Source organism: Amycolatopsis umgeniensis (assembly GCF_014205155.1).
Classification (GTDB): domain Bacteria; phylum Actinomycetota; class Actinomycetes; order Mycobacteriales; family Pseudonocardiaceae; genus Amycolatopsis; species Amycolatopsis umgeniensis.
In genome coordinates this window covers 7,275,347-7,388,994 of sequence record NZ_JACHMX010000001.1, presented here as the reverse complement: position 1 = coordinate 7,388,994, position 113,648 = coordinate 7,275,347, and the positions used below count along the sequence as shown (strand labels likewise).

The window sequence follows — 113,648 nt, the reverse complement described above, 5'->3', positions numbered from 1 at the left end:
CCGTCTGCGGCAGCACCTGGATCCCGCGACGCCGGACGGCCTCGGCCAGGCGTTTCATCAGCAGCTTCCCCGAGGTCCCGGGACCTTTGACGCGATGTCCGCGCGGTGCCGGCTTGGCCGCGTCGCGGAAGCCGCCCGCCGCCTCGCTGCCCGAGTAGTACAGATAGTGCGCGTCGCTGGGGTAGGACGTCTTGTACGGGCACAAGCTTCCCTCGAAGGGGACACCGTTGCCCTCCAGCCAGGTCACCATCTCCGTACTGCCCGCGCAGAAGCGCCGCAAGGTCTCTTCGGAGACGACGTCGCCGACCTCGAGCCGCAGGTAGTCGTACATCGCGTCGACACTGTCGTCGACGCCCGCGTCCCGCTGCTGCGCCGTCCCGCCACCGGCGTAGACGACACCTCCGCTGACGGCGCTCGCGCCACCGCCGGAAAACCGCTCCACGACGAGCACCCGGGCGCCGGCATCGGCGGCCTCGATCGCCGCACAAGCGCCTGCCGCCCCGAAGCCCACGATCACCACATCCGCGACGAGGGAGTCCATGACCCCACCCTAGAACTAGAACACGTTCTCGTCTATGGTGACTGGAGCAGCGCGGATGCTGCTACATGCTTCCTACAACGTGTTTCAGGTGAGGGGCGTATGGACTACGACGTGATCGTGGCGGGCAGTGGTGCCGCCGGGATGACCGCCGCACTGTCCGCAGCCCACCGGGGACTCGAGGTCCTGGTCGTGGAGAAGGCCGCGCACTTCGGCGGCTCGACCGCGCGGTCCGGTGGCGGCGTCTGGATCCCCGGCAACCACGCCCTGCGGGCGGCCGGGATCGAGGAACCCCCGGAGCGGGCGCACGAGTACCTCGAGTCGATCGTCGGCGACGTCGTCCCGGCGGAACTCCGGTCGGCCTTCCTCGACCGCGGCCCCGAGGTCTTGTCCTTCGTCTGCGACAAGACACCGCTGCGCTTCCGGTGGGTCCGCGGCTACTCGGACTACCACCCGGAGGCCCCCGGCGGGCGCGCCGGCGGACGGTCGGTCGAGCCTGCCGCTTTCGACGGCAACCTGCTCGGACCGGAGCTGGCGAATCTGGAGCCGCCGTACAGCGCTCCCCCGCTGGGCGCCCCGATCACCCAGGCGGACTACCGGTGGCTGAGCCTGCTCGCCCGGCATCCGCGCGGGATCCTCCGCGTCCTCGGCCTCGGCGGCCGCTGGCTGGTCGGCCGCGTCCGGCGGCAACGACTTCTTTCCATGGGGCAAGCGCTTGCGGCGGGTTTGCGTGAAGGTCTGAGGCGGGCGGAGGTCCCTGTCTGGTTGAACACGCCACTCCTGGACCTGAAGGTCGAAGGCGATCGCGTGGTCGGCGTCGTCGTCCGCCACGAGGGTGAGGAGAAGCTGATCCGAGCCAGGCTCGGCGTCGTCCTCGGCGCCGGCGGGTTCGAGCGCAACGAGGAGATGCGGGTCAAGTACCAGCGGGCGCCGATCGGCACGGACTGGACCGTCGGCGCCGAAGCCAACACCGGTGACGCCATCGACGCCGGGCTCAAACTCGGCGCGGCCACCGACCTGATGGACGACGCCTGGTGGGGCCCGTCCATCCCGCTGACCGGCGGCCCGTGGTTCGCGCTCGCCGAGCGGTCGCGTCCGGGCTGCCTGATGGTCAACGCGCGGGGCGAACGCTTCGTCAACGAGTCCGCGCCCTACGTCGAGGCCGTGCACGCGATGTACGGCAAAGGGGACGGGCCCGGCGAGAACATCCCGACCTGGCTGGTGTTCGACCAGCGCAACCGCAACCGGTACATGTTCACCGGTCTCGGCCCGCGCCAGCCGCTGCCCGGCCGCTGGTTCAAAGCGGGCATCGCGGTCAAAGCGAGCACGATCGCGAAACTCGCCGAGCGGATCGAGGTCCCGGCCGGCGCGCTGGAGGCCACCGTGCGACGCTTCAACGGCTTCGCGAAAAGCGGCGTGGACGAGGACTTCCACCGCGGGCGCAGCGCGTACGACCACTACTACGGCGACCCGCGGAACAAACCCAACCCGAGCCTGGGACCGCTGGACGTCGCGCCGTACTACGCGGTGAAGATCGTGCCCGGTGACTTGGGCACCAAGGGCGGTTTGAGGACCGACCCGCACGCGCGCGTCCTGCGCGAAGACGGGTCGGTGATCGACGGGCTTTACGCGGCGGGCAACACGAGCGCGGCGGTGATGGGCCGCACCTACGCGGGCCCCGGCGCGACGATCGGCCCGGCGATGGTGTTCGGCTACCTTGCGGCCGAGCATCTCGCGCAGCAAGATCACACCAAAGCGGGAGGCAGCCGATGACGACGGAATCCGTACGGCAGATCGACGCGGGCGCGCCCCCTTCGCGGTTCGCGCGCGGCTGGCACTGTCTCGGCCTCGCCGAGTCGTTCCGGGACGGGAAACCGCACGCCATCACGGCGTTCGGGACGAAACTGGTGGTCTTCGCCGATTCGTCCGGCAAGCTGAACGTGCTCGACGGGTACTGCCGCCACATGGGCGGCGACCTCACCCAGGGCGAGGTCAAGGGCGACGAGATCGCCTGCCCGTTCCACGACTGGCGCTGGAACGGCAACGGCAAATGCGTCTCGATCCCTTACGCCAAGCGGGTTCCGCTGCGGGCGCGGACGAAGACCTGGCAGGTGCTGGAGGAGAACAAGCAGCTGTTCGTCTGGCACGACCCCGAGGGCAACCCGCCGCCAGCGGACGTCGTCATCCCGCGGATCGAGGGCGTGTTCAACGGCGAGTGGAGCAACTGGACCTGGGACTCGGTGCTGATCGAGGGCTCCAACTGCCGCGAGATCATCGACAACATGGTCGACATGGCGCACTTCTTCTACATCCACTACGCCTTCCCGACCTACTTCAAGAACGTGTTCGAAGGGCATATCGCCACGCAGTACCTGAACACGAAAGGCCGCCCGGACAAGGGAATGGCGTCCAACTACGGCGGCGAGGAGAACCTGCTGCGGTCGGAAGCGTCGTACTTCGGCCCGTCGTACATGATCAACACGCTGCTCAACACGTACCAGGGTTTCGAGATCGAGAACGTGCTGATCAACTGCCACTACCCGGTCACCGAGAACTCGTTCGTGCTGCAGTGGGGCGTGAGCGTGAAGAAGTTCGAGGGCGTCTCGGACGAGCACGCGGACAAGATCGCCGGGAAGTTCGCCAAGGGCATCGGCGTCGGCTTCCTGCAGGACGTGGAGATCTGGCGCAACAAGACGCGGATCGACAACCCGTTGCTGTGCGAGGAGGACGGGCCGGTCTACCAGCTGCGCCGCTGGTACGACCAGTTCTATGTGGACGCCGCCGAGGTCACCGAGGACATGACCCAGCGGTTCGAGTTCGAAGTGGACACCAGCCGCGCCAACGAGGTCTGGGCGGCGGAGGTGGCCGAGAACCTGGCGAGGCAGCAGGCGGAAGAGGCCGGGGTGTGAAGCCCGAGACCGTCGAGTTCCTCACCGCCGGGCTGCGGCCGCTGAACTGCCGCTCGTGCGGGACCTGCGTGCTGGTCAAGAAGAACAGCGTGCAGCACACCAGCATCCAGTGGACGTCCGACGCGTCGCGGAGCTGCCCGGTGTTCGCCGAGCAGAAGGCGTCCGGCGCGCAGACGGCGTTGCTCGACACCTGTGGCAATCTCAGCGAGAGCATCGACGCCGCCTTGAAGGACGGCCTGCTGGAGGTGCCCGAATGAGCGGTCCCGTCACCGTGACCGTGGCCGAAGTGATCACCGAGACCGCGGACGCGCGCTCGATCGTGTTCGAGATCCCGGCCGAGCACGTATCCGTTTTCGCTTACACGCCAGGGCAGTTCCTCACCGTCCGCGTGCCGAGCGAGCGGACGGGGTCCGTGGCCCGCTGTTATTCGCTCTCGAGCGCGCCGCACGAGAACCGGGTCCAGGTCACCGTCAAACGCACCGCGGACGGCTACGGGTCGAACTGGCTCTGCGACAACCTCCAGGCCGGGCAGAAGGTCCAGGTCCTGCCGCCGGCCGGGGTGTTCAGCCCCGCCTCGCTCGACGAGGACTTCCTGCTGCTCGCGGGCGGGAGCGGGATCACGCCGGTGATGTCGATCCTGAAGTCCGCGCTGGAGCACGGAACCGGCAAGGTGGTCCTGCTCTACGCCAACCGCGACGAACGATCGGTGATCTTCGCGCGGGAGCTGGCGGACCTCGCCGCGAAACACGCGGACCGGCTGGTCGTGGTGCACTGGCTGGAGAGCCTGCAAGGACTGCCGGCCGAGGCGCACCTGCGCGCCCTGCTGGCGCCGTACACCGCGCACGAGGCGTTCATCTGCGGCCCGGCGCCGTTCATGGACGCCGCGCGTGCGGTGCTCAAGGACCTCGGGCTGCCGCGCAAACGGATCCACCTGGAGCGGTTCCTGTCCCTCGGCGGGAATCCGTTCGAGGTGGCCACGCCCGTCGTCGTCGAGGAGGCCGAGTCTCCGGCGGGGGTCGAAGTCACCCTCGACGGCGAGACCAGGAAGCTCGAGTGGCCGCGCCGGACGAAGCTGCTGGACCTGTTGCTGGAAAAGGGTTTCGACGCGCCGTACTCATGCCGCGAGGGCCAGTGCAGCGCCTGCGCCTGCCGGATCACCTCCGGCGAGGTGAAGATGCTGCACAACGAGGTCCTCGACGGCGACGACATCGCCGAAGGCATCGTGCTGGCCTGCCAGTCCCTGCCGCTGACCGACGAGGTCACCGTCACCTACGAGTAGGAGTTCTTCGTGCCCATCGATCCTTCGGTCGCGATCGGCGCCGACCTCGGCGAGGTGAGCTTCGCCTGGACCGCCTCCGACGTGCAGCTGTACCACCTGGCGCTGGGCGCGGGCTCGGATCCGACGAGCCCGCGGGAGCTGCGCTACACCTACGAGGACGGGCTCCAGGTGCTGCCGACGTTCGCCACCGTGGCGGCGAACCTGCGCGTGTTCGAGCCGCCCGCCGTCTCGTTCCCCGGTGTCGAGGTCGACCTCGGGAAGGTGTTGCACGGCAAACAGGAAGTGATCGCGCACCGGCCGATCCCGGCGTCGGGCAAGGCCGTGGCCAGGACGCGGATCGTCGACGTCTTCGACAAGGGCAAGGCGGCCGTGATCGTGAACGAGACGGTCGCCACCGACTCCGACGGGACTCCACTGTGGACGCTGCGGTCGAGCATCTTCGCCCGTGGCGAAGGGGGTTTCGGCGGCGAGCGCGGGCCGTCCGATCGCGTGGAACTTCCGTCGCGGGATCCGGACGCCGTTATCGACACGCCGACATTGCCGCAGCAGGCACTGCTCTACCGGCTCTGCGGGGATCGCAATCCGCTACACGCGGATCCCTCGTTCGCCGCGGCGGCCGGGTTCGGCAAGCCGATCCTGCACGGCCTGTGCACCTACGGCGTCATCGCGAAGGCCGTCACCGACGAATTCCTCGACGGCGACACCGCTCGCGTCGCCTCCTTCGCGGCCAAGTTCGCCGGCGTCGTCTTCCCCGGCGAGCCGCTGCGGACCCGCGTCTGGCGGGAGCCCGCCGGGCTGCTGATCACGACCACGGCGCCGGATCGGGACGAGGCACCCGTCCTTTCCGACACTTTCTTGACCACTACAGACTGAATCCTCGTTCCCGCAGGTAGCGGCTCTGGCTAGACTCGTCCGGGTGCGCCCCTTGATCTCGGACCCGTATGCCGAACTAGGCCGGGACTACGCGCGATCGAGACGCCCGGATCCCCGGATCGCGGCCGCCGTGACCGCCGCGCTCGGCGACGCGCGGTCGGTGGTCAACGTCGGGGCCGGGGCCGGTTCCTACGAACCCGAAGACCGAGGCGTGATCGCCGTCGAACCGTCGTCGCGGATGATCGGGCAGCGTCCGGTCACCGCGGCTCCCGCCGTCCAGGCTTGCGCGGAAGGGCTGCCCTTCCGCGACGGGGCCTTCGACGTCGCCCTGGCGGTGCTCACCGTGCACCACTGGACGGACGTGACCGCCGGGCTGGCCGAGTTGCGGCGGGTGTCCCGTCGCCAGGTGATCGTGACCTGGGACCAGGCGGTGTTCGCGCGCTTCTGGCTCGTGCGGGACTACCTGCCGGAGATCGCCGAGCACGAAAGCCGGTTGGCCTGCCTCGACAGGATCGCCGAGGAGCTGAGCGCGGCGGGCGAGACTCCGTCGGTGACTCCGCTGCCGGTGCCCTCGGACTGCGTCGACGGATTCCTCGGCGCGTATTGGCGCAGGCCGGAGGCCTACCTGTCCGAACGCGTGCGCGCCGGGATGTCCGGGGTCGCGCTGCTGGACCAGAACGTCGTCGCGGCGGCCGTCGGCCGGTTGCGCGCCGACCTCGCCGACGGGCACTGGCACCGGCACCACGTCGGCCTGCTGGGCCGGACCGAACTGGACCTCGGATACCGGCTCGTCACCACGTGATCGAGTACACAGTGGACGGCTCCCGTGGCGTGGACGGCGGTCGACCCCGGATGCCGCTCGTGGTATTCATGGCTTTTGTGACAGCGAGGACGGGGGCGGCATGACGGCGGAGTACTTCGTGGTCCGTGGCCAGGTGGAGAAGGGCGATCAGCGGGGCCGGGAACTGGGCTTCCCGACGGCCAACATCGCGCTGCGCGACCAAGACGGCCAAGTCGGCGACGGAGTGTGGGCGGGCTGGGCCGAACGCGCCGACGGCACCCGGATCGCGGCCGCGGTCTCGGTCGGCAGGCGCCCGACGTACTACGGCGCGGACGGCTACCGGCTCGTCGAGGCGCATCTGCTGGACTTCGGCGGGGACCTCTATGGCGAGGTCCTGACCGTGTGGCTGGGCCACCACCTGCGGGAGCAGGAGAAGTACCCGTCGTCGGAGGCGCTGATCGTCGCGCTCAACAAGGACATCGCCGACGCGGGCAAGTGGGCCGCGGACAACCCGGCGGAGGGCCTGCCGGACGCGGGTGACGCCGAGAACGGCGTCGTGCGGCGCGTACCGACCTCGTGAGTGAGCAGGACGGTTGGTGAGGAGTACGGCGAAGGTGCCGGGCCGGGTCGCCAAGGGCGTCAGCTTTGGGTGTCGCGAAAGCCACTTTCGGGACACTTGATGTCGCGAAAGTGGCTTTCGCGACATCAGCGTGGCGGCCACGACCAAGACAGGTTGCCTTACCCCTCACTAGAACCGTCCTAGCCATTCACGGGACGTCAGACGGACGCGCCTAGCAGCATGTAGCCCAGTAGGGACCAGGACGGTTGGTGAGGGGCACGGCGAAGGTGCCGGGCCGGGTCGCCGGGGGCGTCAGCTTTAGGTGTCGCGAAAGCCACTTTCGGGACACCTGATGTCGCGAAAGTGGCTTTCGCGACATCAGCGTGGCGGCGAGGCGTCACCCGGCCCTTGGAACCCTGGCAGGCGTTGCGAAAGCCACTTTCGCAACCTTCACCGTTGCGAAAGTGGCTTTCGCAACGCGCGTGCGGCCCTACCACGACCAAGACAGGTCGCCTTACCCCTCACTAGAACCCGTCTCAGCCATTCACGAGACGTCAGACGGCCGCGCCCAGCAGCATGTAGCCCATCCCCAGCCCCATCACGACCCGGCACACCCGGCGTGAGATCTGGCCCTCGCCGGTGGTACCCCGCGCGGCCGAAACCCCCGCGCGGATCGCGTCCACCGCGAAATACGCGGCCACGGCGCCGAAAAGCAGGGAAAGCCACAGCGCCGAAGCGGCACCGGGGCCGGACATCACCAGCCAGGGCCCGTGCGAGACCTCGCTGTGCGGCATGAAAGTCACCATGAACAGCATCGCCGCGGCGGAGACGGCGTGGTGGCCGCACGCGGAGTGCCCGGACCGCCGCCCCTTCCACCACGAGACGGTGAACCAGCCCGCCGTCAGCGCCAGCACGGCCTGCCAGCCCGCCGCGGGGATCGGGCCGCCCACCGGGGACAGCATCGCGACCATGGCGACGACGAGCAGCAATTCGGCCAGATCACCGTTGCGGACCGCCGTGCCGTGGCGCCCGTAGTCCAGCCGGACGAGTCTCAGCACGCACGGCAAGACCAGCGCGGCGAACACCGCGGTCAGTGTCCACGCTATGACGACTGGACCCGACATGGCACCTCCCGCCGACCGGAATCCCCTTCACCGTGGCAGGTACCGCTCTAGTACACCAGGGGGCATTGAGGTGATCTCAGCCGGCGGTCAAGACCAATCCGCTCGTAGGTACGCCGGTTCCGGCGGTCACCAGCACCCGTGAGGCCCCGTCGACCTGGTTGACGGCGTCGCCGCGCAGCTGCCGGACCCCTTCGGCGATCCCGTTCATCCCGTGGATGTAGGCCTCCCCCAGCTGCCCGCCGTGCGGGTTGAGCGGCAGCTTCCCGTCGAGTTCCAGGGTGCCGCCGCCGATGAAGTCCTTGGCCTCGCCCTTCCCGCAGAAGCCGAGTTCTTCCAGCTGCATCAGGACATAAGGGGTGAAGTGGTCGTACAGCACGGCGAGGTCCATGTCGCCGGGCCCGAGCCCGGACTGCGCCCACAGCTGCCGTCCCACGACACCCATCTCGGGCAACGCGGGCAGGTCGTCGCGGTAGTAGCTGGTCATCACGTACTGGTCCGGACCACTCCCCTGCGCGGCGGCGGCGATCACGGCAGGCCGGTGCGGCAGGTCGCGCGCCCGCTCGGCGCTGGTGATCACCAGGGCGACACCGCCGTCGCTCTCCTGACAGCAGTCGAGCAGGTGCAACGGTTCGGCGACCCAGCGCGACGCCTGATGGTCCTCGAGCGTGATCGGCTTGCCGTAGAACCACGCCTTCGGGTTCGTCGCCGCGCGGGCGCGATCGACGACGGCCACCCGGCCGAAGTCCTCGCTGGTCGCGCCGTACTCGTGCATGTAGCGCCGGGCGAGCATGGCGACGGTCGCGGCCGGTGTCGCGATCCCCATCGGGTAGTGGAACGCGTTGTCGACACCGGAGGAGTTCACCTGCCCCGCCGCGGCCGACGAGACCTGGCCGAAGCGCATCCCGGACCGTTCGTTGAAGGCCCGGTACGCGACGACGACGTCCGCGACACCGGTCGCGACGGCCATCGCGGCCTGCTGCACGGTCGCGGCCGCCGCCCCGCCGCCGTAGTGGATCCGGCTGAAGAACTTGAGTTCGGGGACACCGAGCTCGCGCGCCACGGCGATCTCGCTGTTGCCGTCCATGGTGAACGAGACCAGACCGTCCACATCGGACGGCTTGAGCCCGGCGTCCTCGAGTGCACTCGAGACCGCTTCAGCCGCCAACCGCAGCTCGCTGCGCCCGGAATCCTTGGAGAACTCCGTCGCGCCGATACCGGCGATCGCGGCCCGCCCGGACAGGGTCATCACTCGCCTCCCAGCGTGAGTGCCACGGTTCCCACCACGTGTTCGCCCAGACTGTCCACACCGGACACCGCGATCACCACGTCGTCACCGTCCCGTTCCGTGACCCGTCCGGTGAAGGTCAGCGTGTCGTAGGCGTAGCAGGGCACCCCGAGCCGGATCTTGATCGACCGCACGAACGCCTCCGGCCCCGCCCAGTCGGTCACGAACCGCTGCACCAGACCGGTGTCGGTGAGGATGTTGAGGAAGATGTCCTTCGATCCCCGCTGGAGCGCGGCGTCCCGATCGTGGTGGACGTCCTGGAAATCCCGGGTCGCCAGCGCGGTGCTCACCACGAAGGTCGGGGTGGCCTCGATCGTCAGCGGCGGCAGCTCGGTGCCGACCGGACAGTCCTTCATCGCGCGACCCTCCAAGCGGGCAACGTCAGTTCCTCGTCGATCTTCACGAAGGCGGCTTCCACTCCGAGTCCGATGTGGACTGTTTCGGGATCGGCGTCGAGCAGCTCGCCCATCACGCGGACTCCCTCCTCCAGTTCGACGAGCGCGACCACGAACGGCAGATCCTTGCCGGGGACCTTCGGATGGTGGTGCACCACGTAGCTGTAGACCGTTCCGCGTCCGCACGCGACGACGTGGTCCGGCTTCGCGCCGAGGTCGCCGTCCGGTGGCATCGGCCCGGGCGGATGCCGCAGCGTCTCGCCCCACCGCTGGATCCGCAGTTCTCCCTCGCGCAGTCCGGCCCAGAAGAATTCGGTGTCCTTGCTGATCACCGGCCGCAGCACCGGGGCGGCCGCCTTGGCGGGCGCGGCGTCCGGCGGGCGGAACTTCAGCACCCGGAACACCATGTCCGCGACGGCTTCGTCCCCGACGTACCAGGTGGTCTTCGTCGTCACGAACCAGCCTTCGCCCAGCGCGGTGCGTTTCGGCCCGACGACGCTTTCGAGTTTCGCGGTCGCCGAGACGTGCTCACCGGTGCGCAGATAGCGGTGGTAGTTCTGCTCGGAGTTGGTCGCGACGACCGAGGTGAACCCGGCTTCGTCGAGCACCTCCATCATCGCGCCGAGCGGGTCGTCCGAAGCCCTCGTCCAGTGCAGCCCGCCCATCGTCCACACCTGCGCCATCGCGGGAGGCGCGACGAGTCCCTTGTGGACACTCTTCGCGGCGAACTCCTCATCGACATAGACGGGGTTGCGGTCGCCGATGGCCTCGACCCAGTTGTTCACCATCGCCTGGTTGACAGCGTCACGGGCGGCCCTCGGCGCGGATTCGCCTTGCCCGGCGATGCGTTCGGCCGCTTCCTGGATGCTCATCGCGGCACCCTCGGCAACCCGAGCCCGGCGGTGGCGATCAGCTCGCGCTGGACCTCGTTGACGCCGCCGCCGAAGGTCAGCACCAGATTGCGTTTGGCCACCACGTCCAGCCACAGCGCCAGTTCCGCGGTTTCGGCGTCGGCCTGATCGCCGTGTCGCGCCACGATCTCCTCCAGTCTCCTGGCCAGCCGCTGGATACGTTCGGAACCGAAGATCTTGGTGGCGGAGGCGTCGGCCACGGCCACCGGTCCGGTCGCCGACGACGCCGCGACCTGCCAGTTCAGCAGTTCGTTGACGCGGGCGGCCGCCAGGGTTTCCGCGAGTACGCCGCGGACGTCCGGCAGCCGCGTCAACGGTGTGCCGTCCGGCGTCTTCCTGGCCGCGGCCCACTCGCGGACGCGGGCGTGGAGTCCGCCGACGCGGCCGGCCGGGCCGAGCATGACGCGTTCGTGGTTCAGCTGCGTGGTGATCAGCCGCCAGCCCTCGTTCTCCTTGCCCACCAGCATGTCCGCGGGCACTCGGACGTCCGAGTAGTACGTGGCGTTCACATGGTGCGCGCCGTCGCAGGTGATGATCGGCGTCCACGAATAGCCGGGATCGCGAGTACTGGCGATGAGGATCGAGATCCCCTTGTGCTTCGGCGCGTCCGGAGCCGTCCGCACGGCGAGCCAGAGGTAATCGGCGTCGTGCCCGCCGGTGGTGAACGTCTTCTGGCCGTTGACGACATACTCGTCGCCCTCGCGCACGGCGGTGGTCCGCAGCGACGCGAGATCCGTGCCCGCGTCGGGTTCGGTGTAGCCGATGGCGAAATGGATCTCACCCGCCAGGATTTTGGGCAGGAAGAAGGACTTCTGGGCTTCGGTACCGAAAGCCTGCAACGTGGGGCCGACGGTCTGCAGGGTCACCGACGGCAGCTGGACGTCGGCGCGGGCGGCCTCGTCGACGAAGAGGTGCTGCTCGATCTCGCCGAAACCCCGGCCGCCGTACTGTTCGGGCCAGCCGACGCCGAGCCAGCCGTCACGGCCCATCCGCCGCACGATCTCGCGGTACACCGGTCCGTGCCGCTCGCGCAGCATCGCGCGTCGTTCGTCCGCGCTCACCAGACCGGCGAAGTACTTTCGCAGTTCGGTGCGCAGTTGTTGTTGCGCCGCGGTCAATTCGATCAGCATCGTGTCACCCCGCTGCCAGTTCGCCCAGTGCGGCCAGCCGATGCGAGGCGCCGCCGAGCGTCCGTCCGAGATCCTTGACCGCCGACGAGAACCGGTGCAGCGGATACGTTTCGTCCACCCCGATCCCGCCGTGCAGGTGGTGGCAGGTGGCCAGCGCCCCGGGCGCCTCCTCCGCCAGCCAGTATGCCGCGACGTCGAGGTCCGCCTCGGCGTCGAGCCCCGCCGCGAGCCGCCAGACCGCCGAGCGCGCGGCCAGCTGGACGGTCCTCGAAGCGACGTAGACGTCCGCGATCTGCTGCGCCACCGCCTGGAACGCCGCCAGCGGGCGTCCGAACTGCTCACGTTCGCCGATGTGCTTGGTGGTCAGCGCCAGCGCGCCGGCGAGCAACCCGTCGCCGAACGCCACGGTGCCCGCGAGCGCGAACCGGTGCAGGGCCGCGATCGATTCGCCCGGGCCGTGCCCGTTGAGGAGATCGGCGTCGGTGACGGTCACGGAATCCAGCGTCATCGTGTAGTCCGGTGTGCCGGAAGAGGTTCTCGTCGGTGTCAGCCTCACGCCGTCCGACCGGGGGTCGACCAGGAAGACTCCGGTGCCGCCGGGCATCGAGACCGGCGTCAGGATCCGGGTCGCCTCGGCGGCGAACGGCACGCCGACCTTGACCCCGCTCAGCCGCCAGTCCCCCGCCGGGTCCGCCGCGGTCGCGGGCCGGGCGGTGAAGGGCGCGGAAGGTTCGTGCAGTGCGGCGGTGAGCACGGATTCGCCCGCGGCGACGGCCGGGAGCAGGGCCGCGCGCTGGTCCGGGCCGCCGAGCGCCATGACCGGCAGGACACCGAACGCCAGCGACGCCACCGCGGGCGTCGGCGAAGCGACGCGGCCGAGTTCGGTCAGCACCAAGGCGACTTCGGCGACGCCGAGGCCGTCACCACCGAGTTCGGTGGGCAGCGCCAGCGCCAGCAGACCGGAGTCGGCGAGCGCGCGCCAGGTCCCGGCGGGTTCACGCTCCTTGCCGAGCACGCGCGCGGCCAGCGCGGTGACCTCGGTCTGCGTCTCGTCGAACTGGAAGTCCACACTGGCTCCTCACCGGGGCGAACGGGCACAATACTGAAACCTGTTCTAGTCTTATCCGGAAGGCGGCCGAACGGCAACCCCTCGTCAGGGAGCGACCTTGAGGAGTTCGTGGAGAGCATCGGGGAAGTGGTCGGCGAGCGGCCACAGGTCGCCGGTGAGTTCGCGGGCGCCGAGCAGGCCGACGTCCACCCGGCCCGCGTTGGACAGCACGGTGACGTTGAGCCCGGCGCCGTGGAACACCGGCCCGAGCGGGTACAGCCCGGTGATGCGGCAGCCCAGCAGGTACAGCGGCATCGGCGGACCGGGCACATTGGACACCACCAGGTTGTGCACCACCGGATGCCGTTCGGCCAGGCGCAGCGCGGAATACGCGCGCACCGCGAGGCCGAACATGGTCGCCGCGGAGAACTGCGCCCAGTCTCCGAGCATGTCGGCGTCGATGTCGTGGTGATGGTCCTTGGACAGCCTGTTCGACTCCGCGAGCATGAACACGCGCGCGGCGGGATCCTCCAGATGGGTGGGCAGCGACGCGAAGAAGGCCGAGACCTTGTTGCTGCCGTGGTCGCGCTCGGTGCGCTCGTGCACCGACACCGGCACGGTCGCCACCAGCGGATCGTCCGGCAGTTCACCCCGGTCTCGCAGGAACTGCCGCAGGGCACCGGAAACGACGGCGAGGACGACGTCGTTGACGGTCACCCCGAAGGCGTTCTTGATCCGTTTGACCTCGTCGAGGTCGAGTGAGGCGTAGGCGACGCTGCGATGCGCGGTGATCGTCCCGTTGAACGAAGTGCGCGGAGCGGTGAACGGGACCGGCATTCCCTTGCCCTGCAACGCCTTGCCGAGCCATTTCGGGACGAGCTGGAGCAGATCCGGGAGCAGCTTCACCACCTCGGCCGGGCGTTTCGCGAACGACGTCAGCCCCGCGCCGAGCAGCGCGCGCCGTCCGGGAACGGCCCCGTTGTGGCGTTCGTCCCGCGCGATCTCCGGCGGCGGGGCGTCCGGTTCGAGGCCGGCCAGATAGGTGATCAGGCTGGCGCCGCTGACCCCGTCGACGCTGGCATGGTGCATCTTCAGCAGGACCGCGATCTCGCCGCCCGCCAGGCCCTCGATGACGTGCAACTGCCAGAGCGGCTGCGCGCGGTCCAGCCGTTGTCCCGCGATGTGGGCGCACAGTTCGGCCAGCTCGCGCCGGTCACCGGGTGCGGGTACGCCGATCCGGTGAACGTGGGCTTCGAGGTCGAAGTCCTCGTCCTCGACCCAGACCGGATGGGTCAGATTCCAGAGTGGATTGTGCAGCTTGCGCCTGAATGCCGGGATCAGCCGCACCCGTTCGGCCAGTTTCTCCTTGAAGCGCTCGAAATCGTAGCCCCCGGGCATGGTCGAACCGTCGAGGGTGAGCAGCCCGCAGACGTGCAGGACCTGGGCGGGTGTCTCCAGGTAGAGGAAACTCGCGTCGAGACCACTCAATCTCCGCATAAGAATCACCTTAAGTGAACTTTGCAACCGGTTCTAGACGGTCACCCGGCGGTAGGATCGGTGCCCATGCAGCCGAGTTTCGTCGTCCGCCAGGCACTCCAGCTCGCGCTCACCGCGAACGCGTTGAAGCCGCCGAGAGGCGCCCGGACGGCGGTTCCCGCCTTCTTCGCGGGTTGGCTGACCGGGGAACTCGCCCCGCATCTGCTCGCGCTCACCGCGGCCGACACCGCCGCGCACGTCGCGCGCCACCGGGGCAAATCGAGCAAGGCCGGCCTCGCGCTCGCGGCCGCGTCGGCGGCCGGGCTCGGCACGCTGATCGCGCAGTCCCAGCGAGCCCGCGACGAGATCGAGACGGCGCTGACGGAGGGCATCGGCACGGCCTACGCCGACGAACTCGAGCACCCGCCGAGCCCGACGGACCTCGCGACCCCGTGGGGCCAGCTGGCGATGCCGTTCCGCATGCGCGACCCGGCGGTCCGGCGGACCCGTGACATCGCCTACGCACCCGGCGGGAAGCGGTTCCTGCTCGACGTCTACGCCCCGCGCGAGAAGGTCACCGGCGCGCCGATCCTGCTGCAGGTGCACGGCGGCGCGTGGGTGATCGGCAACAAGGACCAGCAGGGTCTGCCGCTGATGCTGCACATGGCCAAACGCGGCTGGATCTGCATCGCGATCAACTACCCGCTCTCCCCCGCCGCCCGGTGGCCCGCGCATATCGTCGCGGCGAAACGCGCGCTGGCCTGGATCCGGGACAACGCCGAGTCCTACGGCGGCGACCCGGGCTTCGTCGCCGTCACCGGGGGTTCGGCGGGCGGGCATCTCGCGGCGCTCCTGGCGCTGACCGCGAACGACCCGGCCCTGCAGCCCGGCTTCACCGAGGCCGACACGAGCATCCAGGCGTGCGCCCCGCACTACGGCGTGTACGACTTCGCCGCGACCAGCGGGCGCCGTTCCAGCCAGACCCGGCTGAAGACGCTGATCGCCCGGCACGTCTTCGAGGCGGACAAGGATCCGGTGAACTTCCTCGACGACTACATCGCGGCGTCACCGCTGGACAGGATCACCGAGGACGCTCCGCCGTTCTTCGTCATCCACGGCGTCCACGACTCGCTGGTGCCGGTGGGCGAGGCCCGCGAGTTCGTGCGCCGACTGAGCGAGAAGTCCCAGCGCGAGGTCGCGTACGCGGAGATCTCCGGCGCGCAGCACGCCTTCGACGTCTTCCCCTCGATCCGCAGCGCGCATGTGGTCCGCGGGGTGGAGCGGTTCCTGGAATGGGCGTATCGCGGCTGGCTGCGGTCCAACGCACACCGAGTGCGGCGCCCAGTCACGTGAGTTCCGTCTCTGATCACGCGAGTGCGGCCCCTGATCACGTGAGTCACGGGTAGATGACGTCCGTCGGCCGCGCGGACGACGGGCCGTCCACACACCAGCCCTCGCCGTCTCGTACGAAGCGGTACCAGCGTTCGTCACGGCCGTAGCGCAGTTGCAGGTCGCCCTGGGTGATCCGGTTCCGCCACGCCTTCGGCTCCCCCGGCAGTCCCGATTCGGCGAAGTCCGCCTTGGCCTGCGCGAGCGGCGCCTGCCCTGGCCGCCAGACCTCCCGGACCACCGCCATCCCGCCCCGGCCCGCCTCGCGCCAGGCCTGCGCCCAGAGGGCCAGATCCCGCACCGGGACCTGTGCGGCTTCGGCGAGCTCGACGACCACGCTTGGATCGCTCGCCGCCGCCCGGCGCGCGAGGTCTTCCTCGAATGACAGCTCCACTTCGCGCTCGGGCCCCATGACCAGCAGTTCCCAGGCCCTCGCGGCGGCGTCGGCCGCCAGTTCCGCGAACGTGTCACTGCTCCAGCCCGTGCGATGCGGCGGATCGACGTCGAGGACCGCGGGCGGCCCGACCGTGCCGGGAACGGCCGGCCGCGGTGGCAGCGCGGCGATCCGCCGGGTGTAAGCGCGTTTCGGGTCCACCCCGGGTGCGGCGGGGGCTCGCACCCGTTTGCCAGGCTCGCTCGCCGGGGCCCGGCGGGACCGCAGTTCCGCGAGTACCGCCTCCCTGGGCCTGCCGCGCAACAGGAACAGGACGAACGGATCGGCGTCGACCTCGTCCGCGACCAGGTAGTAGACCGCGGCGACGTGTTTGCACGGGTTCGCGCTGTCGGGGCAGGAGCATTTCGGGCGCAGATCGCCGGGGCCGGGGAGCAGATCCGCGCCGGCGGCCCGCGCGTCCTCGGCCAGCTCGCCAGGCAGCTCGCCGTCGAGCAGGGCGGCGACGTGCCCGAGCCGTGAACCGACCATGCCGAGCAGGCTCTCCCACTGCGCCTCGGTGAACGCCGCCATGTGGATGGTCACCCGGTACGGCACCGCACGGCTGCCCTGTACCCAGGCCGTCACCTCGCCCGTGCCGACCGCCAGCTTGCTGACCGTCCCCTTGCGCGCGTACGTCCGCCCGCGCGGCAACCTGTTCGGATCGAGCTTGGCGCGCTCCTCCAAGGCTTCGACCCACGCCTCGCCCCACCAGGTGTTGCCGAAGGTGCGCCGTTTCCGTCCGGTCGCGCCGGGCATCAGGTCTCCCCGAGCCGGACGAGATCGGCGAGTTCGTCGTCGGACAGTTCGGTGATCCAGTTCTCGCCTGCGCCGATGACCGCGTCGGCCAGCCCGCGTTTGGTCTCCAGCACCGTGGCGATGCGCTCTTCCAGGGTGCCTTCGGCGATCAGCCGGTGCACCTGGACCGGCCTGTCCTGCCCGATCCGGTACGCGCGGTCGGTGGCCTGGTCTTCGACGGCCGGGTTCCACCAGCGGTCGTAATGGATGACGTGGGTGGCCTTGGTCAGGTTGAGCCCCACGCCGCCCGCCTTGAGCGACAACAGGAACACCGGCACTTCACCCGCCTGGAACCGGGCGACCATGTCCTCGCGGACCTTGGGCGTGCTCGACCCGGACAGCAGCATCGTCGGCAGCCCGCGTTCGGCCAGGCGCTTCTCCAGCAGGCGGCAGAGCTGGACGTACTGGCTGAACACGAGCACGCTGTCGCCCTCGTCGAGGATGACGTCGAGCAGCTCCTCGAAGGCGGCGAGCTTGCCGGACCGCCCGTGCAGCACGCCGGGTTCCTTGAGGTACTGCGCCGGATGGTTGCAGATCTGCTTGAGTTCGGTGAGCAGTTTGAGCACCTGCCCGCGCCGGGCCACCCCGTCCAGCTCGCGGATCATCGCGAGGTTCTCCCGGACGACGGCCTCGTACAGCGTCGTCTGCTCGGCGGTGAGCGGGACGAACCGGTCGGTCTCGGTCTTGCGCGGGAGTTCGGGGGCGATGTCCGGATCGGTCTTCTTGCGGCGCAACAAAAACGGGCGCACGGTCGTGGCAAGGCGCTCTGTCACGGCGGTGTCCCGGTCGCGTTCGATCGGGCGGGCGACCTTGCGGCGGAACCCGTCGAGCGAGCCGAGCAGGCCCGGTGTCGTCCAGTCGATGATGGACCACAGCTCGGTGAGCCGGTTTTCCATCGGTGTCCCGGTCAGCGCGACCTTCGCGGCGGCCGGGATCTTGCGCAGTTCCTTGGCGGTGACCGAAAGCGGGTTCTTGACGTGTTGCGCCTCGTCGGCGGCGATCATCCCCCAGTCCACTTCGGACAGTGTCTCGCGATCCCGGCGGAGGACGCCGTACGTGGCGAGCACGACCTCGTCCGGCGCGACCTCGTCGAGATGCCGCCCGCCGCCGTGGAACCGGCGCACCGGGATGTCCGGCGCGAACCGGGCGAATTCGCGTTCCCAGTTGCCCAGCAACGACGTCGGGCACAGGACGAGCGTGGGGCCCTCCCCACGCGGGCGGCGGTGCAGATGCAGGGAGATGAGCTGGATCGTCTTGCCCAGCCCCATGTCGTCGGCGAGGCAGGCGCCGAGGCCGAGGCCGGTCATCGTCGCGAGCCAGCCGAGACCGGCCTTCTGATACGGCCGGAGGGTGGCCCGCAGTTCGGCGGGCTGCTCGATCGGCTCCGCGGCGCTGTCACGGATTCGCTGGAGCAGCCCCGTCAGCGCCGACGGGACGGTGAACTCGACCTTTTCGCCGTCCAGTTCCAGTTCGCCGGTGAGCGCCGCGGCCAGCGCCTCGGCCCCGGACAGCTTTTTCGCGCGGTGAGCACGCACCTTGGCGATCAAGCGCGCGTCGACCTTGACCCATTTGCCCCGCAGCCGCACCAACGGCCGTTTCGCCTCCGCGAGCGCGGTGACCTCGGCGTCGGTGAGTTCCTCGTCCCCGAGGCTCAGCCTCCAGCGGAACTGCAACAGGCTCTTGAGCGTGAACTCGGGGCCGGTGACGCTGCCCGGGGCCTGTGTCGCGCTCGCCTTGGCCTTGAGCTCGCCCGAGAACAGGTCCTTCGGCCACTGCACCTCGATGCCGGCGCCGCCGAGCGCCGCGTCGCCGTGGGTCAGCAGGTCGACGACCTCGTCGTACTCCAGTTCCAGTTCGGTCGGCGCGGCCGACCGCAGCATGCGGCCGAGTGGCGACCACGCCCTGGCGCCTCGCCGCAGCCCGAGCAGCAACTGCGTCTCGACCTGCTCGCCCATCCGTTCCAGTACCGCTTCGGGCGCGTCCCACAACGTCGCCGCCTCGACGATCAGGCTCGGATCGGCGGTGCTCCGCACCGCGAGGACGGCGGCGAAAGTGGGCTCTTCTTCGGAATTCTCGGGCTCGTGCACCTCCATGCGCAGGATGAGATGCGCGCCCTGGGCCTGGCGGGCGCTCAGTTCCGCGAGCCACGCGGCACCGTCCGGCCCGACCAGTGTCGGCTCGGCCGAGGCGAACGCCGGACCGCCCGCCGCGACGCTCGCGGCGGGCGTGCGCACCAGCACGTCCGCCGTCGCGTCCCAGAAAGCGCGGATCAACGATTCCGGCGAATGCAGCCGGATCCGTTTCAGCCCGGACAACGGCAGCGCGTGCGCCTCGGGCGGCAGCGCGGCGGCGAGCCCGCGCAGCATCTCCTCGTCGGCGACGTCGAGCGGGCCGACCCGCCACGAATCCACCCCGCCGGGTGAGGCCGCGGGGAGCAGCCTCCCGCGGGCGATGAGGTTGACCCCGGCCTCGGCGACGGCCGACCACGCGGCGATGGCCGGACTCAACTCGCCCTCGGCGGTCAACAGCCGCGGAATCGCCCGTGACAACGGGACGAGCGCCGCGTCGACCTTCGTGCGCCGGAAGACCTTTCCCACCGGAAGCACGAGTTCGATCGCGGTGTCACCCGCTACGCCGTCTCCCCAGAGCGCCACCACTCCGTCCCGCGGGGGATCCGAGGGGACGAAGGTGGCTTGGGTTCCTGTGCCGAACTCCACGACCCGCACGCTAGAGCACGGGACCGACAGCCGGCGGGCGGCGGTGGGGTGAACGGTCCGTTCAGCGCCCGGCGAGCCGTGAAGTGACCTGTCACGGCCCCTCTCAAGGCCGTGACAGGGACTTTCAGGACCGTGGAAGCCCCAGCAGCCGCTCGGCCGTCAAGGACAGCAGCACCTGCGTGGTACCGCCCGCGATGCTGAGGCACCGGGTCAGCAGGAACTCGTGCTGCGCGGGATCACCGGCGACGAGCGCGCCTTCACCGAGCGCCTCCAAGGCGAACTCCGCCACCGCCTGCCGGTGCCGGACACCCAGCAGTTTGCGGACACTCGACTCGGCGCCCGGGTCCTGGCCGTCGAGCCGCCGCAGCGTCGCCCGCAGGTCCAGCACCGAACACGCGCTGCCGTCGGCGATCAGCGCTCCGAGTTTCTCCTGATCGGCGCCGTCCCCGAGCGTGGCGAGCAGGTTCTCGACACCTTCGCCGACCGCGGACCCGCTCCCGAGGGCGACCCGTTCGTTCGCCAGCGTGGTCCGCGCGAGCCGCCAGCCGCCGTCGACCTCGCCGACCACCAGGTCGTCCGGAACGAAGACGTCGTCGAGGAACACCTCGTTGAAGACGGCGTCGCCGGTGATCTCGCGCAGCGGACGGGTACTGATCCCGCCGGAGGTCATGTCGACGAGGAAGTACGTGATGCCCTTGTGTTTCGGCGCGGCGGGATCGGTGCGCGCCAGGCAGATCGCCCAATCGGCTTCGCGCGCGAGCGACGTCCACACCTTCTGGCCGTTCAGGAGCCAGCCGCCGTCGACACGCCGGGCCGTCGTGCGCAGCGACGCGAGGTCTGAGCCGGCTTCGGGCTCGCTGAACAGCTGGCACCAGATGATCTCGCCGCGCAGCGTGGGCGCGGCGAACCGGTCCCGTTGCCCGGGAGAACCGTGTTCGAGCAGCGTCGGGATCGCCCAGGATCCGATGACCATGTCGGGACGGCGGACGTCACCGTCGGCGAGCGCGGCGTCGATCCGCAGCTGTTCGGCGGCGGACGCACCCCGGCCATAAGGCGCGGGCCAGTGCGGGGCCAGCAGACCCGAATCGGCCAGCGCGACACGTCGTTCGGGCTCGGGCAGGGCGGCGATTTCGCCGACCAGCTCACGGAGTTCGGCGTCTTCGCCGACCTCGACGCTCAACGTCCGGCGGTCACCGCGCAGCGCGAGCTCGGCGGCGCGACGGCGCCAGCGGGCGGAACCGCCGAGCCACTGACGCAGGGCCACTGCGCGACGCAGATAGAAGTGCGCGTCATGCTCCCAGGTGAAGCCGATGCCGCCGAGGATCTGGATGCAGTCCTTCGCGTTGGCCACGGCCGCGTCGAGGGCGTGGGCCGCCGCCGTCGCGGCCGCGAGGGGATGTTGCGCCGGGTCGTCGGCCGCCCTCGCCGCGTCCCACGCGAGAGCGTCGGCGGCTTCGGCGCGGCAGAGCATTTCCGCGCAAAGGTGCTTGATCGCCTGGAACGAGCCGATGGGCCGGCCGAACTGCTCGCGCACCTTCGCGTAGTCGACGGCGGTCCGAAGACACCATCGCGCGATCCCCGCGGCTTCGGCGGCACCGAGTGTGGCGGCGTAGGCATCCACGGGAAGCGACGCGAAAACCGCTTCGGCCACCACACTCGTACAGCGGACACGCCCGACCGGCCGGGAGACGTCGAACGGGTCGCACTGCTCGATGTCCACTCCGGACGCCCCCGGCGGGATGAGCGCGCAGGCGTCACCGTCGGAGACCAGCAACCACGCCGACGGGTGAACGTCGAGAGCCGGTCCTGACTCACCATCGACGACCGAGTCCGCGATGCGGAAACCCGGGCCGAGCACCACCGCCAGCCGTTCGGTGCCATCCGCGAGACCGGGCAGGATCTCCTTGGCGGCGCGGGGATCCGTCGCGAGCAGCGCGCCGCCCAACGCGGTCCCGAGGACCGGGCCGGGGACGAGCGCTTCGGCGGCTTCGGCGAGCCCGGCGGCCAGATCGGCGAGCGTGCCGCCGGCGCCGCCGACGTCTTCGGGAATCGCGACGCCGAACAGGCCGAGTTCCGCCAGTCCTGGTGGCGGCTCGACGGTCCGGCCACTTCGGACGGCGTCGACGGGGCGGGCGGAAGCCGCCCACGCCCGGATCGACGCGGCCAGCGCCGCCTGTTCCTCGGTGAGCGCGATCGACACGGGTGGGACCTCCTCGCGGTGACCTACCCGCGAGTGTAGAACGTGTTACAGTTTCTTGCCCAGTGGGTCACGTCTTGAACAGTTCGTCCGCTTGGGTACGCTACGCGGAGAAAGTGGAACAAGTTCCGAAGATCGGTTCGATGAAGGGGGACGTGGCGATGCCAGGGAAGGCCAAGGCACCCACGAGCGCGAAGGCGCGAAGCGGCAACGGTCTCTCCGCCCTTGGCGGCGAGGAACTCGGCTCCGCGGCACAACGCGACCGGCGGCGCCGCATCATCGACGCGACCCTGACACTCGCCGCGAAGGGCGGGTACGACGCCGTCCAGATGCGGGCGGTCGCCGAGAAGGCGGACGTCGCGCTCGGCACGCTGTACCGCTACTTCCCCTCGAAGATCCACCTGCTCGTCTCCGGGCTGGCCAGGGAATTCGAACGCGCGCAGGAGAAACTCGAACGCGCGGCCATCCCCGGCGACACCCCGAGCGAGCGGCTCATGTTCGTCCTGGGCCGCAACACCCGGCTGATGCAGCGAGACCCGCATCTGACCGAGGCCATGGTCCGCGCGTTCATGTTCGCCGACACCACCGCGGCCGCCGAGGTCGAGCAGGTCGGGCGGCTGATGGAGAACATGTTCGCCAAGGCCATGGGCATCGAGGATCCGACCGAGGCCGATCGCGACATCTTCCACGTCATCGCCGACGTCTGGATGGCGAACCTGGTCGCCTGGGTGACCCGCCGCGCTTCGGCGGCCGACGTCGCGAACCGGCTGGAGCTCTCGGTGCACCTGCTGCTGGACAAGAACGCCTGAACTCCTTCCCCAGTACAGGAAGGCCCCCTTCATTGCGTCTAGCGCGGTGAAGGGGGCCTTCCTGTACTTCAGGCGACCGGAATGCCGAACCGCAGTAGGTCTCGCGAGGGGCGAGACAACCGTGTCGGGCCGCTCGCTTGCGTGTCGGCTCTGGAGGTCGCGAAAGCCACTTTCGGGACATCTGATGTCCCGAAAGTGGCTTTCGCGACATCGGGTGGGGGTGAGTCGGGGTCCGGTCAAGCGGTGAGCTTCGGCAGCACGTCCCGCCCGAAGGTCTCGATGAACTCGTCCTGGTTCCGGCCCACGTTGTGCACGTAGATCCGGTTGAAGCCCGCATCGACGTACTTCTGCAGCGCCGCGCGGTGCACGTCCGGATCGGACGAGACGACCATGCGCCCCTCGAAGTCCTCACGCCGCACCAGTTTCGCCATCTGCGCGAAGTCGAACGGCGAGCGGATGTCGGCCTTCGGGAACTTCATGCCGCCGTTGGGCCACTGGTCCATCGCGTTGGCCCACGCCGTCTCGTCGTCCTCGGCCCACGACAGGTGCACCTGCAGCAGCTTCGGCATCGCGTCCGGGTCCTTGCCCGCCTTGCGCGCGCCGGTCCCGAAGTTGTCGAGGATCCCCGCCAGCTTCTCGATCGACGCGCCCGGCGTGATCAGCCCGTCCGCGAGTTCGCCGGTCTTGCGCGACGTGTACGGGCCCGCGGACGCGATGTAGATCGGCGGCGGCTCGTCCGGCAGTGTCCACAGCCGGGTGGTGTGCAGTTTGAAGAACTCACCGCTGTGCTTGACGTCCTTGCCGGTGAACAGCTTCCGGATGACCTCGAGCGCCTCGAACATCCGGCGCACGCGCTCGGGCGCTTCGGGCCAGTAGCCGCCGATGATGTGCTCGTTGAGCGCCTCGCCGGAGCCGATGCCGAGCCAGGTCCGGCCCGGGTAGGTCGCCTCCAGCGTCGCCGCGGCCTGCGCGACCATCGACGGGTGCAGCCGGAACGACGGGCAGGTCACGCCCGGCCCCAGGTCGCCGGTGGTGTTCTCCGCCAGCGAGGCGAGCACGCTCCACACGAAGGAAGCTTCACCCTGTTGAGGGACCCACGGCTGGAAGTGGTCGGCGGCCATCTGACCGGAGAATCCGTGTTGTTCGGCCAGCGCGGCCAGCCGGATCGACTCGCGCGGAGAGAACTGCTCCAGCGCGGCGGCCAAGCCGATTTGAACCTCAGTCACGCCTGCTGCCCCTTTCGAAAGCTCTCGGCGACCTTCGCGTACTGGTCGAGTCGCTCCAGTGTCGCCGCTTCGGGCTCGGTCGGCAGGAAGATCGTGGCCTCGTCGACGCTGCCGCTCTCCAGCCGGCGCAGCGCGTCCACCTCGGGAGTGGCACCGAAGGCCGAGAACTTGAGCCCCGTCCGGCCCTGGTCGGTCAGCCACTGGCGCGCCTTGAGGAGGTCCTCCGGCGGGGTGTGGGCGTGGGGCAGCCAGCCGTCGCCGTACTTGGCGATCCGTTCCATCGCCTTCTCCCCCGCGCCGCCGATGTAGATCGGCGGATGCGGCTTCTGCACCGGCTTGGGCCAAGCGAAGATCGGGTCGAAGTCGACGTGCTTGCCGTGGAACTCGGCCTCGTCCTTGGTCCAGATCTCCTTCAACGCGGCGAGCTGCTCGTCGACGAGCGCGCCCCGGGTGCGCGGATCCGTGCCGTGATTGCGCATTTCCTCCCGGTTCCACCCGACGCCGACACCGAAGTCGAACCGGCCTCGCGAGACCAGGTCCAGTGAGGCGACCTCTTTCGCCGTGTGGATGACGTCGCGCTGCTGCAGCAGCGCGACGCCCGTGCCCAGCCGGAGGTTCGACGTGGCCCCGGCCGCCGCAGTCAGCGCGACGAACGGGTCCAGGGTCCGGTAGTACACGCGCGGCAGATCCCCGCCGCCCGGATACGGCGACTCCCGGCTGACCGGGATGTGCGAATGCTCCGCGATGTGGAGCGAGCTGAACCCGCGTTCTTCCGCGGCGGCGGCGAGGACGTCCGGCCTGATGCCTTCATCGGTGATGAAGGTGGCGATTCCGATCTCCATGTTCTGCAACTACCCGAACACGCCCCGCGATATTCCCGCCCGCTAGACGTTGCGCCGGTACTGCCCGCCCACCTCGAAGAACGCCTCGGTGATCTGCCCGAGCGAGCAGACCCGCGCGGCGTCCATCAGGACACCGAACAGGTTGCCGCCGCGGGTCGCCGCCTCGCGCAGCGTCTTGAGCGCGACCTGTGCCTCGGCGTGGTGCCGGTGCTGGAAGTCCTCGAGCCGGTTCAGCTGCGACACCTTCTCGTCCTCGGTCGCCCGCGCCAGCTCGACCTCGACGTCGTTCTCGCCGCCGTGCGGGTTGCGGAAGGTGTTGACGCCGATGATCGGCAGCGTGCCGTCGTGCTTCTGGCGTTCGTAGAGGATCGACTCGTCCTGGATCTTGCCGCGCTGGTAGCCGGTCTCCATCGCGCCCAGCACGCCGCCGCGTTCGGAGATCCGGTCGAACTCCAGCAGGACGGCCTCTTCGACCAGGTCGGTCAGCTCGTCGATGATGAACGAACCCTGCAACGGGTTCTCGTTCTTCGACAGGCCCCACTCCTTGTTGATGATCATCTGGATGGCCATCGCGCGGCGCACCGAGCTCTCCGACGGCGTTGTGATCGCCTCGTCGAAAGCGTTGGTGTGCAGGGAGTTCGCGTTGTCGTAGAGCGCGCACAACGCCTGCAGCGTGGTGCGGATGTCGTTGAAGCTCATCTCCTGCGCGTGCAGCGACCGGCCGGAGGTCTGCACGTGGTACTTGAGCTTCTGCGAGCGCTCGTTGGCGCCGTAGCGCTCCCGCATCGCAACGGCCCAGATCCGGCGCGCGACCCGGCCCAGCACCGAGTACTCGGCGTCCATCCCGTTGGAGAAGAAGAACGACAGGTTCGGCGCGAAGTCGTCGATGCTCATCCCGCGCGCGAGGTAGCTCTCGACGTAGGTGAAGCCGTTCGACAGGGTGAACGCCAGCTGCGAGATCGGGTTCGCCCCGGCCTCGGCGATGTGATAGCCGGAGATCGACACCGAGTAGAAGTTCCGGACGCCGTGGTCGATGAACCATTCCTGGATGTCGGCCATCATGCGCAGGCTGAACTCGGTGGAGAAGATGCAGGTGTTCTGCCCCTGATCCTCCTTGAGGATGTCCGCCTGCACGGTGCCGCGGACGTTGCGCAGCGCCCACTCGCGCAGTTCGGCGGCCTCGGTTTCGGACGGTTCGCGGCCGTGCTCGGCCTTGAACGCCTCGACGCGCTGGTCGATCGCGGTGTTGAGGAAGAACGCGAGGATCGTCGGCGCGGGACCGTTGATCGTCATCGACACCGACGTGCTCGGCGACGTCAGATCGAAGCCGTCGTAGAGCACCTCCATGTCCTCGAGCGTCGCGATGGAGACGCCGGAGGTGCCGACCTTGCCGTAGATGTCGGGACGGGTGTGCGGGTCGTGCCCGTAGAGCGTCACAGAGTCGAACGCGGTCGAAAGACGCTTCGCCTCGGAATCGGCCGACAGGAGCTTGAACCGCTTGTTCGTGCGGAAGGGGTCGCCTTCGCCGGCGAACATCCGCGCCGGATCCTCACCCTCGCGCTTGAACGGGAAAACGCCCGCGGTGTAAGGGAAGTAGCCGGGCAGGTGTTCGCGGCGCAGGAAGGAGAGCAGCTCGCCGGACTCGGTGTAGCGCGGCAGCGCCACGCGCGGGATCCGGTTGCCGGACAGCGTGTCGCGCCAGAGCTGGGTGTGCAGTTCCTTGTCGCGGATCTTCACGACCAGCTCGTCGGCCCGGTAGGACTCGGCGAGTTCGGCGAAACGTGCCAGCAGATTCGTCGACTCACCGTCCACATCGGACTCGGCGGCGGCGAGCAGGCCGTCGAGCGCGTCGGTGCTCGCGTCGACGGCGGCGAGCGCTTCTTTGGCGACGGCGAAGTGTTCGCGCTTGCGCAGCGCGGCGACCTGCTGCTCGGTCTTGGTGTGATACCCGCGGACGGTGTCGGAGATCTCCGCGAGGTAGCGCGTCCGGTTGGCCGGGATGATCGTGCTGGCGTCGGTGGACACCTTGCCCTCGACCTTCGGGAGCACGCCCGCCGAAACGGTCAGGCCGCGCTCGGCGAGCGTGTCGCGCAGGTGCTGGTAGAGCGCGGTGACGCCGTCGTCGTTGAACTTCGCCGCGCTGGTGCCGTAAACCGGCATGTCCTCGGGCGAGAAGCTGAACGCCTCACGGTTGCGGACGAGCTGGCGAGCGACGTCACGGCGGGCGTCCTCGGCGCCGCGGCGCTCGAACTTGTTGATCGCCACGGCGTCGGCGAAGTCGAGCATGTCGATCTTTTCCAGCTGCGAAGCGGCACCGAACTCCGGCGTCATGACGTACAGCGACTCGTCCACGTAGTCGACGATGCCGGCGTCGCCCTGGCCGATACCCGGCGTCTCGACGATCACCAGATCGAACCCGGCGGCCTTGCAGGCGAGGATCGACTCCGAAAGCCCGGTGGGGATCTCGCCGCTGGTGGTCCGCGTGGCCAGCGAGCGGAAGTAGACGGGGCTGCCGTCGAGGCAGTTCATCCGGATCCGGTCGCCGAGCAGCGCTCCCCCGCCCTTGCGGCGCGACGGGTCGACGGCGAGGACGGCGATGCGGAGCTTGTCCTCCTGGTCCAGCCGGAACCGGCGGATCAGCTCGTCGGTGAGCGACGACTTGCCGGAACCACCCGTTCCGGTGATGCCGAGGACCGGCGTCGTCCGCGCCTTGGCGGCTTCGGCGATCTTGTCGAGCCACTCCCGCGGCAGGGCTTCACGCTGGAGCTGGGTGATGACGCGGGACAGCGCCGGGATGTCACCCGAGAGCAGTTTGTCCAGCGAGCCGGGCGACTCCGCGGACAGATCGGTGTCGCAGGCCTTGATCATCAGGTTGATCATGCCCGGGAGGCCCATCTCGTAGCCGTCCTCGGGCGAGAAGATCCGGGCGACACCCCGCGAGTGCAGCAGATCGATCTCTTCGCGGACGATGACACCGCCCCCGCCGCCGAACACCTTGATGTGCCCGGCGCCGCGTTCGTTGAGCAGCTCGACCAGATAGCTGAAGTACTCGACGTGCCCGCCCTGGTAGGCGCTGATGGCCACGCCCTGGACGTCCTCGGCGATGGCCGCGGTGGCGACCTCGTCGACCGACCGGTTGTGCCCGAGGTGCACGACCTCCGCGCCCTGCGACTGCAGGATGCGCCGCATGATGTTGATGGACGCGTCGTGCCCGTCGAAGAGACTCGACGCCGTCACGAAGCGAACGGGGTTCACGGGCCGGTGCAGGTCGGTGCTCATCACCCCAAAATACTTGGACTTCCGACTATTTTAAACCCATCCACTCGCGTGACGGCGCTCTCACTCGTCCTTGACAGATCAACTCGCACCACTATATTCAACCATTAGGTTAATCAACTAACTGATTGAGCGCCGATGACCACCGATCAGCTCAGCACCACGTTCGCCGCACTGGCGGACCCCACCCGTCGCGCCATCCTGGCGCGCCTGAGCGGCGGCGAAGCCACTGTGAACGAGCTGGCGGAGCCCTTCACCGTGAGCCTTCAGGCCATCTCGAAGCACCTGAAGGTCCTTGAGCGCGCTGGCCTGATCAGCCGCGGCAAGACGGCTCAATGGCGGCCCTGCCGCCTCGAAGCGGGGCCACTCGGCGACATCTCGGACTGGGTCGAGCGATACCGCCGGTTCTGGGACGACGGTTTCGACCGTCTCGACGAGCACCTGACCGAACTCCAGAAGGGCAAGCCGAATGGCTGAGAAGGAACTGACCATCACCCGCGTCTTCGACGCACCGCGGGAACTGGTGTTCCAGGCGTGGACGGTTCCCGAGCAGTTCGCGAACTGGATGGGCCCCAGGGGTTTCACCGCCTACGACGTGAAGATGGACCTCACCGAGGGCGGCGCCTGGCAAGCGACCATCGGCAACGACGAAGGCATCGAACACACCTCAGGTGGGACCTACCGCGAGATCTCGCCACCGGAGCGCCTGGTGTTCACCTTCTTCTGGCTGTCGTCACCGGAGGAAACGACCTTGGTGACGGTCGACTTCACCGACCTCGGCGACAAGACCGAAATGACGTTCCACCAGGGCGAATTCCGCACCACGGAATCCCGCGACGAGCACCGCCCCGGTTGGTCCGAAACCTTCGAAAACCTCACCGCACACCTGACCCGGCAGGAGACGAACCGATGACCGAGACACTGCCCGAAATCGTGTCGCGCGAAGAATGGCAGGCCGCGCGGGACGCCTTGATGATCAAGGAAAAGGAACTCACCAAAGCCGCCGACGCTGTCGCCGCCCAACGCCGTCGGCTCCCGATGGTCCGCTTCGACAGCGGCTACGAGTTCGAAGGACCGCAGGGCCGGGTGACGCTGCTGGACCTGTTCGAGGGACGGCGTCAGCTGATCGTCTACCACTTCATGCTCGCCCCTGGTCAGAAGGCGGGCTGCCCCGGCTGCTCCATCGTCGTGGACAACATCGGCCACCTCGCCCACCTGCACGCCCGCGACACGACGCTGTACGTCGTCGCTCCGGCGGCGTTGCCCGAGATCGAGCGGTACAAGGAGCGGATGGGCTGGACCGTCCCGTGGGTCTCGACCGGTGACGGCTTCAACCCGGACTGCGGCATCGACGGCGGGTTCGGCATCAGCGTCTTCCTGCGCGACGGTGACGAGGTGTACCGGACGTACTTCACCACCGACCGCGGCGGCGACCAGCTGATCGGGACGCTGCGGTACCTGGACCTGACGCCGTTCGGCCGGCAGGAGGCCTGGGAGGAGTCCGGGCGCGGGACGGACGGCCCGGGGCACTGGTGGAAGCGGCACGACGAATATCGCGTCTAGTACGGGGAAGGGGACCTTCACGCGCGGCCGCGGTGCTGGATGCCGGCGCGGTCGAGCGGGGAAGATTGGGGACGTTCAACGTCCCAAATCCTCCCCACTCGAGTTGCCTGCCACCGGTCCACGACCGGACGGACCCGCGCAACCACCGTCCTCACGCAAGTCAGACGAAGGTAGTGAAGGCCTCCTTAACGGGCTTGTGTTTGCTGACCTGCTGGTGTGTGTGGGTCCGGGTGTGGAGGTTTCAGGACGTTGAACGTCCGGAATGTTCCTCGCTCGGTCGTCGGCCACGAGGTCGTGACCGACACAGCCTCGATCAACCAGGGTGACTCGCGCGACGGTGGAGGATATGGGACGTTGAACGTCCCAAATCCTCCACCGTCGAACCCCGAACAGATCGAGCCGCCAGCTACGCGCAGGTCAGACGTAGGTAAACAAATGAAGGCCTCCTTCCCTACGCTCAAGGTAGGGAAGGAGGCCTTCACGGACATGTCGAGAACCCCGCGTCCGCTCCGACCTCTTGGTGTCCGGCGCCCAGAAGGCGGGCGCCACACCGGAAGGAACACCATGCGCGAGCTCGTCTACTTCGTCCACACCTCGCTCGACGGCCACATCGAGGGCCCGGACGGCGAGTTCGACTGGCCCTCGATGGGGCCCGAACTGTCCGGCCACTCCCAAGAACTGGCCGGCCGCGCCGACACCTTCGTCTACGGGCGGCGCGTCTGGGAGATGATGTCGTCGTTCTGGCCGGAGGCCGAGAAGCAGTCGGACCACCCGCACGTCCTGGATTTCGCGCCGATCTGGCGGAGGACGCCGAAGGTCGTCTTCTCGCGGACGCTGGAGAAAGCGGACTGGAACACCGAAGTCCTCGGTGGCGACATCATCGATCGCATGACCGAGCTCAAGCGCAGGCCCGGCAAGGACCTGCTGCTCACGGGCGGGACCGAACTGGCCACCGCGTTCGCCGACCGCGGTCTCGTCGACGAGTTCCACGTCGTCGTGCACCCGGTGGTGCTCGGCGGCGGCAAGCAGGTGTTCCCGGGCGGCGTCCGGACGGACCTGCGGTTGCTCGGCACACGCACGTTCGACGGGCGTGCGGTCCTGCTGACCTACCGAGCGGGGTGAAACCAGGGCGGCAGCCCCTACGCTGCCGCCGTCGGGATCACCTCGAGTTGCTCGCCCGCAAGGCGATCCACTGCCGCATCGCGTACTCGACGAGCGTGATCAGCGTCTGTTTCGTCGACTCCCGCTCCCGCGCGTCACACCGGACGATCGGGATGTTGGGGTCGATCGACAGCGCTTCACGCACGTCGTTGATGTCGTGCTCGAGGATGCCGTCGAAGGTGTTGACCCCGACGATGTAGGGCAGGCCCCGGTCCTCGAAGAAGTCGATCGGCGCGAACGAATCGGCCAGCCGTCGTGTGTCGGCCAGCACCACGGCGCCGATCGCGCCGCGGACGAGGTCGTCCCACATGAACCAGAACCGCTGCTGTCCGGGCGTGCCGAACAGGTAGAGGATCAGGTCCGCGTCGAGGGACACCCTGCCGAAGTCCATCGCGACCGTGGTGGTCGATTTGTTGGGCGTCTGGTCGAGGTTGTCGATCCCCCGACTGGCGTCCGTCATCATCGCCTCGGTGGTGAGCGGGACGATCTCCGACACCGAACCGACGAAGGTCGTCTTACCCGCACCGAAGCCACCCGCCACGACGATCTTCGCGGATGTCATGGTCGGGGGCGCGGTTTCCCGCGGTGCCTTAAAGCCGACGGAGTCCACTCAAAACCCTTTCCATCAACACCAGATGTGCCTCGGCGCCGTCATTGCCCGAAATCGTCTTGTGCACGCTGACCAGCCCCGCGTCCGCCGCGTCACTGATCAGCACGCGTGCCACACCCAGCGGTACGCGCAAGGTCGCCGCGATCTCGGCGACCGAACGCGGGGTCCGGCACTCCTCGATGATCGAAATACATTCGATCTGCTCCGCTGCCGCCGGGGGAAGGCTACCCGCGGCGACGTGGTCCTTGGTGGAGATGAGCGTCTCCAGCTCGAGAGCGTAGTTCGCCTTGGTCCGGCCGCCGGTGAGGGCATAGGGACGGACGATCGCCGTCTCCTCGAACGGTGCATGCGCCTGCTCGAACACGGCGGGCATGATGAACTCGCCACTCGGCGGGCCCGGGTCGAACAGACCACCTGGTCTCGGCCCAACGGCGTCAGCGCCGCTGTTGGGTGGAGAAGCAAGTGAGGTCACGCGGTCTCCTTGATCGGTCGGCTGCGGGACTGCCGATTCCCCGGCGGCGTGTGCCCCACCCGCCCGGGAAACAGAGGCGTCTTCGGACTGCTTGCTCTTCTTGCGCTTCCGACGACCACGGCCCGAATCCAGGGTGAAGCCGTTCAGGACATCGGCGAAGGTACCGTCGTCCCTTGAACCGGCAGCATTGGCAGCCCCCGCGCGCGGTGGCTGGTGTTCACCCGTCCCCGGCGGTTCGCCGAAGGATCCGGACCCGGTGCTCATCGAGACATCATCCCACCGGTTCGCCGATCAGCGACCCACCGGCGCCCTGCAATTGTGCGCGAAGTTCCGGCGTGAGGATCTGGCCGACGCGGTCGACGAGCATCGTCATCTCGTAGGCGACCTGCCCGATGTCGCAGTTCGGGGCGGCGAGGATGGCCAGACAGGAACCGTCGCTGATGGACATCAGCACCATGATGCCGAGTTCCATCTCGACGACGGTCTCGTTGACCGCGCCGGCCTCGAAACACCGTGCGGCGCCCTGGGTCAGGCTGACCAGGCCGGACGCGACCGCGGCCAGCTGGTCGGCGCGGTCCAGCGGGAGACGGCTCGACGCGGTGAGCAGGAGGCCGTCCGCCGACACGACCACGGCGTGCGCCACTCCGGGTACCCGCTCGGCGAAGTCGTTCACCAGCCACCCGAACTGGTTCTGCTGGGGCTGGGCCGGGTTCGGCGAGGTCATTCACCCTCCAGGGTTTCGTGGTTGGCTTCGGTCGCCTGGGCTGTGTGGTGCCGTCCGCGCTGGATGCCCTGCTGGAAACTGCTCAGGCGACCGCGCACGTCGTGCGCGTCCCGCTGTGGTCGGGGGGTGACCGCCCCGGCGGGGGGTCCCGCGCTGCCCGGGAGCAACTGCTCCCCGCGACGGCGCCTGGGTAATCCTGCCGAAGTCATCTTCGCGGGCGTGGACTGGGACACCGCTCGGGCGGCTTTCCAGCCCTCGTCGGAGCCGAAGTTCCACGCGTCGGTCTCCTCGACGGCGCTGACCGGTTCCGGTTCCGGCGTCGCTGCCTGCGGTTTCTTCTCGGGCTTCCGGCTCGGCAGCGCGGCGGGCGGTACCACCGGACGCGCGGCCGTCTCCGGCGACTCCGCTGCTTTCGCGGGCTCGGGCTCGGGGGCGACCTCCGGCTGGGTGGCGGGGAGCTGCGTGGTCGCCGGTGCGGCCTTGTCCGCCGCCTCCTTGCGCCCCCGTTTGACGCCCTGCTGGAAGCTGCTCAGCCTGCCGCGTACGTTCGCCGGGTCCCGGACCGGCAGCTCCGAACTGGTGGCGGGCTCGGCGGCCGGGACCGACGACGTCGCACTGCCCGGCAGGAGCTGCTCGCCCTTGCGGCGGCGCGGCAGCCCGGCGGTGGTGAACGTCGACGGGGAGGTCTGGGAGACCTCCTGGACCGTGCGGAACGCCTTGTCGCTGGCGAAGTCCCAGTTGCGGGCCTCCTGCTCGGGGGTCGGACCGGCTTCGGCTGCGGGCTCGGGAGCCTTCTTCTCTTCGGGCTCCTTCTTCCCCGACTTCTCCTTCTTGGCCGCGGGTTCGGCCGCGGGCTTCTCCGGAGCGGGGGCGGGCGAACGGAACCACGCCGAGAGCATCTCGTCGAAGATCGGCGTCGTCTCCGACGCGGTGGGCGGCGGGGCGGCCGGGGGCGGCGTGGCCGTCTGGTTCCACCATTCGCTCAGCGTGGTGCTGTTCTTGGCCTCGAACAGTTCCTTGCCGCTGGGCAGTTCGCCTTCGATCGACGCCGCGGCGGGCTCCTCCGGCTCCTCGGCGACCGGCTCGGGCTCCGGTTCCGGGGCACGCGGCTGCGGCGCCGGCGGCTGGACGGGCGGGGAAGTCGTCTCGTCCTTGGGGATCGGGCTGAACAGCGCCGTTCCCGAGATCTCGACGTCCGACGGCGGCCGCGGGTCCTGGGTGTGGGTGTGCCCGTTCACCCCGGATTTGGTGTGGCCTGCCAGATCGTTCGCGGACGGCCACCGCTCGCCGCCCTGCGGGGGCACGCTCGGCATCCCCGGGCGCGAGCCGTTCGTGGGCCGTTGACGGCGGGGCAGGCCGCCCGGCTGCTGCGGCGGCACCGGCGCGAGGCGCTGGGTGATCGGGCCGGTGGCGGGGCCGGGGTCGCCGGGCGGGGGCATCACGAGATCCGCCGGGACCGAGACGGTGGCGCGCACGCCGACGATGTCCTTGCCACCGTGGAGCGAGACGCCGATGCGGTGCCTGCTGGCCAGGCGCCCGACCACGAACAGGCCCATCCGGCGCGACGTGGCGAGGTCGACGTTGGGGGCCTCGGTGAGCCGGGCATTGGCCTCGGCGACCTCGGCCTCGTTCATCCCGATGCCCTTGTCGAGGATGTCGATGCCGAACGAGCCGTCTTCGACGAGCCTGGTCGCGACGGTCACCTGGGTCTCCGGCGCGGAGAACGCGGTGGCGTTGTCCAGCAGTTCGGCGATCAGGCGCATCAGATCGTTGGCCGCGTACCCCACCAGCCGGACCGGCGGCGGGTTCTGCACGGTGACCCGCTGGTACTGCTCGATCTCGGACACCGCCGCGCGCACCACGTCGGTGGCGGAGACCGGCTGGCCGGACCGCCTGCCCGGCTCGGCGCCGGAGAGGACCATCAGGTTCTCGTTGTTGCGGCGCATGCGGGTGGCGAGATGGTCCAGCTGGAACAGCGTGGCGAGCTGGTCGGCGTCCTCTTCGTCGCGTTCCAGCCGCTCGATCAGCTGCAGCTGCCGCTGCACGAGACTCTGGCTGCGGCGGGAGAGATTGACGAACACGTTGCTGTAGCCGGTCCGCATCGAGGCCTGCTCGGTGGCCAGGCGCAGCGCCTGGTGGTGCACCTTGTCGAAGGCCCTGGCGACCTCGCCGATCTCGTCGTCGCCGCCGACCGGCACCGGCTGCACGTCGGTGCCCTGCGAGCGGCCCTCCTGGATGTTGCGGACCGCGTCGGGCAGCTGCTTCTCGGCGACGTCGAGGGCGCTGGCGCGCAACATCTTCAGCGAACGCAGCAGCTGACGGGTGATGAGGAAGACGACGGCGACGGCGAGCACCATCGCGCCGAACAGCAGGACCGCGAGCAGGCCCGCGCCGCTGCTGGCGTCGTCGACCAGTTCGGCGGACACCGCACTCGCCTGCGCGCCGAACTTGTTCGCGACCTCGCCGGTCTTGGTGATCACCGTGTTCGAGGCGTCGTTCCAGCCCTGCGCGGACAACGTGCGGAACGCCTGAGCGGCGGAGGCGCCCTGATCGCCGAGGGCGGTCTTCGCGAGCCTGTCCCGCGTCTCCATCGCGTTGTCGGTCACGGCGGCGCTGAACTCCTGGCGCTGCTGTTCCGAAGCGGCGGCGCGGAAGTCGGTGAAGCGGTCCGCCAGCCGGAGTTCGGCGGTGCGCAGCTGGTCGAGCTCGCTCGGCGCGAGGCTCGAACGGGCGATGCCGAAGGAGACCAGCGCCTGGCTCAGCGACAGCTGTTCCTTCATCACGGCGAGATCGTGCAACGCGGCGGGGGTGCCGCCGAGCACGTCTTCGCTGGCGCCCGCGGCCAACGCGGTGTCGACGGCGAGCAGCGCGGTGGTGACGTCGGTGTACTCGCCGATGGCCTGGACCGGGTCGAGCTGCCCCGCCGAGGCGCGCTGCCGGATGTCGGCGAGCTTCTCCAGCTGTGCGGCGGCGGCGTCCCGCGCCTGCCGGAGCGACGGCTCGTTCTCGACCGCCCTGGACGCGGCGGCCACATAGAGAGGTATGGCGGTGTCGACGTCGGCGCGGGCGGAACCGAGCTCGAGCGTCCCGCCGACGGTGCCGGCCGTCAGCCCCGCTGCGGACTGGGTGCGCTCGCGCCCGAGCCCGTCGGCGAGGGTGCGGATCTGCCCGCTCAACGCGACGAGACGGTCCAGGCGCTGGTAGCCGTCGGAACGGCCGACCTGGCCCGCGATGGTGGCGATGCCCAGTGCGAGCGCGATGAGGATCGGCACCAGGGTCACCGCCGACAGCTTCACCGGCAGGCTCCAGTCCCGCCAGCGCACGAGCGCACGCCAGCCGGTGGCCCACCGCGATGGCCGGGGAGTGCGTCCCAGCAGCTCCCCGACAGGCACTTGGCCTTCTCCTGCAACGGTCACGTAGGTGACTCCCTGTCCGGCGTCCTGGCACGGTCTGAGGCGTCCGTTCCCGCGAGGTGTCTGCCCGCGGAGAACTCGGCCCCGGCCTGACCACGTGATCGATCGCGACACGAGGGACCCCGTCCGGCGATCCTGGTGTCCCCAGGAACACCGGTCCGCTTCAAGAGGTCTTGCACCTGCACGTGCAGGTCGCAACCTGCGAAGTGCATGGTCGTCGAGATCAACTTTTCTTTGCCAATCGATCACTGCGGGTCAGCCGGGCCAAAGAATCGTACACCAATCCGGGTGCCGTCAATTCCGTTCAGCATACGGGTGCTGACCTGGGAAAAGTGCATATCCGAACGATGTACAAGGCCCGGAATCCGTCTCCGCGTCACAAACGAGGGAATTCCGGTTACAGGTTGCGCGGGTGCATCAGGTGCTCAGGTCACCCGATCAGCCTACGCTGGGTAGCCACTTCGCCCGGTCGAACTACTTTCCGTGCCCCCATCGGGTGGGTCAAGCCCAAATGTGTGCCCGATGTTGTGGCCTTACCGCTCCGGCCGGTTCGTTGTCGCCCGACATGGTGATTTCTTTCGGGATGATCGTCGAACCAGGGGATCTTCCCCGGTCGGCGATGGCGGGCACAGTATCGAAGCCCGCTTCGCCTCGGAAGAAAAACTACGATCTGTCACCAAAACGGGGGACACAGCGTGGCCGTCCTCCCCGTTTGCCGCAGTGGGCCGATCGGGCGACGACCGCGCGTGACAATCGCGCTCACTATTACGAGTGATAAAGCCGGTTCATTCCGGCCTAAACGAATTCCCCGAACAACTATTCCGAGGGGAAAACGAATACCGGGGGCGCACGCATCCGGAACCGGGGTCGCCTATTCAGAGTGCCCGAAGCCGAAGTTAGTATGTGCGCTCCGTACCGCGCCCGGATGCCAGCAAGCCCCCGGAGGAACCCCATGCCCGATGTCGCGCGCCCGTTCGCGGCGAGCAACGCCCTCGAGGACACCGGGCAGATGCCCGCGCTGTTCGTCCGCGAGCGCCAGCAGCCCGCTCCCCCGCCGCCGCGCAGCACCGGCCCCGACTTCGACCGGATCCAGCACGGCAAGGAGTTCGTCGCGCTGCGCAAGACCTTCCGGCGGTTCGTGTTCCCGATGAGCCTGCTGTTCTTCACCTGGTACATGACGTTCGTGCTGCTGGCGGCCTACGCGCACGACTTCATGAGCCGGAAGGTGTGGGGCGAGGTCAACGTCGGCATCCTGCTCGGGCTCGGCCAGTTCGCCAGCACGATCCTGATCACGATCGCGTACCTGAAGTTCGCCAACAAGCGGCTCGACCCCAAGGTCGAACGGCTGCGGGCGTCGGTCGAGGCGGGGGAACGATGAGCATCCCCGACAACAACCCGGCCCTGAACATCGCGGTGTTCGCGCTGTTCGTCGCGATCACCCTGTACGTGGTGTACCGCGCCAGCACGCGCAACTCGTCCACTTCGGACTACTACGCGGCGGGCAGCGCCTTCACCGGACGGCAGAACGGCATCGCGCTTTCGGGTGACTTCCTCTCGGCGGCGTCGTTCCTGGGTATCGCCGGGGCGATCGCGATCCACGGCTACGACGGCTTCCTGTACTCGATCGGGTTCCTCGTCGCCTGGATGGTCGACCTGCTGCTGATCGCGGAACTGCTGCGCAACACCGGCCGCTTCACCATGGGCGACGTGCTGAGCTTCCGGATGAAGCAGCGTCCGGTCCGCGCCGCGGCCGCGACGTCGACGCTGGTGATCTCCTTCTTCTACATGCTCGCGCAGATGGCGGGCGCCGGCGGGCTGGTGGCGCTGCTGCTGGACATCCACGGCGGCATCGGCCAGGCGCTGGTGATCGGCGTCGTCGGCGTCGTCATGGTGCTGTACGTGCTGGTCGGCGGGATGAAGGGCACCACGTGGGTGCAGATCATCAAGGCGACCATCCTGCTGCTCACCGGTGCGCTGATCACCGTGTTCCTGTTCGGCAAGTTCGGGTTCAGCTTCTCGAACCTGCTCTCGGCCGCCGCCGACAAGAGCCCGCTCGGCGACGAACTGCTGGAGCCGGGCGGCTCGTACGGCAAGAGCGAGGTCACGAAACTCGACTTCGTCTCGCTGGCGCTCGCGCTGGTCCTCGGCGCCGCCGCGCTCCCGCACGTGCTGATGCGCTTCTACACGGTGCCGAACTCGCGCGAGGCGCGGCGCTCGGTGGTGTGGGCGACGGCGTGCATGTCCGTCTTCTATCTCTGCACGCTGGTGATCGGCTTCGGCGCCGCGGCGCTGGTCGGCCCGGAGGCGATCAAGAACGCGCCCGGCGGGGAGAACTCGGCGGCGCCGCTGCTCGCGCTGAACATCGGCGGCACTGTCCTGCTCGGCATCGTCTCGGCGGTGGCCTTCGCGACCATCCTCGCCGTCGTCGCCGGGCTGACGATCACGGCGTCGGCCTCCTTCGCCCACGACGTCTACGCCAACATCTTCAAACGCGGCGACGCGGAACCGGCCGCGGAGGTCCGGGTCGCCCGGCTGACCGCGGTCGCCGTCGGGGCTCTCGCGATCGTGGGCGGCATCCTGGCGAACGGGCAGAACATCGCGTTCCTGGTGGCGCTGGCGTTCGCGGTCGCGGCGTCGGCCAACCTCTCGACACTGCTGTTCTCGCTGTTCTGGAAGCGGTTCAACACCACCGGAACGCTGTGGGGCATCTACGGCGGGCTGATCGCGAGCCTGGTGCTCGTGTTCTTCTCGCCGGTGATGTCCGGGGCCGCGGACTCGATCATCAAGAGCGTCGACTTCCACTGGTTCCCGCTGAAGAACCCGGGCCTGGTGTCGATCCCGTTCTCGTTCCTGTGCGGGATCGTGGGCACCTTCGTCGGCCGGTCGAAGGCCGATCCGGTCAAGCACGCCGAGATGGAGGTCCGGTCCCTCACCGGGATCGGCTCCTGATCTCCCTGCCTTGACCTGCCCTGAGGTCCCGCGGGAGGCCGCGGCATGTCGCGAAAGCCACTTTCGGGACGTCTGATGTCCCGAAAGTGGCTTTCGCGACACCGCCGCCACGGTGGGACGCGGACAGCCCTCACGACCTGTCCTGAAAGCCCGTCCATCACACCCGGAGGCCGTCCAGCACGATCGCGAGGAGCCGCTCCGTGTCTTCGCGCGACGCCTTGCTCGCGGCCGAACCCACCCCGTGGCCGAGCCGCAGGATGTCGACGCCGGTGACGTCCGGCCGGATCACGCCCTCGTCCTGGGCGGCCTTCACGATCGTGTCGGACGCGGCCCGCAAGCGCGACTGACACCAGCCGAAGACCTCGGAGCCGGCGTCGACGGACGCCTTCAGCGTCATCGCGAGCCCGTGCTTCTCGACCACGTAGACGACGTGCGTGGCCAGCCACGTCTCGAGCGCCTTCCCCGGCGGCAACTCTTCGAGCAGGTCGTAGGCCTGCTGCGCCAGCCCGTCGATCTCGTCGCGGTAGACGGCCTCGATCAGTTTGTCGCGCGTCGGGAAGTGCCGGTACAACGTGCCCGCGCCGACACCGGCGCGTTTGGCGATGTCGTCGGCGGGCACGTCCACGCCGTCGGCGGTGAACGCCTGTTTCGCCACGGCCACGATGCGCTCGTAGTTGCGCCGTGCGTCCGCGCGCATGGGCCGGTCCGGATCGGCCGTGACCATCTGCACCTCCTCGGGCGACGAAAACGGAGACGTTCTCCGAATCCACTTGCGTAAGCGGAGAGTCTCTCCATATCATCGCCCACGACCTCAAGTGGAGAGTCTCTCCGCTTCATCTCGTTACGTCTTTGGAGTATTCCTTGACCGAGCGAACCCTGCGTACCGAGCCCAGGCCTGAGACGGCCGAGGCCCCACCGCCTCCGCACCGGCTGGTCCTCCCGATCATCCTGACCTGCCAGCTCATGCTCATCCTCGACGCGACGGTGATGAACGTCGCGCTCCCCCGGATCCAATCCGACCTCGGCTTCACCGACACCGGCCTGTCCTGGGTGATGACGGCGTACAGCCTCGTCTTCGGCGGCTTGCTGCTGCTCGGCGGACGCGCGGGCGACCTGTTCGGCCGCCGCCGGATGTTCGTCGTCGGCGCGGCCGTGTTCACCACCGCCTCCCTGCTCGGCGGCCTCGCCGGTTCGGCGGAGATGCTGATCGCGGCCCGGGTCGCGCAAGGCGTCGGCGCCGCGCTCGCCGGGCCGAGCACCTTGGCGCTGATCACCAGCACGTTCACCGAGGCCAAGGCGAGGGTGCGCGCGCTGGCGCTGTTCTCGGCGATGTCCAGCAGCGGTTTCGCGATCGGCCTGCTGCTCGGCGGGCTGCTCACCGAGTGGATCTCGTGGCGCGCGGCGCTGTACATCAACGTCCCGTTCGGGCTCGCGATCGTGCTGCTCACCTCGCGATACGTGGCCGATCCGCCTCGGCGACGGGCGCGACTGGACCTCCCCGGCGCGTTCACCGGCACCCTCGGCGTCGGCTCGCTCGTGTTCGCCTTCACCCACGCCGCGTCGCACGGTTGGGGCGACACCGTCACCCTCGGCAGTCTCGCGGCCGGGTCGGCCCTGCTGGCCGCGTTCCTCGTGATCGAAACGCGGGTGAGCCAGCCGCTGATCCCGTTGCGGCTGTTCGCGGAACGCGACCGGGCCGCGGCCTACGCCAACTTCTTCCTCGGGCCGATGGCCATGATGTCGATGTTTTTCTTCCTGACCCAGTTCCTGCAGGACATCGCGGGTTTCGCCGCATTGGAGACCGGCTTCGCGTTCCTGCCGATGGCGCTGTGCATGTTCGGGCTCAGCAGGCTGATCCCGCGGCTGCTCCCCCGCTTCGGCCCGAAACCGCTCGCGCTGACCGGGACGGCCCTGATGACCAGCGGTGTCGTTTGGCTGACCACGCTCACCACCGAAAGCGGGTACTTCTCGCATCTGCTCGGGCCGATGCTGCTGATGGGCGTCGGCGCGGGGCTGGCGTTCTCCCCGCTGAGCGTGATCATCATGGCGACCGTGCCCACCGAGGACGCGGGTGCCGCGGGAGGGGTCCTGCAGACGTTGCAGCAGACCGGCGCGACGCTGGGGCTCGCGATCCTGATCACCGTGTTCGGCGCGGTGACGCGGACTCCGTCCGGGAGCCCGGCGGAGACCACGGTCGACGGGATGACCGCGGCGTTCGCCACCGCCGCCGTGGTGACGGCGGCGTCCTTCCTGGTCGCGCTGACCTTCCGGCGCCGGGCTTAGAGCTTCACACCCGCCTGGATCTTGTGCGTGACCTTGCGCTCCATCACGAAGGAGAAGAACGGGATACAGCCGGCGATCAGCACGAGCAGAGTGCCCTTCATGGACCAGCGGGCCTTGATCGCGAGATCGACCGCGAGCAGCAGGTAGATCAGGTAGAGCCCGCCGTGGACCATGGGGATCATCTTCACGAACTGGGGCAGTTCCACGCTGAAGACATACTGCAGCAGCATCTCGACGACCAGTCCGAGCAGGGCCACACCGGTGGCGTACGCCGCGACGCGGAACCGGATCAGCGGCCCGCCCAGCGAGACCGGGCGGGCCGGGGCGGCGTCGTCAGTTCGGGTGGTCATAGGGTCTCGAACCTCTCTGGGGAACTACTTGTCGCGGGCGTTGAGTTCGCGCAGGTACTCGTTGTACGCGGCGAGCTCGTCGTCTTCGGGTGCGGGCGCCGGGGCGGGCCTCCGCCGGGGCGCGGGCACCTCGGGGACGGCGGCCTCGGCCGTCCGCTCCGGGATGTCGGCCTCCGCGGCCTGACGGCGGAGTTTGCGGATCCGCCAGAACATGAACGCGGGGAACAGCCCGAACAGCGGCCACTGCAGGACGTACCCCAGATTCTGGAACGTCCCGCTGGCCGAGGAGAACCGCTCCCACTGCCACCAGGCGAGCCCGCAGCACAGCGCCAGGCTCACCAGGCAGACGCCGGCGATGCCGAGACGGCGCAGGGTGACGGGCGATGCGGGCACGCATCGACGCTAGCACTGGGCACGCGGCGAAAGTTCGGCGACCGGGCCGGTCGGGACCTTGGTCCCGGGGTCACTTGGCGGTCCGGGTTGGCCAGGAGCGTCTTGGGTGCCTACTGGTTCTGGGCATGCGTGACCGCCGGTCCGGGCGCACAGCGGCTGTGTCGCGAAAGCCACTTTCGCGACGTCTGATGTCCCGAAAGTGGCTTTCGCGACACCCGGAGCCGACGCGCGAGGCGGCGGCAGCTCACTTGGTGGCGGCAACGGCCTTCGCGTAGTCGTCCGCGAGGCCGAAGACCTTCTGCGCGTACTCCGTCGAGTTGTTGTACGACAGGATCCCCTGCCACCACCCCGAGGCGGCCGACATGTCCCGGTTGTTCACGCACAGATAACGCGCCGCCGCCAGCGTCGCGTCGTCGATCTGCTGCGGGTCGCCGACGCCGTCCCGGTTGCCGTCGGCGGCGTAGCGGCGCCAGGTGCTGGGGATGAACTGCATCGGGCCGACGGCGCGGTCGACTGCGGCGTCCCCGTCGAACTGGCCGCCGTCGGTGTCGCCGATCGCCTTGACGCCGGGCGACCCGTCGAGCGGGACGCCGATGATCGGTTTCGACGGCCGTCCGTCCTGGCCGAGGACGGCGCCGCCGTACTGGCCGTGGTTCGACTCGATCCGGCCGATGCCCGCGAGGGTGGCCCACGAGATCTTGCAGTTCGGCTGCATCTGGCGCATCGCCAGCTCGGCGTTGCCGTAGGCGAGCAGCGCCCTGGCCGGGACGCCGGTGGCTTGTGCCGCCCGCTCGGTCCACGCGGCCAGGGGGTCCTTACCCGGTTTCGGCTGCGCCTGCTGCGGCGAGGTCTGCTGGGCCGCGCCACCGGCGGGGGTGGCGTTGACCGGCACGACCGTCCCCGGTTCGACGGCCGCCGCCTTGACCTGCAGGGCGGGGATCTCCATCGTCGTGGGGCTCGCGACCGGGGCGGACGCCTTGGTCACCAGCCAGATCCCGCCCCCGGCGAGGCCCAGTACGGCCAGCACGATCACCAGCCTGCCGAAGACGGCGGCACCCGCCCCGCGGCGTGACGGAGCGGGTTGGGCCGGGTCGGCGACGAGCTCGTCGTTTTCCGGGGTGGTGCGCACGAAGCGAGTCCTCCAGCGTGGGCGGCGATCACGACCGATGCTCGAACAACGAGCCCGCGCAGGTTAGCGTTACGCGGTTGCCGAGATCGCCCTTGCCACGCCGGTTCACCCGCGCGTGCGAGAAGTTCTCATCAGGCGGACTTTTGCTGCCTCGCGAGGCGCGCCACGCACCAGGCAGGGGCGCTGCCGCGGCGAAGGTGCTGCAAGACGGTCATCGGGCCGAGACGACGGCTCAGGTCGGACGGGGCGAGCCCGGCCGCACGGTAGTCGAGGGCGCGCTGGTCGAGCGGGCTGATCCCGGCGTCCCACCAGGCTTCGGCCTCGGCGACGCCGCCGACCATCTGCCACCAGCCGGCGGCCGCGACGAGCAGATCCCGCGGGACCTCGGGGAGACGGCTGCGCATCGCGTCGACGTAGCCGGGGTCCGCGGCCTCGACCGGCGCCCAGCGCGCCTGGCCGGACTGCTGACGCTGACCGGGGATACCGGGAGCTTGGCGGGGGGCGTCGGCGAGCCACGCGGACGCGATCCGGTCGGTCTCCTGCTCCTCGGGGGTTTGCTCGCGCTCGGCGGCCCACTGCCGGATCAACGCATCGACTCCGGGATCTCCGGTCATCCCTGCCTCCTCATGATTCCCCGACTGACAAGTCCTGACTTACTTGCCCGGCTGAAAGTTCCGCTGCCTTGAGGCTTGCACCTGCGGAAACGCGTCCCCAGGAGACCGGCTCCGGCGTCTGGAGGACCAACCGATCACGCAATGTGAGCACCGTAGGGGCGCGGAGGTCTTTTCCGCCAGAGCTTCCGGGGCACGAATTCGTCGACCAGCGGGTTTTCGGGGGCAATCCACCCGGATGGTCGAGTCGCCCGACCGAAATCAGAGGTGGGTGACTCTGCGTGATAACCGCTGGTGGATGCGCACAGTGATCACCGGCGTCGCGAGGGACACCGGTGAGGAGGGACGACGGGTCAGGAGAAAAGGCTCCGGACGAACGTCACGATGGCTTCGGCACCGGACCGGAGCCAGCCGAGCGCGGTGTGGACGGCATCGGCGGATTGCGTCGGCCTGCTGATCAGAAAGAAGAGCACGAGCGCGACGACGGCGATCACAACGAATTTCTTCAAGCCGGGCGACATGGCTCCATCCCATCACACCGTAGTGTCCAGACGATGACTCCGCGCGCACTGCGGACTTTGTCACCACTTTAAGGAGATTCGGGCCTCGTTGCCCACCCGGTTTACCCCGAGGAGCGATCCATGAGCGAAAACGTTCTCGTCCACCGGGAAGGACCGGTGACGACGATCACGCTGAACCGGCCCGAGGCCCGCAACGCGGTGGACGGCCCGACCGCCGCCGCGCTGGCGGATGCGTTCCGCGCTTTCGACTCCGACGACGAGGCCGCGGTCGCCGTCCTCACCGGGTCGGGTGAGGCCTTCTGCGCCGGAGCCGATCTGAAGGCCGTCGGCACCGGCCGCACCAACTCACTCGATCCGGTGGGTGACGGGCCGATGGGGCCGACGCGGATGGCGTTGTCGAAGCCGGTGATCGCCGCGGTCCGCGGGCACGCCGTCGCGGGCGGACTGGAACTGGCGCTGTGGTGCGACCTGCGCGTCGCCGACAGCACGGCCGTCTTCGGGGTGTTCTGCCGCCGCTGGGGGGTACCGCTGATCGACGGCGGCACGGTGCGCCTCCCCCGCCTGATCGGGCATTCCCGGGCGATGGACCTGATCCTCACCGGACGTCCGGTCGAGGCCGAGGAGGCGCTCGCGATCGGACTGGCGAACCGGGTCGTGCCCGACGGCGAGGCGCTTGCGTCCGCGCAAGCCCTGGCGCGTGAGCTGGCCGCGTTCCCGCAAGCCTGTCTGCGCGCGGATCGCCGATCCGCGTACGGCCAGTACGGGCTCACCGAAGGGGAGGCGATGCGTGCCGAGTTCTCGAACGCGCTGATCGGCGGCGGACTCGCCGAGGAAGCGGTGAGGGGCGCGAGCCGGTTCAGCGACGGCGCGGGGCGTCACGGCAGTTTCAGCGGCCCTCGGCCCTAGTCTCTATCGGATGACCGAAACCGGAGTCGCACTCAGACCGGTATCCGAAGAAGACCTGCCGATGCTCGAAGGACTGACGAACGATCCGCAGGCCGCGGGCGCTTTCGAGTGGCACGGCTGGCACGACCCGCACTTCTTGCGCCGCCGCTGGGCCGAGACCGGCATGCTCGCGGCGGACAACGGGATGCTGATGATCGCGCTCGACGGGCAACGGCTCGGCTTCGTCTCCTGGCACAAGACCAGGAGCGGATCGACGTCGTTCTGCTGGAACGCCGGCCTGGTGCTCATTCCCGAGGCGCGCGGCCACGGCTACGGGACCGAGGCCCAGCGGTTGCTGGTCCGCTATCTCTTCGCGCATACGCAGATGAACCGCGTCGAAGCGTCGACGGAGGCGGGCAACGTCGCCGAGCAGCGTTCCCTGGCGAAGGCGGGCTTCACCAAGGAAGGCGTGCTGCGCGGCTATGGGTTCCGGGACGGGGCCTGGCGCGACCACATCCTCTATGCGGTGGTGCGATCGGACCTGGGCCCCGACCCGGAACGCCTCTAGTTTCCTCGACCTAGACGATCGTGCCCGCGGCCTTGAGCCGCTCGATCCCGTCGGCGTCCACCCCGAGCTCCGCGAGAACGTCGGCGGTGTCGCCGCCCTTGGGCCGCGGCGGTTCCGGCGTCGCGGACGGCGTGCGGTCGAACCTCGGCGCGGGTGCGGGCTGCAGCATGCCGCCGACGTCGACGAACGTCCCGCGCGCGACGTTGTGCGGATGCGACGGTGCTTCGCGGGGCGAAAGCACCGCCGTCAGGCACGCGTCGGTGCCCTCGGCCTTCGCGACCAGCTCGTCCCGAGTGTGCTTCGCGACGGCTTCGGCGACGATCTTGCGCAGCTTCGGCCACTCGTTCTTGTCGACGTGGACCGGGGTCTCTTCGGGATCGAGGCCGAGCACCTTCACCAGATCGCCCCAGAACCGCATCTCGATCGCGCCGATGGCGACGTACTTGCCGTCGGCGGTCTCGTAGGTGTCGTAGAACGGCGCTCCGCCGTCGAGCATGTTCTCGCCGCGCCCGCCGGGCCAGAGCCCGGAGTCCAGCAGCCCGTGCAGGCTGGTGGTCAGCAGGGCGGCGCCGTCCACCATGGACGCGTCGACGACCTGGCCCTTGCCCGAGGACTGACGTTCGAACAGCGCCGCCAGCACCCCCATCGCGAGCAGGAGGCCACCGCCGCCGAAGTCACCGACGAGGTTGAGCGGTACCACCGGCCGCTGCCCGGCGTGCCCGATCGGTTCGAGCGCGCCGGAGATGCCGATGTAGTTGATGTCGTGCCCGGCGACGGTCGCCAGTGGACCGTCCTGGCCGTAGCCGGTCATCCGGCCGTAGACCAGCCGCGGGTTGCGGGCGTGGACCTGCTCCGGCCCGATACCCATCCGCTCGGCCACACCGGGACGGAAACCCTCGATGAGCACGTCGGCTTCGTCGGCCAGTTTCAGCACCAGTTCGACCCCCTCGGGGGTCTTGGTGTTGATCCCGATCGACCGCCTGCCGCGGGCGAGCGGATCGTTCGGGAAGCCGATGACGTCGTTGCCCGGTGTCGCCCGGTCGATCCGGACGACCTCCGCGCCGAGATCGGCGAGGATGGTGCAGGCGAACGGCGCCGGGGCGAGCCCGGCCAGTTCGACGACCTTGAGCCCGCTCAGCGGCCCAGCCTTCATCGCCACGTCCTTTCCTTGTACGGCAACGTTTTCACAGCGTGCGGGAAATGATTTCCTTCATGATCTCGCTGGTACCGCCGAAGATACGGGAGATCCGGATGTCGGCCCACGCGCGCGCGATCGGGTACTCGGACATGTAGCCGTAGCCGCCGAAGAGCTGCAGGCAGTCGTCGACGACCTTGTTGACCCGTTCGGTGGTCCACAGCTTCGCCATCGCCGCGCCCTGGACGTCGAGTTCCTTGCGCAGATGCCGTTCGATGCACTGGTCGAGGTACGCGCGGGACACCGCGGCCTCGGTGGCGGCCTCGGCGAGCTTGAACTTCGTGTTCTGGAAGTTGTAGATCGGACGGCCGAAGGCCTGGCGGTCCTTGGTGTAGGCGATGGTCTGGTCGATCGCGGCCTCCATCCCGGCGACCGCGGTGACGGCGATGATCAGCCGTTCCTGCGGAAGCTGCTGCATCAGCTGGATGAAGCCGAGGCCTTCCTGTCCGCCGAGGAGGTTGGCGGCGGGCACCCGGACGTCGTCGAAGGACAGTTCCGCGGTGTCCTGGCCCTTGAGCCCGATCTTGTCGAGGACACGGCCGCGGCTGAAGCCCGGCGTGTCGGTCTCGACGGCGATCAGCGAGACACCCTGCGCGCCCGCGTCCGGGTCGGTCTTCACCGCGACGACGACGAGGTCGGCGTGGAAACCGTTGGTGATGAAGGTCTTCGCGCCGTTGATCACGTAGTGGTCGCCGTCGCGGACCGCGCGGGTCTTGATGCTCTGCAGATCCGAACCCGTGCCGGGTTCGGTCATCGCGACCGCGCCGACCATCTCACCGGAGGCGAACTTCGGCAGCCACGCCTTCTTCTGCTCTTCGCCCGCGTACTCGAGGATGTAGTGCGCGACGATTCCGTTGTGGACGGTGACGCCCCAGGCGCTGTCGCCGGACCGGGCCTGCTCTTCGTAGAGCACGGCCTCGTGGGCGAACGTGCCGCCGCCACCGCCGTACTCCTCGGGGATGGACAGGGCCAGCAGGCCGACCTCGCCCGCCTTCGTCCACAGTTCGCGGTCGACCTTCTTCTCGGCCGCCCAGCGCTCCTGGTTCGGCACGAGTTCCTTCTGACAGAACGTCCGGGCGAGGTCCCGGAGGTCTTCGAGTTCCGTCGTGCTCCACGAACTCTTCTGGATCTGCAAGGGCACGGCCAACGCCTCCTGATCAGGACCTGGAAAACATGACGCATAGGATGTAAGTTCCAAGCGGAATGTACATCCGTACCGAGCTGCACGTAAAGGGGGTACCGGTTCGATGACCGCACTGGGCAGGACCCACCGGACGCAGGCCGAACGGCGGGAGCAGACCCGCACCGCCCTGCTCGACGCGACCATCGACTGCCTGGTCGACCTCGGGTACGCGCGCACCTCGGTCCAGGAGATCTGCGCCCGCGCCGGGGTCTCGAAGGGTGCCGTGCAGCACCACTTCTCCGCGAAGGCCGAACTGATGGCGGCCGCCGTCGAGCATCTGACAGAGAAGCTGCGCGGACGGCTCGCGGCCTCGCTCTCGGCGCTCCCTGGTGGCGCCTCGGGCGTCGCGGCGGCGATCGACCTGCTGTGGGAGGGCTATTCGGGCACGTTGTCCACGGCCGCCACGGAACTGTGGGTCGCGGCGCGGACCGACCCCGAACTGCGCGAGGCGATCCGGCCGGTCGACAGGGCGCTGGGCCGTTCGACACTGGAGCACATCACCGCCGTCGCCGGGGATCTGCCGAAGGAACGCGCGGAGATCCTCTTCTGGCTGACCGTGAACCTCACCCGCGGCCTGGCGCTGGACGCCGAACTCGGTGGCGATCCGAAGCGGCGGCGGCAACTGCTCGACGAATGGAAGCGCGTCGCGGTGATGTTGTACGAGGACGCTTCCCCTTAAGATCCGGATATGGGGGCTCACAGAGCGTTGGCGGCGCTGACCGCGGCGGTGTTCGTGCTCGCCGGATGCGCGGCCGAGCCGCCGCCCGCGCCCACCGGGCCGTTGACGCTGCGCGAGGCACTCGGCGACCCCACGACCGTGAACTTCTGCGATCTGCTGGACCTGCCCGACCTCGACAACTCCCTTCCGCTGGAGTCCAGGCCGGCGCCCAGCATGGGCTCCTGCTCGTTCCGGACCAAGAGCGCTCTGATCAGCTTCGGTTTCCCCGAGGACCGAGCGAAGGAACGCCTGGCGGGAGCCACCCCTGTTCCCTGGCAAGGCCCGACCCGTGACCTGCGGGTGGTCCGCACGGACCTCGAGGGCCAGCCCCTCCTGCACCTCGTCTTCGCCGACGACTCCTCGATCCGCGTCGGCACGTACTTTTCGTCGCCCGCGGGCGACGACGAGTCGCTCGCCGCGGCGACGAAAACCCTGGAAGGCGCCGTCCGTTCACTCGTGGCGGGCAAGCAGGCGGCACATCTCGACTACCGCGAAAACTCCCTGGCACGACTGGACGCCTGCTCCGCACTGGTGTCCGACAGCGAGGTTTCCGCGCGCCTCGGCACCCCGGTCTCCGGGAAGGGCGATCTCTCCCGGCACCAATGCCTCTGGGGTGAACAAAGCGCGGAACGGTTCGCCCGGCTGGAATTCGGTCTCGGCCCGAATCCGAAGGCCACGGCGAGCGCTCCCGAGGAGATGCTGGGCGGGCGCCGCTCCTTCGTCCAGGAAGTCAGTGGCGGCTGCACGGTGTTGACCGGCCACATCGGCGGCCCGGCCGCGAGCAAGAACCAGTTCGAGCACGCCGTTCTCGCCGTACAGGCACCAAAAGCGTGCGAAATCGCCAGGGAAATGGCGAACGTCGCTTGGCCCAAGCTTCCCGCGTAGCACGCGCGACGAGGCTTGACCAGAGCACAGGTGACACTTATCTCGCGGGCCGATCCGTGGTGGAATTCCTTGCTGGACAACAGAACCGGCGGAGGAGCCGACCATGAGCGCGCCGCAGCAGCAGCCGTACCAACCGACTGGCCCGTTCGGCGCAATGCAGCCCGTCCAAACTCCCGTCGCGGCACCGCGGCCACCGTCCGACGCGCGGCTCCCCCGGTTGTTCGCCGCGATGATGGGTGTCTTCGCCGGGCTTCTGGTACTGGTCGGGACCTTTCTTCCGCAGTCGACGTACGAACAGCTCTCCGACGGCAAGGCGGTGTCGAAGTTCGCCGAGACCGGCTGGACGCGGAGTTTCGACATCGAACCGTCCGCCGAGGAGAAGGAGTTCTACGACAAGACCCATGTCGCCCGGTACGGCATCCCGCTGTCCGCCGTCGCGCTGACCCTGTTCGCCGGGGCCGCGGTGGGCTTCGCCTCGTACCGCCGGAGTTCGGGTTCGCCCGCCGCGACGACGTCGAGGACGCTGCTGGTCGCCGGCGGGGCCGGGACCGCGATCGGCGTCTGGATGCTCGGCATGGACATCTCGGCGAGCCTGAGTTTCGGCCAGGACACCGGCCGTTTCGTCTCGCGCTACGGCACCGGGAGCGGATTCTGGATCCTGCTCGCGGGCGGGCTCGTGGCGTTGCTCACCATCGGGCTGGCGATCGTGGCCCATCGCCGCGAACCCGAACCGCCCCGGCAGGCCCCGTACGCGGTCGGCTACGCGCCTTACGCGCCCGGCGTCCCTCAGCAGCAGTATCCGCAGCAACCGCCGCCGCAGGCCTATGAACCGCCGTCGCCCCCGACACCGCCTTCGGGCTCCGCGCTGCAGCAGCAGGACATCCTGCGCCCGTCCCCCGACAACCCGCCACAGCCCGGCAATATGTGAAACTATTTCACGTCAGCTGGACAGTCTCCATACCGGCAGTATGCTGTACTCGTCGGTAACACCTGGGCTCTGCGTGGCGCTCCCGGCTCCACGCGGCATGGAACGGAGACGGCATGACGAGCACGACACCGGCGAGCGCGGGCCACCACACCGAAGGTCCGGCCACCATCGGCGGCGTTCCCGGCGCCCCGTCCTCGGCGAGGGCGGAGCGGCTCGTGCGGCGGGTCGTGGGCGGCAGGGATTCCGCGCCGGTCCAGATGCACGCCCCGTTCACCGGGCAGCCGATCGCGACGCTCCCCCAGGCCACCGACGCCGACGTCCGCGCCGTGTTCGATCAGGCGCGGGAAGCGCAGCGCTCGTGGGCCGAGCGACCGGTCGAGGACCGTCAGCGCATCTTGATCCGCCTGCACGATCTGGTTTTGAAGCGCCAGGAAGAGGCGCTCGACCTCGTGCAGATCGAGGCGGGCAAAGCCAGGATGGACGCCTTCGACGAGGTCAGCGCCACCGCGCTAGTGGCCGCCTACTACGGCAAGCACAGCGCGAAGTTCCTTTCGCCGCGTGGTGCCGCCGGACTGATCCCGGTGCTGACGAAGGTCGGCGAGATCCGGCACCCCAAGGGCGTCGTCGGGATCATCTCGCCGTGGAACTACCCCCTCGCGCTCACCGCGATGGACGTCCTGCCCGCGCTCGCGGCGGGCAACGCCGTCGTGCAGAAGCCGGACAACCAGACCGCGCTCTCGGCGCTGTGGCTGCAGGAGGTCGCCGAGGAGGCCGGGCTGCCCGCCGGTGTCTGGCAGATCGTGCTCGGCCGCGGTTCGAAGATCGGCGACGCGCTGGTCGAAGAGTCGGACTATCTGTGCTTCACCGGATCCACCCCGACGGGCAAGGGCCTCGCCGCGAAGGTGGCGGAACGGCTCACGAGCTACTCGCTGGAACTCGGCGGCAAGAACCCGATGATCGTGCTGCCCGACGCGGACATCGCCAAAACCGCCACGGGCGCGGTGACCGCGTGTTTCTCCTCCGCGGGCCAGCTGTGCGTCTCGGTCGAGCGGATCTACGTCCACGAGTCCATCCGCGAAGAGTTCACGCGGGCCTTCGTCGCCAAGACCGCCGCGGTACGGCTCGGAGGCGCCCTCGACTACCAGGCGCAGATGGGGTCGCTGACCTCGGAAGACCAGCTCGCGACGGTGTCGGCGCACGTCGAGGACGCCCGTTCGAAGGGCGCGACGGTGCTCACCGGCGGCAAGGCCCGGCCCGACCTCGGCCCGCTGTTCTACGAGCCGACCGTCCTCACCGACGTCACCGAGGACGTCAAGCTGTTCGCCGAGGAGACCTTCGGGCCGGTCGTGTCGATCTACGGCTACACCGACGTCACCGAGGCGATCGAGCGCGCCAACGACACGCGGTTCGGGCTGAACGCGAGTGTGTGGTCGCGCAACGGCCGCGCGGGCTGGGAGGTCGCGGCGCGGCTGAAGGCCGGGACCGTCAACGTCAACGAGGGCTTCGCGGCGACCTTCGGGACCGTGGGGTTGCCGATGGGCGGGATGAAGGAGTCCGGCGTCGGACGGCGCAACGGCGCCGAAGGGCTGCTCAAGTACACCGAAGCACAGGCGATCGCGGTGCAGCGCGGGATGCCGCTGCGCCCCGGCCGCGGAATCCCGCCGAAGCTGTGGGCGCGAGTCCTGAGCACGAGCCTGAAGGCACTTCGCCGCCTTCCGCGCCGCTGACCTTCACGCATTTAGTCCTCTGGATGCGGTACTTGCACACGCGGGTCAGGAGGACGTCGTGGGCGCGGCCAGCAGGCCCCGGTCGTAAGCGATCGCGACGGCCTCGGCCCGGCGGCTCGCCCCGAGTTTCGCCATCACGCGCGAGAGGTGGACGCTCACCGTCTTCTCGCTGATGTACAGCTCCTCGCCGACCTGCCGGTTGGTCCGGCCGAGCGCGACGCGTTCCAGCACGTCCCGTTCGCGGTCGGTGAGCGGGTCGACGACGTCACGGCGCGGGGCCACGGGCTCGCCGGGAAGCTCGACGCGCGCCCGGTGGCTGAGCTCCCGGACGGCTTCGCGCAGCGGGCAGGCACCCAGCCGATCGGCCACCGCGTGCGCGGCCAGCAGCTCCGACGCGGCGAGCGCGGTGTCGCCGTCCGAAGCCAGCAGGGCCTTCGCGTGCTGGAGGCGGCACATGGCCTGCTCGTACACCGCCCCATAACCGAACGCCTCGACGGCCTTGGCCCACAACGCCGGGTCGCCCGCGCCGCGCAGGCAGCTGCCGAGCGCCTCCAGCCGGGTGAGCCACGCCAGCGCCTCCGGCCCCAGTGACACCGAACGCGGCATACCGTGTTCGGCGCAATAGCGTCCATGGGCCAGCAGCTTCTCCCCCGACGCCACGGCGGCCTCGACGGTCGCCTGATCCCCGCGCACCCGGGCTTCGGCGGCCTGCGCGACGGCGGCCGCGAGGCCGAGCACGCTGATCCGGATCCCGCCGAGAACCGCGGGCTCGACCTCTTCGAGCCAGTCGATCAGCTCGCGCGCCTCGCGCACCGCGCCCGCGTGATCCCGCCGCCATGACGCGAGCTGGATGGCTGCGTCCCCCGACGCGAGCGCGATCGAGTAGTCGGCGCTCCAGTGCCTTCGCAGGCTGGGCAGGATCTTGTCCGCGTCCGAGAACCGGCCCCGGCCGACGACGAACTGCGCCCAGATCCCCAGGAACCGCCCGGCGACGACGCTCGAGACGCCGCGGGCCGCGCGGCCGGCGTCGTCGTCTTCCGGCCAGTCCCCGCTGACGTACTGCAGCATGAGGTGCTTGGTCCGCAGCTCGATCCCGAACGAACTCCAGGTCAGCCCGGTGTCCTTGGCCCGGGAGATGCCCTTGGCGTAGTACTTCAGCGCGGAATGGATCTCGGCCCTGTCGTCGTAGCTCAGCCCGAGGAAGTGCAACGCCCGCAGCTCACCGTTGAGGGCGCCGGAATCCCTGGCCTTCCGCTCGGCCTGGCGCAGCCGCTCCCGCGCCTCCTCGACGTCGCCCGCCGAATCGGCCAGCGTCCCGAGCGAGACCAGCGCGGCCGCTTCCGCCCCGCCCGCGCCGACGGCCCTGGCGTCCGCGACCGCGGCCAGCGCGCAGTGCAGGGCCTCTTCGTGCCTGTCGATCAGCCGCAGGATCCCCGCCCTGGTGGCGAGCACCCAGGCCCGCGCGGAACTCGCCTCGGTGTGTTCGACCAGCTCCCAGGCCTTGTCGATCGCCTCGACGACCTCGTCCAGCGTGCCGTCGACCGAAAGCAGCGCCTCCGCGTGCCGCCGCCAGACCTTGGCGGACCGTTCGCCGCCGGTGTCCGGGCCGAGCGCCTCCGTCGCGGACCGCGAATAGGCGACCGCCCGCTCCGGCTCTCCCGACGTGCTCGCGAAGTACGACGCCTCGTGCAGCAACCGGAGTTCGTCGACGTCCGATGGCCGGTCCGGCGCGGGCACGGCGTCCCAAATGGACAGTGCCTGCTCGACGTGCCGCAGCGCGGCACCGGGCGCGCCCAGCTTCTCCGCCTCGTCCATCGCGCGCAGCAACGCGGCCAGCGCGGTGACGAAGTCCTTGCTCTCCAGGCTGTGGTGCGCGAGCCGCGCGTCCTGGCCCCGGCCCTGCGTCCGGGTGCGGATCCGCGTCGCGTAGGCCGCGTGCATGCGCACCCGCTCCCCCGGCAGCAGATCGCCGTAGACCGCTTCCTGCAGCAGCGCGTGGCGGAAGGTGTAGAAACCGTTTTCGATCACCAGCACGTGATGCTGCACGGCTTCACGCAGTGCCTCGTCGAGCTCGAGCTCGTCCAGCCCGGAGATCTCGGCGAGGGCGGCGTGCGCCACCGAGTCCCTGGCGACCGACACCACGCGCAAGATCCGGCGCGTGATCGGCGAAAGCTGCTCCACCCTGGCGAGAAGCACTTCGGCCAGCCCGGCGGGGAGCTCGCGGCAATCCTTCGCGGAAGCGAGCAGCTCCTCGACGAAGAACGGATTGCCCTCGGACCGGGAGACGATGTCGGCGATCATGTCCTGGCCGATCGGCTCGTCGGCCAGGGCCTCGACGAACGCGCGCGCGTCTTCGGCGCCGAACGGCTTGACCTCGACGCGTTCGACCGCGCCGAGCCGCACCACCTCCGAGAGCAGCGCCCGCAGCGGATGCCGCCGGTGGACGTCCTCCTCGCGATAGCTCGCCACCACCAGCAGCCGCTGGGTGCGCAACCTCGTCAGCAGGAAGGACAGCAGGTTCCGGGTGGAGCCGTCGGCCCAGTGCAGATCCTCGAGCAGGATCACCACCGGCCGGCGCTGCGCGATGACGGTCAGCACCCCCAGTACCGCGTCGAACAGCTGGAGCTGGCCGAGGTCCTGTTCGGGCCCGAGCCGTTGCGTCGACATCTGTTCGCTCGCGGTGAGCTGACCGTCTTCGATGGCGGGGTACTCCTCCGCCTGCTGCATCTGCGGGAGCAGCCTGCCCAGCGCCGGCCGGGCCCGGACCGCGGCGGTGACCGCGGGATCGGACGTCGTCGCCAGGGGCGCCAGGGCCTCGGCGAACGGAAGATAAGGAAGACCGCCGTCGCGGACGTCGATACAGCGCCCTGTCAGCACCAGGGCGCCGGCGCCGGCGGTGAACTCGCCGAGCGCGGTCAGGAGACGGGTCTTGCCGACGCCCGCGTCACCGGAGAGCAGCACCGCGCCCGCCTCTGCCCGTTCTGCACGGGCGAAGGCGGCGCGGAGCTGCCGCATCTCCTGAGTGCGGGCGACGATCGGGATTCCGGAGCCAAGACGGGGCACGAGGTGCATTCTTGCCTACCGGGCCGACAACTTCGCCTGTGTTTTCGCCGAGAGCTTCATCGCACTCGACCTCTACCGGGTGATCTCGCCGCTGCGGGCGGGTGCCTGCACGGCCTCGCGGCGCTGCTGGGCGGGCACCCGGACCTCGGCGCGATGCGCGCGGATCCGTTTGCCTGCCCGGCGGGCCCTGTCGACCCATACGCTGCGGCCCGCTCGCTGCAGCTCTTCCCGGCGGTACTCGATCTCGGCCAATACTCCGGTGAGCAGGGCGTCGTTCGTGTTCATCACTGTTTCCCCTTAGGAACTCACTGCCTTGTTGGTAGTGATGAGATTCGTCCTGAGGGGTGCCCTGCGGCATCGGGTGATCACCTACACCCGGACGTGATTCGACCCCTTACGCCGGCCCATCCCCTGCTCGGGGGGCGTAAGGGGTCGAATCCCGGGGTCTCTAGTCGTGAGCCGGGCCACTCGGGCACACGGCGCCGAGCAGCCCCCGCCAAGCCTGCGGCGAAAGGCGGAAGGCACCTCCCTCGGGGTCCTTGGAGTCCCTCAGCGCGGCACCGGAACCGGTGAAGGCGACCTCGACGCAGTCGTTGCCGCCCCCGCTGTGGCTGCTCTTGCGCCACTGGGCCTGGGAAAGATCATTGTTGGGCGTCATGCTCCCCACTCCTTACTAGTTTCCGGTTTTCTTCGGCAGGGCCGCCTCCTCGGCGAACCTTCCGGCGGCCTCGGCGATCACCTCGACCGAGTCGTCCGGTTTCAACGCGGCGGCACGGAGATGGTCGAACATCAACGCGTATCGCCGGACGTCCGGGGGTTCCTCCAGGTAGAGCCCGCTGGAGGTGCTGTCGACGTAGACCACGTCGGTGTCGGCCAGTTCGGGGAAGCCCATGATGAGGAACGGACCCTCCATCCCGGGATGGGCACCCGCGCCGAACGGCACGATCTGGACGGTCACGTTCGGCTGGGCGGCCATCGTGACCATCCGGTACAGCTGTTCCGCCATCACCTCGGCCCCGTCGACCGTGCGATGCAGGACGGCTTCGTCGATCACCGCCCAGTACTCGGGGGGCGAGGGATCGGTCAGCAGCTCCTGGCGCGCCATCCTCGCCGCCACCCGGCGCCTGATCTCGGCGTCCTCGGCGTCGGGGCGCATCGCCCTGATCACGGCCCTGGCGTAGCGCTCGGTCTGCAGCAGGCCCGGCACCAGCAGCGCCTGGAACGCCCGCAGCGAACTCGCGTCCGCCTCCAGTCCGACGAAGGTGCCGGTGAACACCTCGTTGTACGCGTGCCACCAGCCACGTTTGCGGGCTTCCCTCGCCAACTGGACGAGCGCCTCCTGCTCGTCGCCGGCGATGCCGTACAGCTCGAGCATGTCGCGCGCGTCGCGCGGGGTGACGCCGACGTGCCCCGTCTCGATCCGGCTGACCTTCGACGCCGAGCATTCGAGCTTCTCGCTCACTTCGTCGATGGTGAGGTCGGCCGCTTCCCGCAAGCGCCTCAGTTCGCTCGCCAGTCTCCGGCGGCGCACGGTGGGTCCCTGACCCCTCGTCATCACGGCACCTCCACAAGAGTCCGAGCAACACCGATCACGACGCGGCGAGGAGAACAGTGTTCAGTTACCTCGCTCGAAGCACATCTAACCAGCCCGAGACACATTCGGTGAGATGGTCACACGACCATTTTTCCGACACGTCCGGACTTTCATCCTGCAATTTGCAGATTGCCGTTGTAGGTTGAGCATTGTGCAACGCGGTACGCCCGCCTTCATCGGCGACGGCGGATCCGCTCGCGGCACGGGCGCGGGGCCGCGAGCTGCACCGATGGGCTTTCCGGAAAGGATAACCCGTCGAAGCCGGATTCACCCCCGGTGCAGGGCCGGAGCCGTCCCCCGATCGGTTCCGGCCCTCCCTTATCGGACGCCTTTACGTAATGCTCTGGCTCCAGATGTTAATGCATTTCGCCATTCCCTCTAAAGGGTGGACAAGGCGCCTCCCGATGCGGAACGTCACCGTTCACACCACCCGGAGAAGGCCTTCCTGCACAACGGTGGCGATGTGCGTTCCGTCCGCGGCGAAGAACCGACCGGTGGCCAGACCGCGGGCGCCCGACGCGGTCGGGGACGCGCTGTCGTAGAGGAACCACTCGTCGGCCCGGAACGGGCGATGGAACCAGAGCGCGTGGTCGAGGCTCGCGCCGATCACCTTGTCGAGATCCCAGTAGACGCCGTGGCGCGCGAGGACCGAGTCCAGGAGCGTCATGTCGGAGGCGTAGGTCAGGACGCAGACGTGCAGCAGCTGCTGGTCCGGGAGCTTGCCGTCGGCCCGCATCCAGACCTGGTTCCTGGCGGGGCGTTCCCCCGACTCGCGGGTCACCCACGGCGGATCGTTGACGTAGCGCAGGTCGATCGGGCGCGGCCGGTCGTGGTGGCCGAGGAAGTACCCCTCGGCCCGTTCCTGCAGCGTCGGGAGCGACTCGGGATCCGGGACGTCCGGCATGCCCTCGGAGTGCTCGATGCCGCCCTCGTCCTTCTGGAACGAAGCGGAGAGGGAGAAGATCGCCTTGCCGTGCTGGATGCCCACGACCCGGCGCGTGGTGAACGAGCGGCCGTCGCGGATGCGGTCGACCTCGTAGACGATCGGGACACTCGGGTCGCCGCCGCGGATGAAGTACGCGTGCAGCGAGTGGACCTTCCGCTCCTCGGGCACGGTGCGGCCGGCGGCGACCAGCGCCTGCCCCGCGACCTGCCCGCCGAACACCCGCACCGGCGAATGGGCCGGTGAGACGCCGCGGAAGATGTTCTCTTCGATCTTCTCCAAGTCCAGCAGCGCGACCAGCCGGTCGAGCACCGGCTGACCGCCGACGCCGCCGGTGCTGTCGAATCCGGCCGCGGCCTCCCTGGCCATCTCAGTCATGTACCGAACCTTAGGCCGTAAGGGTGCTTCGGGCCCCTGCGAGGCGGGACGTTTGTCGCGAAGGCCACCTTCGGGACACTTGGGGTGCCCGGCTCACACCCACCGACGGGCTGAAGGGGCCCTTCACCGCATGCGATGCGAGGAAAGCGCCCTTCGCCGCATCAGACGAGGCGATGGGCCCCTTCAACTCCCGGGCTCCGACAGGAGTGGGTGCCTGTCGGGGTGGTCGTGAGTGGCGTTCGGTGCCAAGTCCGTGGCTCGACAGGAGCGGGTGCCCGCGCGGGCGTCAGGCGTGGTCGTCCTCGCCCAGGCGGTGCACCCGGATGAGGTTGGTCGAGCCGACGGTTCCCGGCGGGGAGCCTGCGACGATGACCACGAGGTCACCCTTGGCGTACTTGCCCATTTCGAGCATCGCGTGGTCGACCTGCTGGATCATCTGGTCGGTGGAGCCGACCTTCGGGACGATCCGCGTCGTGGTGCCCCAGGTCATCGCGAGTTGGCTGCGGACGCTCTCCTCCGGCGTGAACGCCAGCAGCGGCAGCCGCGTGTGCAGCCGCGCGAGCCGCCGGACGGTGTCGCCGGACTGGGTGAAGGCGACCAGCGCCTTGGCGTTCAGCCGCTCGCCGATGTCGCGGGCCGCGTAGGAGATGACGCCACGCTTGGTGCGCGGGACGTGCGACAGCGGCGGCACGACCGGAGAGTCGGTCTCGACGGCCTCGATGATCCGGCCCATGGTCTGGACTACCTCGATGGCGTAGCGGCCGACGCTGGTCTCGCCCGAAAGCATGAGGGCGTCGGCGCCGTCGAGCACCGCGTTGGCGACGTCCGAGGCCTCCGCGCGGGTCGGGCGGGAGCTGTTGATCATCGACTCGAGCATCTGCGTCGCGACGATGACCGGCTTCGCGTTCTCACGGGCGATCTGGATGGTGCGCTTCTGCACCAGCGGGACCTGCTCCAGCGGGAGTTCCACGCCCAGGTCGCCACGGGCGATCATCACCGCGTCGAAAGCGAGCACGATGGCTTCGAGGTTGTAGACCGCTTCGGGCTTCTCGATCTTCGCGACGACCGGGAGACGGCCCTTGCCCACGCGGTCCATCACCTGGTGGACCAGGTCGATGTCGGCGGGCGAGCGGACGAACGACAGCGCGATGAAGTCCACGCCGAGTTCGAGCGCGAACTCGAGGTCTTCGATGTCCTTTTCGGACAGCGCGGGCACGGAGACGTCCATACCCGGCAGGGAAACGCCCTTGTTGTTGCTGACGGGGCCGCCTTCGGTGACCTCGCATACGACGTCCGGGCCCTCGACGCCCTTGACCACGAGGCCGACCTTGCCGTCGTCCACCAGGAGACGGTCGCCGGGCTTCGCGTCGTCGGCGAGTCCCTTGTAGGTGGTCGAGACGCGGTCGTGGGTGCCGGCGACGTCCTCGACGGTGATGCGCACGATGTCGCCGTTGTGCCACTCGACCGGCCCGCCCGCGAAGGTGCCGAGACGGATCTTCGGCCCCTGGAGGTCGGCGAGGATGCCCACCGCACGGCCGGATTCGGCGGCGGCTGTCCGGATGAGGTCGTAGACCTGCTTGTGGTCGCTGTGCGTCCCGTGGCTGAAGTTCATCCTCGCGACGTCCATCCCGGCGTCGACGAGTTGCCGCATCTTCTCCGGCGTAGCGGTCGCGGGGCCAAGGGTACAAACGATCTTCGCGCGTCGGCTCACGTTCGCACAGCGTAGTCCCTCATCGGAGCTACGTCTTTACCGATACCGAAAGTTCAAGAAAAGTGTCAGTTCACCAGGGCCACCCGTAACCGCCGAACGAGGTTCGACGGTTATCGGCGCGGCTTCTCGCTCGGTCCGACGCGGTCGCGCGCCCACTCGTTGAACACGCGGACCTGACGCCACGCCTTCCGCACCCTGTCGAGCGCGCCGGGCTCGTGCAGGACGTCGTCGGGCTCCCAGCCACGGACGGCGTACACCGAGCGGTACTTCAGCAGGTCGATGCGGGGGTGGTCCTCCGCGAACCCGCGCGGCTTCGACTTGAGCCTGTCGCCCTTGATCTCCCAGCCCGCCTTCTCCAGCTTCGCGAGGATCTTGGCCAGCTCGGCGCCGCGCAGTTCGGTGTCGACGGCCTTGCGGAACCGGGCGAGCTGATCGGACTCGAAGTGGAAGCAGCCACCGCCGACGCGCAGCCCGGCCGGGCCGACCTCGACGTAGTACGCGCCGCCGCCGCGGCCCTGCTCGATCACCGCGCCGCAATGGGTCTTGTACGGCGTCTTGTCCTTGGCGAACCGGACGTCGCGGTACGGCCGGAAGACCTTCCCCGTGCCGAAACCGTCGCCGAACTCCGGGACCAGCTCCGCGAGCAGCGCCTCCATCGGGGCGCGGACGTCGGCCTGGTAGGTGGCGAGGTTCGCGTCCCAATAGGACTTGGAGTTGTCGGCCTCGAGGCCGTCGTAGAAGTCGATGGCGTACTCACCGAAACCCTCGAAACCCATGCGGTGACCGTAATCCCCGGCACCGACAGAAGCGCGTGAAGGCCCCTTTCCCTCGGCTGAGCCGAGGGAAAGGGGCCTTCACGCGCGCCCAGATGGGCTTACTTGGCCAGAGCGGTGATCAGCTCGCCGTCGGTGGTGTCACCGGACAGCTCCCAGAAGAAGGCACCGCCGAGACCCTGGTTCTTGGCGTAGGCGACCTTCCCGCCGATGGTGGCCGGCGTGTCGTAGCTCCACCAGTCGCTGCCGCATTTGGCGTAGGCCGTGCCCGCCACGGTGCCGGTGGGCGGGCAGGTGGTCTTGAGGACCTTGTAGTCCTGGATACCCGGCTCGGTGCCCGCCGCCGGGCCGGTCGCGGTGCCGCCCGGGGCGTCCTGCGTGACACCGGTCCAACCGCGGCCGTAGAAGCCGATGCCCAGCAGCAGCTTGTTCGCCGGGACACCCTTGCTCTTCAGCTTCTGGATCGCGGCGTCGGAGTGGAAACCGGCGGTCGGGATGCCCGCGTAGTCGTTCAGCGGCGAGTGCGGGGCCGTCGGGCCCTGCGCGGCCCAGGCGCCGAAGTAGTCGTAGGTCATCACGTTGTACCAGTCGAAGTACTGCGACGCGCCGCCGTAGTCCGCGGCGTCGATCTTGCCGCCGTCGGTGCCGTCCGCGGTGATCGCGGCGGTGACCAGCTTCGAGCCGAACTTCGCCCGCAGGGCCTGCGCCAGATCCTTGATCGCGGCCGCGCCGCTGGTGTCACAGGAGAGACCGCAGGCGTTCGGGTACTCCCAGTCGATGTCGATGCCGTCGAAGACACCGGCCCAGCGCGGGTCGTTGACCAGGTTGTAGCAGGACTCGGCGAACTTGGCGGGGTTCTTCGCCGCCTCGCCGAAGCCGCCGGACCAGGTCCAGCCGCCGAAGGACCACAGCACCTTGAGGTTCGGGTGCTTGGCCTTGAGCTTCTTGAGCTGGTTGAAGTTCCCGCGCAGCGCGCCGTTGTCCCAACTGTCCGCGACGCCGTCGACACTGCCGGCGGCGTCGTAGAACTTGCTGGTCGCCGCTTCGGCGTCGCCGAGGGCGCAACCGCCGCCGGTCACGTTGCCGAACGAGTAGTTGATATGGGTCAGCTTGCTCGCCGAACCCGACGTGTCGATGTTCTTCACATGGTAGTTCCGCTGGTAGACGCCCCATTCGGCGAAGTACCCGAGCACCTTGCCGACCGAAGCGTCCGGCGCTTCCGGTGCGGCCGTCGCCTGCTGCGCGGGTGCGGCGACGGCCAGCGCGCCGAGCGCGACGGCCGCGGCACCCACGATCGCGGTGAGCCTGAACGAACGGGACATGCGTTCTCCCTTCACTGTCACCGGCGGTGACGAGAGGACTGCGGCGGGACACGCACAAGTTAAGTGGACTAGACCACTCAGTCAATGGTTCAGACCAAGACTTTCGGATGGACATTTTCGAACATTCCTTGAAGGGAATATGCCGCGCAAGGCACATTGCCTGGATGATGCCGACTTTCGGGATCCTAGGCGCGGGCCTGGTCTCTCCGTCCGCGTCGCCGCCCAGCGCCGGTGCCACCGGCTCCGTCCGGAACCGCTCGCGGAGGTCGACGCCTGGCTCGCGCCGTACCGCGGATTCCTGGAGAAGAGCCCCGGCGAAGACAGTCAGTGAATAGGTAACGGTTCGAAGGTGATGCCTTGGTCGGCCGCCCGCCGCGTTCCCCAGTCGTAGAGCGCTTCGAGTGCGGGGCGTAACCGCTCCCCTTCGTCGGTGAGCCGGTACTCGACGTGCGGCACCCGGCCCTCCCGGCTCTCGCGGTGCACGAGGCCGTCCGCCTCCAGTTCGCGCAGATGCTGGGTCAGCATCTTCTCGCTGACGTCCGGCATCCGGCGGCGCAGTTCGCCGTAGCGGTGCACGCCCTCTTTCAGATGCGCGAGGATCACCGGCTTCCACTTGCCACCGATGACGTCGACGGCGAGCTCGACCGCGCAGTGATACCGCTTCATCACCACTCCCGTTGGTACGCACCGAAAAGTAAGCGGTTGCCGCCGGAAGGGCGGTGGTGTTGCCTTGCCTGACCGGGGGGATCACCGCACTGGGAGGACCTTACGTGACCGAAACGCCGACGTTGTACGAATGGGCGGGCGGGCTGGACGCCCTGCGCCGGCTGACCGCCGTCTTCTACGGCCACGTCCTGAAGGACCCGTTGCTGGAGCCGGTCTTCCGCGACATGGACCCCGGCCATCCCGAGCACGTCGCGATCTGGCTCGCCGAGGTGTTCGGCGGTCCGGAGACCTACAGCCACGACCACGGCGGGCACCGGCACATGGTCGGACGGCATCTCGGCAAGGGCATCACCGAAGAGCAGCGCCGCCGCTGGGTGAACCTGCTGTTCGACGCCGCCGACGAGGCCGGGCTCCCGGCCGATCCCGAGTTCCGCTCCGCGTTCGCCGCGTATGTCGAATGGGGCAGCAGGCTCGCGGTGATGTTCTCGCAGCCCGGTCGCGAGGTCACCGTCGAAGAGCCGATGCCGAAGTGGGACTGGGGCAACCGGCCGCCCTGGCAGCCGCCTTCGGACTGAGTGCGTCCATAGTGGAGCGGTCGGGAAAGGAGGCCGCCGTGATCCGGGTCGACGGCCGGACCCTGCGCTGCGCGGACGTCGTGACCGCCGCGGCCACCGAGGGACCGCTGAACATCGATGTGTCCATCGCCGCCCTGCGCGGAGCCGAGAGCGCGTGGAAACTCGCCGAGGAACTGAGCACACGCCGGATCGTCTACGGCCGCACCACCGGCGTCGGCGCCAACAAGGAGGACCCGGTCGGCGAGGGCGAATCGCCGGATCACGGCCTGCGGCTGCTGCGCAGTCACGCCGGTGGCAGCGGTGACGTCATGTCCCCCGGCCAGACCAGGGCGATGATGCTGATCCGGCTCAACCAGCTGCTGGCCGGGCGCTCCGGGCTCAGCCCCGAGCTGATCGGGGCGCTGGCCGGCGCGGTGCGCACCGGTTCGCTGCCGCTGGTGCACCGGCTCGGCGCGATCGGCACCGGCGATCTCGCGCCGCTCGCGGAGACCGCGCTCGCCCTCACCGGCGAACGGCCGTGGCTGAGCGGTGGCGTGCCACCGGTTCCGGTTCAGGCTGGTGACGCGCTCGCGTTCATGAGCAGCAACGCCGCGACACTCGCCGAAGCGACCCTCGCGGCGATGCGGCTCGACACGCTGACGCGGGCGAGCCACGTTGTCGCGGCACTGACCTACATCGCGCTCGACGGCAACCCGGAGGCGTACGCGACCCCGGTGCACGAAGCACGTCCGCACGCCGGGCAGGTCGCGTGCGCGGCGGAGATGCGGCGGCTGCTCGGGATGGAGGGCACGCCCAAACCCGGCAGGCGCATCCAAGACCCGTTCGGGCTCCGCGCGTTCCCGCAGGTGCAGGGGCCCGCGCTGGACGCGATCCACTACCTGCGCGACGTACTCGCGGTGGAGATCAACGCCAGCACCGAGAACCCGATGATCTCGACGGTGCACCAGGACGCCTACCACCACGCGCATTTCCACACCGCCTACGTCTCGACCGCGCTCGATCAGGTGCGCGCGACGATCCACCAGGTCGCGGAGCTGTCGGCGGCCCGGCTCGGTGACCTGGTGGAGCCGGAGTTCACCGGGCTGCGGCCGTTCCTCGCGGCCGGGCCGTCGGGCAGTTCGGGCGTGATGATCCTGGAGTACGTCGCGCACGACGCGCTCACCGAACTGCGGCAGGCCGCGCTCCCGGCGACGCTGGGCACCGCCGTCGTCTCACGCGGGATCGAGGACCACGCGAGCTTCTCCACGCAGGCCGCGCGGGCGGCGACAGCGGCGGGGACGGCGTACCGGCAGGTGCTGGCGTGCGAACTGGTCGCGGCCGTCCGCGCGCTGCGGATGCGGAAGGCCGAACTCGTCGCCCTGCCCGCACGGGACGCCTACGAGGCCGCCGCGGCCGTGCTCGACCCGAGCGTCGAGGACCGGCCGCTCACCGAAGACATCGCCCGCGCCGTGTCGCTTTTGGACACCCTCGCGCTCATCTGAATCCAGGATGTCGAGAACGGCGACGCGGCTTCGTCCCTGGGCCGGAAGCACCCACAGCGAGGAGATCAGCATGAGCATCCAGCGGATGGACCACGTCGGCGTCATCGTCAGCGACCTCACGGCCGCCGTCGCGTTCTTCGTCGACTTCGGTCTCGAACTCGACGGCAAGATGACGATGGAGAGCGAGCTGGCGGATCGCATCACCGCGGTCGAGAAGGCCAAATCGGAGGTCGCGATGGTGCGCGTCCCCGGTGGTCAAGGATGCCTCGAACTCATCCAATACCTCACGCCCGAGTCCCACCCCGGAGACTCGCACGCTCCGGCCAACACCCTGGGCCTGCGCCACCTCGCCTTCCAGGTCGACGACGTCGACGCCGTCCTCGACCGCGTGCGGCCGCACGGCGCCGAACTCGTGGGCGAGGTCGTGAACTACGAGGACAGCTTCCGGCTCTGCTACCTGCGCGGACCCGACGGGATCATCATCGAACTCGCCGAAAAGCTCGGCTGATCAGCAACAGCACCCTCGGCGGGCGAGGGAGTGGAGCCGGGCGCTCGTGACCGGCCGGTTCGCGGCGGCCTCGACGGCGTCGAGCATCCGGCGCCGCGCCGCCTTGTCGAGGACGCGGCCGCGGGTGATCACCAGGTCGATCTTCGCGACGTTGCGGATGTCGGCGGCCGGGTTCGCGTCCAGCAGCACGAGGTCCGCCTCCTTCCCCGCCGCGACCGTGCCCGAAGTCGCCTCCCTGCCGAGGAATTTCGCCGCGTCGCCCGTGACGGTCTTCAACGCCTGCACCGGCGAGAGCCCGGCCTCGACCAGGAAGGCGAGCTCCTCGTGCAGCCCGCTGCCGGGGAACGTGTACGGGTTGAGGCAGTCGGTGCCGCCGATGAGGCCGACTCCCGCGTCGTGCGCGACCCCGACCAGCCGCAGCGTCTCCTGGTAGTACCGCTCCTGCAGGGCGATGTCCGCCGGGGTCTTCGGCGCGAATCGCTCGATGCCGATGGCCCAGCTCTCGCGGATGTCGGCGGGCAGGTACTTCAGCCGCGCGTCCTGCTTGTGGGTTTCGGCGGGCTGGGTGACGACCCGGTTGATCGTGAGGGTCGGCGAGTGCCAGGTGCCGTTGCGCCGCAGCCTGCCGAAGTAGGCCCAAGCGGCGGCGGGGCTGTACGTGCTGACCGAGTCGAACTCCAGCTGCCGTGCCAGGTTGAAGAAGGCGCGCGGCGCCGCGGGGTCGAAGGGCGTCGCCTTCAGCCTGGCGAGGATCTCGTCGCGCCGGGACGAGCAGTGGACGGACACCCCGAAGAAGTGCTCGAAGCTGTGCTGGCCGAGGTCGCTCGCCTCCCCGTGGGAAACCTTGTACGGCCAGTGCCCGGAGAACCGCAGGCCCCGGTCACGGGTCTCGGCCGCGACCGCGCGCAGCGCCTCGGGACCGAGGTACGAGTAGACCTTGACGAATTCGGCGCCCGCCGCCGCCTCCGCGCGGACGACGGCCCGCGCCTCGGCCTCCGTCGACACCTGGAGCACCGGTGGGCTCAGGAGCGTGACCGGTCCGTCGACGATCCCGCTGCCCAGCACCATGCGCGGGCCCAGCAGGTCACCGCGTTCGATCTTGTCCCTGGTCGCGCGGTTCTCCGCGTAGCCCCACATCTCGCGGGCGCCCGTGACACCGTGGACCAGGTGCAGCGGCGGGACGATCTCTTCGAGGTCCGCGCCGTGGGTGTGCATGTCCCAGAGTCCCGGGACGAGGTACTTGCCGCGGCCGTCGATCACCCGCGCGCCACCGGTTTCCGGTATGTGGTCGGCGGCGCCGACCCAGGCGATCCGATCGCCGACGAGCACCACGGAGACGTCGCGTCGCGGGGCCGAACCCGTGCCGTCGATCAGCGTGACGCGGGCGATGACGACGATTTCGCCCGTGGCCGCGGCGGCCGTACCGGGCAGCAGTCCGGCGAGCGCCACCCCGGTCCCGCTCGCGGCCAGCCATCTCAGGAACTCGCGCCTGCTGGATCCCGCTCCCGCCATGAGAACCCCCGCCCTTCCACCCAAGATCCCCCGGGTGGCCGATTCAACTCGCCGCGAGGGCGGGGCCGCAAGGAAAGCGAAGGCCCCTTACCCGAGCTCAGCACAAAGTAAGGGGCCTTCTCCTGAAACAGGGCTCAGCCGAAGAAGACTTCGGCCTCTTCGTACCGTTCGGCCGGAACGGTCTTGAGTTCGGCGGTCGCCTCGGAGAGCTTGACGCGGACGATGTCCGTTCCGCGCAGGGCCACCATCACGCCGAAGTCGCCGTCGGCCACGGCGTCGACGGCGTTGAGGCCGAACCGGGTGGCGAGCACGCGGTCGTACGCCGTCGGGGTGCCGCCGCGCTGGACGTGCCCGAGCACGACCGCGCGGGACTCCTTGCCGGTGCGGGCGGCGATCTCGTCGGCCAGCCAGGTGCCGATGCCGCCGAGCCGGACGTGCCCGAAGGCGTCCTTCTCACCGGTGAGCAGCCGCTCCTCGCCCCCCTCGGGCAGCGCGCCCTCGGCGACGACGATGATCGGCGCGTACTCCTTCTCGAAGCGGCGCTCGACCCACGAAACGACCTGGTCGACGTTGAAGTGCCGCTCCGGCACCAGGATCACGCTCGCGCCGCCGGCGAGGCCGGAGTGCAGCGCGATCCAGCCCGCGTGCCGTCCCATGACCTCGACGACCAGCGCGCGGTGGTGCGACTCGGCCGTGGTGTGCAGGCGGTCGATGGCCTCGGTGGCGATCGAGACGGCCGTGTCGAAGCCGAAGGTGTAGTCCGTGGCGCCGAGGTCGTTGTCGATCGTCTTGGGCACCCCGACGACGCCGACGCCGTCGTCCGTGAGCCGTTTCGCGACGCCGAGGGTGTCCTCGCCGCCGATCGCGATCAGCGCGTCGACCTGCTGCTCGGCGAGCACGGCCTTGATCTTGTCGACGCCGCCGTCGACCTTGTACGGGTTGGTCCGCGAGGAGCGCAGGATGGTGCCACCGCGGGTGAGGATGTCCTCGACGTCGTTCAGCCCGAGCGGGCGGCTGTCCCCGGTGAGGGGACCGTTCCAGCCGTTGCGGAACCCGACGATGTCCCAGCCGTGCACCTCGATGCCCTTGCGCACCACAGCGCGGATCACCGCGTTGAGCCCCGGGCAGTCGCCACCGCCGGTCAGCACACCGACACGCATCAGAAGCCTCCGTCTTGTGTTCCGTAGAGATGACAGTCACATGTCCCGACGCCAGCGTAGCGGGAGTTCTCTGGATCGGTGCAGGGCGGACCACCTCGGGAATCGGTCCGCGATCACGGATGTGCTAGCTTGGCGTCGTGCAGCGCTATTTCTGGTTTACGAAGCCGGCCCCGGGTGGGCACGGCGGCGTGAACCTGCGCTGACCACCACCCCGAGCCGGAATCACACCGGCTCGGCGAGTTCCCGCGGGTCGGTATCCCTTTCGAAAGGAACCAGACCCGCGATGTCTCCCTCCGCTGACACCCTGATCGCCCTCGACGGACACCGCACGGCGGCCATCAGCCCGCTGCTGTCGCCCGCGATGCTGCGGCACGAACATCCGATGACGGCGGAAACCGCCGATACCGTCCTAGCCGGGCGGGCCTCGGCCGTCGACATCCTCGACGGCCGGGACGACCGGCTCCTCGTCGTCGTCGGGCCCTGCTCGGTGCACGACGCGGACGCCGCGCTCGACTACGCCCGCCGCCTCGCCGCCAAGGCCGAAGAACACCGCCGCGACCTGCACATCGTCATGCGCGTCTACTTCGAGAAGCCGCGGACCACGCTCGGCTGGAAAGGCCTGATCAACGACCCCGGCCTCGACGGCACCTACGAGGTCAACCACGGCCTCCGGATGGCGCGCAAACTGCTGCTCGACATCTCCGCGCTCGGCCTTCCGGTCGGCTGCGAATTCCTCGACCCGATCACCCCGCAGTTCATCTCCGACACCGTGACCTGGGGTTCCATCGGCGCGCGGACCGCGGCGAGCCAGGTGCACCGGCAGCTGTGCAGCGCGCTTTCGATGCCCGTGGGGATCAAGAACTCGACCGAGGGCGACGTCCAGGTCGCCGTCGACGCCACCCGCGCGGCGGGCGCGAGCCACGTGTTCGCCGGGATCAACCCCGACGGTCTCGCCGCGCTGATCACCACCGCGGGGAACGAGGACTGCCACGTGATCCTGCGCGGCAGCGCCGCGGGCCCGAACTACGACGCCGCGACGGTGGCCGACACGCTGGCCCGGCTGGCGAAGTCGGGGCTGCCGGAGCGTGTGATCATCGACGCGAGCCACGGCAACAGCGCGAAGGACCACGTGCGCCAGGCTTCGGTCGTCCGCGAGCTCGCCAGGCGGATCGGCGCCGGTGAACGGGGCATCGCGGGGCTGATGCTGGAGAGTTTCCTGGTGGCGGGGCGACAGGACCTCACGCTCGGCGAGGCGGCGTCGCTGACCTACGGGCAGTCGATCACGGACGCGTGCCTGGGCTGGGACACGACGGCCGAACTGCTGGACACCCTCGCCGAGGCCGTCGACTCGCGGCGGTGAGCGCCTGGGCAGGTCAGCGTGCCGTCGTGGAACCGCGACGTCCCAGGAACCGTGTGGATTTCGGGACATCTGACGTCCCGAAATCCACACAGTCAGGCTTCGCCGCCAGCACTCACGACCTACCGGACCGAGGCATCACCTTCACGCGCGGCCGGTGCGATCCGCAAGTCCGTGAAGGCCGGCACCCGGCCCGACTAGCGCTGCCAGTAGGACTCGATGATTCCCCAGCGCTGGAAGTTGTGCCGCGCGTCCGCGAGGGCGTCGTGCTGGTCGTCCGGGGCCGCCGGGAGCTTGGGCTTGCCCGCGTCCTCCCAGCGTTGCCGCAGGTCACGCGTGAATCGCGGGAGCTGGCGCGGCAGTGCGGGCATCGGCCCCCACAGCTGCGCCAGCGCGACGTGGTCGTAGGCGGCGAACCAGGCCCACAGTTCGATCCCGCCGGGCGGCTTGCCGAAGAACTCGAGCAGATCCGTGCGGATCTTCTCGCGGCTGCGCCACGCCGGGTCGGCGGGCGACGGGAGTTTCGGGAGCACGTGGTCGCGGACCCAGGGGCCCGCTTTGCCGGGATCGAAATCGGTCGAGACCGCGTAGAACTCGCGGCCTCTTTCGTCCACGACACCGATCGACACCAGATCGATGGTCACGCCGTCCTCAATGAATTCGGTGTCGTAGAAAAAGCGCACCGCAGAACCCTAGTGGGGTCTCAGCCGACCTTGGTGTCCGGGATGCGGGCGACGTCCTTGGCGGACGGCTGCGCGGGCACCTTCGGCCGGATCCCCGCCTCTTCGGCGGCGAGCAGTTCCTTCGCCTTGGCGGCGTAGATGTCGACGTACTCCTGGCCGGAGAGCTCCATCAGCGCGTACATGATCTCGTCGGTGATGGACCGCTCGATGAACCGGTCGCCGGCGAGGCCCTCGTAGCGCGAGAAGTCGAGCGGCTTGCCGAACCGGATCTCGAGGCGGCGCGGCCACCACATCTTCGAGCCGATCGGGTTCACCTTGTCGGTGCCGACCATGGCCACCGGGACCACGAGGCCGCCGGAGTCGAGCGCGATCCGCGCGACGCCGGTCTTGCCCTTGTACAGGCGGCCGTCCGGGGAGCGGGTGCCCTCGGGGTAGATGCCGAGCAGATGCCCCTCGCGGACCAGCCTGGTCGCGGTGTCGAGCGCGGCCTGCGCCGCGTTGCCGCCGGAGCGGTCGATCGGGAACTGGCCGACACCGGTGAAGAACCACTTCTTCAGCAGGCCCTTGAGGCCCTTTTCGGTGAAGTACTCCGATTTGGCCGGGAAGGTCACCTTGCGCTTGACCCGCAGCGGCATGAAGAAGGAGTCCGCCACCGCCAGATGGTTGCCCGCGAGGATCACGCCACCGTCGTCGGGGATGTTCTCCGCACCGACCACCTTGGTGGGCCACAGCGCCTTGAGCAGTGGCCCGATAAACACGTGTTTCATGAGCCAGTACAGCACTGCGAAAACTCCTCCTTGCAGCTCAACCCCCGCGCCCGATGGTCAAGACTACGAATCGCGCACCCGCGGCACAACGAAGTCCACCCGGTTACCCGCACCCAGCGACGGATCTCACACCCGATCCGGCTCGATTCCGGCGACGGCCGGGGGCCCACAAGCCGGTCCGCTCGTGCGAACATAGTAGACCTACCCAGCTCTCACGGAAGGCGATCGCATGGCCGTCCTCGCCGGCGCGGAACCGTTCGCTCACACCGGTTCGACCGAAGCAGGGTTCCTGCTGTGCCACGGGTTCACCGGCACCCCCGCGAGTATGCGGCCCTGGGGCGACCATCTGGCCGAAGCCGGTTACACGGTGCGCTGCCCGCTGCTCCCCGGACACGGCACCCGGTGGCAGGACATGAACCGGACAGGCTGGGAGGACTGGTACGGCGCGGTCCGTGAAGAACTCCTGGCGCTCCTGTCGGCCTGCGACTCGGTGTTCGTCGCCGGGTTGTCGATGGGTGGGACGCTGACCCTGCGGCTGGCCGAGGAGTTCGGTGACCGGATCGCCGGGATCGTGCTGGTGAACCCGTCGGTCCTGACACTGCGCTGGGACGCGAAGCTGCTGCCCGTCCTGTCGAGGGTCCTGCCTTCGGTGCCGGGCGTGGCCAACGACATCGCGAAGCCGGGCGAGACGGAGTTGGCCTACTCACGGACACCCGTGCGCGCCGCGGCGAGCCTGGCGAAGCTCTGGCGGCTCACCCGCGCGGACCTGGCCAAAGTGACCCAGCCCGTGCTGCTGCTCCACTCGGCCGTCGACCACATCGTGGAGCCGGTCAACTCCCAGGTGATCCTCGACGGGATCGGCAGCGAGGACGTCACCGAGGTGGTGCTGGAAAACAGCTTCCACGTCGCCACGCAAGACCACGACGCAAGCCTGATCTTCACGCGTACGGTGGACTTCGCCCGGTCCGTGCGCCGGGCGGGACAGGTGGACGCCGGATGAGCAGAGGCAAGGACGGGCCGGAGGACGTCGACGCGACGTTCGCCGAGATCGTGGCCGACCTCCGTGCGGAGGGCGTCGGGCTGTTCCCCGAGGAAGACCTCGGGAAACCGGCCGGGAAGGCCGTGGAAAAGACCGAGAAGGCTGAGAAGGTCGAGAAGCCGTCGGAGAAGGCACCCCGGCCCGAGACCTCTTCGGAGGCCGACCCCGAACCGGGCTGGCGAGGTGGCGGCACCAGCTGGGACAAGACCCTGTTCGAGGACGACCCCGCCGGATCGAGCGACGACGAGGGCCATTTCGTGCCGCCCGAGCCGCCTCCCCTGCCGCGGCCGCGCAAGGGCGCGTTCATCGTCCTGCTGTTCTTCTTGCTCGGCCTGCTGCTCCTGATCGCCCCCACCCTGATCGGCATGGGCACGCGGCTCGGCACGCCGCTCGGCATCCTCGCCCTCGCGACCGCGATCGCGCTCCTCCTGCTGCGCGTCCGCCAGGGGCCGCCGCCCGGCGCGGACCCGCACAACGGCGCGCAGGTCTGAACTGCCGGACAATCCCGAACATGAAGATCGACTTCACTCCCTCGCGCCGGTCGACGGTCGGCGCGGAATGGGAACTCGCCCTCGTCGACCGGCGGACCGGTGAACTCTCGTCGGTCGCGGAGCAGGTGCTCGACGCCGTCCGTCCCGGCGGCGAGGAAGAGCATCCGAAGATCAAGCAGGAACTGCTGCTCAACACCATCGAGGTGATCAGCGGCATCTGCGACACGATCGCCGAGGTCAAGGCCGATCTGAACGAGTCGCTGGACGTCGTGCACTCGGTGCTCGACCCGCTGGGCGTGGAGCTGTTCTCCGCCGGGTCGCATCCGTTCTCGACGTGGTACCAGCAGAAGGTCACCGACAAGGAGCGGTACGCCAAGCTCATCGACCGGACCCAGTGGTGGGGACGGCAGATGCTGATCTACGGCGTCCACGTGCACGTCGGCCTCGACCACCGCGACAAGGCCCTGCCGATCCTGGACGCGCTGCTCAACTACGCGCCGCACCTGCAAGCCCTTTCGGCGTCCTCGCCGTACTGGGGAGCGGAGGACACCGGGTACGCGTCGAACCGCGCGCTGATGTTCCAGCAGCTGCCGACGGCCGGGTTGCCGTTCCAGTTCCGGAAGTGGGAGGAGCTGGAGAGCTACGTCGACGACATGTTCACCACGGGCGTGATCGACCACTTCTCCGAGATCCGCTGGGACGTCCGGCCCGCCCCGCATTTCGGGACGATCGAGATGCGCGTATGCGACGGGCTGCCCACGCTGGAGGAGGTCGGCGCGATCTCGGCGCTGACCCAATGCCTGGTCGACGATTTCAGCGCGCGCCTCGACGACGGCGAGATCCTGCCGACGCTGCCGCCGTGGCACGTCCAGGAGAACAAGTGGCGTGCGGCGCGCTACGGCGTCGACGCGATCGTCATCCTCGACGCCGCGGGCAACGAGCGGCTGGTCACCGAGGACACCTTCGACCTGCTGGACCGGCTCGAACCGGTGGCCCAGCGCCTGGACTGCGCCGACGAACTGCGGTCGGTGGAGACGATCCTGCGCTACGGGCCCAGCTACCTGCGCCAGCGCGCGGTGGCGAAGCAGTACAACGGCAGCCTTCGCGCCGTCGTCGCTTCGCTCATCTCGGAGATGCGAGAAGGAACGATCCCGCGCCCCTAGCTCGCGTTTAGTCCTCTAGTTGCGGTAGTTCGATGCCGAACTACCGCAACCAGAGGACTAAACGCGGGGCTCTAGGTGGGGCAAGAGGGTGCCCGGCCCGAAGGTCGAGGCGCCCAGGGCCTCGACGCGGGAACGCAGCTCGCGATCGGCGGTCACCACGACGACGTGATCCTCCGGACCGGCTTCACGAGCGGAACGTGCCACGGCCACGATCTTGTCGTCGCCTTCGCCCTCGGCGTCGACGACCTCGACACCGGGAACCGCCTCGACTCCCCGCGCCTTGCCCTCGACGACCAGCACGACTTTCGGCCACCAGGACCACTCCCCGCCGCCGGGGAGCGCCGGATCGGCGAACCCGGTCTCGGACAGGGTCGCGAGCTTGTCCCGCAACCGTTCCGCGGCGCCGCGGCGGTCACGCCACCAGCCGTCCGGCCGCGATCCGACGACGTTCGCGCCGTCGACCACCAGTACCAGCCTGCGATCCAAGTGTTCCCTCAATCCCGGCCACGCCACCGCGAAATCCCGGTGCAGGCGGAAGTCCGCGACCTCGCCCGCGCGGACCCACCGCAGTTCCGCGCTCTCCGCGTTCTTCACCCTGGCCGAAAGCGTGCCGATCGGCGCGGCCAGGATCGTGGTGTAGCGCCAATTCCCGTGGTCGACGTGCGACGCCGACAGCGGACGGACCAGGCCGGGCGGGATGTCGGCCTCCTCGTGCGCCTCGCGGGTGGCGGCCTCGCGCGCGCTCTCCCCCGCCTCGACGGCGCCTCCGGGCAAGGCCCAGGTTCGTCCATGATGGACCCACCACGCCCGGCGCTGCAGCAGGACACCGCGAGCGGGATCGGACAGCAGCAACCCGGCGGCACCGTTCAAGCCCCAGTGAAGATGCCCGAAGTCGCATTTCACGAAGCCGTTGCCGTCTTGACGGGTCACGCCTTCAGCCTGTCACACCGACCTCGGCGCCGGGAGCCTTCGCGGCGTCGACGGCGAGTGCCGCGGCGCCGACGATGGCGGTGTCGTCCCCGTGATGCGCGGTGCGGATCCGGGCCAGCGGCCGGTGCCCGGCGCCGGTGATCTTGCCCGCGTAGTGCTCGCGCGCCTCGTCGAGGAACAGCGGAGCAGATTCGGACACCCCGCCGCCGATCACGATGATCTCGGGATCGAAGACGTCGGCGACCAGCGCCAGCCCCTCGGCCAGCCACTTGGCCAGTTCCGTCATCGCGCGCTGGGCGATCGGGTCGCCGTCGCGGGCGGCGCCGGCGACGCGGCGCCCGGTGACCGAACCGGGGTCTCCCCTGGTCTCACGCGCGAGCACGGTCGAGCGGCCGGGATGCCGCGCGAGCAGCTCCACGGCCGTCGCGGCCAAGGCCGTCCCGCTGCAGTACCGCTCCCAGCAGCCGTACTTGCCGCAGGGGCAGGCCCGCCCGCCGGGGACGACGGTCAAGTGCCCGAGCTCCGGCGCGACACCGTACGCGCCCCGGTAGATCTTGCCGTCGAGCAGCAGGCCCGCGCCGATCCCGGTACCGAGCGCGATCAGCGCGGCGACATGGGCGCCTCGCGCGGCGCCGAAGCGGTACTCGCCGACGGCGGCGGCGTTGGCGTCGTGTTCGAGGGTGACCGGGAGGCCGACGCGTTTCTCGATCCGTTCGGCGACCGGCGCGGCACGCCACGACAGATGCGGCGCGAACATCACCGTCCGCCGGTCCTTGGCGACGAAGCCGGCGACCGCGAGCCCGACACCGGACACGTCGTGCCGGTTACGGAGGTCTTCGATGACCCCGGCGATGGCGTCTTCGAGCGCGTTCTCCTCGCCGGGGGTACCGACCCTGGCGGTGTCCATCAGCGAGCCGTGCTCGTCCACCACGCCGGCGCGCACACTCGTGCCCCCGACGTCCACCCCTACCGTCAGCAACTCAGTTCTCCCGGTCCGGCTGCCAAGCGTCGCGCCTGGTCACCGTGATGTGCTGGACCCGCGAAGCTCCCACCGGCGCATCTTCCCGCGCGGGCTCCTTCCGCGCAGGCTGGAACCCCGGCATGTGCACCCCGCCCTCGGGCTCCCAGCGATCGGCGAGCACCGCCCGCAGCAGCGCGACGAGCTGCGCGGCCTGCTCCATCAGCCGTGCCACGAACTCGGGCCGCTCGCCGCGGAAGACCTCGACGATCGCGCAGAGCGGGCACCAGCCGCCGACGGCCTCGTGGCCGGAATCGCCGTGTCCCGGGCAGCCGTGTCCCGCGGAGATCAGTCCCTCCAGCCACGGCGCGGCGTGCTCGACGACCAGTTCGACCAGCAGCCGGATCTCTTCGGCCAGTTTCAAGCCGTCGGTCCGTGCTTGTTCGTTGTTCTCGCTCACCCGGGTCCCCGGTTCCCGGCCAGGCTCACGACCAGGCCGCGCGCGTCGGATTCCGCACCGGTGATCCGGCACGGGCGCAACATCTCCGGCAGCGCGATCAGCCGCCGGAAACCGTCGACGGTGACGGCGAGATCATCGTCCACCCTGGCCAGGTCCACTTCGGAATCCCGGTGCAACGGCACGGCGATCCGCAACCGGTAGCCACCGTCCGATTCGGACACCTGCAAGAGCGGGGTGACACCCTTTTCGTTTCCGGCCAAGGGATCCAGGCCTTGATACAACTCGTACGCGATTTCCTGCAACGCCTCGAGCCCCACCGGCTCGACGGCGCGGTGCTCGACGGGCTTCACCTGCGCCGGCCCGAAGCCGGCGTCGGCGAGTTCGGCGAGGACGGCGTTCTGCTGCGTGCGCCGGGTCCGCATCCACGAAGCCGCGGCACCGCGCCAGAAACCGGGCGCGGGCATCAGCCGGTTGACGATCAGGCCGTCGACCAGGATTCCGCGCAGGGCCAGGGAACTGAGCGTACGGCGGGCTTCCGCGACGACGACGCGTTCCGGGGTCAGCACGAGCCGCACGGTGGTGGTGGCCGGATCGGTGAGCAGGGTGCGCAGCGACTCCAGATGCGCGCCGAGGCGCCGCACCGCGGCCGCCGTCCGCCGCGCGCCCGGTTTGAACATCCGCGCCAGGTAACCCGAGACGGCCTCGGGCAAAGCCAGCAGGCGCAGCGTTTCCGCTGTCGGCCCGCAGTCGACGACGACCGTCTCCCAGGGACCGTGCTCGGCGAGACGCTGGACCTCGGTGAGGGCGAGGAGTTCGTCGACGCCGGGCACGACTGTCAGCTCTTCGGCGTCGAGCGAGTCGAGGCCCGCTCCCGCGAGCGCTGTCTGCAGTTCCTGCCTGAGTTCGCGCCAGGTGCTGTCGACGAGGCCGCGGGTGTCGATCTGGGCGGCGTGCAGCAGGTCGTCCACTTCGGACGGTTCGGCGCCGAGGGCGCGGCCGAAGGCGTCACCGAGGGAATGCGCCGGGTCGGTCGAGACCACGAGCGTCTTCCTGCCCCGCCCGGCCAGTGCCGCCGCCGTCGCCGCGGCCAGCGTGGTCTTGCCGACACCCCCCTTGCCGGTGAACAGCAGGATCCGCATGCCTACCCTTCGAACTCAGGATGCTTCGGCGCGCTTCTTGAGCTCCTTGAGCGCGGTGTCCATGACCATCTTCTCGGCCTTGCGGCGCAGCAGCCCGATCATCGGCAGCGCCAGCTCGACGGACAGCGTATACGTCACCTTGGTGCGGCCGGCGGCCAGCGCTTCGAGGGCGTAGCGGCCGTTCTGGGCCTTCTGCATCTGGCCCTTGACCAGGCGCCAGCTGACGCCCTGGCCATCGGCGTCCCAGTCGTACTCGAGGGTGTAGACGTCCTTGATCGGTCCGGCGTCGAGGGTGAGTTTCACCTGTTTGGCGCGGCCCTTGTCGTCCTCGCCGAGCACCTCGGTCTCCCGGACGGCCTTGGCCCATTCCGGGTACGCGGGAAAGTCGGCGATGACGGCCATGACCCGCTCGGGCTCGGCGTCGACCTCGATGGATTGCGTGGACTGCTCGGCCATGAGCGCAGCCTAGCCGGAGCCGAGCGTCACCAGCGAAGCACGTACGGCTGTGCCGTCTCTTTGAAGTGACCGACGTTACGGCATTCGGTCCTGCCGAGCCTCGTCCGCGAGGAGAGGGGCTGGTGGACGTGCCCGAAGACCGACCAGCGCGGCCGCTGCTCGCGGATAAGGTCCACCAGCGCCGACGACCCGATCTCGGACCGCCTCGCGATCACGTCGTAGGTCAGTTCCGGGACGGCGGGCGGGATGTGGGTGCACAGGACGTCGACGTCGTCGAGCGCGCCGACCGCGGTGTCGTACTCCTCGCGGGTGCGCAGGTACGGCCGCCAGAAGCCGTTGCGGCGCGGGACCACGTTCGGCGGGAGCAGCGCGCCGCCGATGAACCCGAAGCGCAGCCCGCCGAACTCGGCGACCTCTCCGTCGAGGACGGAGATGCCGTCACCGGCGAACTCGGGCCACAGCGACGGGTCGTCGACGTTGCCGGGCGTCGCGTACGTCGGCGCGGTGAGGGCGCCGAACAGGACGGCGTACTGGTCGAGGATCGCCTCTCCGACGGCGGCGGCCGGATCGGCCAAAGTGGCCCACAAGGATCGCGAGAAGGCAACGGTCTCATCACGAGTGCCCTCACGCCGCAGCCGCGCGAATTCGCCGACCTTCTCGGCGCCGAACAGCGCGCCCATGATCCCTTTGTCGTGCTCGCGGTAGTCGACGAAGTCCAGCAGGTCGCCCAGCACGATCAGCGCGTCGGCGCCGTCTCCCGCGCGTTTGAGCGCGTCGGCGTTGCCGTGCACGTCCGACACCACGTGAACCCGCATGTTCCCCCTGCCTACTCGGCCCGGGGGCCGACCCCGGGCTCGCGCCCGTCCTCCAGGACCTCTTTGAGCCCGAGCGCGATCGCCTTGGCGGCACGCGCCCTGCGGTCGAACTCCCGCCGCAGGTCCCGGGCCTGGAGCGCCAGCGGCTCCCCGTCCGGACCGGCGGGAGTGGCGCGCAGGAAGTAATGCAGCAGAGTGCCGTCGAGCACCGGCTCGAGCCAGACCTCCATCGTACCGATCAAGGCGCCGCGCACCGTCCAGCGCAATCCTTGGTCGCCGCGGTCGGTGTAGACCTCGAGAACGAGGTCGGGCCAGTAACGTGACCAAGATCGCGGATCGGCGAAGGCGGCGGCCACGGTGGAGGGCGGGACCACGAGGAAGGTCTCGTCAACGATGTCGAGGGCTGGCGGCGCCTGGTTCACACGCGGCAGAATGTCATGCCCTCGGTATGGCCGATTCGTCAGCATGGTCTTAAGGTGCACGGCACGCTAAGTTGACTGGCGGGTAACACCGGTCACACCACTTGCACGCGAACACGGAGGTTCCTCGTGCGCGAATTCAGCGCCCCCGCCGCCAATCCGGTGACCGACGACGAGAACCTCGCGGACGTCGTCTGGGCGAACGCCGAGCGGTTCTCCGATGTCGTGAGTTTCCGCCGCCAGGTCGACGGTACCTGGTTGGACATCACCGCCAAGGACTTCGCCGCCCAGGTTCTCGCCGTGGCCAAGGGAATGGCACAGGCGGGCATCGCACCGGGCGACCGGATCGGGCTGATGTCCAAGACCCGCTACGAATGGACCCTGATCGATTTCGCGATCTGGGCCGCGGGCGCGGTCACCGTCCCGATCTACGACACCTCCTCGGCCGAGCAGGTCCACTGGATCCTTTCGGACTCGGCGGCGAAGGGCGTGTTCGTCGAGACCGACGAACACCTCGCGACGCTGGAATCCGTCAAGGGGCGCCTCGACACGCTCGAGCACACCTGGCAGATCGAGGCCGCGGACGAGCCCGCCGTCGATCATCTCACCGCGCGGGGCGCCGAGCTGAGCGACGACGACCTGCACGAGCGCCGCCGCACGGTGAAGGCGGGCGACCTCGCCACGATCGTGTACACGTCGGGCACGACCGGCCGTCCCAAGGGTGTCGAGCTGACCCACCGGAACCTCCTCGCCGAGATCCGCGCCGACATCGCCGCGTTCCCGCAGCTGATGGAGCAGGGCAACTCGCTGCTGGTGTTCCTGCCGCTCGCGCACGTCCTCGCCCGCGCCATCGCGGTGACGGCGCTCAGCGCGCGCGTGACCCTCGGGCACACCTCGGACGTCAAGAACCTCGTCGCCGACCTCGGCACCTTCCGGCCGACGTTCGTCGTCGCCGTACCGCGCGTGTTCGAGAAGGTCTACAACAGCGCGAAGCAGAAGGCCCACGGTGACGGCAAGGGCAAGATCTTCGACGCCGCCGAAGCCACCGCCGTCGCCTACAGCCAGGCTCAGGACACCGGCGGCGCCGGGCTGGGCCTCAAGGTCAAGCACGCGCTGTTCGACAAGCTCGTCTTCAGCAAGCTTCGCGCGGCGCTGGGCGGCCGGTGTGTCGCCGCGGTGTCCGGCGGTGCCCCGCTCGGCGTGCGGCTGGCGCACTTCTTCCGCGGCATCGGCGTCCCGGTGTTCGAGGGCTACGGCCTGACCGAGACGTCCGCGGCGGCGTGCGTCGGCACCCAGGACGGGTTCCGCGTCGGCACCGTCGGGCGGCCCGTCGCCGGGACCTCGGTGCGGATCGCCGACGACGGCGAGATCCTGCTCAAGGGTGACGTCGTGTTCAGCGGCTACTTCAACAATGCCGAGGCGACCGCCGAAGCGCTCGAGGACGGCTGGTTCCACACCGGCGACCTCGGCGAGCTGGACAGCGACGGATTCCTCAAGATCACCGGGCGCAAGAAGGAGATCATCGTGACCGCGGGCGGCAAGAACGTCGCCCCGTCCGGTCTCGAGGACACCATCAAGGCCAGCCCGCTGATCAGCCAGGCGATGGTGGTGGGCGACCAGCGGCCGTTCATCGGCGCGCTGATCACCATCGACGAGGAGTACTTCCCGTCGTGGAAGTCCCAGCACGGCAAGCCTTCCGACGCCACGGTGTCCGATCTGGCCGGTGACGCCGAACTGCGCGCCGAAGTCCAGCAGGCCGTCGATCAGGCCAACAGCGCGGTGTCGCAGGCCGAGGCGATCAAGAAGTTCACGATCCTCTCGAAGGACTTCACCGAGGCCGGTGGCGAGATCACGCCGAGCCTCAAGCTGAAGCGCAACATCGTGAACAAGAACTACGCGAACGACATCGAAGCGCTGTACAAGAAGTAGCCCTTCGGTACATGAAGGCGGATCTCGCGTGATCGGACACGGATCTCGCGTGCTTGGAGACGGATCTCGCGTGATCAGACTCCGCACACCCGAGTTCGGCGTCCAGTCACGCGAGTTCCGCCTTCAATCACGCGAGTTCCGCGTTCAAGCACGCGAGTCACGTCTCCGGGCGGCACCGCAAGCAGCCGGCTAAGCGCGGCTGATCGTGGCGTCCCACTCGATGTGGTGCTGATAGAGCCAGTTCCGGTCCCGATCGGACGTCGTCCCCGACGAAACCGCGGCGCTACCGGCCACCAGTTTCTCCACCCGCGCCCGCCGCAGCCGCTCGTAGGCCGCGAAAGCCGTTGGCGCGTCAGGAAGATCCCGCAAACACTGCGCCAGCACGACACTGTCCTCCAGCGCCATCGACGCGCCCTGTCCCGCGGCGGGCGAAGCAGCGTGCGCGGCGTCTCCCACGAGCACCATCGACGCGTTGGACCACACCGGCGTCGAAGGCACGTCGTAGGAGTGACCGCCGAAGACCTCGTCGCCCGTCGACGCGATGATTTCCGCCGCGGGCAACGGTTCCCCGTCGAAAGCGACGAAGGCCGCCGTGCGCCATTCAGCCGGGGACAGGCCGGATCGCACTCCTTCGGCCGTAGGGAGCCGGGCGAACCAGTACGTCGAGCCGTCGGGAGCGCTCGTATAACCGAAGAAAGCGTGCAGGCTCTGGATCATCCGATAGAGGGACGGCGCCTGCGGGACGCTCGTGTCGGTCGTGTAGCCGTAGACGACGTCCAGGCCCGTCGAGCGCGGCGGCGGGCACGAAGGGTCGATGATGTTCCGGACGACCGACCGCAGGCCGTCTGCGCCGATCAGGATGTCGCCCTCGGCCACGGTCCCGTCCTCGAAGCGAGCGACACCCGGCGTGGCCGAGACAAGCCGCTTCCCGCGCTCGAAGGTGATCCCGCGCGAGATCGCTTCCTCTTGCAACGCGCGGTACATCGCCGCGCGGGTGAGAGTGCGGGGCCCGGCGAGGCCGTCGAGGTCGAAAGAGCGCTGCTCGACGGTCCGCCCGTCCGGCGTGACGAGTTCCAGCCCGGCGGCGGCGAAGGAGTTCTCGTTGACCGGTCCTTCGGCGCCGATCGCGCGCAGGGCGTCCATGCCGTTGTGCATGATCGTCAGGAACGCGCCCGCGTCCTCACCGCCGGACGGGTACGCCTCGTGGACGCTCGCTTCGATTCCGGCCCGCTGCAACGCCATCGCGGTCACCGTGCCGGAGATGCCGCCACCGATGATCACAGCCTTCACCGCAAACCACCCCCTGTCGTGTCGCCGTCATCCGACGGTACCGGGTGACGGCGACACGACAGAGGGGATCACGCGCCGCCGCTGGCGACGATGTCGCCGTTGACCCCCTTGGGGAAGAACCCGCCCTCCTTCACCGGGCCCGGGTTCAGGTAGACGACGTTCAGCACCCGGTCCGCGCTGCGGCCGAAGCAGATGCCGTTGTTGTCGGCGGGCACGAGGTTGGCCTGGTTGCCGAGCAGGATGCCCTGGTCGGCGTCGCCGGGACCGTCGAGGGCGTCGCGGGCGTTGGAGATCTTGGCGGCCGCGTCGCCGAGGTCCCGCTCGAACAGCGAGGTCCGGATGGTGGCGGCGTGATACGCCTCGGCGGCCAGGATCCCGGCGGCCGCGTCCAGGAACGTCTTGTTGGTGATCAACGGGGCGGCGCCCTTGTACGCCGTCACGCCGACGTCCTCGAACAGGAACGCCGCGAGCAGGAAGTTCTTCTCGTTGGCGAACGGGTCGAACTGCTGGTACTCGCTGATCAGCCCGGCCGCCCGCGCCGCGGCGGTGAAACTGTTCTTGAGGTCGATCTCCGGCCGGGAGACGGCGGCCTCGCCCAGAGCGCCGCGCAGGAACTTGACGTGCGCGACCTCGTCGCCCGCGATCTCCTTCGCGAACTGGTGCAGGGCCTTGTCGTGGAACATCACCTTCTTGCCGCCCACCACCCCGCCCTGGGTGCCCGCACCACCGGTGATGTCGTCCGGGAGGCCGTGACCGTAGACGGCGAAGGAGTAGAACTCGGCTTCGAGGTACTCGAGGTTGAGCGCGAAGTTGAGCACGGCCGCGTCACTGGGGGCACCCGCGGCGGCAGCGGCCTCACCCGTCGCCGAAGCGGACGAAGTGGCCTGCACCCCGAGGTAGGTCGCGCCGACGACACCGAGCCCCGCCGCTCCGGCGGCCTTCAGGAACCGGCGGCGATCCGTGCGGTTCTCGGCGCTGCGTGAGATCAGGGTACGAACGAAGGGCTTTCCGAACACGAGTGGTTCCTCTCGTCTTTGCGGTGCACACCCACCCACTCGGACGTTCGGAACCACCCGTGACCCGGATTGGAACAGATCTCGAAATTATTTCTTCGTCGCTGCCGCAAGGCGAACGCAGACGGCGAGACCACGGATGGCCTCTTCGACTTCGGCCAGCTCAGGGTACGTCGGGGCGATGCGGATGACGGCGTCTTCGGGGTCGTCGCCGTACGGGTGCGTCGCGCCGGCCGGGGTCAGGGCGATACCCGCTTCCTTGGCCAGCCGGACGACCTCCTTGGCGGTCCCGGACGGCACGGTCAGCGAGATGAAGTACCCGCCGGTCGGCTTGGTCCAGGACGCGAGGCCCGATTCGCCCAGTTCCTTGGTGAGGATCTCGTCGACGGCCGCGAACTTCGGCCCGATGAGCCCGGCGTGCTTGCGCATGTGCTCGCGGACGCCGTCCTCGTCACGCAGGAACTGCGCGTGCCGCAGCTGGTTGACCTTGTCCGGGCCGATGGTCCGCTTGCCGATGAGGCCGATCCACCAGGCCAGGTTGGCCTCGGAGGCGCCGAAGAAGCCGACGCCGCCACCGGCGTAGGTCACCTTCGAGGTGGAGCCGAAGACGAACGCGCGGTCGGCGTTGCCCGCCTCCGTGGCCAGCGCGAGCAGGTCGGCCAGCGGTGCCTCGGCCTCGGTGAGGTGGTGCACGGCGTAGGCGTTGTCCCAGAAGATGCGGAAGTCCGGGGCGGCCGTGGTCATCGTGGCCAGGCGGCGCACGGTGTCGTCGCTGTAGGTGACCCCGGTGGGGTTGCTGTACTTCGGCACGCACCAGATGCCCTTGATCGCGGCGTCCTCGGCGACGAGGCGCTCGACGACCTCCATGTCCGGGCCGGACTCGGTGAGCGGGACCTGGATCAGCTCGATGCCGAACCGCTCGGCCAGCGCGAAGTGGCGGTCGTAACCCGGGACGGGGCACAGGAACTTGACGCTCGCCTCGTCGGCCCAGCGGCGCTCGGCGCCCGGGAGCTTGCTGAGGAAGGCCTGCACGATCGAGTCGTGCATGAGTTCCAGGCTGGAGTTGCCCGCGGCCAGCAGCTGCTCGGCCGGGACCTGCAGCGGCCCGGCGAAGATGCGGCGGAGCTCGGGCAGGCCCTTGAGGCCGCCGTAGTTGCGGACGTCCGTGCCGTCCTCGGCCTTGCGCACGTCTCCGGGGAGGGCGAGCAGCCCGTCGGCGAGGTCCAGCTGGCGAGGGGACGGCTTGCCGCGGGTGATGTCCAGGGAGAGGCCACGGTCGACGAGGGCCGCGTAGTCGCGGCGGGCGCTCTCGACATCGACAGGTGCAGTGGTCATGCCTAACGCTAAACCCGGCGGCGGATCGGCGTGAGACGAGGGTGGCCGAACGCGGCCGCGCACAAGATCCGATAACGGTTCCGGCGCGTTTTTCACCATTCGTAACGAGGCCTAATCCCCTAGTGACGGGTCGCCTTTTCCCGCATTCTCGACTCACGGAGGAAAAGGGGAGAAAAATGGAAACGAAGAAGTGGGCGGCGGTGACACTCCTGGCCGCGGGCGCCTTGGCCGCGTGCGCGGTACCGAATCAGGGAACCGCGGCTCCGGCGGTCGCGGTGGCCGCTCCGCCGAACACCATCGTGATCCAGCCACCGGTGGTCGCGGCACCACCGCAGACGGTTTATGTCGCACCGCAGACGATCTATCCCGCGCCCGCGGTTCCGGTGGCGCAAACGGTGATCGCCTACTACGACGCGCTCAACCGGCGCGATTTCCTCACCGCGTGGAATCTCGGCGGGCAGCGGCTCGCGAAAGGCGGCACTTATGCTTCCTACGTCAAGGGATTCGCGACGACGTCGTGGGACACGCTCACCGTGACGAATGTCCGCGGGAACACGGTGTACGTCGATCTTTCGGCCCGGCAGACCGATGGTTCGACGCGGACCTTTTCCGGTTCCTACACCGTTTCCGGCGGCGCGATCACCGGAGCGAGCATGAAACGCCTCTCGTGATCAGAGCGGGGTCAGCAGGGAGATCTTCCATCGGCCGTCGACACGCTGCGCGGTGACCGAAAGCTGCGAGACCGAAGACTGCGGTGCACCCCCGCCGGCGGCGATCGTCTGCTGGTCGAGGAACAGCAGCACTTCGGCCTGGTCACCGCGTAAGGATCGGACGCCGAGCGAACGGACGGTCGTGGTGCGCACCAGCTTCTGTTCTTGGGCCCGTCCGCGCGCCGAAGCGAACTGGTCCCGGTACTGCCCGGTCGCCTCGCCGGTCAGCACGTCCGCGGCGGCCCGCTCGGTCCGCGCGAGGTTGCTGTAGTCGTAGGAGAAGACGGCCTTCACCCCCGCGCCGACCTGGTCGGCGACCTCGGCCGTGGCGGCCTGGTCCACCAGCGCCGCGTTGCCGTCCGACCCCAGCGAAGACGCCTGGAGACCGAACCACACCGCGCAGCCGGTGGCCAGCACGATGATCGCGACCAGGATCCGCGGGGTACGCGCGGTCACGAGCCCGCCGCCTGTACCGCGCTGACCTTCCAGCCGTCCTCGACGCGCTGGTAGTCCACGGTCAGCCTGCTCACCTTGGGCGCCGCCGATCCGCCGCCGGTGCTGACCTTCACGTCCAGCACCGCCATCAGCCGCGCGGTGCCGGCGACGGCGTCGAGTTCGGTGACGGCGGCCTGCTTGAGCTTGGCGGTGGCGACGGTCTTGCCGGTGTTCGCCCGGTCGATCTGGGTCTGCCTGTCGCCGGTGAGATCCTTGCCGAGCCGTCCGGTGGTGACGCCGAGCCAGCGGTCGACGTCCTGGGCCCCGGTGCGGTAGTCGATCGTGTTGAGCACTTCCAGCTGGCCCGACGCGGCGGCGAGGACGGCCTCCCGTTCCCGGCCGCGGGCGAGGCCGTCGTCCTGGGAGGCGCTCCACCACGACCAGCCGAACCAGGCGGCCGCGAGGACCGCGAGCACGGCGACCAGGGTGAGGGCGCGGGTGAGCATCACTTACCGCCCAGCAACGCGCCCAGCCCGCCAGGACCGGATCCGGTGAGCAGGCTCAGCACGCCGGGCAGCTGCGCGGATTCCGCCGCCTGCGGGGTCTGCTTCGGCCGCTCCGGCACCGCGGGCGGCTTCCCCGCGTAGGGGGCGTTCTGCGAGCCTCGCACGCCTGTGGGGCTTCCCGGCGGCTCGGCGCAGTACGCCTGCGTGTTCACCGGCGCCTCGGTGGTGTCGTTGGCAGGACGCTGTTTCGTGCCCTCATAGCCCTTCGTGCACGAGACCGGGTCGAAGAAGTTGAACACCACGCCGAGGTGCCCCGTGCCGTCCGGCGACGTCGACCGCGAGAACGCCGAGATGATCGGATACGCGACGAGGAGTTCCTCGATCGCGTCGGTGCGGGCGGAGGTGATCTGGGCGGTGGTCAGCGTGTTCGCGAACAGCACCCCGAGGTCGGTCCCCGAAACCGCCAGCACGTCGCTGATCTGGCGGCTCAGTTTGGGCGCCTCGTCGATCACCCGCCGCAGATCCGGGTCGGACGTCTTCAGCTGCGCGGCGATCGTCTTGAGCCCGCTGGAGAACTTCGTGATGTTGTCCGCCTGCCGCCGCTGGGTGTCCAGCACGGTCCGCGAGTTGGCGAGCAGACCTTGGGTGTCCGGCAGGTATTGCGTGGCCGTCGCGGTGAGGGAACCGGTGCTGTCCAGCAGCTGCCGCAGATCCGGGCCTGCGTCGGCGAACGCCTCATAGGTCTCGTCGACCACGGTCTTCAACGACTCGGGCTTCACGCTCGACACCAGTTTGTCCAAATTGGACAGGACGGTGTCCGGTGCGAGCGGGATCGACGTCTTGTCCCGTTTGATGACTGAACCCGCGGCCAGGTACGGCCCGTTTTCGTGCATGGGCAGCAGATCGACGTACTGCTCCCCCACCGCCGACCGGTTCGCGACCGCCGCCTTCGTGTCCGCCGGGATCTTCGGCGCCCCCGAATCGATGTCGAGGCCGAGGTCGATGCCGTGCTCGGTGAGCGTCATCGAAGCGACCTTGCCGACCGCGACGCCACGATAGGACACCTCGGCGTTGACGAAGATCCCGCCGGAGTCCACGAGTTGCGCGGTGACGAGGTAGCCCCGGGTGCCGAAGAGCCTGTCCAGTCCGGCGTACTTGCCGCCCGCGTAGACGACCGACACCACCGCGATGACGACGAACACCGCGAGCTGGATCTTGGTCTTGCGCGTGATCACCGGCCACCTCCCAGGATCGGCCCCAGCAGCCCGCCGAGGACGCCGCCCAGCACGTCCCCTTGGGGGGTCTGCGGTGTCTGGGGTGCTTGCGGGAGGTCGCCTGTGGGCAGCGGCAACACGGGCGGCGCGGCGCCGTTGTTGAACGGGATCGCGCCGGGCGTGCCGGTGCCCTGGCTCCCCGGCAGCTGGATGATGGGCTGCGACGAGTTGTTCATGTTCTCGAGGAAGGTGTCCAGGTTCAGGTCGATCTTGGCTTCCACGTTCGCGTAATCGCCCTTGATCACGTTGCCCGCGTAGTCCGGGAACGGATACGTGAGCAGGATCCGCAGCGCGGTCGGCAGGTCCTGGCCCGCCTCGGAAAGCTTCTTCAGCGTCGGCTGCAACGCGCGGAGATTCGCCACCAGCGAGTCCTTGCTCGCGTTGATCGTGTCGGTCGCGACCCCGGACAGCGTGTTCAGGGACTGCAGCATGCCGACGAGCTGATCCCGTTGCTCGGTCACGACCTTGAGCCCCGGCGAGAGGTTGTCGAGCGCGTTCGTGAGGTTCTGCGTCTGGCCGACCAGGGTTTTGGACAGCTTGTCGAGGCCGTCGATGGCCCGCAGGATCTCGCCCTTGTGCCCGTCGAGTTCGGTGGCCAGTGTGTCCACTTGGGACAGCAGCGCGCGGACCTCGGCCTCGTTGCCGGTGAGCGCCTCGTTGAGCTCGTGGCTGATCTTCTGGATCTGCTCGACCCCGCCACCGTTGAGCAGCAGGGAAAGCGCGCCGAGGACCTCTTCGACCTCGGGGTTGCGGTTCGTGCGGTCCAGCGGGATCTTCGCGCCCTCGGCGAGCGCTCCTTCCGGCTTTTCGGGGGCGTGCAGGTCGACGAACTTCTCCCCCAGCAGGCTCGACTGCCGCAGTTCGGCACGCGCGTTCGCGGGCAGCGCGATGTCGCCGTTGACGACCATGTTCACCCACGCCGAGCGTGTGTCCGGCGCGAGGTCGATGTTCTCGACCCTGCCGACGGGGACGTCGTTGACCTTCACACTCGCCTGCGGCACGAGGTCGAGGACGTCGGAGAACTGCGCGGAGATCCGGTACGGGTGGTCGCCGAGATCCGCGCCACCCGGCAAGGGAGTGTTGTACAGCCCCGAAAAACCACCGTCACCGCAGCCGGCCAGCACCAGGACGCCCGCCATCACCCCCGCGATCTTCTGCCGCTGCCGCCTCATTTCGGGAGCCCCTTGCTCATGACGTCGATCAGCGGGAGCGGCAGCGGTGGCAGTTCGCCACTCTGCAGCGAGGCCAGCACCTGCGGGATCGACGGGAGTTTCAGCGTGCCGTCGAGGACCGGTGCGAGCTGCTTGCAGATGTTGCCCAGCGCGTCCGGGATCGGCTTCGGCGTACTCGCGCTGATCAGACGGCAGACAGTGAGGATCGGCGGATGCGTCAGCTCGTTCAGGTTGTCCCGCACCGCGATCGTGCCGGACGCGGCGTCGTAGGAGTTGATGAAGTTGGTCGCCCCGGTCGGCGCGATGTCGATCACCTCGGCGAGCGACGCCCGCTGATCCACGAGCACCTTCGTCAACCCGGCCAGTTTGTCCACATTGGACGAGAGCAGGTCCTTGTTCTCCGCGACGAACTTCTCGACGTCGCCCATCGCCGTGGCCAGGGAGGTCAGCGCGGCGCCCACGTCGGCGGAGTCCGCGGCCAGGAACCCGCTCACGTCCGCCGCCCGGCGGTAGAACTCGTTGAGCTGCTTGTCGCTTTCGGCCAGCGCGCCGGTGAAGGAGTTCAGGTTCTGCACGGTGGTGAACAGATCGCCCTTGGAACCGTCCAGCGTCTTGGCGAGTTCGGACAACCGCGTCACCGTGGTGTTGAGGTTCTTCCCGTTGCCGTCGAGGTTCGCCGCGGCGGTGTCGAGGACGTCGGACAGCGCGCCGTTCTTGTTGGCGCCGTTGGGCCCGAGGCTCGTCGAGAGTTTGTCGAGACTCGTGTAGAGGTCGTCGAGTTCGGCCGGTGTCGCCGTCTTCTCCTTGGCGATCACCGTGTCCGCGGCCATTTCGGGGCCGCTCTCGTACGCCGGGGTCAGCTGGACGTACCTGTCGCTCACCAGGCTCGGCGAGACGACGACAGCGCCAGCGTCGGCCGGGATCGGGGTGCCGTCATCGATCCTCATGTCGACCCGGACGGCCTCGCCCTGCGGCGTCACGCCGGTGATCTCGCCGACCTTCACCCCGAGCACCCGGACTGACGACCCCGCGTAGAGCCCCACGGTCTTCCCGAAGTAGGCGCTGATCCTGGTCCCGCCGGGATCCTTGAACACGAGCCACAGACCGGCTGTCGCGATCAGCACGAGCACACAGGCGAACGCGACCCACGTGTAGACCGTGCGGGGTTGCTTGCTCATCGCCCGCCCACCCCCTGGTTCGGCGCCGCGATCGGCGGGGTGCAGCCTTCGGGGTTGACCTGGAACGCGCCCGCGATGATCGTCGGCGGCAGCAGCCCGCACAGGTAGCCCTCGAACCAGCGCCCGTTGCCGGTCGCGTTGGCGCCGACCCGCGCGAACGGCGCCATCAGCGCGAGGCTGCGGCTGAGGTTGTCCTGGTTGCGCTGCAGGATGTCGGTGACCTTGCCGAGTTTCTCCAGCGTCGGCTTCAGCTGTTGCCGGTTGTCGGCGACGAGCCCGGACAGCTGGGCGGAAACCTGTTGCGTGCCCTTGAGCAAGGTACTGATCGCGTCCTTCCGGTTCTGCAGTTCGGCGAGCAGGAGGTTGCCGTCGTCGAGGATCCGTTTCAGCTGGGCGTTGCGATCGGACAAGGTCTTGGACACCTTGCTCGTGTTGGCCAGCAACGTCTTCAGGTCACCGTCGCGCGAGGAAACCGTCTTGGACAGGGAAGAAAGCCCGCCCAGCGCATCCTTCAGGTACTGCGGGCTGTCCTTGAGCGCGTCGGAGAGGACGGTGAAACTCGACGCCAGCTGCGCGGTGTCGATCTCGCCGACCGTCCCCGAGAGCTGCTGGAACGCGTCCTGCAGTTCGAACGGCGTCCGCGTCCGGTCGAGCCCGATGGTGGCGTTCGGGTCCTGGCTCGTCTTGCCTTTCGGTGTCAGCGCCAGGAACTTCTCGCCCAGCAGCGTCTTGATCTCGATCGACGCGGACGTCGCGTCGCCGACCTTCGCGTCCTTGACCCGGAACTTCACCAGCACCTTCTTGCCCGCCAGTTCCACCGAGCTGACCTGGCCGACCTTGACCCCGGCGATCTGGACCTCGTTGTCCGGCGCCAATCCGGCCGATTCGCCGAAGTACGCCGAGTACGTCGTCCCGCTGCCGAACAGCGGGATCCGGTCGGAGAAGTACGTCGTCGCCGTGATCAGCACGAGCAGGATGAGCGTCACCCCGCCGACCGCGGCCTGGTTGCGTTCCTTGAGCGGCTTCACGGCCCGCACCTCTCCGGTCGCTGCGTACCGGGCAGCGGCGTGATCGGCAGTTCGATGTTGAGCGATTTGATGCCGATGCTGCCGGAGATCCCGCACAGGTAGTAGTTGAACCAGCTGCCGTAGCTCAGTGTCCTGGTGAACTTCTGGAGGTTGCCCGGCAGCACCTGCAGGAGATGGTCGAGCAGCTGTTCGGAGTCGCCGAGGTTCTGGGACAGGGCCCCGAGCTGGACGACGTCGTCCTGGAGCGCGGGCCGCGCGTCGGCGAGCAGTCCCGTCGTGGCGACGGTGAGGTCGCCCAGCGCCTTGACCGCGTCGCCGATCGGCTGCCGCTGCTCGGCGAGCCCGGTGACCAGCCGCTGCGTCTGGTCGATCAACTCGCCCAGCTGCGGCGAGCGTTTCTCGACCGTGCCGAGCACGGTGTTGAGGTTCGCGATGACGTCCCCGATGATCTTGTCCTTGCCCGCGATGGCCGAAGTGACCGACGCGGTGTGCGCGAGCAGGCTGGTGATCGTGCCGCCCTCGCCCTGGAAGACCTGGATGATCTCGTAGGAGAGCTTGTTGACGTCCTCGGGGTTCAGCGCGCGGAAGAGCGGTTTGAACCCGTTGAAGAGCACCGTCAGGTTCAGAGCCGGTTTGGTGCGCTCGGGCGGGATGATCCCGCCGCGCGGCAACGACTTCTCGTCCCCGATGTCCGTGCCGAGTGAGAGATACCGCTGTCCGACCAGGTTGCGGTATTTGATGGTCGCGGTCACCGAGGCGGGCAGCCGGTGCGTGGTCTGGACGTCGAAGTGGACCTGGGCGAAGTTCCTCTCGCCCTCCTCGACCTCGATCCTGCCGACCTGCCCGACCTTCACGCCGACGATGCGGACGTCGTCGCCCTCCTTGAGCCCGGACGCGTCGGTGAACTTGGCCGTGTAGCCCGAGGTCTCGCCGAAGTTGGTGTTCGCGATGGTGGCGCCGAGGATCGCGGTGAGCAGCACGGTGACCACCGCGAAGATGAGGATCTTGACCAGATCCGGGACGAAGGACCTCATCGGGGCCACCTCCCGACCGCGCCGCGCGGGCTGAAGGGGCCCATGACCGCATCAGACGCGGTGAAAGCTCCCTTCACCGCGTCGCATGCGGCGAAGGGCCCCTTCAGCCCGGCCCGACCCGCCGCGGCCAGCGCATACGTGTCGCGAAAGCCACTTTCCGGACACCTGACGTCCCGAAAGTGGCTTTCGCGACGTGACCGAGGCCCCGAAAGAGCCCCGCGGCCGTCCGCGCTGGGCGCCGGTGAGACGAACGGGACTTTCATCTCAACTTGTGCAAGGTAAGTCCCGTTCATCTCGCCTGAGCGGGGGGAGCCAGGACGAGCGGGGTGCGAAAGTGGCTTTCGCAACGTCGCCCGAGCGGAGAAGCGGCGGACTCGTGAGTGGCAGGGCTGGTCAGAACCGTTCTCACCACTCACGAGCCCCGCTTCCCGTCGGTCGCCCTGGGCAGCCGTGATACCCGCGGCGGGGCGAGCGAGTTGTGAAAGCCACTTTCGCAACGTCGCCCTGGCGTTGGACGAAGTCCTCATCGGAGTTCCACCTCCGCGCCGCGGTACAGCGGCCCCACCAGCAGGCTGCCCCAGTTCGGCACCTGATCCGGCGTCGTGCCCATCGCCGGCGACACGAGCAGGTCGATCAGCCGCTGTTCGTCCGGCGTGTTCACCACCGAGCCACCGGCGCTCCCGCCCGAGGGCAAGGTCCCGTTCGAAGGCAGGGTGCCGTCGGGGTCCCTCGGCGGCGCGGGCTTCGAAGACCCGTCGTCGATGGCGCCGTCCGGCGGGTACTGCGGCCAGCGTCCCGGCGGCGGGACCTCCGGGTAGCACCGCGGGCCGCGTTTGTCGTCGTACTTCGGCTCGTCGACGCCGGGCAGGTATTTGCCGCGGCTCGGCGTGAACTCGATCGTCACCCGGCTGACCTCGGGATGCGCGGTGCCCTTGCCGAACGCGAGTTCCGCGCGGGGCACCGATCCGGCCAGTTGCTTGAGCAGGCACGGGTACTCCGGCGCGTACTTCGCGAGGACGTCCAAAGTGGGCTGCAGGCTGGTGGTGAGGCGGATCAGGTTGTCCTGGTTCACTTTCAGGAAGCTCGTCAGATCGATCGAGGCCGCTGTCACCGTCGAGTAGACGTCGGCGAGACCGCGCTGGCTCTCGACCAGGGTCTTGCTCGTGGTGGTCAGATCCGACAGCGCGGCCAGCAGATCCGGCGCGGCCTTGTCGTAGACCTTGGCGGCGTCGGCCAGTCCGGTGATGTCGGCCTTGAGATCGGGCAGCGACGGGTTCACTTTCCCGAGGTAGTCCGAAAGCCCGGCCAGTGTCGAGCCGAGTTGCTTGCCCTGACCGTCCAAAGCGGACGCGACGGCGTTGAGCGTGCTGGCCATCTTCTCCGGCTGGACGGCCTGCAGCAGCGGCATGACGTTGCCGAGCACGGTTTCGAGCTCGATCGCGCTGCTGCTGCGGTCCTGCGGGATGACGTCGCCCTCGCCGATGTGCCGTTCGGGCCGTTCGGGAATCTGCAAAGCGACGTACCGCTCACCGAACAGCGTCTTCGGCAACAGCCGCGCGGACACATTGGCCGGGATGACGGCGGTCTTGTCCGGTTGCAGCGCCAGATCCATCGTCGCGTGATCGCCGTGGGCCTGGATCGACCGCACCTCGCCGACGACCATCCCGCGCACCTTGACGTCCGCGCCCTCGCGCATCTGGTTGCCGATGCGGTCGGTCTCCAATTTCACCAGGGTCACCGTGGTGAAGGCCTTCTGGTAGAAGGCGATGGTGGTGACGAAGAACAGCACCACCACCACGAGGAAGATCAGCCCCAGCACCTGGTGCCGGAGCCGTCGAAGCAGAATCCCCCTGTTCACCCGGAAATCCTCACCGTCGTCGTGGCGCCCCAGATCGCGAGGCTCAGGAAGAAGTCGAGTACCGAGATCAGCACGATCGACGTCCGCACCGCGCGCCCGACGGCGATCCCCACCCCGGCGGGCCCACCGCTGGCGGTATAGCCGTAATAGCAATGGGAAAGGATGACGAGCACGCTGAAGATGATCACCTTGAGGAACGACCAGAGCACGTCCTCGGGCGGCAGGAACAGTGTGAAGTAATGGTCGTAGGTGCCCGCGGACTGGCCGTAGAGCCAGATGGTGATCTGCCGCGAGGCAAGGTAGGACGAGAGCAGGCCGACGGCGTAGAGCGGGATGACCGCGCTGACGCCGGCGATCACCCGTGTCGTCACGAGGTAGGGCAGGCTCGGCACACCCATCACTTCGAGCGCGTCGATCTCCTCGGAGATCTTCATGGCGCCCAGTTGCGCGGTGAATCCGCAGCCGACGGTGGCCGAGAGCGCGAGCCCCGCCGAGAGCGGCGCGACCTCGCGGGTGTTGAAGTAGGCGGAGATGAACCCCGTCAGCGCGGCCGTGCCAAGCTGGTTCAGCGCCGAATAGCCCTGCATGCCGACGATGAGACCGGTGAACAGCGTCATCCCGATCATCACGCCGAGCGTCCCGCCGATCACCGCGAGCGCGCCGGTGCCGAAACTGACTTCGGTCAGCAGGCGGAAGACTTCGCGGCCGTAGCGCCGGATGGTGCGCGGGGTCCAGGCCAGCGCACGGAAGTAGAAGGACAGCTGGCCGCCGAAGCCCTCCAGCATCGCGCCAGGGCGCGCGATGATCTCGAGGGTCCGGTCCGTAACAGCGGGTTCGGCTGCCATGTCACATCGCCTTCGGCGGCACGATCCGCAGGTAGATCGCCGTCAGCACGACGTTGATCAGGAACAGCAGCAGGAAGGTGATGACCACGGCCTGGTTCACCGCGTCCCCGACGCCCTTCGGCCCGCCCGCCGGGTTCAGCCCGCGGAAGGCCGCGACCACCCCGGCGACGAAACCGTAGAGCAGCGCCTTGATCTCGCTGATCCACAGATCCGGCACCTGCGCGAGGGCGTTGAAGCTGGCGAGGTACGCACCCGGGGTGCCGCCCTGCATGACGACGTTGAAGAAGTAGCCGCCGAGCACCCCGACGACACTGACCAAACCGTTCAGCAGTACCGAAACCACGATCGCCGCCAGGACGCGCGGCACGATCAGGCGCTGGATCGGGTTGACCCCGAGTACCTCCATCGCGTCGATCTCTTCGCGGATCTTGCGAGCGCCGATGTCGGCGCAGACCGCGCTGCCGCCCGCGCCCGCCACCAGCAGCGCGGTGATCAGCGGACTCGCCTGCTGCACGATCGCGAGCGCGCTGGCCGCGCCGGTGAACGACTGCGCGCCGATCTGCTGCGTCAGCGATCCCAGTTGCAGGGCGATGACCGCGCCGAACGGGATCGCCACGAGCGCCGTCGGCAGGATGGTGACGCTGGCGAAGAACCAGCACTGCTGGATCCATTCGCGGAACTGGAACGGGCGTTTGAAGATCGCGCGCAGGACCTCCCACGACAGGGTCGCGAGCCTGCCGACCTGTGTGAGCGCACCCATACCCGGGACGGACACCGACGCTCCCACAGAACCTCCCAGTAGCCTGCCCCGAGTCTTACTCCACCTGTCAACGCCCCATTGCGTTAGCGGTGTTCACTTGCTCTCGGCACCTCCGCGCTAAAACTTGAGGGCGTGCGTCGCGGTCGCGCCGCCGTCGGCGACGAACTCCGAGCCCGTGCTGTACGAACTTTCGTCACTGGCCAGGAACAAGACGAGTTTCGCGATGTCCTCCGGCTGCCCGACACGGCCCAAAGCGACCTTCTTGCCGACCCACGACATGTCGATCTTCTGCCCGCCCGCCGCCGCGGCGACCATCGGTGTGTCGATCGCGCCGGGATGGACCGAATTGACCCGGATGTTCTTCGCGCCGAGTTCGAGCGCCGCGACCTTGGTCATCCCGCGGATCGCGAACTTGCTCGCGGTGTAGGCGACGAGGAACGGCATCCCGGCGAGTCCTTCCACAGAGGACACGTTGACGATGGAGCCGCCTCCGGCCCCGGTCATCGGTTCAACGACCGAACGCATCCCGAGAAACGCCCCGATCTGATTGACCCGGATGACGCGTTCGTAGTCGGCCAGCGTGGTCTTGCCGAGTTCCGAGAAATGCAGGATTCCCGCGTTGTTGACCAGCACCGTCGGCGGTCCGAACTCCGACACCGTGCGCTCGATCGCGGCGTCCCATTCGCTCTCGTCGCCGACGTCGAGATGCTGATAGACGGCCGATTCGCCGAGGTCGGCGGCGAGTTTCTTGCCGTCGAGGTCGTTGATGTCGGCGATCACCACGCGCGCGCCCTCGGCGACGAACAGCCGCGCGGCCGCTTCGCCCTGGCCACGGGCACCGCCGGTGATCAGGGCCACCTTGCCGTCGAGCCTGCCCATCGTCATCTCCTCTGATTCACGGCAGCGACATGATTTCGGACGCGGAGAACATGCGTTCCGGATCGCGGTCGGCGAAGTAGCCGCCCACGCTCGTGGCGAGTTCTTCGGTGGTCCAGGTGCCGTTGACGGTGTCGAACCGCTGCTCCACCGACGGCGGCCGCATGAGCGCGACCATCCCGCCGTAGACGAGGAACACCTGACCGTTGACGCGGTCGGACTCCGGCGAGCAGAGGAAGGACACGAACGGCGCGACGTGGTCGACCGAAAGCGGGTCGATCCCCTCCGGCGCGTCGGCCCCGAAGACCCCTTCGGTCATCGCGGTGCGGGCGCGCGGGCAGATCGCGTTGGCGCGGACGCCGTAGCGGGAGAGGCCGCGCGCGGTGGAGACGGTGAGCGCGGCGATACCGGCCTTGGCCGCGCCGTAGTTCGGCTGGCCGGGAGCACCGAGCAGGAACGACTCCGAGGCGGTGTTGACCACCCGGCCGTACACCGGCGCTCCGTCCACTTTGGACTTGTCGCGCCAGTACGCCCCCGCGTTGCGGGAAAGCAGGAAGTGCCCGCGCAGGTGGACCCCGAGCACGGTGTCCCATTCCTCGTCGGACATCGAGAACAGCATCCGGTCGCGCAGCACGCCCGCGTTGTTGACCAGGACGTGGAGTCCGCCGAAGTGGTCGACGGCGGCGGCAAGCAGCGCGTCCGCGGTCGAGGACTCCGACACGTCTCCGGTGACCGCGACGGCCTTGCCGCCTTCGGCCTCGATCTCGTCGGCCACCACCTGCGCCGCCGTCGAGACGTCGTTGACCACCACCGAGGCACCCGCCGCGGCCAGTGCCAGCGCCTCGGCCCGGCCGAGTCCCGCGCCGGCCCCGGTGACGATGGCCGTCTTGCCGTCCAAACCCACTCCGGGCCTCCTCACGTCTCCGCACACACTAGAATCTGTTCTCGCTCTGTGCAAGGCCTGAGTAAACGGCGCTAACTACGCATGAGCAGCGCGTTCTTCGGGCAGCTCGCCACAGCTTGAGTAACACGTTCTACTTGGTTCGCCGGAACTTCGGCCGACGCGAGGACGAGCTCCTCCTCGTCGTCGAGATCGAAGACCTCGGGCGCGAAGCCGACACAGATCGCGTTCGCCTCACAGAGTGAGCGATCGACGTCGATCTCCATATTCCCTCCTCGCCGCCATACCTGGTACAACTAGAACAGGTTCTACCCTACCGCCGCGAGCGGCCATGGCACCAGTAACGAGCACCGACGGCAGAGGTGACGGATGCGGATCGACTACACGCCGGACCAGCGGGCCCTGGCGGGGGAACTGCGGGAGTACTTCGCCGGATTGATGACACCCGAGCGCCGCGAAGCACTGGCCGGAGACGGCGGCGAATACGGCGACAGCGTGGTGTACAAGGAAATCGTGCGCGAACTCGGCAGTTCGGGCTGGCTCGCGATCGGCTGGCCGAAAGAGTACGGCGGACAGGACCGGCCGATGCTCGACCAGCTCATCTTCACCGACGAGGCGGCCGCGGCCGGGGTGCCCGTCCCGTTCCTCACGGTGAACACCGTCGGGCCGACCATCATGCGCTACGGCACCGAAGAGCAGAAGGCGTTCTACCTGCCGAAGATCGCCGCCGGCGAACTGCATTTCGCGATCGGCTACTCCGAGCCCGGCGCGGGGACGGACCTGGCCGCGCTGCGCACCCGCGCGGTCCGCGACGGCGACGACTACGTGATCAACGGCCAGAAGATGTGGACGAGCCTGATCGAGTACGCCGACTACATCTGGCTGGCCGCCCGCACCGACCCCGACGCCCGCAGGCACAAGGGCTTGAGCATGCTGATCGTGCCGACCTCGGCCCCCGGCTTCTCTTGGACGAAGGTGCACACGGTCGCCGGACCGGGCACCAGCGCGACCTACTACGACGACGTGCGGGTCCCGGTGACCTCCCGGGTCGCGGGCGAGAACGAGGGCTGGCCGCTCATCACGAACCAGCTCAACCACGAACGTGTCGCGCTGACCTCGGCCGCCCCGATCCAGACGTCGTTGCGTGAGGTGCGGACCTGGGCGCAGACGACCAAACTGCCCGACGGCTCCCGCGTCATCGACGCGCCGTGGGTGCGGCTGCACCTGGCACGGATCCACACCCACGCGGAGTACCTGAAACTGCGGAACTGGCGGATCGCCTGGGCGGCCGCGAGCAGCGATCTCGGCCCCGCGGAGGCTTCGGCGACCAAGGTGTTCGGCACGGAGTTCGCGACCGAGGCCTACCGGCTGATGATGGAGATCCTCGGCGCGGGCGCCGTGGTCCGCGAGGGCTCCCCCGGCGCCCTGCTGCGCGGCCGGGTCGAACGGCTGCACCGCTCGTCGCTGATCCTCACCTTCGGCGGCGGCGCCAACGAGATCCAGCGGGACATGATCGCCGCGACCGCCCTCGGCCTGCCCATCACGCGCTAGGAGGCACAGATGGACTTCACGCTCACCGAAGCGCAACAGGATCTCGCGTCGCTCACGCGCCGGATCCTCACGGACAAGGTCACCCCCGACGTGCTGGGGCCGCACGGTTCCGGCGGGTTCGACGCTCCACTGTGGACCTCGCTGGCCCAGGCGGGAGTGGTCGACGCCGCCCTGCCGCAGTCGGTGGGCGGTGGCGGCTACGGGCTGCTGGAGCAGTGTTCCGTCCTGGCCGAGATCGGCCGCGCGGTCGCGCCCGTGCCGTATCTGACGTCCGTGGTCATGGGCGCGGCCGCGGTGGCCAGGTTCGGAGACGGCAGGCTCGCCGAGCGCTGGGTGGTCCCTGTGCTGCGCGGCGACCACGTGCTCGCGGTGGCGCTGCCGGACTACGGCATGCCGTGCGGGTTCACCGCCGAGACCGACGGCGACGGCTGGCGGCTGACCGGCGCGCAGACCGCGGTGCCTTCGGGCGCTTTCGCGCACGGCTTCCTCGTCGAAGCCGCCATCGACGGCGGACGGCAGGTGTTCCTGCTCGACTCGGACTCGGTGACCGTCTCGCCGCAACGGACCGTCGACCACGCCGACGCGGCACTGGTCGAACTGTCCGGCGCGAAATCCGCGGTCTCGCTGGGCGACATCGGCGAATGGCTGCGGCTGCGCGGGACGATCGGTGTCTGCGCGCAGCAGCTCGGCGTCGTCGAACGGGCACTGGAACTGACCGCGGCGTACGCGGGGGAACGCAAGCAGTTCGGCCACCTCATCGGGAGTTTCCAGGCGGTGCGGCAACGGCTCGCGGACGCCTACGTCGACGTCGAAGCCGTCCGGCTGACGTTGTGGCAGGCCGCCTGGCGGCTGAGCGAGGGGCTTCCGGCGGCCGAAGAGGTCGCGACGGCGAAGTTCTGGGCCGCCGAGGCCGGGCACCGGGTCGCGCATACCGCCGTGCACATCCACGGCGGGGTCGGCATCGACGTCGACCACACCCTGCACCGCTACTTCGTCGCGGCGAAGCGGCTCGAGTTCACCTTCGGCGGGGCGACCGTGCAGACGCGGGGCCTCGGCGATCTCCTGGCCGCGGACCCGGCGTGACGACCACGGTCACGGAACTCCTGCTCGCCCGGGCAGAAGACCCGTCGACCGGGCTGCTGTTCGAAGACCGGCGCTGGTCGTGGGCGGAGCACGTCCGGGCCTGCGCCGGGCACGCCGCCGCGCTCACCAGGACGCTGCGTCCCGGCGGGCATTTCGGGCTGCTGGCGGACAACGTCCCCGAGTTCTCGTTCCTGCTCGGCGGCGCGGCGCTGTCGGGTCACGTGCTGGTCGGCCTGAACCCGACGCGCCGGGGCGCGGCGCTGGCCCGTGACGTCGCGCTGGCGGACTGCGAGCTGGTGTTCGCCGAGGAGAAGTACCTCCCGCTGCTGTCCGGGACGGATGTCCCGGTACTGCCGCTGAGCGAGTTCGAGCCGCTGCGGGAGGCCGTCGTCCCGGTGGCCGCGAAGCCCGAAGACCTGCTCATGCTGATCTTCACCTCCGGCACCAGCGGCGACCCGAAGGCCGTCCGGTGCACGCACGGCAAGATCGCCTATCCCGGCGAGATGCTGGCCGTCCGGTTCGGTATGTCCACACAGGACACCGTGTACGTGTCGATGCCCCTGTTCCACTCCAACGCCATCATGGCAGGCTGGTCGGTCGGGCTCGCCGCGGGCGCGGGGGTCGCGTTGCGGCGCCGGTTCTCCGCGTCCGGCTTCCTGCCCGACATCCGGGAGTTCGGCGCGACCTACGCCAACTACGTCGGCAAGCCACTGTCCTATGTGGTCGCCACTCCCGAGCGGGACGACGACGCCGACAATCCGCTGAAGGTGGTCTACGGCAACGAAGGCACGGAAGCCGATCTGGCTGCTTTCGGCAAGCGTTTCGGCTGCCACGTGGTCGACGCGTTCGGCTCGACCGAGGGCGGCGTGAACTTCGGCCGGGACGCCAGCACCCCCGCCGGTTCGCTCGGCCGGCTGCTCGACGGCGTCGCCGTCCTCGATCCGGAGACCGGGAAACCCTGTCCTCCGGCGGAATTCGACGCGGACGGCAAGCTCCTCAACGCCGCCGAGGCGGTCGGCGAACTGGTCAACACCGGCGGAGCCGGCTTCTTCGCCGGGTACTACGGCGATCCGGCCGCCGAGGCCGAGCGGATGCGCGACGGGATGTACCACACCGGCGACCTGGCGTACCTCGACGCGGACGGCCACTGCTATTTCGCCGGACGGCTCGGCGATTGGCTCCGCGTCGACGGCGAGAACCTCGGCACCGCCCCGATCGAACGCGCGCTCCTGCGGCACCCGGCCGTCCGGGAAGCGGCGGTGTACGGCGTGCCGGATCCGCGAGTGGGCGACCGGGTGATGGCCGCGCTGGTCTGCCGGGCACCGGTCGACGCGGACGAGTTCGCCGCTTTCGTCGCGGCGCAAGGCGATCTCGGACCGAAACAGCGGCCCCGGTTCGTGCGGGTGGTCGAGGAACTGCCGCGGACGGCGACGCACAAGATCCTCAAGCGGGAACTCGCGGCGGAAGGTGTCGCCGAGGCCTGGGAACCGCGGTATCCCGACGCCTGACCCCCAGATGATCCCAGGGTCGGAACCGGTGATCTTCCTGATGCCCCGGCACGGTCTCAGTTCCTAAGTTCGGCCTATGACACGAATTCCGGGCCGGATCGGTGTTCTCGCCGCGGCGCTCGCACTCCCCGCCGTACTGATCGCGCCGTCGGCTTCCGCCGCCCCCGTCCGTTTCAGCCTGCCCGCGCCGACGGGCCCGTACGCGGTCGGCAGTACCGACCTGCACCTGGTCGACCGCTCCCGTCAGGACCCGTGGGTTCCCGGTTCCTCCCGGGAACTCATGGTCACCGTGCGGTACCCGGCACTGCCGAGCGGGAAGCCGAAAGCTCCGTACATGGCGCCAGGAGTCGCGAAAGTGGTCGCCGAGGGAGACGCCGTCAAACTGGGCATCGGCGCGGATCAGCTCGACTACCGCTTCCCCACCAACGCGCGGATCGGCGCGCCCGCGATCGGCGGGAAGCGGCCTGTCCTGCTGTATTCGCCCGGGGGCACCTTGTCCCGTTCCCACGGCACCAACCAGCTGGAACAGCTCGCGAGCGAGGGCTACGTCGTCGTGGCCATCGATCACACCCACGAGGCGGAAGCGGTCGAGTTCCCCGGTGGCCGCGTCGAGAAGAAGGCCTTGCCGCCGTCGAGCATCGAAGTGTCGAAGCGAGTGATCGAGACCCGCGTCCAGGACACCAAGTTCGTCCTCGACGCGCTCAGACTGACCAGGGTCGGCATGTTCGGCCACTCCGCCGGCGGGTTCACCGCGGGCGAGACGATGGTGACCGACCGGCGCATCGTCGCCGGGGCGGACCTCGACGGCAGCATGGCCCACTCACAGTCCCAGCGGATCTTCGGCCGCGTCGCCGACGAGGGGCTCGACAGGCCGTTCCTGCTGATGAGCGCGGGAAACCACAGCGCCGCCTCGGACGCGTCCTGGCAGGAGTTCCAGCGCAACCAGCGCGGCTGGACCGGCGAGACACGTCTGCCGGACGGCGAGCACTTCAGCTTCACCGACTACCAGACCTTGTTGCCGCAGCTGGGCAACGCTCCGGCCGCGTTCATCGGCACCGTGGACCCCGCGCGCAGTATCGCGGCCCAGCGTGCCCGGCTGAGCGAGTTCTTCGGCCGGAACCTGCGTCAGCGAAGCAGCGATGTGACCAGTGTGTCCTTGAGCCGCGCCTCGTAGTCGCCGTCACTCCACACCTGCACGCTTTGCGAACGGGTCGTGCATGGCGATGCGGCTTCTCTTTTGCGGGGAAGGGCAAACGTGGCTTGGTCGCGGATGGCCTGTGGCGATGTCGCGAAAGCCACTTTCGGGACATCAGGTGTCCCGAAAGTGGCTTTCGCGACACGCGAGCCGGCCCGCTCACGACCGAGATACGTTTGCCTTACCCCTCAATGAGTACTGGACATCCGTTACAAGGGAGGACAGCGATGACCACCGAGGAGATCATCACCTCGCTGGAACGCGCCTGGAACGCGGGCGACGGGCAGGCGTGGGCCGCGAACTTCGCCGAGGACGTGGACTTCGTCGACGTCGTCGGCCGCATCCAGCGCGGCCGCGCGACGATCGCACGCGAAAGCCAGAAGATCTTCGACACCATCTACCGGGACAGCAGGCTGCAGCTCCGCCAGGTGTCGAGCCGCCCGCTCGGCGGCGGGTTCGACCTCGTGCACACCGAGACGGTGATGTCCATCCCGGCGGGCCCGCTCGCCGGGGAACAACGCGCGGTGCAGACGATGCTCGTCCACGACGGGCGGGTCGCCGCGTTCCACAACACGATCCGGGGCGACATCGCGGAGTTCACCGGCCACGACGCGGACCTCGCGGCGAGGTCTCCCCAGGACTGGGATTCCTGATCGGCGCCGCCTTCGGCAGACTGACGGCGTGACGCGCCTGAGGAAGCACTGGCTCTGGCCGCTCGTGATCAGCGTGCTCGCTCCTGCTCTACATGCCCGTCCTCCGCGCCTGGAAGACCCGGTGCGTACGGCTGGTCGACGAGATCTACCCCCTGCCGCCCGACGCGCGGCCCAGTGAGGACTGGCTCGCCGGACGCGCCCGGCTGACCCAGCTGCTCGGGAGCGACACCACGGTGGGCAAGACCGTCACGGCGGCGTTCGGGATCCTCGCGCCGCTGGCGGTGAGCGTGCTCGCCGTGGTGCTCCCCGGGCTCAAGTAGGGGCGTTGATCGGCCGCAGCCGCCGCGGCCCGGTGTCGGGGCGGGACGGCGGCGGGCCCAGCACGATCCGGGCGTTGGCGACGAAGGCGCCGTCCGGCGAGGCCAGGATCGGGTCGAGCGTCATCGAGCGGACCTCGGGGTTGTCCTCGGCGAGCGCCGCGACGCGCAGCACGATGTCCTGGAGCGCGGCCAGATCCGCCGGTTCGTCGCCGCGGTACCCGGTGAGCAGCGGTGACGTCCGCGGTTCGCGCAGCAGCGTGGCGGCGTCGACGTCGGTGAGCGGGACGGCGCGGTAGGCGCGGTCCCCCAGCAGCGTGCTGACCAGTCCGGAGAGCCCGAACGAAACGAGCGTGCCGAACGACGGGTCGTCCTGCAGCCCGATCACGCACGAAATGCCCTTGGGCGCCATCCGCTGGACGTAGACCTCGTCGTCGCCGGAGATCTCCCGCAGATCGAGGTACGCCCGCCGCACTCCGTCCACAGAAGACAGATCGAGCCGCACCCCGGCGAGGTCCGGCCTGCCGCGCAGCCGCTCGTCGACGGCCTTGAGGGTGACCGGGAAACCCAAGTCCTCGGCCGCTTTCACCGCCTCGTCCGCGGACGTCACGACCTGGAACGGGACGACGTCGATGCCGTAGCAGCCCAGGAGCCGGACAACGTCTTCGTCGGAGAGCAGTGTCGTCTTGCCGTCCTCGCCGGACAGGAGTTCGTTGACGATCACCTGCGCCTGCTCGGCGTGCAGTCCCGCGGGCCGCACCAGGTTGCCCTGCGGCCGCTGACGCCACGCGGCGTAGCGCACGACGCGCGCGAGCGCGTTCACCGCGCGTTCGGGGCTGGGGTACGACGGGACGGAACCCCGCGTCGGCACGCCGTCCTCGGAAAGCACGGCCAGTTCGTCCGGCACGCCCTCGACGGCGAGGAAGGTCGACACGATGGGCTTGTTCTTGTCCATCTCGACGACGGCTTCCCGCAGCGCGCGGGCGTACGCGGTGCCCGGGATCGCGAGCGGGGGCACGAAGACCACGACGAGCGCGTCGGTCTCCGGGGAGTTGAGTGCTTCGCGCACGGCCGCGGCGAATTCCTCCGGACTCGCCTGCGGCCCGACGTCGACGGGGTCGGAAGCCAGCCGGAGGCCCTGCGCCCGCGCGGTGTCGGCGGCGAGCAGCCCGATCGCGCTGGAGTTGCCCACGATGGCGATCCGCGGCCCGGCGGGCAACGGCTGATGGGCGAAGACCAGCGCGGTGTCGAAGAGTTGCGCGAGCGTGTCGACGCGGACGACGCCCGCCTGCTCGAACAGCGCCTGGACGCTGGACTCGTCGACCTCGGCCGACGTCGCGGCGAGCTGCGGGCGGACGGCGTGCCTGCCCGATTTCACCGCCACCACCGGTTTCGTCCGCGCCAGCCGCCGGGCGAGACGCGCGAACTTGCGCGGATTGCCGAACGATTCCAGGTACAGCAGGACGAGATCGGTCGCCGGATCCGTCTCCCAGTACTGGAGCAGGTCGTTGCCGGAGACGTCGGCCCGGTTGCCCGCCGAGACGAACGTCGAAAGCCCCAGGCCGCGCGCTTCGGCGTCGGCGAGGATCGCGGTACCCAGCGCGCCGGACTGGCAGAAGAACCCGGTGCGGCCGCGGGCGGGCAGGCGGGGCGCGAGGGTGGCGTTGAGCCGGACGGAGGCGTCGGTGTTGAGCACGCCCAGCGCGTTCGGGCCGACGACGCGCATGCCGTGCGCCCTGGCCTCTCCGACCAGCCTCAGTTCGGCGTGCAACCCGTGCGGGCCGGCCTCGGCGAACCCGCCCGAGACGATCAGGAGCGTCTTGACCCCCTTGGCCAGCGCACCGTCCAAAACGGACTCGACGGCCTCGGCGGGAACGGCGACCAGCGCGAGGTCGACGTCCTCGGGAATGTCCACGACGGACGGATAGGCGCGCACACCGCGGACGGACTTGTGCTCCGGGTTGACCGGGTAGACGGTGCCTGCGAAGTCGGCGCTCAGCAGGTTGGTGAGGGCGACATAGCCGATCTTCGTGGGATCGGTGGACGCGCCGATCACCGCGACCGACTTCGGGTGCAGCAGGTTGTGCACGCTGCGTGCCTCGGCGGCCTGTTCCCGGGAACGGGCGACCGCGAGGGACTCCTCGGTCGGATCGATGTCGAACTCCAGGTGCAGCACGCCTTCCTCGATCTCGCGGCTGACCTGGTAGCCCGCGTCTCGGAACACGCGGACCATCGCCGCGTTCTCGGCGAGCACTTCGGCGACGAAGCGGCGGAGGCCGGATTCCGAAGCGGCGGCGGCCAGATGCTCCAGCAGGATCGATCCGAGCCCGCGGCCCTGGTGGGTGTCGTCGACGACGAACGCGACCTCGGCCGACGGCCCGTGTTCGAGCCGTTCGTAGCGGCCGACGGCCACGATGTCGTCGCCCAGCAACGCGACGAAGGCGACCCTGTCGTGGTGGTCGACGACGGAGAACCGTTCGAGGTCCCGCTGCGGGATCCGCGGATAGGCGCCGAAGTACCGGAAGTACCGGGTGCGTTCGGACAACCGGCCGTGGAAGGCGACGAGCCCGTCGGCGTCGCTGGGGATCACCGGGCGCAGGTGCACCGTGCCGCCGTCGGAGAGCAGGACGTCGGCCTCCCACTCGCGCGGGAAGTCGAACGGGTCGCGGTTACCGGTGTCCTCACTGGCCATGTCAGTCCCTCGGATCGTCCGGATCGAGGCCGTGCAGCGGGAAGATCGCGCGGCGGGTGTCGCGGATGGCGATGTCGACCGGCTCGTCCGCCCCGTCTCCCCACGGGGTGAAGGCGGTTTCGCGGTCGTCGGACATGCTGGGCGGGATCTCGGCGTTCGGCGCCGCCCTGGAGATCGACGCGACCCAGTTCGGCGGCAACGCCGTCGCCGGGTCGACGTCACGGTCGAGCACGGTGGCGAGCAGATGGGTCCAGGACCGCGGCACCACCCGGATCAGCTGGTAGCCACCGCCGCCCACGGCGAGCCAGCGGCCGCCGGCGTGCGCTTCGGACAGTTCCCGTAGCCGCCGGTAGATGGCGCGATGGCCGTCCACCGAGAGCGAGAGGTCCGCCAGCGGGTCTTCTTCGTGCGAATCGACTCCGCACTGGGTGACGAGGATCTGCGGCCGGAACTGCTCCAGCAGCGACGGCACCACCGCGTCGAACGCCCGCAGCCAGCCGCCGTCGCGGGTGCCGGGCGGCAGCGGGAGGTTGACCGCGGTGCCCTCGGCGCCGCCCTTCCCGATCTCCGCCGAGTAGCCGGTGCCCGGCCACAGTGTGAACGGGTGCTGGTGCAGGGAGACGGTCAGCACCCGGGGGTCGTCGTAGAACGCCGCCTGCACGCCGTCGCCGTGGTGGACGTCGGTGTCGACGTAGGCGACGCGATCGAAGCCGTGGTCCAGCAGCCACGAGATCGCCACCGAACAGTCGTTGTACACGCAGAAACCCGACGCCCTGTCCGGCATCGCGTGGTGCAGCCCGCCGGCGATGTTCACCGCCCTCGTCGCCTCGCCGTCGGCGATCTTGCGCGCGGCCAGCAACGTCGAGCCGACGACCAGCGCCGAAGCCTCGTGCATGCCGGTGAACACCGGGTTGTCCTCGGTGCCGAGCCCGTGCGCGAAATCGGCACCGGTCATCGGCGCCTGCCGGACGGCCTCGATGTACTCGCCGATGTGGACGCGGCGCAGCTCGTCGTCACCCGCGGGCCCGGGGACGAGCAGTTCGACCCCGTCGAGCACGCCGAGTTCGGTGGCGAGCCGGATCGTGAGTTCGAGCCGCACCGGATTGAACGGATGCTCGCCGCCGAGGTCGTAACCCAGCAGCGAGGAGTCCCATACGACGGCCGGTGCTCGCATGGCACGGACTCTAGTGCCCGAAAGCGGCTCATGCCCCGTCTCCGGCCGCCGCGCGGGTCAGCCGGGCAGATCCCCCGTGGCCACCGGGCGCTCCGGATCGCGGGACCAGTGCGACCACGAGCCCGCGTACAGCGCCGCGGACTCCGGGTGGCCGGCGACCTCGAGCGCGAGAACGACGGACGAGGCGGTGATGCCGGATCCACAGTAGACACCGACCGGGGTCTCCGGATCCACGCCGAGTCCCTCGAACCGCTCGGCCAGTTCCGAGGCGTCGCGCCAGCGGCCGTCCTCCGCGAGATGCCCGGAGAAGGGCGCGTTGACCGCGCCGGGGATGTGCCCGGCGCGCGGGTCGATCGGCTCGGTCTCCCCCGCGTACCTCGGCTTGGCGCGGGCGTCGAAGAGCAGCCCGTCCCTCGCCAGCGTGGCGGCCTCGGCCGCCTCCAGCACCGGCATGCCGCCGGGCTTCACCACGATGTCGCCCTCCGCGGGCGAAGGGACCTCACCGGTGAGCGGACGCTCTTCCTCGGCCCAGGCGGCGAACCCGCCGTCCAGCACGGCGACCTCGGCATGACCGGCCCAGCGCAGCAGCCACCACGCCCGCGCCGCGACCGAACCGTCGGAGTCGTCGTACACCACGACAGGGTGACCGGAGCGGATCCCGGCCGCCCGCAGATGCCGTTGCAGGGTTTCCGGCTCGGGCAGCGGATGGCGACCGCCGTCACCCGGCTCCCCGGCGAGCGCGGTGTCGAGGTCGACGTACACCGCACCCGGGAGATGTGCCTCACGGTAGGACTCGGCACCGGGCGGGCCCGCGAGCCGCCAGCGGACATCGAGGACTACGGAGCGTGCCGATTCCGGCCCGGAGAGCTGCGCGGCGAGTTCGCTGGTGGTGATCATGGGGCGCATGGGCCCATCTTCCCGCGCCTCGCGGCTCCACGCCCAGCTTGGGGGACTTTTCCCGCCTCGGGGCTTGTTGTCCCCACGCCTGCGTCGCTGTCAGTGCCAGCGACTACGATGAGCAACGCGGACGAAGGGGACAGCGTGAACGATCTCATCGACACCACAGAGATGTACTTGCGTACGATCTACGAGCTCGAAGAAGAGGGTGTCGTCCCGCTGCGGGCCCGGATCGCGGAGCGGCTGCAGCAGAGCGGCCCGACCGTGAGCCAGACCGTCGCCAGGATGGAACGCGACGGGCTGGTCGTGGTCGCGGACGACAGGCACCTGCAGCTGACGGAGCACGGTCGCGAGCTGGCCATCGCGGTCATGCGCAAGCACCGGCTCGCCGAGCGCCTCCTGGTCGACGTGATCGGCCTGGAGTGGGAGCACGTCCACAACGAGGCCTGCCGCTGGGAACACGTGATGAGCGAGGCCGTCGAGCGCAAGCTGGTCAAGCTGCTCGACCACCCCACCACGTCGCCCTACGGCAACCCGATCCCGGGGCTGGACAAGCTCGGCGACGGCGATCCCGCCCCGCCGGCCGAAGCCGACCTGGTGCGGCTCGACGAGTTCGCCCGCATGGGTGGCGGCGAGGTCGAGATCCGTCGCATCGCCGAGCACGTGCAGCTCGACGAGACGCTCATGACGGAGCTCAAGTCGGTCGGCATCGTGCCCGGCAGCCGGGTCAAGGTCGGCAAGGCGGCGCCCGGCGGGACCATCGAGGTCACCGGCGGGAACAACACCGCGCAGGTGCCCGTCTCGGCACTGCACGCCGTGCTGGCGCAGGCCAGGTGAGCGCCGCGTCCGACGCCGCGGAGACCTTCCAGGCCTTGCACGGCCGGGCTCCCGCGGGAGTCTGGTCCGCCCCCGGCCGGGTGAACCTGATCGGTGAGCACACCGACTACAACGACGGTTTCGTGCTGCCGTTCGCCCTCCCGCACCGGCTCGCCGCAGCGGCGACCCCGCGCGAGGACGGCGTGCTGACCGTGGCCACCCTCGGCTCGGACGGCCGCGTCCAGGAATCCGGTCCGCTCACCATCGCGGATCTGCGGCCCGGCTCGGTCGAGGGGTGGGCCGCGTACCCGGCGGGGGTCGCCTGGGTCCTGCGCGACCAGGGTCTCGGCGGCGGCGCGGACGTGGCGATCGCGGGGGACGTGCCTTCCGGGGCGGGACTGTCCTCCTCCCACGCGCTCGAATGCGCGGTGGCGCTCGCCCTCCTGGGGCTGGCAGGCATCACCCCGGGAACCGGCGCGGGTTCGCCGACCCTGCACGAGGTGGCGCGCTGGGTGCAGCGTTCGGAGAACGACTTCGTCGGGGCGCCGACCGGTCTGCTCGACCAGACCGCTTCCCTGTGCTGCACGGAATCGAACGTGCTCTTCCTCGACGTCCGGTCCGGCGAACTGGAGCAGGTGCCGTTTCCGCTGGAGGAATCCGGCGTCCGGATCCTGATCATGGACACCCGCACGAAGCACTCGCACGCCGAGGGCGGCTACGGCGAACGCCGCCGGGGCTGCGAACGCGCCGCGGAACTGCTCGAGGTCAAGGCGCTGAGGGACATCGGCGTCGACGGGCTGGACGCCGCGCTCGCCAAACTGCCGGAGGACCTGGTGCCGCTGGTGCGCCACGTCGTGACGGAGAACCAGCGGGTCCTCGACACCGTGGATCTGCTGCGCGCCGGCCGGATCACCGAGATCGGCCCTCAGCTGGACGCCTCGCACGTCAGCATGCGCGACGACTACCGGATCTCCACCCGTGAACTCGACCTCGCCGTCGATTCGGCCCGCGAGGCCGGCGCGCTCGGCGCGCGGATGACCGGCGGCGGCTTCGGCGGTTCCGCCATCGCCCTGGTCCGCGAGTCCGATGTGGACACCGTGGGGCGGGCGGTGAAGTCCGCGTACGAAGCGGCGGATCTGCGCCACCCCAGGCTGTTCACCGCGGTGCCGTCTCGTGGCGCGGGCCGCGACGAGCTCTGGTGAAGAGTTAGGGGTCGCTCCGGTCTCGGAACTCGATGACACCGGAATCTCACCGCGGCGCTCACGCGTGCGCCCGGATGTTGACGATGTGGGGAATGGGACGTTGAGTGTCCCGATTCCCACATCGTCGAGGCGGGTGGGCTCTCGCCAGGCGGGTGTCGCCTTTCGCCCGTCCCTCAAGTGAAGCCTTTCCACCCCCGGGCGCGCGGGGTGCCCGGGGGCGAGGACACTGGGCCGCGACCGCATCCGCAGCAGAAAGGCGCGAACGTGACCGACGAACCGACCAAGACCCTGAAGCTGATGGTGACGGGCGGAGCCGGTTATGTGGGCAGCGTCTGCGCGGCCCGCCTCATCGAGGCCGGGCACGACGTCACCGTGGTCGACGACCTCTCCACCGGGCACGCCGACGCGGTGCACCCGGACGCCACCTTCGTCGAGGGCGACGCCGCCGAAGTCGCGCGGCGCGTTCTCGGCGACGGCTTCGACGGTGTCCTCCACTTCGCCGCCAAGTCGCTGGTCGGCGAGTCGATGACGGATCCGGCGAAGTACTGGGAAGGCAATGTCCTGACCTCGCTTCGCCTGCTCGAGGCGATGCGCGACCACGGCACGAAGCGGCTGGTGTTCTCCTCCACCGCGGCCACCTACGGCGAGCCCGAGTCGTCCCCCATCCCGGAGACGGCGCCGACGCAGCCGACGAACACCTACGGCGCGACGAAGCTGGCCATCGACCACGCGATCACGTCCTTCTCGCGCGCCCACGGCATCGCGGCCGTCAGCCTGCGCTACTTCAACGTCGCGGGCGCCTACGGCTCCTTCGGCGAGCGGCACACCACCGAAACGCACCTGATCCCCCTCGTGCTCCAGGTCGCCACCGGGGACCGCGAGCGGATCCAGATCTTCGGTGACGACTACCCGACCGCGGACGGCACGGCCATCCGCGACTACATCCACGTGGTCGACCTCGCCGAAGCGCATCAGCTGGCCCTGCGCCACGCGGTGGACGGCGAACACCGCATCTACAACCTCGGCAGCGGCACCGGTTTCTCCGTACTCGAGGTGATCGAGGCCTGCCGCCGCACCACCGGTCACGAGATCCCCGCCGCCGTCGCGCCACGCCGGGCGGGCGACCCCTCGGTGCTGGTGGCCTCCAGCGAGCGAGCGGGCGACGAACTCGGCTGGAAGCCGGAGCGCACTGACCTCGACGGCATCGTGGCCGACGCGTGGGCGTTCACGCGGTCCCGCCAAACGGCCCGAGGCTGAGCGCGGGCGGCTCTTCTTCCCGCTGCCGCAAGACGAGACCGGCCACTTCGGACGGAGCCAGCATCGCGTCCAACGCGGCTGTCAGCAGTCGGGCCAGGCTGTGTTCCGGATCGACTTCGCACGCTCTGGCCAGCGCCATCCCGGCGACGGCGAGATCACCGCGGGCGTAGGCGGCGTGCGCCTTCAGGCACAGTGCCTCGGCGGACTCCGGCTCCGGTAGCTCTCTGGCGAGGCGGAGCCAGAGGTCTTCCGCGGTCCGCGCCAGCGGCGACTCCGCTGGAGCGGCGGTGAGCAGACAGGCACCCCGGACCTCGACGAGGGACAGCGCCCAGGCCAGCCGGACGGCTTGATCGTCGGTGATCTCCTGATCGCCCCGCTCGAAACGGGCGAGTGCGGCGTTGACCTCGTCGAGCCCGGCCTCGACGACGGAGTGCTCTCCCCACGGCGGGCCGGCCAGCCTGGTCAGCAGGTCTGAGCGCCGCGCGAGCGTTTCCGCCGGGCCGGCTTCGAAGAGGCGCTCCAGGGCCTCCCTGCTCTCGCGGATGACGTGGCCTTCGCCGGTGGCGACCGCGGCGATCACCGACTCGCGAGGGTCGGGAAGGATGCCGCCGCAGTTCTTCTCGCGGTAGCACCCCCATCGGACGCCCGCGGTGATGGACGGCACCCACAGCGGATGCAGCACGGGGATGCCGTACTCGGCGAGCGAGGATTCCAGGCGCCGGACGAAGCGGCGGCGCGGCGGGCGCCCGGCGGGATTCGGGAGACCTCCGCCGACGACGGCGACCGTGGCACCGGTGTGCGCGGTCGCGGCGAGCCGGGCCGCGAGATCGAGCGCCTGGTCTCTCTCCAGTCCGGGCGGCGGGAGGTCCACGCGCAGGGTGAGGCCCTGCTGTTTGCGGTCCGGCCCGCGCTGCCCGAAGACGACGACGGAGTTCTCGGGGTGGAACCCGAGGATGTACGGGATCGCGGCGAGCAGGTCCGCCGGATCCTTCAGATCGACCTTGGTCCTGCCGGTCGGGGTGGTTGTGGTCATGCCCCCACCTTGCGGCGGGAAGGGGGCCGCCGGGTGGGGGCATGACACATCTGTGGACAACCGGGAGCGTTGTGGACGACCGCCGCCGGACCGGCCGAGGGGACGCCGATCCTGTCGGTGGGGTGGTCTATCGTGCCCGGCCCCTCGAGATCAGCCGCAGTGTTCGAACGGGCTCTCGTAGGCGTTCGAGCCGACCGAACCGCCCCACTTGACGCAGGTCGTGGCGGCCGTCTTCTTCACCGGCCCGGCGTAGTAGGTGAAGCTGCCGGAGTCGGTCGTACGAGCCGAACCTTGGACTTCGAGGAACGCCGAAACCGGCGACGCGGTGCCGAGCGAAACCGCCTTCAACGTGGTCACGCAGTTGGCCTTGGTCGAAGCGTTGTAGAGCAGGTACGCGGTGCCGGAACCCCCGGCGAGCGCCTGCGAGTCGACCACGGAGAAGCCGCTGCCGCACACCTCGGTGGCTTCGTACGGGTTACCGCCGCACGAGTTCTTGCTGGTGAAGTTCGTGTGGGCGAAGTACGGCACCGCGACCCCGTTCAGCTTCGCCTTCTGCGCCACTCCGTTGAGCCGCTCTTCGAAGTGCAGGTGAGGGCCGGAGACGCCGCCTGTCGCGCCCGCCGTGCCGAGCTGCTTGCCGAGGCTGACGGCCTGGCCGACCGAGACCGACTGGGTCGACAGGTGGGCGTAGCGGGTGGTCCAGCCGCCACCGTGGTCGACCTCGACCCAGCGCCCGTAACTCGTGCTGCCTTCGTTGGCGACCCGGGAGACGGTGCCGCCCGCCGCAGCCACGACCGGCATGCCGGTGATCCCCGACTTCTGGAAATCGACCGAGTTCGCCGGGCTGTGCCCGCTGAACGTCGCGGCCGTGACCGTCACGCCGCATTTGAACGGGACCTGGAAGTTCGGGGCGGCCGACGCCTGCGTCGTACCGGCCAGGGTCAGGCCGAGCGCGGGGATGACGGTGGCCGCGGCGAGCACAGCGAGGCGTCGCAACCTGGACATGGGGACCTCCATCGAGTGGGGAAGCCGGACCCGGCGAAGCAAAGCCGGAGGAAATACATTTTCCATACAAGCCCGAGGTCGGGTGGGTGTTTTCCACCGGAAACGCCGAATGCCACGTCCGGGCGGACGTGGCATTCGGGGACGGACCGGCCTGGGCTCAGCCGAAGGCGGCGCGCAGCGCGGGCTTCCCGCCCGCCACCGGCAGCACCACGGTGGTCCGGTTCAGTTCGAGCGAGATCCCCGCACCGGCCTTGGGCCGGAGCGTGTAGTCGTGATCGCTGGAGGCCAGCAGGAACTCGATCTTGTGCCCCGTCGCGAGCAGGTAGTCCTTCGCCACCAGCTCGACGTCGATCCGGTAGTTCTCACCGGGGGTGATCGGGTCGGTGCGGGCCGGGTCACGACGGTTCTGCGGGTCGGTCCAGCCTCGGCTGATCACCTTGGCCGTGCCGTTCGGGGCGCGGTCGACGAGCACCGCAGTCACGTTCGCGGCGGGCTTGT

General features: G+C 69.3%; 108 protein-coding genes and 1 pseudogene (2 of these 109 running past the window's edge). 41 read left to right on the top strand and 68 right to left on the bottom strand.

Annotation, left to right across the window (positions count from 1 at the left end; translation table 11 throughout):
* A protein-coding gene (locus tag HDA45_RS34435; RefSeq protein WP_184902486.1) for an FAD-binding protein crosses the window boundary here: on the bottom strand, positions 1-541 show its 5' end (the start). Its footprint begins 1,058 nt before the window's first position; the window shows 541 of its 1,599 coding nt (coding positions 1-541); it begins with the start codon at positions 539-541; its stop codon lies off the left edge, out of view.
* 99 nt (positions 542-640) lie between these two features.
* Between HDA45_RS34435 and kstD the strand changes: the two genes are divergently transcribed.
* The 7 genes from kstD to HDA45_RS34400 all read left to right on the top strand — a co-directional run bounded on the left by kstD (position 641) and on the right by HDA45_RS34400 (position 6,960).
* Positions 641-2,311, top strand: coding sequence for a 3-oxosteroid 1-dehydrogenase (gene kstD / locus HDA45_RS34430; RefSeq protein ID WP_184902483.1), 1,671 nt, complete (start codon positions 641-643; stop codon positions 2,309-2,311).
* Positions 2,308-3,447, top strand: a complete 1,140-nt coding sequence (locus tag HDA45_RS34425; RefSeq protein ID WP_184902481.1) for a 3-ketosteroid-9-alpha-monooxygenase, oxygenase component — start codon at positions 2,308-2,310, stop codon at positions 3,445-3,447. Before kstD ends, HDA45_RS34425 begins: the two co-directional genes overlap by 4 nt.
* Positions 3,444-3,704 carry a hypothetical protein gene (locus HDA45_RS34420; protein ID WP_184902479.1) on the top strand — a complete coding sequence of 87 codons (261 nt, stop codon included), beginning with the start codon at positions 3,444-3,446 and terminating at the stop codon, positions 3,702-3,704. Before HDA45_RS34425 ends, HDA45_RS34420 begins: the two co-directional genes overlap by 4 nt.
* The gene (locus HDA45_RS34415) at positions 3,701-4,726 is read left to right on the top strand and encodes a ferredoxin--NADP reductase (RefSeq protein ID WP_184902476.1); all 1,026 of its coding nucleotides are present in this window, start codon (positions 3,701-3,703) and stop codon (positions 4,724-4,726) included. The genes HDA45_RS34420 and HDA45_RS34415 overlap by 4 nt, the downstream gene beginning before the upstream one ends.
* A gap of 9 nt (positions 4,727-4,735) precedes the next feature.
* Entirely contained in the window at positions 4,736-5,599 is an 864-nt protein-coding gene (locus HDA45_RS34410) for a MaoC/PaaZ C-terminal domain-containing protein (RefSeq protein ID WP_184902474.1), read from the top strand.
* A gap of 52 nt (positions 5,600-5,651) precedes the next feature.
* Positions 5,652-6,401 (top strand): class I SAM-dependent methyltransferase, encoded by a 750-nt coding sequence (locus tag HDA45_RS34405; protein WP_184906337.1) that lies wholly within the window; start codon positions 5,652-5,654, stop codon positions 6,399-6,401.
* Between the two features lie 100 nt (positions 6,402-6,501).
* Complete coding sequence (locus HDA45_RS34400) at positions 6,502-6,960, top strand: riboflavin kinase (protein WP_184902471.1); 459 nt, start codon at positions 6,502-6,504, stop codon at positions 6,958-6,960.
* A 533-nt stretch (positions 6,961-7,493) separates the two neighbouring features.
* On the opposite strand, the gene HDA45_RS34395 is transcribed toward HDA45_RS34400, so the two are convergent.
* The 7 genes from HDA45_RS34395 to HDA45_RS34365 form a co-directional block, all read right to left on the bottom strand.
* Positions 7,494-8,063 carry a DUF5134 domain-containing protein gene (locus HDA45_RS34395; RefSeq protein ID WP_184902469.1) on the bottom strand — a complete coding sequence of 190 codons (570 nt, stop codon included), beginning with the start codon at positions 8,061-8,063 and terminating at the stop codon, positions 7,494-7,496.
* A gap of 76 nt (positions 8,064-8,139) precedes the next feature.
* Positions 8,140-9,309, bottom strand: a complete 1,170-nt coding sequence (locus HDA45_RS34390; RefSeq protein ID WP_184902467.1) for a lipid-transfer protein — start codon at positions 9,307-9,309, stop codon at positions 8,140-8,142.
* Entirely contained in the window at positions 9,309-9,704 is a 396-nt protein-coding gene (locus HDA45_RS34385) for a MaoC family dehydratase (RefSeq protein WP_184902465.1), read from the bottom strand. Before HDA45_RS34385 ends, HDA45_RS34390 begins: the two co-directional genes overlap by 1 nt.
* Positions 9,701-10,615, bottom strand: coding sequence for a bifunctional MaoC family dehydratase N-terminal/OB-fold nucleic acid binding domain-containing protein (locus HDA45_RS34380; RefSeq protein ID WP_184902463.1), 915 nt, complete (start codon positions 10,613-10,615; stop codon positions 9,701-9,703). Before HDA45_RS34380 ends, HDA45_RS34385 begins: the two co-directional genes overlap by 4 nt.
* The gene (locus tag HDA45_RS34375) at positions 10,612-11,784 is read right to left on the bottom strand and encodes an acyl-CoA dehydrogenase family protein (RefSeq protein ID WP_184902460.1); all 1,173 of its coding nucleotides are present in this window, start codon (positions 11,782-11,784) and stop codon (positions 10,612-10,614) included. The genes HDA45_RS34380 and HDA45_RS34375 overlap by 4 nt, the downstream gene beginning before the upstream one ends.
* A 4-nt stretch (positions 11,785-11,788) precedes the next feature.
* Positions 11,789-12,853: an acyl-CoA dehydrogenase family protein gene (locus HDA45_RS34370; protein WP_184902458.1), complete on the bottom strand. Its 1,065-nt coding sequence runs from the start codon at positions 12,851-12,853 to the stop codon at positions 11,789-11,791.
* Between the two features lie 84 nt (positions 12,854-12,937).
* On the bottom strand, positions 12,938-14,329 hold the full coding sequence (locus tag HDA45_RS34365) for a WS/DGAT/MGAT family O-acyltransferase (RefSeq protein WP_184902455.1): 1,392 nt from the start codon (positions 14,327-14,329) through the stop codon (positions 12,938-12,940).
* 66 nt (positions 14,330-14,395) lie between these two features.
* Here HDA45_RS34365 and HDA45_RS34360 point away from each other — a divergent pair, with 66 nt between their 5' ends.
* Positions 14,396-15,661, top strand: a complete 1,266-nt coding sequence (locus HDA45_RS34360; RefSeq protein WP_184902453.1) for an alpha/beta hydrolase — start codon at positions 14,396-14,398, stop codon at positions 15,659-15,661.
* A 43-nt stretch (positions 15,662-15,704) separates the two neighbouring features.
* Here HDA45_RS34360 and HDA45_RS34355 read toward each other — a convergent pair whose 3' ends face one another.
* The 3 genes from HDA45_RS34355 to HDA45_RS34345 all read right to left on the bottom strand — a co-directional run bounded on the left by HDA45_RS34355 (position 15,705) and on the right by HDA45_RS34345 (position 21,842).
* Entirely contained in the window at positions 15,705-16,886 is a 1,182-nt protein-coding gene (locus HDA45_RS34355) for an SWIM zinc finger family protein (RefSeq protein WP_184902451.1), read from the bottom strand.
* Positions 16,886-19,651 (bottom strand): SNF2-related protein, encoded by a 2,766-nt coding sequence (locus HDA45_RS34350; protein ID WP_184902449.1) that lies wholly within the window; start codon positions 19,649-19,651, stop codon positions 16,886-16,888. Before HDA45_RS34350 ends, HDA45_RS34355 begins: the two co-directional genes overlap by 1 nt.
* A gap of 115 nt (positions 19,652-19,766) precedes the next feature.
* Entirely contained in the window at positions 19,767-21,842 is a 2,076-nt protein-coding gene (locus HDA45_RS34345; RefSeq protein ID WP_184902447.1) for an acyl-CoA dehydrogenase family protein, read from the bottom strand.
* 158 nt (positions 21,843-22,000) lie between these two features.
* Between HDA45_RS34345 and kstR the strand changes: the two genes are divergently transcribed.
* Positions 22,001-22,648, top strand: a complete 648-nt coding sequence (gene kstR / locus HDA45_RS34340; protein ID WP_184906334.1) for a cholesterol catabolism transcriptional regulator KstR — start codon at positions 22,001-22,003, stop codon at positions 22,646-22,648.
* Positions 22,649-22,884: 236 nt separating this feature from the next.
* On the opposite strand, the gene HDA45_RS34335 is transcribed toward kstR, so the two are convergent.
* The 3 genes from HDA45_RS34335 to icmF are packed head-to-tail and all read right to left on the bottom strand — an operon-like array spanning position 22,885 to position 27,995.
* Positions 22,885-23,874, bottom strand: a complete 990-nt coding sequence (locus HDA45_RS34335) for a TIGR03557 family F420-dependent LLM class oxidoreductase (protein ID WP_184902444.1) — start codon at positions 23,872-23,874, stop codon at positions 22,885-22,887.
* Positions 23,871-24,716 carry an LLM class F420-dependent oxidoreductase gene (locus HDA45_RS34330; protein WP_184902442.1) on the bottom strand — a complete coding sequence of 282 codons (846 nt, stop codon included), beginning with the start codon at positions 24,714-24,716 and terminating at the stop codon, positions 23,871-23,873. Before HDA45_RS34330 ends, HDA45_RS34335 begins: the two co-directional genes overlap by 4 nt.
* A gap of 42 nt (positions 24,717-24,758) precedes the next feature.
* A complete protein-coding gene (gene icmF, locus HDA45_RS34325; protein ID WP_184902439.1) occupies positions 24,759-27,995 on the bottom strand; it encodes a fused isobutyryl-CoA mutase/GTPase IcmF in 3,237 nt (1,078 codons plus the stop codon).
* Positions 27,996-28,130: 135 nt separating this feature from the next.
* Here icmF and HDA45_RS34320 point away from each other — a divergent pair, with 135 nt between their 5' ends.
* The 4 genes from HDA45_RS34320 to HDA45_RS34305 all read left to right on the top strand — a co-directional run bounded on the left by HDA45_RS34320 (position 28,131) and on the right by HDA45_RS34305 (position 30,677).
* Entirely contained in the window at positions 28,131-28,469 is a 339-nt protein-coding gene (locus HDA45_RS34320; protein WP_184902435.1) for an ArsR/SmtB family transcription factor, read from the top strand.
* A complete protein-coding gene (locus tag HDA45_RS34315; RefSeq protein ID WP_184902433.1) occupies positions 28,462-28,905 on the top strand; it encodes an SRPBCC family protein in 444 nt (147 codons plus the stop codon). Before HDA45_RS34320 ends, HDA45_RS34315 begins: the two co-directional genes overlap by 8 nt.
* Complete coding sequence (locus HDA45_RS34310) at positions 28,902-29,555, top strand: DUF899 domain-containing protein (protein ID WP_184902430.1); 654 nt, start codon at positions 28,902-28,904, stop codon at positions 29,553-29,555. The genes HDA45_RS34315 and HDA45_RS34310 overlap by 4 nt, the downstream gene beginning before the upstream one ends.
* A gap of 564 nt (positions 29,556-30,119) precedes the next feature.
* The gene (locus tag HDA45_RS34305; RefSeq protein WP_184902428.1) at positions 30,120-30,677 is read left to right on the top strand and encodes a dihydrofolate reductase family protein; all 558 of its coding nucleotides are present in this window, start codon (positions 30,120-30,122) and stop codon (positions 30,675-30,677) included.
* Positions 30,678-30,714: 37 nt separating this feature from the next.
* Here the strand turns inward: HDA45_RS34305 and HDA45_RS34300 are convergent, their stop codons facing one another.
* The 4 genes from HDA45_RS34300 to HDA45_RS34285 are packed head-to-tail and all read right to left on the bottom strand — an operon-like array spanning position 30,715 to position 35,914.
* A complete protein-coding gene (locus HDA45_RS34300; RefSeq protein ID WP_020637517.1) occupies positions 30,715-31,278 on the bottom strand; it encodes a GTP-binding protein in 564 nt (187 codons plus the stop codon).
* 28 nt (positions 31,279-31,306) lie between these two features.
* A complete protein-coding gene (locus HDA45_RS42585) occupies positions 31,307-32,062 on the bottom strand; it encodes a DUF742 domain-containing protein (protein ID WP_246480884.1) in 756 nt (251 codons plus the stop codon).
* A 7-nt stretch (positions 32,063-32,069) separates the two neighbouring features.
* On the bottom strand, positions 32,070-32,522 hold the full coding sequence (locus tag HDA45_RS34290) for a roadblock/LC7 domain-containing protein (RefSeq protein ID WP_005166055.1): 453 nt from the start codon (positions 32,520-32,522) through the stop codon (positions 32,070-32,072).
* A complete protein-coding gene (locus HDA45_RS34285) occupies positions 32,519-35,914 on the bottom strand; it encodes a nitrate- and nitrite sensing domain-containing protein (protein WP_184902422.1) in 3,396 nt (1,131 codons plus the stop codon). The genes HDA45_RS34290 and HDA45_RS34285 overlap by 4 nt, the downstream gene beginning before the upstream one ends.
* A 973-nt stretch (positions 35,915-36,887) precedes the next feature.
* On the opposite strand from HDA45_RS34285, the gene HDA45_RS34280 reads away from it, so the two are divergent.
* Positions 36,888-37,313 carry a DUF485 domain-containing protein gene (locus HDA45_RS34280; protein WP_184902420.1) on the top strand — a complete coding sequence of 142 codons (426 nt, stop codon included), beginning with the start codon at positions 36,888-36,890 and terminating at the stop codon, positions 37,311-37,313.
* The gene (locus tag HDA45_RS34275) at positions 37,310-38,884 is read left to right on the top strand and encodes a solute symporter family protein (protein WP_184902418.1); all 1,575 of its coding nucleotides are present in this window, start codon (positions 37,310-37,312) and stop codon (positions 38,882-38,884) included. The genes HDA45_RS34280 and HDA45_RS34275 overlap by 4 nt, the downstream gene beginning before the upstream one ends.
* Before the next feature lie 157 nt (positions 38,885-39,041).
* Here HDA45_RS34275 and HDA45_RS34270 read toward each other — a convergent pair whose 3' ends face one another.
* Complete coding sequence (locus HDA45_RS34270) at positions 39,042-39,608, bottom strand: TetR/AcrR family transcriptional regulator (protein ID WP_184902416.1); 567 nt, start codon at positions 39,606-39,608, stop codon at positions 39,042-39,044.
* 137 nt (positions 39,609-39,745) lie between these two features.
* Here HDA45_RS34270 and HDA45_RS34265 point away from each other — a divergent pair, with 137 nt between their 5' ends.
* On the top strand, positions 39,746-41,167 hold the full coding sequence (locus HDA45_RS34265; protein ID WP_184902414.1) for an MFS transporter: 1,422 nt from the start codon (positions 39,746-39,748) through the stop codon (positions 41,165-41,167).
* Here the strand turns inward: HDA45_RS34265 and HDA45_RS34260 are convergent.
* From HDA45_RS34260 to HDA45_RS34240, 5 genes are all read right to left on the bottom strand, one after another.
* On the bottom strand, positions 41,164-41,517 hold the full coding sequence (locus HDA45_RS34260; RefSeq protein WP_184902412.1) for a DUF3817 domain-containing protein: 354 nt from the start codon (positions 41,515-41,517) through the stop codon (positions 41,164-41,166). The two genes, HDA45_RS34265 and HDA45_RS34260, sit on opposite strands and share 4 nt — an antisense overlap.
* 24 nt (positions 41,518-41,541) lie before the next feature.
* Entirely contained in the window at positions 41,542-41,910 is a 369-nt protein-coding gene (locus HDA45_RS34255) for a hypothetical protein (RefSeq protein WP_184902409.1), read from the bottom strand.
* A gap of 244 nt (positions 41,911-42,154) precedes the next feature.
* Positions 42,155-43,039 (bottom strand): lytic murein transglycosylase, encoded by an 885-nt coding sequence (locus HDA45_RS34250; protein WP_184902406.1) that lies wholly within the window; start codon positions 43,037-43,039, stop codon positions 42,155-42,157.
* Positions 43,040-43,170: 131 nt separating this feature from the next.
* Positions 43,171-43,653 carry a transcriptional regulator gene (locus HDA45_RS34245; RefSeq protein WP_101606484.1) on the bottom strand — a complete coding sequence of 161 codons (483 nt, stop codon included), beginning with the start codon at positions 43,651-43,653 and terminating at the stop codon, positions 43,171-43,173.
* 350 nt (positions 43,654-44,003) lie between these two features.
* The gene (locus tag HDA45_RS34240) at positions 44,004-44,159 is read right to left on the bottom strand and encodes a hypothetical protein (RefSeq protein ID WP_162182762.1); all 156 of its coding nucleotides are present in this window, start codon (positions 44,157-44,159) and stop codon (positions 44,004-44,006) included.
* A gap of 132 nt (positions 44,160-44,291) precedes the next feature.
* On the opposite strand from HDA45_RS34240, the gene HDA45_RS34235 reads away from it, so the two are divergent.
* Complete coding sequence (locus HDA45_RS34235; RefSeq protein ID WP_184902404.1) at positions 44,292-45,077, top strand: crotonase/enoyl-CoA hydratase family protein; 786 nt, start codon at positions 44,292-44,294, stop codon at positions 45,075-45,077.
* 10 nt (positions 45,078-45,087) lie between these two features.
* Positions 45,088-45,624 carry a GNAT family N-acetyltransferase gene (locus HDA45_RS34230; RefSeq protein WP_184902402.1) on the top strand — a complete coding sequence of 179 codons (537 nt, stop codon included), beginning with the start codon at positions 45,088-45,090 and terminating at the stop codon, positions 45,622-45,624.
* A gap of 10 nt (positions 45,625-45,634) precedes the next feature.
* On the opposite strand, the gene HDA45_RS34225 is transcribed toward HDA45_RS34230, so the two are convergent.
* Complete coding sequence (locus HDA45_RS34225; protein ID WP_184906330.1) at positions 45,635-46,777, bottom strand: CaiB/BaiF CoA transferase family protein; 1,143 nt, start codon at positions 46,775-46,777, stop codon at positions 45,635-45,637.
* Between the two features lie 31 nt (positions 46,778-46,808).
* A complete protein-coding gene (locus tag HDA45_RS34220; RefSeq protein WP_101606482.1) occupies positions 46,809-47,960 on the bottom strand; it encodes an acyl-CoA dehydrogenase family protein in 1,152 nt (383 codons plus the stop codon).
* Between the two features lie 106 nt (positions 47,961-48,066).
* On the opposite strand from HDA45_RS34220, the gene HDA45_RS34215 reads away from it, so the two are divergent.
* The 4 genes from HDA45_RS34215 (at position 48,067) to HDA45_RS34200 (ending at position 52,260) form a co-directional block, all read left to right on the top strand.
* Complete coding sequence (locus HDA45_RS34215) at positions 48,067-48,681, top strand: TetR/AcrR family transcriptional regulator (protein ID WP_184902400.1); 615 nt, start codon at positions 48,067-48,069, stop codon at positions 48,679-48,681.
* A 9-nt stretch (positions 48,682-48,690) separates the two neighbouring features.
* Complete coding sequence (locus HDA45_RS34210; RefSeq protein WP_184902398.1) at positions 48,691-49,605, top strand: hypothetical protein; 915 nt, start codon at positions 48,691-48,693, stop codon at positions 49,603-49,605.
* Between the two features lie 103 nt (positions 49,606-49,708).
* Positions 49,709-50,533 (top strand): hypothetical protein, encoded by an 825-nt coding sequence (locus tag HDA45_RS34205; RefSeq protein ID WP_184902396.1) that lies wholly within the window; start codon positions 49,709-49,711, stop codon positions 50,531-50,533.
* Positions 50,534-50,646: 113 nt separating this feature from the next.
* A complete protein-coding gene (locus HDA45_RS34200) occupies positions 50,647-52,260 on the top strand; it encodes a succinic semialdehyde dehydrogenase (protein ID WP_184902394.1) in 1,614 nt (537 codons plus the stop codon).
* Between the two features lie 45 nt (positions 52,261-52,305).
* Here HDA45_RS34200 and HDA45_RS34195 read toward each other — a convergent pair whose 3' ends face one another.
* The 8 genes from HDA45_RS34195 to HDA45_RS34160 all read right to left on the bottom strand — a co-directional run bounded on the left by HDA45_RS34195 (position 52,306) and on the right by HDA45_RS34160 (position 62,044).
* Positions 52,306-55,332, bottom strand: a complete 3,027-nt coding sequence (locus HDA45_RS34195) for a helix-turn-helix transcriptional regulator (RefSeq protein ID WP_184902392.1) — start codon at positions 55,330-55,332, stop codon at positions 52,306-52,308.
* A gap of 63 nt (positions 55,333-55,395) precedes the next feature.
* Positions 55,396-55,608, bottom strand: coding sequence for a hypothetical protein (locus HDA45_RS34190; protein ID WP_184902390.1), 213 nt, complete (start codon positions 55,606-55,608; stop codon positions 55,396-55,398).
* A 163-nt stretch (positions 55,609-55,771) separates the two neighbouring features.
* Entirely contained in the window at positions 55,772-55,981 is a 210-nt protein-coding gene (locus HDA45_RS34185; RefSeq protein ID WP_184902388.1) for a DUF397 domain-containing protein, read from the bottom strand.
* Between the two features lie 15 nt (positions 55,982-55,996).
* A complete protein-coding gene (locus HDA45_RS34180; RefSeq protein WP_184902386.1) occupies positions 55,997-56,878 on the bottom strand; it encodes a helix-turn-helix domain-containing protein in 882 nt (293 codons plus the stop codon).
* A gap of 460 nt (positions 56,879-57,338) precedes the next feature.
* Positions 57,339-58,238 carry an acyl-CoA thioesterase gene (locus tag HDA45_RS34175; RefSeq protein ID WP_184902384.1) on the bottom strand — a complete coding sequence of 300 codons (900 nt, stop codon included), beginning with the start codon at positions 58,236-58,238 and terminating at the stop codon, positions 57,339-57,341.
* A gap of 286 nt (positions 58,239-58,524) precedes the next feature.
* Positions 58,525-59,949: a pyruvate kinase gene (gene pyk, locus HDA45_RS34170; RefSeq protein ID WP_184902382.1), complete on the bottom strand. Its 1,425-nt coding sequence runs from the start codon at positions 59,947-59,949 to the stop codon at positions 58,525-58,527.
* 110 nt (positions 59,950-60,059) lie between these two features.
* Positions 60,060-60,725: a DUF2461 domain-containing protein gene (locus HDA45_RS34165; protein WP_184902380.1), complete on the bottom strand. Its 666-nt coding sequence runs from the start codon at positions 60,723-60,725 to the stop codon at positions 60,060-60,062.
* A gap of 98 nt (positions 60,726-60,823) precedes the next feature.
* On the bottom strand, positions 60,824-62,044 hold the full coding sequence (locus HDA45_RS34160; RefSeq protein ID WP_184902378.1) for a glycoside hydrolase family 18 protein: 1,221 nt from the start codon (positions 62,042-62,044) through the stop codon (positions 60,824-60,826).
* Between the two features lie 202 nt (positions 62,045-62,246).
* Between HDA45_RS34160 and HDA45_RS42580 the strand changes: the two are divergent.
* Positions 62,247-62,375 (top strand): annotated as a pseudogene (locus HDA45_RS42580) (transcriptional regulator); the annotation flags it as partial.
* Here the strand turns inward: HDA45_RS42580 and HDA45_RS34155 are convergent.
* Complete coding sequence (locus HDA45_RS34155; protein ID WP_184902375.1) at positions 62,369-62,710, bottom strand: winged helix-turn-helix transcriptional regulator; 342 nt, start codon at positions 62,708-62,710, stop codon at positions 62,369-62,371. The pseudogene HDA45_RS42580 and the gene HDA45_RS34155 overlap by 7 nt on opposite strands.
* A gap of 104 nt (positions 62,711-62,814) precedes the next feature.
* Here HDA45_RS34155 and HDA45_RS34150 point away from each other — a divergent pair, with 104 nt between their 5' ends.
* The 3 genes from HDA45_RS34150 to HDA45_RS34140 all read left to right on the top strand — a co-directional run bounded on the left by HDA45_RS34150 (position 62,815) and on the right by HDA45_RS34140 (position 65,274).
* Positions 62,815-63,285 carry a globin domain-containing protein gene (locus tag HDA45_RS34150; RefSeq protein WP_184902373.1) on the top strand — a complete coding sequence of 157 codons (471 nt, stop codon included), beginning with the start codon at positions 62,815-62,817 and terminating at the stop codon, positions 63,283-63,285.
* 38 nt (positions 63,286-63,323) lie between these two features.
* Positions 63,324-64,766 carry an aromatic amino acid lyase gene (locus HDA45_RS34145; protein ID WP_184902371.1) on the top strand — a complete coding sequence of 481 codons (1,443 nt, stop codon included), beginning with the start codon at positions 63,324-63,326 and terminating at the stop codon, positions 64,764-64,766.
* A 70-nt stretch (positions 64,767-64,836) separates the two neighbouring features.
* The gene (locus HDA45_RS34140) at positions 64,837-65,274 is read left to right on the top strand and encodes a VOC family protein (RefSeq protein ID WP_184902369.1); all 438 of its coding nucleotides are present in this window, start codon (positions 64,837-64,839) and stop codon (positions 65,272-65,274) included.
* Here the strand turns inward: HDA45_RS34140 and HDA45_RS34135 are convergent, their stop codons facing one another.
* Together HDA45_RS34135 and HDA45_RS34130 are read right to left on the bottom strand one after the other, a co-directional pair.
* Positions 65,275-66,786 (bottom strand): amidohydrolase family protein, encoded by a 1,512-nt coding sequence (locus tag HDA45_RS34135; protein WP_184902367.1) that lies wholly within the window; start codon positions 66,784-66,786, stop codon positions 65,275-65,277. It abuts the gene before it with no gap.
* A gap of 134 nt (positions 66,787-66,920) precedes the next feature.
* Complete coding sequence (locus HDA45_RS34130) at positions 66,921-67,946, bottom strand: 6-phosphofructokinase (protein ID WP_184902365.1); 1,026 nt, start codon at positions 67,944-67,946, stop codon at positions 66,921-66,923.
* 283 nt (positions 67,947-68,229) lie between these two features.
* Between HDA45_RS34130 and HDA45_RS34125 the strand changes: the two genes are divergently transcribed.
* Complete coding sequence (locus HDA45_RS34125; protein ID WP_184902363.1) at positions 68,230-69,306, top strand: 3-deoxy-7-phosphoheptulonate synthase; 1,077 nt, start codon at positions 68,230-68,232, stop codon at positions 69,304-69,306.
* Between the two features lie 194 nt (positions 69,307-69,500).
* Here the strand turns inward: HDA45_RS34125 and HDA45_RS34120 are convergent, their stop codons facing one another.
* Entirely contained in the window at positions 69,501-69,986 is a 486-nt protein-coding gene (locus tag HDA45_RS34120; protein ID WP_184902361.1) for a polyadenylate-specific 3'-exoribonuclease AS, read from the bottom strand.
* 20 nt (positions 69,987-70,006) lie between these two features.
* The gene (locus HDA45_RS34115) at positions 70,007-70,768 is read right to left on the bottom strand and encodes a lysophospholipid acyltransferase family protein (protein WP_101606462.1); all 762 of its coding nucleotides are present in this window, start codon (positions 70,766-70,768) and stop codon (positions 70,007-70,009) included.
* A gap of 214 nt (positions 70,769-70,982) precedes the next feature.
* Between HDA45_RS34115 and HDA45_RS34110 the strand changes: the two genes are divergently transcribed.
* The 3 genes from HDA45_RS34110 to HDA45_RS34100 are packed head-to-tail and all read left to right on the top strand — an operon-like array spanning position 70,983 to position 73,446.
* Positions 70,983-71,753, top strand: coding sequence for an alpha/beta hydrolase (locus HDA45_RS34110; RefSeq protein WP_184902359.1), 771 nt, complete (start codon positions 70,983-70,985; stop codon positions 71,751-71,753).
* Complete coding sequence (locus HDA45_RS34105) at positions 71,750-72,283, top strand: hypothetical protein (protein WP_184902357.1); 534 nt, start codon at positions 71,750-71,752, stop codon at positions 72,281-72,283. The genes HDA45_RS34110 and HDA45_RS34105 overlap by 4 nt, the downstream gene beginning before the upstream one ends.
* Before the next feature lie 20 nt (positions 72,284-72,303).
* Entirely contained in the window at positions 72,304-73,446 is a 1,143-nt protein-coding gene (locus HDA45_RS34100) for a glutamate--cysteine ligase (RefSeq protein WP_184902354.1), read from the top strand.
* Between the two features lie 57 nt (positions 73,447-73,503).
* Here the strand turns inward: HDA45_RS34100 and HDA45_RS34095 are convergent, their stop codons facing one another.
* The 7 genes from HDA45_RS34095 to HDA45_RS34065 are packed head-to-tail and all read right to left on the bottom strand — an operon-like array spanning position 73,504 to position 78,626.
* Entirely contained in the window at positions 73,504-74,376 is an 873-nt protein-coding gene (locus HDA45_RS34095; RefSeq protein ID WP_184902352.1) for an NUDIX domain-containing protein, read from the bottom strand.
* A 4-nt stretch (positions 74,377-74,380) separates the two neighbouring features.
* Positions 74,381-75,340 (bottom strand): ROK family protein, encoded by a 960-nt coding sequence (locus tag HDA45_RS34090; protein WP_184906328.1) that lies wholly within the window; start codon positions 75,338-75,340, stop codon positions 74,381-74,383.
* A 16-nt stretch (positions 75,341-75,356) separates the two neighbouring features.
* Complete coding sequence (locus HDA45_RS34085; protein WP_184902350.1) at positions 75,357-75,794, bottom strand: hypothetical protein; 438 nt, start codon at positions 75,792-75,794, stop codon at positions 75,357-75,359.
* Positions 75,791-76,933 carry an ArsA family ATPase gene (locus tag HDA45_RS34080; protein WP_184902348.1) on the bottom strand — a complete coding sequence of 381 codons (1,143 nt, stop codon included), beginning with the start codon at positions 76,931-76,933 and terminating at the stop codon, positions 75,791-75,793. The genes HDA45_RS34085 and HDA45_RS34080 overlap by 4 nt, the downstream gene beginning before the upstream one ends.
* Positions 76,934-76,948: 15 nt before the next feature.
* On the bottom strand, positions 76,949-77,389 hold the full coding sequence (locus HDA45_RS34075; RefSeq protein ID WP_184902346.1) for an SRPBCC family protein: 441 nt from the start codon (positions 77,387-77,389) through the stop codon (positions 76,949-76,951).
* Between the two features lie 26 nt (positions 77,390-77,415).
* Positions 77,416-78,204 carry a metallophosphoesterase family protein gene (locus tag HDA45_RS34070; protein ID WP_184902344.1) on the bottom strand — a complete coding sequence of 263 codons (789 nt, stop codon included), beginning with the start codon at positions 78,202-78,204 and terminating at the stop codon, positions 77,416-77,418.
* Between the two features lie 11 nt (positions 78,205-78,215).
* On the bottom strand, positions 78,216-78,626 hold the full coding sequence (locus tag HDA45_RS34065; RefSeq protein ID WP_343072215.1) for a polyketide cyclase / dehydrase and lipid transport: 411 nt from the start codon (positions 78,624-78,626) through the stop codon (positions 78,216-78,218).
* A 126-nt stretch (positions 78,627-78,752) separates the two neighbouring features.
* Here HDA45_RS34065 and HDA45_RS34060 point away from each other — a divergent pair, with 126 nt between their 5' ends.
* Positions 78,753-80,552 (top strand): AMP-binding protein, encoded by a 1,800-nt coding sequence (locus HDA45_RS34060; RefSeq protein WP_184902340.1) that lies wholly within the window; start codon positions 78,753-78,755, stop codon positions 80,550-80,552.
* Positions 80,553-80,741: 189 nt separating this feature from the next.
* Here the strand turns inward: HDA45_RS34060 and HDA45_RS34055 are convergent, their stop codons facing one another.
* The 3 genes from HDA45_RS34055 to HDA45_RS34045 form a co-directional block, all read right to left on the bottom strand.
* Entirely contained in the window at positions 80,742-81,842 is a 1,101-nt protein-coding gene (locus tag HDA45_RS34055; RefSeq protein ID WP_184902338.1) for an FAD-dependent monooxygenase, read from the bottom strand.
* Between the two features lie 68 nt (positions 81,843-81,910).
* Complete coding sequence (locus HDA45_RS34050; protein WP_184902336.1) at positions 81,911-82,858, bottom strand: ferritin-like domain-containing protein; 948 nt, start codon at positions 82,856-82,858, stop codon at positions 81,911-81,913.
* A gap of 87 nt (positions 82,859-82,945) precedes the next feature.
* Complete coding sequence (locus tag HDA45_RS34045) at positions 82,946-84,190, bottom strand: aspartate aminotransferase type Ic (RefSeq protein ID WP_184902334.1); 1,245 nt, start codon at positions 84,188-84,190, stop codon at positions 82,946-82,948.
* Between the two features lie 176 nt (positions 84,191-84,366).
* On the opposite strand from HDA45_RS34045, the gene HDA45_RS34040 reads away from it, so the two are divergent.
* A complete protein-coding gene (locus HDA45_RS34040) occupies positions 84,367-84,861 on the top strand; it encodes a hypothetical protein (protein ID WP_184902332.1) in 495 nt (164 codons plus the stop codon).
* Here the strand turns inward: HDA45_RS34040 and HDA45_RS34035 are convergent, their stop codons facing one another.
* From HDA45_RS34035 to HDA45_RS33975, 13 genes are all read right to left on the bottom strand, one after another.
* A complete protein-coding gene (locus HDA45_RS34035; RefSeq protein WP_184902330.1) occupies positions 84,862-85,356 on the bottom strand; it encodes a hypothetical protein in 495 nt (164 codons plus the stop codon).
* Entirely contained in the window at positions 85,353-85,841 is a 489-nt protein-coding gene (locus tag HDA45_RS34030) for a hypothetical protein (RefSeq protein WP_184902328.1), read from the bottom strand. Before HDA45_RS34030 ends, HDA45_RS34035 begins: the two co-directional genes overlap by 4 nt.
* On the bottom strand, positions 85,841-87,076 hold the full coding sequence (locus HDA45_RS34025) for an MCE family protein (protein WP_184902327.1): 1,236 nt from the start codon (positions 87,074-87,076) through the stop codon (positions 85,841-85,843). Before HDA45_RS34025 ends, HDA45_RS34030 begins: the two co-directional genes overlap by 1 nt.
* The gene (locus tag HDA45_RS34020) at positions 87,073-88,287 is read right to left on the bottom strand and encodes an MCE family protein (protein WP_184902324.1); all 1,215 of its coding nucleotides are present in this window, start codon (positions 88,285-88,287) and stop codon (positions 87,073-87,075) included. The genes HDA45_RS34025 and HDA45_RS34020 overlap by 4 nt, the downstream gene beginning before the upstream one ends.
* Positions 88,284-89,465: an MCE family protein gene (locus HDA45_RS34015; protein WP_184902322.1), complete on the bottom strand. Its 1,182-nt coding sequence runs from the start codon at positions 89,463-89,465 to the stop codon at positions 88,284-88,286. The genes HDA45_RS34020 and HDA45_RS34015 overlap by 4 nt, the downstream gene beginning before the upstream one ends.
* Positions 89,462-90,493 carry an MCE family protein gene (locus HDA45_RS34010; RefSeq protein WP_184902320.1) on the bottom strand — a complete coding sequence of 344 codons (1,032 nt, stop codon included), beginning with the start codon at positions 90,491-90,493 and terminating at the stop codon, positions 89,462-89,464. Before HDA45_RS34010 ends, HDA45_RS34015 begins: the two co-directional genes overlap by 4 nt.
* On the bottom strand, positions 90,490-91,527 hold the full coding sequence (locus HDA45_RS34005) for an MCE family protein (RefSeq protein ID WP_184902318.1): 1,038 nt from the start codon (positions 91,525-91,527) through the stop codon (positions 90,490-90,492). Before HDA45_RS34005 ends, HDA45_RS34010 begins: the two co-directional genes overlap by 4 nt.
* Positions 91,528-92,050: 523 nt before the next feature.
* The gene (locus HDA45_RS34000; RefSeq protein ID WP_184902316.1) at positions 92,051-93,385 is read right to left on the bottom strand and encodes an MCE family protein; all 1,335 of its coding nucleotides are present in this window, start codon (positions 93,383-93,385) and stop codon (positions 92,051-92,053) included.
* Positions 93,382-94,230: an MlaE family ABC transporter permease gene (locus tag HDA45_RS33995; protein WP_184902314.1), complete on the bottom strand. Its 849-nt coding sequence runs from the start codon at positions 94,228-94,230 to the stop codon at positions 93,382-93,384. The genes HDA45_RS34000 and HDA45_RS33995 overlap by 4 nt, the downstream gene beginning before the upstream one ends.
* A 1-nt stretch (position 94,231) precedes the next feature.
* Positions 94,232-94,990, bottom strand: a complete 759-nt coding sequence (locus HDA45_RS33990) for an MlaE family ABC transporter permease (protein ID WP_101606438.1) — start codon at positions 94,988-94,990, stop codon at positions 94,232-94,234.
* 117 nt (positions 94,991-95,107) lie between these two features.
* Entirely contained in the window at positions 95,108-95,869 is a 762-nt protein-coding gene (locus HDA45_RS33985; RefSeq protein WP_184902312.1) for a glucose 1-dehydrogenase, read from the bottom strand.
* Positions 95,870-95,885: 16 nt separating this feature from the next.
* Positions 95,886-96,770: a 3-oxoacyl-ACP reductase gene (locus HDA45_RS33980; protein ID WP_184902310.1), complete on the bottom strand. Its 885-nt coding sequence runs from the start codon at positions 96,768-96,770 to the stop codon at positions 95,886-95,888.
* A gap of 71 nt (positions 96,771-96,841) precedes the next feature.
* Positions 96,842-97,033: a ferredoxin gene (locus HDA45_RS33975; RefSeq protein ID WP_184902308.1), complete on the bottom strand. Its 192-nt coding sequence runs from the start codon at positions 97,031-97,033 to the stop codon at positions 96,842-96,844.
* Between the two features lie 103 nt (positions 97,034-97,136).
* Here HDA45_RS33975 and HDA45_RS33970 point away from each other — a divergent pair, with 103 nt between their 5' ends.
* From HDA45_RS33970 to HDA45_RS33945, 6 genes are all read left to right on the top strand, one after another.
* On the top strand, positions 97,137-98,318 hold the full coding sequence (locus HDA45_RS33970) for an acyl-CoA dehydrogenase family protein (RefSeq protein ID WP_184902306.1): 1,182 nt from the start codon (positions 97,137-97,139) through the stop codon (positions 98,316-98,318).
* Between the two features lie 9 nt (positions 98,319-98,327).
* Positions 98,328-99,401, top strand: a complete 1,074-nt coding sequence (locus HDA45_RS33965; RefSeq protein WP_184902305.1) for an acyl-CoA dehydrogenase family protein — start codon at positions 98,328-98,330, stop codon at positions 99,399-99,401.
* Positions 99,398-100,909 carry an AMP-binding protein gene (locus HDA45_RS33960; protein ID WP_184902303.1) on the top strand — a complete coding sequence of 504 codons (1,512 nt, stop codon included), beginning with the start codon at positions 99,398-99,400 and terminating at the stop codon, positions 100,907-100,909. Before HDA45_RS33965 ends, HDA45_RS33960 begins: the two co-directional genes overlap by 4 nt.
* A gap of 76 nt (positions 100,910-100,985) precedes the next feature.
* The gene (locus HDA45_RS33955) at positions 100,986-102,083 is read left to right on the top strand and encodes an alpha/beta hydrolase family protein (RefSeq protein ID WP_184902301.1); all 1,098 of its coding nucleotides are present in this window, start codon (positions 100,986-100,988) and stop codon (positions 102,081-102,083) included.
* A 248-nt stretch (positions 102,084-102,331) separates the two neighbouring features.
* Complete coding sequence (locus HDA45_RS33950; protein ID WP_184902298.1) at positions 102,332-102,757, top strand: SgcJ/EcaC family oxidoreductase; 426 nt, start codon at positions 102,332-102,334, stop codon at positions 102,755-102,757.
* A 92-nt stretch (positions 102,758-102,849) separates the two neighbouring features.
* The gene (locus HDA45_RS33945; protein WP_246480882.1) at positions 102,850-103,077 is read left to right on the top strand and encodes a hypothetical protein; all 228 of its coding nucleotides are present in this window, start codon (positions 102,850-102,852) and stop codon (positions 103,075-103,077) included.
* Here the strand turns inward: HDA45_RS33945 and HDA45_RS33940 are convergent.
* From HDA45_RS33940 to HDA45_RS33930, 3 genes are read right to left on the bottom strand one after another with little or no spacing between them, the layout of a single operon-like run.
* On the bottom strand, positions 103,070-105,766 hold the full coding sequence (locus HDA45_RS33940; protein WP_184902296.1) for a bifunctional acetate--CoA ligase family protein/GNAT family N-acetyltransferase: 2,697 nt from the start codon (positions 105,764-105,766) through the stop codon (positions 103,070-103,072). The genes HDA45_RS33945 and HDA45_RS33940 overlap by 8 nt on opposite strands.
* 1 nt (position 105,767) lies before the next feature.
* A complete protein-coding gene (locus HDA45_RS33935) occupies positions 105,768-106,940 on the bottom strand; it encodes an acetoin utilization protein AcuC (protein WP_184902294.1) in 1,173 nt (390 codons plus the stop codon).
* A 57-nt stretch (positions 106,941-106,997) separates the two neighbouring features.
* Entirely contained in the window at positions 106,998-107,846 is an 849-nt protein-coding gene (locus HDA45_RS33930) for a sulfurtransferase (RefSeq protein WP_184902291.1), read from the bottom strand.
* A gap of 108 nt (positions 107,847-107,954) precedes the next feature.
* On the opposite strand from HDA45_RS33930, the gene HDA45_RS33925 reads away from it, so the two are divergent.
* The 3 genes from HDA45_RS33925 to galE all read left to right on the top strand — a co-directional run bounded on the left by HDA45_RS33925 (position 107,955) and on the right by galE (position 111,112).
* Positions 107,955-108,674 carry an iron-dependent transcriptional repressor DtxR gene (locus tag HDA45_RS33925; protein ID WP_221471315.1) on the top strand — a complete coding sequence of 240 codons (720 nt, stop codon included), beginning with the start codon at positions 107,955-107,957 and terminating at the stop codon, positions 108,672-108,674.
* Positions 108,671-109,855 carry a galactokinase gene (galK, locus tag HDA45_RS33920; protein ID WP_184902287.1) on the top strand — a complete coding sequence of 395 codons (1,185 nt, stop codon included), beginning with the start codon at positions 108,671-108,673 and terminating at the stop codon, positions 109,853-109,855. Before HDA45_RS33925 ends, galK begins: the two co-directional genes overlap by 4 nt.
* A gap of 297 nt (positions 109,856-110,152) precedes the next feature.
* Complete coding sequence (gene galE / locus HDA45_RS33915; RefSeq protein WP_221472768.1) at positions 110,153-111,112, top strand: UDP-glucose 4-epimerase GalE; 960 nt, start codon at positions 110,153-110,155, stop codon at positions 111,110-111,112.
* Here the strand turns inward: galE and HDA45_RS33910 are convergent.
* From HDA45_RS33910 to HDA45_RS33900, 3 genes are all read right to left on the bottom strand, one after another.
* Positions 111,081-112,145 carry a DUF4192 domain-containing protein gene (locus HDA45_RS33910; protein WP_184902283.1) on the bottom strand — a complete coding sequence of 355 codons (1,065 nt, stop codon included), beginning with the start codon at positions 112,143-112,145 and terminating at the stop codon, positions 111,081-111,083. The genes galE and HDA45_RS33910 overlap by 32 nt on opposite strands.
* Before the next feature lie 150 nt (positions 112,146-112,295).
* Positions 112,296-113,150: a M23 family metallopeptidase gene (locus HDA45_RS33905; protein ID WP_184902281.1), complete on the bottom strand. Its 855-nt coding sequence runs from the start codon at positions 113,148-113,150 to the stop codon at positions 112,296-112,298.
* A gap of 157 nt (positions 113,151-113,307) precedes the next feature.
* Positions 113,308-113,648 carry the end of a Xaa-Pro dipeptidyl-peptidase gene (locus tag HDA45_RS33900; protein ID WP_184902279.1) on the bottom strand. Its footprint extends 1,471 nt past the window's final position, so the window shows 341 of its 1,812 coding nt (coding positions 1,472-1,812); its start codon lies off the right edge, out of view — the gene reads right to left on this strand; it ends in the stop codon at positions 113,308-113,310.

Bases quoted from the DNA above. Each gene is read 5' to 3' on its own strand.
- HDA45_RS34235 (WP_184902404.1), top strand. From the start codon at position 44,292: ATGAGCGAAAACGTTCTCGTCCACCGGGAAGGACCGGTGACGACGATC.
- HDA45_RS33950 (WP_184902298.1), top strand. From the start codon at position 102,332: ATGACCACCGAGGAGATCATCACCTCGCTGGAACGCGCCTGGAACGCG.
- HDA45_RS34385 (WP_184902465.1), bottom strand. From the start codon at position 9,704: ATGAAGGACTGTCCGGTCGGCACCGAGCTGCCGCCGCTGACGATCGAG.
- HDA45_RS34105 (WP_184902357.1), top strand. From the start codon at position 71,750: ATGAGCAGAGGCAAGGACGGGCCGGAGGACGTCGACGCGACGTTCGCC.
- HDA45_RS34140 (WP_184902369.1), top strand. From the start codon at position 64,837: ATGAGCATCCAGCGGATGGACCACGTCGGCGTCATCGTCAGCGACCTC.
- HDA45_RS33910 (WP_184902283.1), bottom strand. From the start codon at position 112,145: ATGACCACAACCACCCCGACCGGCAGGACCAAGGTCGATCTGAAGGAT.
- HDA45_RS34280 (WP_184902420.1), top strand. From the start codon at position 36,888: ATGCCCGATGTCGCGCGCCCGTTCGCGGCGAGCAACGCCCTCGAGGAC.
- HDA45_RS34160 (WP_184902378.1), bottom strand. From the start codon at position 62,044: ATGTCCCGTTCGTTCAGGCTCACCGCGATCGTGGGTGCCGCGGCCGTC.
- HDA45_RS34080 (WP_184902348.1), bottom strand. From the start codon at position 76,933: ATGCGGATCCTGCTGTTCACCGGCAAGGGGGGTGTCGGCAAGACCACG.
- HDA45_RS33990 (WP_101606438.1), bottom strand. From the start codon at position 94,990: ATGGGTGCGCTCACACAGGTCGGCAGGCTCGCGACCCTGTCGTGGGAG.
- HDA45_RS34110 (WP_184902359.1), top strand. From the start codon at position 70,983: ATGGCCGTCCTCGCCGGCGCGGAACCGTTCGCTCACACCGGTTCGACC.
- HDA45_RS34135 (WP_184902367.1), bottom strand. From the start codon at position 66,786: ATGGCGGGAGCGGGATCCAGCAGGCGCGAGTTCCTGAGATGGCTGGCC.
- HDA45_RS34045 (WP_184902334.1), bottom strand. From the start codon at position 84,190: ATGACCACTGCACCTGTCGATGTCGAGAGCGCCCGCCGCGACTACGCG.
- HDA45_RS34215 (WP_184902400.1), top strand. From the start codon at position 48,067: ATGACCGCACTGGGCAGGACCCACCGGACGCAGGCCGAACGGCGGGAG.
- HDA45_RS33945 (WP_246480882.1), top strand. From the start codon at position 102,850: ATGCCCGTCCTCCGCGCCTGGAAGACCCGGTGCGTACGGCTGGTCGAC.
- icmF (WP_184902439.1), bottom strand. From the start codon at position 27,995: ATGAGCACCGACCTGCACCGGCCCGTGAACCCCGTTCGCTTCGTGACG.
- HDA45_RS34310 (WP_184902430.1), top strand. From the start codon at position 28,902: ATGACCGAGACACTGCCCGAAATCGTGTCGCGCGAAGAATGGCAGGCC.
- HDA45_RS34290 (WP_005166055.1), bottom strand. From the start codon at position 32,522: ATGACCTCGCCGAACCCGGCCCAGCCCCAGCAGAACCAGTTCGGGTGG.
- HDA45_RS33925 (WP_221471315.1), top strand. From the start codon at position 107,955: ATGAGCAACGCGGACGAAGGGGACAGCGTGAACGATCTCATCGACACC.
- HDA45_RS33995 (WP_184902314.1), bottom strand. From the start codon at position 94,230: ATGGCAGCCGAACCCGCTGTTACGGACCGGACCCTCGAGATCATCGCG.
- HDA45_RS34100 (WP_184902354.1), top strand. From the start codon at position 72,304: ATGAAGATCGACTTCACTCCCTCGCGCCGGTCGACGGTCGGCGCGGAA.
- HDA45_RS34425 (WP_184902481.1), top strand. From the start codon at position 2,308: ATGACGACGGAATCCGTACGGCAGATCGACGCGGGCGCGCCCCCTTCG.
- HDA45_RS34355 (WP_184902451.1), bottom strand. From the start codon at position 16,886: ATGCCCGGCGCGACCGGACGGAAACGGCGCACCTTCGGCAACACCTGG.
- HDA45_RS42585 (WP_246480884.1), bottom strand. From the start codon at position 32,062: ATGAGCACCGGGTCCGGATCCTTCGGCGAACCGCCGGGGACGGGTGAA.
- HDA45_RS33985 (WP_184902312.1), bottom strand. From the start codon at position 95,869: ATGGGCAGGCTCGACGGCAAGGTGGCCCTGATCACCGGCGGTGCCCGT.
- HDA45_RS33970 (WP_184902306.1), top strand. From the start codon at position 97,137: ATGCGGATCGACTACACGCCGGACCAGCGGGCCCTGGCGGGGGAACTG.
- HDA45_RS34360 (WP_184902453.1), top strand. From the start codon at position 14,396: ATGCAGCCGAGTTTCGTCGTCCGCCAGGCACTCCAGCTCGCGCTCACC.
- HDA45_RS33935 (WP_184902294.1), bottom strand. From the start codon at position 106,940: ATGCGAGCACCGGCCGTCGTATGGGACTCCTCGCTGCTGGGTTACGAC.
- HDA45_RS34185 (WP_184902388.1), bottom strand. From the start codon at position 55,981: ATGACGCCCAACAATGATCTTTCCCAGGCCCAGTGGCGCAAGAGCAGC.
- HDA45_RS34270 (WP_184902416.1), bottom strand. From the start codon at position 39,608: ATGGTCACGGCCGATCCGGACCGGCCCATGCGCGCGGACGCACGGCGC.
- HDA45_RS34395 (WP_184902469.1), bottom strand. From the start codon at position 8,063: ATGTCGGGTCCAGTCGTCATAGCGTGGACACTGACCGCGGTGTTCGCC.
- HDA45_RS33955 (WP_184902301.1), top strand. From the start codon at position 100,986: ATGACACGAATTCCGGGCCGGATCGGTGTTCTCGCCGCGGCGCTCGCA.
- HDA45_RS34125 (WP_184902363.1), top strand. From the start codon at position 68,230: ATGTCTCCCTCCGCTGACACCCTGATCGCCCTCGACGGACACCGCACG.
- HDA45_RS34195 (WP_184902392.1), bottom strand. From the start codon at position 55,332: ATGCACCTCGTGCCCCGTCTTGGCTCCGGAATCCCGATCGTCGCCCGC.
- HDA45_RS34390 (WP_184902467.1), bottom strand. From the start codon at position 9,309: ATGACCCTGTCCGGGCGGGCCGCGATCGCCGGTATCGGCGCGACGGAG.
- HDA45_RS34305 (WP_184902428.1), top strand. From the start codon at position 30,120: ATGCGCGAGCTCGTCTACTTCGTCCACACCTCGCTCGACGGCCACATC.
- HDA45_RS34040 (WP_184902332.1), top strand. From the start codon at position 84,367: ATGGAAACGAAGAAGTGGGCGGCGGTGACACTCCTGGCCGCGGGCGCC.
- kstD (WP_184902483.1), top strand. From the start codon at position 641: ATGGACTACGACGTGATCGTGGCGGGCAGTGGTGCCGCCGGGATGACC.
- HDA45_RS34245 (WP_101606484.1), bottom strand. From the start codon at position 43,653: ATGACCGGAGATCCCGGAGTCGATGCGTTGATCCGGCAGTGGGCCGCC.
- HDA45_RS34260 (WP_184902412.1), bottom strand. From the start codon at position 41,517: ATGACCACCCGAACTGACGACGCCGCCCCGGCCCGCCCGGTCTCGCTG.
- HDA45_RS34320 (WP_184902435.1), top strand. From the start codon at position 28,131: ATGACCACCGATCAGCTCAGCACCACGTTCGCCGCACTGGCGGACCCC.
- HDA45_RS34225 (WP_184906330.1), bottom strand. From the start codon at position 46,777: ATGAAGGCTGGGCCGCTGAGCGGGCTCAAGGTCGTCGAACTGGCCGGG.
- kstR (WP_184906334.1), top strand. From the start codon at position 22,001: ATGCCAGGGAAGGCCAAGGCACCCACGAGCGCGAAGGCGCGAAGCGGC.
- HDA45_RS34020 (WP_184902324.1), bottom strand. From the start codon at position 88,287: ATGAGGCGGCAGCGGCAGAAGATCGCGGGGGTGATGGCGGGCGTCCTG.
- galE (WP_221472768.1), top strand. From the start codon at position 110,153: ATGGTGACGGGCGGAGCCGGTTATGTGGGCAGCGTCTGCGCGGCCCGC.
- HDA45_RS34005 (WP_184902318.1), bottom strand. From the start codon at position 91,527: ATGAGGTCCTTCGTCCCGGATCTGGTCAAGATCCTCATCTTCGCGGTG.
- HDA45_RS34275 (WP_184902418.1), top strand. From the start codon at position 37,310: ATGAGCATCCCCGACAACAACCCGGCCCTGAACATCGCGGTGTTCGCG.
- HDA45_RS34400 (WP_184902471.1), top strand. From the start codon at position 6,502: ATGACGGCGGAGTACTTCGTGGTCCGTGGCCAGGTGGAGAAGGGCGAT.
- HDA45_RS34130 (WP_184902365.1), bottom strand. From the start codon at position 67,946: ATGCGTGTCGGTGTGCTGACCGGCGGTGGCGACTGCCCGGGGCTCAAC.
- HDA45_RS34015 (WP_184902322.1), bottom strand. From the start codon at position 89,465: ATGAGCAAGCAACCCCGCACGGTCTACACGTGGGTCGCGTTCGCCTGT.
- HDA45_RS34415 (WP_184902476.1), top strand. From the start codon at position 3,701: ATGAGCGGTCCCGTCACCGTGACCGTGGCCGAAGTGATCACCGAGACC.
- HDA45_RS34210 (WP_184902398.1), top strand. From the start codon at position 48,691: ATGGGGGCTCACAGAGCGTTGGCGGCGCTGACCGCGGCGGTGTTCGTG.
- HDA45_RS34365 (WP_184902455.1), bottom strand. From the start codon at position 14,329: ATGCGGAGATTGAGTGGTCTCGACGCGAGTTTCCTCTACCTGGAGACA.
- HDA45_RS34175 (WP_184902384.1), bottom strand. From the start codon at position 58,238: ATGACTGAGATGGCCAGGGAGGCCGCGGCCGGATTCGACAGCACCGGC.
- HDA45_RS34075 (WP_184902346.1), bottom strand. From the start codon at position 77,389: ATGGCCGAGCAGTCCACGCAATCCATCGAGGTCGACGCCGAGCCCGAG.
- HDA45_RS33940 (WP_184902296.1), bottom strand. From the start codon at position 105,766: ATGGCCAGTGAGGACACCGGTAACCGCGACCCGTTCGACTTCCCGCGC.
- HDA45_RS33905 (WP_184902281.1), bottom strand. From the start codon at position 113,150: ATGTCCAGGTTGCGACGCCTCGCTGTGCTCGCCGCGGCCACCGTCATC.
- HDA45_RS34190 (WP_184902390.1), bottom strand. From the start codon at position 55,608: ATGAACACGAACGACGCCCTGCTCACCGGAGTATTGGCCGAGATCGAG.
- HDA45_RS34315 (WP_184902433.1), top strand. From the start codon at position 28,462: ATGGCTGAGAAGGAACTGACCATCACCCGCGTCTTCGACGCACCGCGG.
- HDA45_RS34030 (WP_184902328.1), bottom strand. From the start codon at position 85,841: ATGCTCACCCGCGCCCTCACCCTGGTCGCCGTGCTCGCGGTCCTCGCG.
- HDA45_RS34070 (WP_184902344.1), bottom strand. From the start codon at position 78,204: ATGCGGGTTCACGTGGTGTCGGACGTGCACGGCAACGCCGACGCGCTC.
- HDA45_RS34180 (WP_184902386.1), bottom strand. From the start codon at position 56,878: ATGACGAGGGGTCAGGGACCCACCGTGCGCCGCCGGAGACTGGCGAGC.
- HDA45_RS34375 (WP_184902460.1), bottom strand. From the start codon at position 11,784: ATGCTGATCGAATTGACCGCGGCGCAACAACAACTGCGCACCGAACTG.
- HDA45_RS34205 (WP_184902396.1), top strand. From the start codon at position 49,709: ATGAGCGCGCCGCAGCAGCAGCCGTACCAACCGACTGGCCCGTTCGGC.
- HDA45_RS33975 (WP_184902308.1), bottom strand. From the start codon at position 97,033: ATGGAGATCGACGTCGATCGCTCACTCTGTGAGGCGAACGCGATCTGT.
- HDA45_RS34300 (WP_020637517.1), bottom strand. From the start codon at position 31,278: ATGACATCCGCGAAGATCGTCGTGGCGGGTGGCTTCGGTGCGGGTAAG.
- HDA45_RS34165 (WP_184902380.1), bottom strand. From the start codon at position 60,725: ATGGGTTTCGAGGGTTTCGGTGAGTACGCCATCGACTTCTACGACGGC.
- HDA45_RS33965 (WP_184902305.1), top strand. From the start codon at position 98,328: ATGGACTTCACGCTCACCGAAGCGCAACAGGATCTCGCGTCGCTCACG.
- HDA45_RS33930 (WP_184902291.1), bottom strand. From the start codon at position 107,846: ATGCGCCCCATGATCACCACCAGCGAACTCGCCGCGCAGCTCTCCGGG.
- HDA45_RS34200 (WP_184902394.1), top strand. From the start codon at position 50,647: ATGACGAGCACGACACCGGCGAGCGCGGGCCACCACACCGAAGGTCCG.
- HDA45_RS34330 (WP_184902442.1), bottom strand. From the start codon at position 24,716: ATGGAGATCGGAATCGCCACCTTCATCACCGATGAAGGCATCAGGCCG.
- HDA45_RS34230 (WP_184902402.1), top strand. From the start codon at position 45,088: ATGACCGAAACCGGAGTCGCACTCAGACCGGTATCCGAAGAAGACCTG.
- HDA45_RS34380 (WP_184902463.1), bottom strand. From the start codon at position 10,615: ATGAGCATCCAGGAAGCGGCCGAACGCATCGCCGGGCAAGGCGAATCC.
- HDA45_RS34155 (WP_184902375.1), bottom strand. From the start codon at position 62,710: ATGAAGCGGTATCACTGCGCGGTCGAGCTCGCCGTCGACGTCATCGGT.